General features: G+C 63.5%; 117 protein-coding genes and 1 tRNA gene (1 of these 118 cut by a window edge). 49 read left to right on the top strand and 69 right to left on the bottom strand.

Annotation, left to right across the window (positions count from 1 at the left end):
* The 3 genes in view from AC4HIX_RS07795 to AC4HIX_RS07785 are tightly spaced (at most 10 nt apart) and all read left to right on the top strand, a layout consistent with a single transcriptional unit that may run on beyond the window.
* Positions 1–484: the 3' portion of a GNAT family N-acetyltransferase gene (locus AC4HIX_RS07795; protein WP_490398555.1), read on the top strand. The gene continues 38 nt to the left of window position 1, outside the view; 484 of the gene's 522 nt are visible here — the last part of the coding sequence; the start codon falls outside the window, past its left edge; its stop codon occupies positions 482–484.
* A 10-nt stretch (positions 485–494) separates the two neighbouring features.
* Complete coding sequence (locus tag AC4HIX_RS07790; protein WP_475051042.1) at positions 495–1,193, top strand: TerB family tellurite resistance protein; 699 nt, start codon at positions 495–497, stop codon at positions 1,191–1,193.
* Complete coding sequence (locus AC4HIX_RS07785; protein WP_490398554.1) at positions 1,174–2,169, top strand: endonuclease/exonuclease/phosphatase family protein; 996 nt, start codon at positions 1,174–1,176, stop codon at positions 2,167–2,169. Before AC4HIX_RS07790 ends, AC4HIX_RS07785 begins: the two co-directional genes overlap by 20 nt.
* 54 nt (positions 2,170–2,223) lie before the next feature.
* Here the strand turns inward: AC4HIX_RS07785 and AC4HIX_RS07780 are convergent, their stop codons facing one another.
* Positions 2,224–3,273, bottom strand: coding sequence for a hypothetical protein (locus tag AC4HIX_RS07780; RefSeq protein ID WP_490398553.1), 1,050 nt, complete (start codon positions 3,271–3,273; stop codon positions 2,224–2,226).
* Between the two features lie 185 nt (positions 3,274–3,458).
* On the opposite strand from AC4HIX_RS07780, the gene AC4HIX_RS07775 reads away from it, so the two are divergent.
* Positions 3,459–3,839: a hypothetical protein gene (locus AC4HIX_RS07775; RefSeq protein WP_490398552.1), complete on the top strand. Its 381-nt coding sequence runs from the start codon at positions 3,459–3,461 to the stop codon at positions 3,837–3,839.
* Between the two features lie 15 nt (positions 3,840–3,854).
* On the opposite strand, the gene AC4HIX_RS07770 is transcribed toward AC4HIX_RS07775, so the two are convergent.
* The 5 genes from AC4HIX_RS07770 to AC4HIX_RS07750 all read right to left on the bottom strand — a co-directional run bounded on the left by AC4HIX_RS07770 (position 3,855) and on the right by AC4HIX_RS07750 (position 9,893).
* Entirely contained in the window at positions 3,855–5,429 is a 1,575-nt protein-coding gene (locus AC4HIX_RS07770; protein WP_490398551.1) for a Ppx/GppA family phosphatase, read from the bottom strand.
* Positions 5,430–5,481: 52 nt separating this feature from the next.
* Complete coding sequence (locus AC4HIX_RS07765; RefSeq protein ID WP_490398550.1) at positions 5,482–6,189, bottom strand: HdaA/DnaA family protein; 708 nt, start codon at positions 6,187–6,189, stop codon at positions 5,482–5,484.
* A 5-nt stretch (positions 6,190–6,194) separates the two neighbouring features.
* Complete coding sequence (locus AC4HIX_RS07760; RefSeq protein WP_490398635.1) at positions 6,195–7,268, bottom strand: AI-2E family transporter; 1,074 nt, start codon at positions 7,266–7,268, stop codon at positions 6,195–6,197.
* Positions 7,269–7,554: 286 nt separating this feature from the next.
* On the bottom strand, positions 7,555–8,532 hold the full coding sequence (locus AC4HIX_RS07755; protein WP_490398549.1) for an isopenicillin N synthase family dioxygenase: 978 nt from the start codon (positions 8,530–8,532) through the stop codon (positions 7,555–7,557).
* The gene (locus AC4HIX_RS07750) at positions 8,529–9,893 is read right to left on the bottom strand and encodes an FAD-dependent oxidoreductase (protein WP_490398548.1); all 1,365 of its coding nucleotides are present in this window, start codon (positions 9,891–9,893) and stop codon (positions 8,529–8,531) included. Before AC4HIX_RS07750 ends, AC4HIX_RS07755 begins: the two co-directional genes overlap by 4 nt.
* Positions 9,894–10,180: 287 nt before the next feature.
* Between AC4HIX_RS07750 and AC4HIX_RS07745 the strand changes: the two genes are divergently transcribed.
* The 7 genes from AC4HIX_RS07745 (at position 10,181) to AC4HIX_RS07715 (ending at position 17,233) form a co-directional block, all read left to right on the top strand.
* Entirely contained in the window at positions 10,181–11,782 is a 1,602-nt protein-coding gene (locus AC4HIX_RS07745) for a BCCT family transporter (protein WP_490398547.1), read from the top strand.
* Between the two features lie 171 nt (positions 11,783–11,953).
* The gene (proS, locus tag AC4HIX_RS07740) at positions 11,954–13,312 is read left to right on the top strand and encodes a proline--tRNA ligase (protein ID WP_490398546.1); all 1,359 of its coding nucleotides are present in this window, start codon (positions 11,954–11,956) and stop codon (positions 13,310–13,312) included.
* A 182-nt stretch (positions 13,313–13,494) separates the two neighbouring features.
* On the top strand, positions 13,495–14,781 hold the full coding sequence (locus AC4HIX_RS07735) for a lipoprotein-releasing ABC transporter permease subunit (RefSeq protein WP_490398545.1): 1,287 nt from the start codon (positions 13,495–13,497) through the stop codon (positions 14,779–14,781).
* The gene (locus AC4HIX_RS07730; protein WP_490398544.1) at positions 14,774–15,457 is read left to right on the top strand and encodes an ABC transporter ATP-binding protein; all 684 of its coding nucleotides are present in this window, start codon (positions 14,774–14,776) and stop codon (positions 15,455–15,457) included. The genes AC4HIX_RS07735 and AC4HIX_RS07730 overlap by 8 nt, the downstream gene beginning before the upstream one ends.
* Before the next feature lie 254 nt (positions 15,458–15,711).
* Complete coding sequence (locus AC4HIX_RS07725) at positions 15,712–16,356, top strand: hypothetical protein (protein ID WP_490398543.1); 645 nt, start codon at positions 15,712–15,714, stop codon at positions 16,354–16,356.
* Between the two features lie 139 nt (positions 16,357–16,495).
* A complete protein-coding gene (locus tag AC4HIX_RS07720; RefSeq protein ID WP_475051063.1) occupies positions 16,496–16,813 on the top strand; it encodes a bactofilin family protein in 318 nt (105 codons plus the stop codon).
* A 78-nt stretch (positions 16,814–16,891) separates the two neighbouring features.
* On the top strand, positions 16,892–17,233 hold the full coding sequence (locus tag AC4HIX_RS07715) for a zinc ribbon domain-containing protein YjdM (RefSeq protein WP_475051065.1): 342 nt from the start codon (positions 16,892–16,894) through the stop codon (positions 17,231–17,233).
* Between the two features lie 165 nt (positions 17,234–17,398).
* On the opposite strand, the gene AC4HIX_RS07710 is transcribed toward AC4HIX_RS07715, so the two are convergent.
* The 7 genes from AC4HIX_RS07710 to AC4HIX_RS07680 all read right to left on the bottom strand — a co-directional run bounded on the left by AC4HIX_RS07710 (position 17,399) and on the right by AC4HIX_RS07680 (position 23,161).
* Positions 17,399–17,854, bottom strand: coding sequence for a hypothetical protein (locus AC4HIX_RS07710; RefSeq protein ID WP_490398542.1), 456 nt, complete (start codon positions 17,852–17,854; stop codon positions 17,399–17,401).
* A gap of 7 nt (positions 17,855–17,861) precedes the next feature.
* Positions 17,862–18,296 (bottom strand): DMT family transporter, encoded by a 435-nt coding sequence (locus AC4HIX_RS07705; protein ID WP_475051068.1) that lies wholly within the window; start codon positions 18,294–18,296, stop codon positions 17,862–17,864.
* Positions 18,297–18,450: 154 nt separating this feature from the next.
* Positions 18,451–19,131, bottom strand: a complete 681-nt coding sequence (locus AC4HIX_RS07700) for a hypothetical protein (protein WP_490398541.1) — start codon at positions 19,129–19,131, stop codon at positions 18,451–18,453.
* 18 nt (positions 19,132–19,149) lie between these two features.
* The gene (locus AC4HIX_RS07695) at positions 19,150–19,806 is read right to left on the bottom strand and encodes a DNA-3-methyladenine glycosylase I (protein ID WP_490398540.1); all 657 of its coding nucleotides are present in this window, start codon (positions 19,804–19,806) and stop codon (positions 19,150–19,152) included.
* A 27-nt stretch (positions 19,807–19,833) separates the two neighbouring features.
* Complete coding sequence (locus AC4HIX_RS07690; protein ID WP_490398539.1) at positions 19,834–20,595, bottom strand: hypothetical protein; 762 nt, start codon at positions 20,593–20,595, stop codon at positions 19,834–19,836.
* Positions 20,596–21,185: 590 nt separating this feature from the next.
* Positions 21,186–22,601 (bottom strand): pyridoxal phosphate-dependent decarboxylase family protein, encoded by a 1,416-nt coding sequence (locus AC4HIX_RS07685; protein WP_490398538.1) that lies wholly within the window; start codon positions 22,599–22,601, stop codon positions 21,186–21,188.
* 185 nt (positions 22,602–22,786) lie between these two features.
* Positions 22,787–23,161, bottom strand: coding sequence for a hypothetical protein (locus AC4HIX_RS07680; protein WP_490398537.1), 375 nt, complete (start codon positions 23,159–23,161; stop codon positions 22,787–22,789).
* A gap of 213 nt (positions 23,162–23,374) precedes the next feature.
* Between AC4HIX_RS07680 and parE the strand changes: the two genes are divergently transcribed.
* Positions 23,375–25,333, top strand: a complete 1,959-nt coding sequence (gene parE, locus AC4HIX_RS07675; RefSeq protein ID WP_490398536.1) for a DNA topoisomerase IV subunit B — start codon at positions 23,375–23,377, stop codon at positions 25,331–25,333.
* Between the two features lie 2 nt (positions 25,334–25,335).
* Here parE and AC4HIX_RS07670 read toward each other — a convergent pair whose 3' ends face one another.
* The gene (locus tag AC4HIX_RS07670; RefSeq protein ID WP_490398535.1) at positions 25,336–26,211 is read right to left on the bottom strand and encodes a BRCT domain-containing protein; all 876 of its coding nucleotides are present in this window, start codon (positions 26,209–26,211) and stop codon (positions 25,336–25,338) included.
* Positions 26,212–26,837: 626 nt separating this feature from the next.
* Here AC4HIX_RS07670 and AC4HIX_RS07665 point away from each other — a divergent pair.
* From AC4HIX_RS07665 to AC4HIX_RS07650, 4 genes are all read left to right on the top strand, one after another.
* Entirely contained in the window at positions 26,838–27,446 is a 609-nt protein-coding gene (locus tag AC4HIX_RS07665; RefSeq protein ID WP_490398534.1) for a carboxymuconolactone decarboxylase family protein, read from the top strand.
* A gap of 181 nt (positions 27,447–27,627) precedes the next feature.
* Positions 27,628–28,569, top strand: a complete 942-nt coding sequence (ppk2, locus tag AC4HIX_RS07660) for a polyphosphate kinase 2 (RefSeq protein WP_475051080.1) — start codon at positions 27,628–27,630, stop codon at positions 28,567–28,569.
* A gap of 63 nt (positions 28,570–28,632) precedes the next feature.
* Positions 28,633–29,268 carry a DUF1007 family protein gene (locus AC4HIX_RS07655; protein WP_490398533.1) on the top strand — a complete coding sequence of 212 codons (636 nt, stop codon included), beginning with the start codon at positions 28,633–28,635 and terminating at the stop codon, positions 29,266–29,268.
* A gap of 1 nt (position 29,269) precedes the next feature.
* Positions 29,270–30,181, top strand: coding sequence for a nickel/cobalt transporter (locus AC4HIX_RS07650; protein WP_490398532.1), 912 nt, complete (start codon positions 29,270–29,272; stop codon positions 30,179–30,181).
* Between the two features lie 3 nt (positions 30,182–30,184).
* On the opposite strand, the gene AC4HIX_RS07645 is transcribed toward AC4HIX_RS07650, so the two are convergent.
* Positions 30,185–30,835, bottom strand: coding sequence for a TIGR02453 family protein (locus AC4HIX_RS07645; protein ID WP_490398531.1), 651 nt, complete (start codon positions 30,833–30,835; stop codon positions 30,185–30,187).
* Between the two features lie 117 nt (positions 30,836–30,952).
* Here AC4HIX_RS07645 and AC4HIX_RS07640 point away from each other — a divergent pair, with 117 nt between their 5' ends.
* A complete protein-coding gene (locus tag AC4HIX_RS07640; protein WP_475051086.1) occupies positions 30,953–32,335 on the top strand; it encodes an MATE family efflux transporter in 1,383 nt (460 codons plus the stop codon).
* 25 nt (positions 32,336–32,360) lie between these two features.
* Here AC4HIX_RS07640 and AC4HIX_RS07635 read toward each other — a convergent pair whose 3' ends face one another.
* The gene (locus AC4HIX_RS07635; protein WP_490398530.1) at positions 32,361–32,729 is read right to left on the bottom strand and encodes a DUF1428 domain-containing protein; all 369 of its coding nucleotides are present in this window, start codon (positions 32,727–32,729) and stop codon (positions 32,361–32,363) included.
* A gap of 170 nt (positions 32,730–32,899) precedes the next feature.
* Between AC4HIX_RS07635 and AC4HIX_RS07630 the strand changes: the two genes are divergently transcribed.
* Positions 32,900–33,346: a nucleoside deaminase gene (locus tag AC4HIX_RS07630; RefSeq protein ID WP_490398529.1), complete on the top strand. Its 447-nt coding sequence runs from the start codon at positions 32,900–32,902 to the stop codon at positions 33,344–33,346.
* A gap of 13 nt (positions 33,347–33,359) precedes the next feature.
* Here the strand turns inward: AC4HIX_RS07630 and AC4HIX_RS07625 are convergent, their stop codons facing one another.
* Positions 33,360–33,722, bottom strand: a complete 363-nt coding sequence (locus tag AC4HIX_RS07625) for a PRC-barrel domain-containing protein (protein ID WP_490398528.1) — start codon at positions 33,720–33,722, stop codon at positions 33,360–33,362.
* Positions 33,723–33,867: 145 nt separating this feature from the next.
* Here AC4HIX_RS07625 and AC4HIX_RS07620 point away from each other — a divergent pair, with 145 nt between their 5' ends.
* The gene (locus AC4HIX_RS07620; protein ID WP_490398527.1) at positions 33,868–34,647 is read left to right on the top strand and encodes a hypothetical protein; all 780 of its coding nucleotides are present in this window, start codon (positions 33,868–33,870) and stop codon (positions 34,645–34,647) included.
* 21 nt (positions 34,648–34,668) lie between these two features.
* Here AC4HIX_RS07620 and AC4HIX_RS07615 read toward each other — a convergent pair whose 3' ends face one another.
* Together AC4HIX_RS07615 and AC4HIX_RS07610 are read right to left on the bottom strand one after the other, a co-directional pair.
* A complete protein-coding gene (locus AC4HIX_RS07615; RefSeq protein WP_490398526.1) occupies positions 34,669–35,082 on the bottom strand; it encodes a hypothetical protein in 414 nt (137 codons plus the stop codon).
* A gap of 14 nt (positions 35,083–35,096) precedes the next feature.
* Positions 35,097–36,299 carry a pyridoxal phosphate-dependent aminotransferase gene (locus AC4HIX_RS07610; RefSeq protein WP_490398525.1) on the bottom strand — a complete coding sequence of 401 codons (1,203 nt, stop codon included), beginning with the start codon at positions 36,297–36,299 and terminating at the stop codon, positions 35,097–35,099.
* Between the two features lie 96 nt (positions 36,300–36,395).
* Here AC4HIX_RS07610 and AC4HIX_RS07605 point away from each other — a divergent pair, with 96 nt between their 5' ends.
* From AC4HIX_RS07605 to AC4HIX_RS07595, 3 genes are all read left to right on the top strand, one after another.
* Entirely contained in the window at positions 36,396–36,812 is a 417-nt protein-coding gene (locus AC4HIX_RS07605) for a helix-turn-helix domain-containing protein (protein WP_475051097.1), read from the top strand.
* Between the two features lie 7 nt (positions 36,813–36,819).
* On the top strand, positions 36,820–37,077 hold the full coding sequence (locus tag AC4HIX_RS07600; protein ID WP_475051099.1) for a succinate dehydrogenase assembly factor 2: 258 nt from the start codon (positions 36,820–36,822) through the stop codon (positions 37,075–37,077).
* Positions 37,078–37,153: 76 nt separating this feature from the next.
* Positions 37,154–37,651: a MarR family winged helix-turn-helix transcriptional regulator gene (locus AC4HIX_RS07595; RefSeq protein ID WP_475051100.1), complete on the top strand. Its 498-nt coding sequence runs from the start codon at positions 37,154–37,156 to the stop codon at positions 37,649–37,651.
* A gap of 522 nt (positions 37,652–38,173) precedes the next feature.
* Here the strand turns inward: AC4HIX_RS07595 and AC4HIX_RS07590 are convergent.
* Entirely contained in the window at positions 38,174–39,097 is a 924-nt protein-coding gene (locus AC4HIX_RS07590) for a hydrogen peroxide-inducible genes activator (RefSeq protein ID WP_475051101.1), read from the bottom strand.
* A gap of 143 nt (positions 39,098–39,240) precedes the next feature.
* Between AC4HIX_RS07590 and AC4HIX_RS07585 the strand changes: the two genes are divergently transcribed.
* A complete protein-coding gene (locus tag AC4HIX_RS07585) occupies positions 39,241–39,480 on the top strand; it encodes a YdcH family protein (protein ID WP_475051102.1) in 240 nt (79 codons plus the stop codon).
* 10 nt (positions 39,481–39,490) lie between these two features.
* On the top strand, positions 39,491–39,682 hold the full coding sequence (locus AC4HIX_RS07580; protein ID WP_475051103.1) for a hypothetical protein: 192 nt from the start codon (positions 39,491–39,493) through the stop codon (positions 39,680–39,682).
* A 134-nt stretch (positions 39,683–39,816) separates the two neighbouring features.
* Here the strand turns inward: AC4HIX_RS07580 and AC4HIX_RS07575 are convergent, their stop codons facing one another.
* From AC4HIX_RS07575 to AC4HIX_RS07565, 3 genes are all read right to left on the bottom strand, one after another.
* Complete coding sequence (locus AC4HIX_RS07575; protein WP_490398524.1) at positions 39,817–40,245, bottom strand: VOC family protein; 429 nt, start codon at positions 40,243–40,245, stop codon at positions 39,817–39,819.
* 75 nt (positions 40,246–40,320) lie between these two features.
* Positions 40,321–41,673 carry a porin family protein gene (locus tag AC4HIX_RS07570; protein WP_490398523.1) on the bottom strand — a complete coding sequence of 451 codons (1,353 nt, stop codon included), beginning with the start codon at positions 41,671–41,673 and terminating at the stop codon, positions 40,321–40,323.
* An 84-nt stretch (positions 41,674–41,757) separates the two neighbouring features.
* Positions 41,758–42,660, bottom strand: a complete 903-nt coding sequence (locus AC4HIX_RS07565) for a HupA family protein (RefSeq protein WP_475051108.1) — start codon at positions 42,658–42,660, stop codon at positions 41,758–41,760.
* A 247-nt stretch (positions 42,661–42,907) separates the two neighbouring features.
* Here AC4HIX_RS07565 and AC4HIX_RS07560 point away from each other — a divergent pair, with 247 nt between their 5' ends.
* Positions 42,908–43,741: a thymidylate synthase gene (locus AC4HIX_RS07560; RefSeq protein ID WP_475051110.1), complete on the top strand. Its 834-nt coding sequence runs from the start codon at positions 42,908–42,910 to the stop codon at positions 43,739–43,741.
* 18 nt (positions 43,742–43,759) lie between these two features.
* On the top strand, positions 43,760–44,239 hold the full coding sequence (locus tag AC4HIX_RS07555; protein ID WP_490398522.1) for a dihydrofolate reductase: 480 nt from the start codon (positions 43,760–43,762) through the stop codon (positions 44,237–44,239).
* A gap of 71 nt (positions 44,240–44,310) precedes the next feature.
* Here AC4HIX_RS07555 and AC4HIX_RS07550 read toward each other — a convergent pair whose 3' ends face one another.
* Positions 44,311–44,517 carry a cold-shock protein gene (locus AC4HIX_RS07550; protein WP_475051112.1) on the bottom strand — a complete coding sequence of 69 codons (207 nt, stop codon included), beginning with the start codon at positions 44,515–44,517 and terminating at the stop codon, positions 44,311–44,313.
* A gap of 191 nt (positions 44,518–44,708) precedes the next feature.
* On the opposite strand from AC4HIX_RS07550, the gene AC4HIX_RS07545 reads away from it, so the two are divergent.
* On the top strand, positions 44,709–45,026 hold the full coding sequence (locus AC4HIX_RS07545; protein ID WP_490398521.1) for an arsenate reductase family protein: 318 nt from the start codon (positions 44,709–44,711) through the stop codon (positions 45,024–45,026).
* A 42-nt stretch (positions 45,027–45,068) separates the two neighbouring features.
* Entirely contained in the window at positions 45,069–45,437 is a 369-nt protein-coding gene (locus AC4HIX_RS07540) for a hypothetical protein (protein WP_490398520.1), read from the top strand.
* A 74-nt stretch (positions 45,438–45,511) separates the two neighbouring features.
* On the opposite strand, the gene AC4HIX_RS07535 is transcribed toward AC4HIX_RS07540, so the two are convergent.
* The 5 genes from AC4HIX_RS07535 to thrS all read right to left on the bottom strand — a co-directional run bounded on the left by AC4HIX_RS07535 (position 45,512) and on the right by thrS (position 50,212).
* Positions 45,512–46,048, bottom strand: a complete 537-nt coding sequence (locus AC4HIX_RS07535; protein ID WP_490398519.1) for a DoxX family protein — start codon at positions 46,046–46,048, stop codon at positions 45,512–45,514.
* Between the two features lie 4 nt (positions 46,049–46,052).
* On the bottom strand, positions 46,053–46,808 hold the full coding sequence (locus tag AC4HIX_RS07530; RefSeq protein WP_490398518.1) for an HvfC/BufC family peptide modification chaperone: 756 nt from the start codon (positions 46,806–46,808) through the stop codon (positions 46,053–46,055).
* A complete protein-coding gene (gene bufB, locus AC4HIX_RS07525) occupies positions 46,805–47,659 on the bottom strand; it encodes an MNIO family bufferin maturase (protein WP_490398517.1) in 855 nt (284 codons plus the stop codon). The genes AC4HIX_RS07530 and bufB overlap by 4 nt, the downstream gene beginning before the upstream one ends.
* A gap of 69 nt (positions 47,660–47,728) precedes the next feature.
* On the bottom strand, positions 47,729–48,034 hold the full coding sequence (locus AC4HIX_RS07520; RefSeq protein ID WP_475051121.1) for a BufA1 family periplasmic bufferin-type metallophore: 306 nt from the start codon (positions 48,032–48,034) through the stop codon (positions 47,729–47,731).
* A gap of 231 nt (positions 48,035–48,265) precedes the next feature.
* Positions 48,266–50,212, bottom strand: coding sequence for a threonine--tRNA ligase (gene thrS / locus AC4HIX_RS07515; RefSeq protein WP_490398516.1), 1,947 nt, complete (start codon positions 50,210–50,212; stop codon positions 48,266–48,268).
* A 280-nt stretch (positions 50,213–50,492) separates the two neighbouring features.
* On the opposite strand from thrS, the gene AC4HIX_RS07510 reads away from it, so the two are divergent.
* Positions 50,493–50,741 carry a hypothetical protein gene (locus tag AC4HIX_RS07510; RefSeq protein WP_475051124.1) on the top strand — a complete coding sequence of 83 codons (249 nt, stop codon included), beginning with the start codon at positions 50,493–50,495 and terminating at the stop codon, positions 50,739–50,741.
* Between the two features lie 101 nt (positions 50,742–50,842).
* Here AC4HIX_RS07510 and AC4HIX_RS07505 read toward each other — a convergent pair whose 3' ends face one another.
* Complete coding sequence (locus AC4HIX_RS07505; protein ID WP_490398515.1) at positions 50,843–51,847, bottom strand: Lnb N-terminal periplasmic domain-containing protein; 1,005 nt, start codon at positions 51,845–51,847, stop codon at positions 50,843–50,845.
* Positions 51,848–51,980: 133 nt separating this feature from the next.
* Here AC4HIX_RS07505 and AC4HIX_RS07500 point away from each other — a divergent pair, with 133 nt between their 5' ends.
* From AC4HIX_RS07500 to AC4HIX_RS07490, 3 genes are all read left to right on the top strand, one after another.
* Positions 51,981–52,730, top strand: coding sequence for an alpha/beta hydrolase (locus AC4HIX_RS07500; RefSeq protein ID WP_475051126.1), 750 nt, complete (start codon positions 51,981–51,983; stop codon positions 52,728–52,730).
* A gap of 102 nt (positions 52,731–52,832) precedes the next feature.
* A complete protein-coding gene (locus AC4HIX_RS07495) occupies positions 52,833–53,258 on the top strand; it encodes a VOC family protein (RefSeq protein WP_490398514.1) in 426 nt (141 codons plus the stop codon).
* Between the two features lie 122 nt (positions 53,259–53,380).
* On the top strand, positions 53,381–54,103 hold the full coding sequence (locus AC4HIX_RS07490) for an alpha/beta fold hydrolase (RefSeq protein ID WP_475051129.1): 723 nt from the start codon (positions 53,381–53,383) through the stop codon (positions 54,101–54,103).
* Here the strand turns inward: AC4HIX_RS07490 and AC4HIX_RS07485 are convergent.
* Together AC4HIX_RS07485 and phaZ are read right to left on the bottom strand one after the other, a co-directional pair.
* Positions 54,100–54,672: a DUF6151 family protein gene (locus AC4HIX_RS07485; RefSeq protein ID WP_490398513.1), complete on the bottom strand. Its 573-nt coding sequence runs from the start codon at positions 54,670–54,672 to the stop codon at positions 54,100–54,102. The two genes, AC4HIX_RS07490 and AC4HIX_RS07485, sit on opposite strands and share 4 nt — an antisense overlap.
* A 4-nt stretch (positions 54,673–54,676) precedes the next feature.
* Complete coding sequence (gene phaZ / locus AC4HIX_RS07480; protein WP_475051131.1) at positions 54,677–55,951, bottom strand: polyhydroxyalkanoate depolymerase; 1,275 nt, start codon at positions 55,949–55,951, stop codon at positions 54,677–54,679.
* A gap of 133 nt (positions 55,952–56,084) precedes the next feature.
* Between phaZ and AC4HIX_RS07475 the strand changes: the two genes are divergently transcribed.
* Both AC4HIX_RS07475 and AC4HIX_RS07470 read left to right on the top strand, forming a co-directional pair.
* A complete protein-coding gene (locus AC4HIX_RS07475; RefSeq protein ID WP_490398512.1) occupies positions 56,085–57,887 on the top strand; it encodes a PHA/PHB synthase family protein in 1,803 nt (600 codons plus the stop codon).
* Between the two features lie 132 nt (positions 57,888–58,019).
* A complete protein-coding gene (locus AC4HIX_RS07470; protein WP_475051134.1) occupies positions 58,020–58,469 on the top strand; it encodes a phasin family protein in 450 nt (149 codons plus the stop codon).
* Positions 58,470–58,575: 106 nt separating this feature from the next.
* Here AC4HIX_RS07470 and AC4HIX_RS07465 read toward each other — a convergent pair whose 3' ends face one another.
* Together AC4HIX_RS07465 and AC4HIX_RS07460 are read right to left on the bottom strand one after the other, a co-directional pair.
* Entirely contained in the window at positions 58,576–60,324 is a 1,749-nt protein-coding gene (locus tag AC4HIX_RS07465) for an adenylate/guanylate cyclase domain-containing protein (RefSeq protein WP_490398511.1), read from the bottom strand.
* A gap of 117 nt (positions 60,325–60,441) precedes the next feature.
* Complete coding sequence (locus tag AC4HIX_RS07460) at positions 60,442–61,311, bottom strand: NAD-dependent epimerase/dehydratase family protein (protein WP_490398510.1); 870 nt, start codon at positions 61,309–61,311, stop codon at positions 60,442–60,444.
* A gap of 199 nt (positions 61,312–61,510) precedes the next feature.
* On the opposite strand from AC4HIX_RS07460, the gene phaR reads away from it, so the two are divergent.
* Positions 61,511–62,068, top strand: coding sequence for a polyhydroxyalkanoate synthesis repressor PhaR (gene phaR, locus AC4HIX_RS07455; protein WP_475051138.1), 558 nt, complete (start codon positions 61,511–61,513; stop codon positions 62,066–62,068).
* Between the two features lie 87 nt (positions 62,069–62,155).
* Here the strand turns inward: phaR and AC4HIX_RS07450 are convergent, their stop codons facing one another.
* From AC4HIX_RS07450 to AC4HIX_RS07370, 17 genes are all read right to left on the bottom strand, one after another.
* Complete coding sequence (locus tag AC4HIX_RS07450; protein ID WP_490398509.1) at positions 62,156–62,350, bottom strand: hypothetical protein; 195 nt, start codon at positions 62,348–62,350, stop codon at positions 62,156–62,158.
* 53 nt (positions 62,351–62,403) lie between these two features.
* Positions 62,404–62,874 carry a hypothetical protein gene (locus tag AC4HIX_RS07445; RefSeq protein WP_490398508.1) on the bottom strand — a complete coding sequence of 157 codons (471 nt, stop codon included), beginning with the start codon at positions 62,872–62,874 and terminating at the stop codon, positions 62,404–62,406.
* Between the two features lie 143 nt (positions 62,875–63,017).
* The gene (locus tag AC4HIX_RS07440; RefSeq protein ID WP_490398507.1) at positions 63,018–64,223 is read right to left on the bottom strand and encodes a DegT/DnrJ/EryC1/StrS family aminotransferase; all 1,206 of its coding nucleotides are present in this window, start codon (positions 64,221–64,223) and stop codon (positions 63,018–63,020) included.
* Between the two features lie 147 nt (positions 64,224–64,370).
* On the bottom strand, positions 64,371–65,681 hold the full coding sequence (locus tag AC4HIX_RS07435) for an NAD(P)/FAD-dependent oxidoreductase (protein ID WP_490398506.1): 1,311 nt from the start codon (positions 65,679–65,681) through the stop codon (positions 64,371–64,373).
* 105 nt (positions 65,682–65,786) lie between these two features.
* Positions 65,787–67,145 carry a glutamine synthetase family protein gene (locus AC4HIX_RS07430; RefSeq protein WP_475051146.1) on the bottom strand — a complete coding sequence of 453 codons (1,359 nt, stop codon included), beginning with the start codon at positions 67,143–67,145 and terminating at the stop codon, positions 65,787–65,789.
* Positions 67,145–67,825 (bottom strand): type 1 glutamine amidotransferase, encoded by a 681-nt coding sequence (locus tag AC4HIX_RS07425; protein WP_475051147.1) that lies wholly within the window; start codon positions 67,823–67,825, stop codon positions 67,145–67,147. Before AC4HIX_RS07425 ends, AC4HIX_RS07430 begins: the two co-directional genes overlap by 1 nt.
* A gap of 70 nt (positions 67,826–67,895) precedes the next feature.
* Positions 67,896–69,230, bottom strand: coding sequence for a glutamine synthetase family protein (locus tag AC4HIX_RS07420; RefSeq protein ID WP_490398505.1), 1,335 nt, complete (start codon positions 69,228–69,230; stop codon positions 67,896–67,898).
* A gap of 191 nt (positions 69,231–69,421) precedes the next feature.
* Positions 69,422–70,228 carry an ABC transporter permease gene (locus AC4HIX_RS07415; protein ID WP_475051150.1) on the bottom strand — a complete coding sequence of 269 codons (807 nt, stop codon included), beginning with the start codon at positions 70,226–70,228 and terminating at the stop codon, positions 69,422–69,424.
* Positions 70,225–71,109, bottom strand: coding sequence for an ABC transporter permease (locus AC4HIX_RS07410; RefSeq protein ID WP_490398504.1), 885 nt, complete (start codon positions 71,107–71,109; stop codon positions 70,225–70,227). The genes AC4HIX_RS07415 and AC4HIX_RS07410 overlap by 4 nt, the downstream gene beginning before the upstream one ends.
* A gap of 111 nt (positions 71,110–71,220) precedes the next feature.
* Complete coding sequence (locus AC4HIX_RS07405; RefSeq protein ID WP_490398503.1) at positions 71,221–71,928, bottom strand: transporter substrate-binding domain-containing protein; 708 nt, start codon at positions 71,926–71,928, stop codon at positions 71,221–71,223.
* Between the two features lie 46 nt (positions 71,929–71,974).
* Positions 71,975–72,754: an ABC transporter ATP-binding protein gene (locus AC4HIX_RS07400; protein WP_475051155.1), complete on the bottom strand. Its 780-nt coding sequence runs from the start codon at positions 72,752–72,754 to the stop codon at positions 71,975–71,977.
* A 134-nt stretch (positions 72,755–72,888) separates the two neighbouring features.
* On the bottom strand, positions 72,889–73,662 hold the full coding sequence (locus AC4HIX_RS07395) for a phosphate/phosphite/phosphonate ABC transporter substrate-binding protein (RefSeq protein ID WP_490398502.1): 774 nt from the start codon (positions 73,660–73,662) through the stop codon (positions 72,889–72,891).
* The gene (locus AC4HIX_RS07390) at positions 73,659–74,099 is read right to left on the bottom strand and encodes a tellurite resistance TerB family protein (RefSeq protein WP_475051159.1); all 441 of its coding nucleotides are present in this window, start codon (positions 74,097–74,099) and stop codon (positions 73,659–73,661) included. The genes AC4HIX_RS07395 and AC4HIX_RS07390 overlap by 4 nt, the downstream gene beginning before the upstream one ends.
* Positions 74,099–74,560 carry a tellurite resistance TerB family protein gene (locus AC4HIX_RS07385; RefSeq protein ID WP_490398634.1) on the bottom strand — a complete coding sequence of 154 codons (462 nt, stop codon included), beginning with the start codon at positions 74,558–74,560 and terminating at the stop codon, positions 74,099–74,101. Before AC4HIX_RS07385 ends, AC4HIX_RS07390 begins: the two co-directional genes overlap by 1 nt.
* A 43-nt stretch (positions 74,561–74,603) precedes the next feature.
* On the bottom strand, positions 74,604–74,897 hold the full coding sequence (locus tag AC4HIX_RS07380; protein ID WP_490398501.1) for a DUF1330 domain-containing protein: 294 nt from the start codon (positions 74,895–74,897) through the stop codon (positions 74,604–74,606).
* A 184-nt stretch (positions 74,898–75,081) separates the two neighbouring features.
* On the bottom strand, positions 75,082–78,153 hold the full coding sequence (locus tag AC4HIX_RS07375) for a valine--tRNA ligase (RefSeq protein ID WP_490398500.1): 3,072 nt from the start codon (positions 78,151–78,153) through the stop codon (positions 75,082–75,084).
* 317 nt (positions 78,154–78,470) lie between these two features.
* Entirely contained in the window at positions 78,471–79,472 is a 1,002-nt protein-coding gene (locus AC4HIX_RS07370) for a sterol desaturase family protein (protein ID WP_490398499.1), read from the bottom strand.
* A gap of 139 nt (positions 79,473–79,611) precedes the next feature.
* Here AC4HIX_RS07370 and AC4HIX_RS07365 point away from each other — a divergent pair, with 139 nt between their 5' ends.
* Complete coding sequence (locus AC4HIX_RS07365; RefSeq protein ID WP_490398498.1) at positions 79,612–80,493, top strand: LysR substrate-binding domain-containing protein; 882 nt, start codon at positions 79,612–79,614, stop codon at positions 80,491–80,493.
* Positions 80,494–80,496: 3 nt separating this feature from the next.
* On the opposite strand, the gene AC4HIX_RS07360 is transcribed toward AC4HIX_RS07365, so the two are convergent.
* Positions 80,497–80,934, bottom strand: a complete 438-nt coding sequence (locus AC4HIX_RS07360) for an Lrp/AsnC family transcriptional regulator (protein ID WP_490398497.1) — start codon at positions 80,932–80,934, stop codon at positions 80,497–80,499.
* Between the two features lie 105 nt (positions 80,935–81,039).
* Between AC4HIX_RS07360 and AC4HIX_RS07355 the strand changes: the two genes are divergently transcribed.
* The 3 genes from AC4HIX_RS07355 to AC4HIX_RS07345 are packed head-to-tail and all read left to right on the top strand — an operon-like array spanning position 81,040 to position 85,591.
* On the top strand, positions 81,040–82,191 hold the full coding sequence (locus AC4HIX_RS07355) for a type III PLP-dependent enzyme (RefSeq protein WP_490398496.1): 1,152 nt from the start codon (positions 81,040–81,042) through the stop codon (positions 82,189–82,191).
* A gap of 48 nt (positions 82,192–82,239) precedes the next feature.
* Positions 82,240–84,537, top strand: coding sequence for a xanthine dehydrogenase family protein molybdopterin-binding subunit (locus tag AC4HIX_RS07350; RefSeq protein WP_490398495.1), 2,298 nt, complete (start codon positions 82,240–82,242; stop codon positions 84,535–84,537).
* Positions 84,515–85,591 carry a T6SS phospholipase effector Tle1-like catalytic domain-containing protein gene (locus tag AC4HIX_RS07345; protein WP_490398494.1) on the top strand — a complete coding sequence of 359 codons (1,077 nt, stop codon included), beginning with the start codon at positions 84,515–84,517 and terminating at the stop codon, positions 85,589–85,591. Before AC4HIX_RS07350 ends, AC4HIX_RS07345 begins: the two co-directional genes overlap by 23 nt.
* A gap of 93 nt (positions 85,592–85,684) precedes the next feature.
* On the opposite strand, the gene AC4HIX_RS07340 is transcribed toward AC4HIX_RS07345, so the two are convergent.
* From AC4HIX_RS07340 to metF, 3 genes are all read right to left on the bottom strand, one after another.
* The gene (locus AC4HIX_RS07340) at positions 85,685–86,200 is read right to left on the bottom strand and encodes a DUF2867 domain-containing protein (protein WP_490398493.1); all 516 of its coding nucleotides are present in this window, start codon (positions 86,198–86,200) and stop codon (positions 85,685–85,687) included.
* Between the two features lie 94 nt (positions 86,201–86,294).
* On the bottom strand, positions 86,295–86,774 hold the full coding sequence (locus AC4HIX_RS07335; protein WP_475051173.1) for a PaaI family thioesterase: 480 nt from the start codon (positions 86,772–86,774) through the stop codon (positions 86,295–86,297).
* A gap of 64 nt (positions 86,775–86,838) precedes the next feature.
* The gene (gene metF / locus AC4HIX_RS07330) at positions 86,839–87,708 is read right to left on the bottom strand and encodes a methylenetetrahydrofolate reductase [NAD(P)H] (protein ID WP_490398492.1); all 870 of its coding nucleotides are present in this window, start codon (positions 87,706–87,708) and stop codon (positions 86,839–86,841) included.
* Positions 87,709–87,806: 98 nt separating this feature from the next.
* Here metF and AC4HIX_RS07325 point away from each other — a divergent pair, with 98 nt between their 5' ends.
* On the top strand, positions 87,807–88,712 hold the full coding sequence (locus AC4HIX_RS07325; RefSeq protein WP_490398491.1) for a LysR family transcriptional regulator: 906 nt from the start codon (positions 87,807–87,809) through the stop codon (positions 88,710–88,712).
* Between the two features lie 97 nt (positions 88,713–88,809).
* Here AC4HIX_RS07325 and AC4HIX_RS07320 read toward each other — a convergent pair whose 3' ends face one another.
* Entirely contained in the window at positions 88,810–89,829 is a 1,020-nt protein-coding gene (locus AC4HIX_RS07320; RefSeq protein WP_490398490.1) for an NADP-dependent oxidoreductase, read from the bottom strand.
* 191 nt (positions 89,830–90,020) lie between these two features.
* Between AC4HIX_RS07320 and AC4HIX_RS07315 the strand changes: the two genes are divergently transcribed.
* A complete protein-coding gene (locus tag AC4HIX_RS07315) occupies positions 90,021–90,806 on the top strand; it encodes an inositol monophosphatase family protein (RefSeq protein ID WP_490398489.1) in 786 nt (261 codons plus the stop codon).
* Between the two features lie 143 nt (positions 90,807–90,949).
* On the opposite strand, the gene AC4HIX_RS07310 is transcribed toward AC4HIX_RS07315, so the two are convergent.
* The 3 genes from AC4HIX_RS07310 to putA form a co-directional block, all read right to left on the bottom strand.
* Positions 90,950–91,327 (bottom strand): GFA family protein, encoded by a 378-nt coding sequence (locus tag AC4HIX_RS07310; RefSeq protein ID WP_490398488.1) that lies wholly within the window; start codon positions 91,325–91,327, stop codon positions 90,950–90,952.
* Between the two features lie 203 nt (positions 91,328–91,530).
* Positions 91,531–92,301 (bottom strand): rhomboid family intramembrane serine protease, encoded by a 771-nt coding sequence (locus tag AC4HIX_RS07305; protein ID WP_490398487.1) that lies wholly within the window; start codon positions 92,299–92,301, stop codon positions 91,531–91,533.
* 53 nt (positions 92,302–92,354) lie between these two features.
* Positions 92,355–95,768, bottom strand: coding sequence for a bifunctional proline dehydrogenase/L-glutamate gamma-semialdehyde dehydrogenase PutA (gene putA / locus AC4HIX_RS07300; protein WP_490398486.1), 3,414 nt, complete (start codon positions 95,766–95,768; stop codon positions 92,355–92,357).
* A gap of 125 nt (positions 95,769–95,893) precedes the next feature.
* Here putA and AC4HIX_RS07295 point away from each other — a divergent pair, with 125 nt between their 5' ends.
* The 4 genes from AC4HIX_RS07295 (at position 95,894) to AC4HIX_RS07280 (ending at position 98,118) form a co-directional block, all read left to right on the top strand.
* Complete coding sequence (locus tag AC4HIX_RS07295; RefSeq protein ID WP_475051186.1) at positions 95,894–96,364, top strand: Lrp/AsnC family transcriptional regulator; 471 nt, start codon at positions 95,894–95,896, stop codon at positions 96,362–96,364.
* Positions 96,365–96,430: 66 nt separating this feature from the next.
* Complete coding sequence (locus tag AC4HIX_RS07290) at positions 96,431–97,036, top strand: tetratricopeptide repeat protein (RefSeq protein WP_490398485.1); 606 nt, start codon at positions 96,431–96,433, stop codon at positions 97,034–97,036.
* A 105-nt stretch (positions 97,037–97,141) separates the two neighbouring features.
* A tRNA-Leu gene (locus AC4HIX_RS07285) sits at positions 97,142–97,227 on the top strand.
* Positions 97,228–97,386: 159 nt separating this feature from the next.
* The gene (locus AC4HIX_RS07280; protein ID WP_490398484.1) at positions 97,387–98,118 is read left to right on the top strand and encodes a helix-turn-helix domain-containing protein; all 732 of its coding nucleotides are present in this window, start codon (positions 97,387–97,389) and stop codon (positions 98,116–98,118) included.
* Here AC4HIX_RS07280 and AC4HIX_RS07275 read toward each other — a convergent pair.
* The 8 genes from AC4HIX_RS07275 to AC4HIX_RS07240 all read right to left on the bottom strand — a co-directional run bounded on the left by AC4HIX_RS07275 (position 98,095) and on the right by AC4HIX_RS07240 (position 103,926).
* Positions 98,095–98,781 carry a hypothetical protein gene (locus AC4HIX_RS07275; RefSeq protein WP_475051304.1) on the bottom strand — a complete coding sequence of 229 codons (687 nt, stop codon included), beginning with the start codon at positions 98,779–98,781 and terminating at the stop codon, positions 98,095–98,097. The two genes, AC4HIX_RS07280 and AC4HIX_RS07275, sit on opposite strands and share 24 nt — an antisense overlap.
* A 251-nt stretch (positions 98,782–99,032) precedes the next feature.
* Complete coding sequence (locus AC4HIX_RS07270) at positions 99,033–99,422, bottom strand: rhodanese-like domain-containing protein (RefSeq protein ID WP_490398483.1); 390 nt, start codon at positions 99,420–99,422, stop codon at positions 99,033–99,035.
* A gap of 10 nt (positions 99,423–99,432) precedes the next feature.
* Entirely contained in the window at positions 99,433–100,353 is a 921-nt protein-coding gene (locus tag AC4HIX_RS07265) for an MBL fold metallo-hydrolase (protein WP_490398482.1), read from the bottom strand.
* 202 nt (positions 100,354–100,555) lie between these two features.
* Positions 100,556–101,020 (bottom strand): preQ(1) synthase, encoded by a 465-nt coding sequence (gene queF / locus AC4HIX_RS07260; RefSeq protein WP_490398481.1) that lies wholly within the window; start codon positions 101,018–101,020, stop codon positions 100,556–100,558.
* Between the two features lie 16 nt (positions 101,021–101,036).
* A complete protein-coding gene (gene queE / locus AC4HIX_RS07255; RefSeq protein WP_490398480.1) occupies positions 101,037–101,744 on the bottom strand; it encodes a 7-carboxy-7-deazaguanine synthase QueE in 708 nt (235 codons plus the stop codon).
* Positions 101,741–102,094 (bottom strand): 6-carboxytetrahydropterin synthase QueD, encoded by a 354-nt coding sequence (gene queD / locus AC4HIX_RS07250; RefSeq protein ID WP_490398479.1) that lies wholly within the window; start codon positions 102,092–102,094, stop codon positions 101,741–101,743. The genes queE and queD overlap by 4 nt, the downstream gene beginning before the upstream one ends.
* A complete protein-coding gene (gene queC, locus AC4HIX_RS07245; protein WP_490398478.1) occupies positions 102,094–102,795 on the bottom strand; it encodes a 7-cyano-7-deazaguanine synthase QueC in 702 nt (233 codons plus the stop codon). Before queC ends, queD begins: the two co-directional genes overlap by 1 nt.
* Positions 102,796–103,035: 240 nt before the next feature.
* Positions 103,036–103,926 (bottom strand): LysR family transcriptional regulator, encoded by an 891-nt coding sequence (locus AC4HIX_RS07240; RefSeq protein ID WP_490398477.1) that lies wholly within the window; start codon positions 103,924–103,926, stop codon positions 103,036–103,038.
* A 109-nt stretch (positions 103,927–104,035) separates the two neighbouring features.
* Here AC4HIX_RS07240 and AC4HIX_RS07235 point away from each other — a divergent pair, with 109 nt between their 5' ends.
* The 3 genes from AC4HIX_RS07235 to AC4HIX_RS07225 all read left to right on the top strand — a co-directional run bounded on the left by AC4HIX_RS07235 (position 104,036) and on the right by AC4HIX_RS07225 (position 106,095).
* Positions 104,036–104,794, top strand: a complete 759-nt coding sequence (locus tag AC4HIX_RS07235) for a class II aldolase and adducin N-terminal domain-containing protein (protein WP_490398476.1) — start codon at positions 104,036–104,038, stop codon at positions 104,792–104,794.
* Between the two features lie 23 nt (positions 104,795–104,817).
* Positions 104,818–105,810, top strand: a complete 993-nt coding sequence (locus AC4HIX_RS07230; RefSeq protein ID WP_490398475.1) for a sterol desaturase family protein — start codon at positions 104,818–104,820, stop codon at positions 105,808–105,810.
* Positions 105,811–105,906: 96 nt separating this feature from the next.
* Entirely contained in the window at positions 105,907–106,095 is a 189-nt protein-coding gene (locus AC4HIX_RS07225; RefSeq protein ID WP_490398474.1) for a hypothetical protein, read from the top strand.
* Here AC4HIX_RS07225 and AC4HIX_RS07220 read toward each other — a convergent pair.
* Positions 106,092–106,892 (bottom strand): alpha/beta fold hydrolase, encoded by an 801-nt coding sequence (locus tag AC4HIX_RS07220; RefSeq protein WP_475051318.1) that lies wholly within the window; start codon positions 106,890–106,892, stop codon positions 106,092–106,094. The two genes, AC4HIX_RS07225 and AC4HIX_RS07220, sit on opposite strands and share 4 nt — an antisense overlap.
* Before the next feature lie 61 nt (positions 106,893–106,953).
* On the opposite strand from AC4HIX_RS07220, the gene AC4HIX_RS07215 reads away from it, so the two are divergent.
* A complete protein-coding gene (locus AC4HIX_RS07215) occupies positions 106,954–107,319 on the top strand; it encodes a hypothetical protein (protein ID WP_475051319.1) in 366 nt (121 codons plus the stop codon).
* Between the two features lie 185 nt (positions 107,320–107,504).
* Here AC4HIX_RS07215 and AC4HIX_RS07210 read toward each other — a convergent pair whose 3' ends face one another.
* Positions 107,505–107,705 carry a hypothetical protein gene (locus AC4HIX_RS07210; protein ID WP_490398473.1) on the bottom strand — a complete coding sequence of 67 codons (201 nt, stop codon included), beginning with the start codon at positions 107,703–107,705 and terminating at the stop codon, positions 107,505–107,507.
* Between the last annotated feature and the right edge of the window lie 266 nt (positions 107,706–107,971).

Below are 107,971 nucleotides of genomic sequence, written 5' to 3'. Positions count from 1 at the left end.
CGTCTGCGCCATCGCCAACTGGGTGATCCGCGACACGCTGGCGACCTTCAACACCGTCGAGAAGACACCGGACCAGGTGCACCAGCAGATCGCCGCCAGCAACGGCACCTATCTGGTGGCGGAGCAGGACGGCCGGGTCCTGGGCCATGCGTATTTCTTCCCGTTCCGCTCCGGCCCCGGCTACCGGTTCACGGCGGAACATACCGTGCATCTGCTGCCGGCCGCGCAAGGCAAGGGGGCTGGCCGGGCCTTGATGCAGGCGCTGGAAGGCAAGGCGAGAGAGGCGCAGATCCACGTTCTGATCGCCAGCGTCAGCAGCGCCAACCCCGCAGCCATCGCCTTTCATGCCGCCTTGGGCTATCAGGAAACCGCCCGGATGCCGGAGCTCGGCTGCAAGAATGGCCTCTGGCTGGACACTGTTTTTATGCAGAAAATCCTGACGCCGGGCATTCCCGCCCCTGACAGTGCCACCAATCCCGGATAGGCTGAGCCCCATGTCACTTTGGACCCGCATATCCGACGCGCTGGCCGCGCTTGCTGCAGGCGAAGGCCTGGCGGAGGTGTTCGACCGCCTGCGCGCGCCGCCCGAACGCACAGTGGCCTTTGCCATTGCCGTCATCGCGCTTGGTGCCAAGATGGCCAAGGCGGACGGGCAGGTCACGCGCGACGAGGTCACCGCCTTCCGCGAGGTGTTCCAGATCGCCCAGGATGATGAGACCGGCGCCGCGCGGGTCTTTAACATGGCCCGCACCGACGTGGCCGGCTACCAGGAATATGCCCGCCGCATCCAGAAGATGTTCGCCGACGATCCGACCACCCTGTGCGACCTGATGGAGGGGCTGTTTCACATCGCCATGGCGGACGGTTTCTATCACCCCGGCGAGAACGAATTCCTGGAAGAGGTGAGCCGCATCTTCGGCCAGAGCCCGCAGCAGTTCCAGGCGCTGCGGGCGCGGTTCGTGCCGGATGCGCCCAAGGACCCCTATACGGTGCTGGGGGTCTCCCCGGAGATGAGCAAGGAAGACATCCGCAAGCACTGGCGCAAGCTGGTGCGCGACACCCATCCGGACGCGATGATCGCCCGCGGGGTGCCGGAGGAAGCGGTGCGGCTGGCGGAAAAGCGGATGATCGACATCAACCGCGCCTGGGATGAGATCAGCGGGTGCGGCGGCAATGCGGCTGGCCACGTATAATATCGAGTGGTTCGCCTACCTGTTCGACAAGAACGACCGGCTGATGCTGGACGGCAAGCCGTCCGGTGTCCACGGGGTTGACCGCTACACCCAGGGCCGGGCGATTGCCCATGTGCTGCGCCGGCTGGACGCCGATGCCGTCATGGTGATCGAGGCGCCCAACACGGGCCGCACCCAACGGACCACCCGCGCGCTGGAGGCCTTTGCCGCAGAGGCGGGCCTGCGCGCGCGCGAGGCGGTCAGCGGTTTTGCCAACGACACTCACCAGGAAATTGCGCTGCTCTATGACCCGGACATGCTGGACGCGGTGCATGACGCGCGCGCAAGCGCCGCCGCGCCGCAGTTCAACGGCGTGTTCGAGATCGACCTCGACGTGGATGACCAGCGGGACACGGTTGAGTTCTCCAAGCCGCCGCTGGAGCTGGCTGTCACCACCCGTGGCGGCACCGCGCTGCGGATGATCGGGGCGCATCTGAAGTCCAAGGCGCCGCATGGGGCCAACGGGCCGGAGGAGATCACCACGCTGTCGGTCGCCAACCAGCGCAAGCAGCTGGCGCAGGCGAACTGGCTGCACCGGCGGGTGGCGGAGCATGTGGCCGCGGGCGAGCATGTGATCGTTCTGGGCGACCTGAACGACGGCCCCGGCGCCGACGACTACGAAAAGCACTTCGGCCAGTCCTCGATCGAGATCGTCCTGGGCGATCTGCTGAACGACCCCAACGCGCAATCCCTGCTGCAGCCGCGCGCCACCTCGCTGCCCAGCACCTCGCGGTTTTACAACCCTGACACCAAACGCTATTTCCCGGCGCTGCTGGACTATGTGATGATCTCGCACAGCCTGATGAGGTTTAGCCCGCAGTGGCGGATCTGGCACCCGTTCGACGATGCGGAATGCTACGCCGACGAGGACCTGCGCGACGCGCTGCTCAAGGCTTCCGACCACTTCCCGGTGACGCTGGATATCGCGCTGGAGTGATGGCGGGGACCCGGACGGGCCGTAACCCCCGGCCATGCCGCCGCCATAAAATGCTTATTCGGCGATGGTTGTCGTGACGATCACTTCAGCCGCCGCAACGTCTCCGATACGATCCCAGGCTTCTTCAGGAACATCCAAGTCTGCGGCCTTCTCCACAAAATCTGCATCTTCTGACGCAAATAGCCGTTCCCTGTACTGGGTGAGGCTCTCTTCAGGCTGGTCGAGTCTTTCCCATAGCGACCAGATTTCTTTTTTAACGTCTGCCAGCAGTCCAGGCTCTTCGCCCGAAATATAGCTTTCGATCAGTGCTTCCAGTTCCGCCCAGGTCTCCAGATTATTCTGAGCCAGCGCATAATAGTCCATCAGGGCGCGGCGGCTGATAAAGGCGGACTGCACAGCGATAGTGCCTTCCGGGCGCAGATGGGCGATGACGGATGTTGTGCTGGTGCTCGCATCCACATCGCCAGTAACTTCCACCGGCAGCCCTCTGGGTGTCAGCTTGGCGCTGGCCTCAATCCCGGCTGCAATGTCGCTGTCGATTGCCTGCTGCGTGATCAGTTTGCCGGTGAAGACAGACGACACCAGCAGTCCGGGGCCCATCGGAATACTGGCAGGCGGAAAAAGCGCCTCGCAGTCAGGACTGTCCCCTGTAGGGGACACCAATTCGATTGCACCGGCCATCGGGTAAGCCAGGGACGTTCTCACCAGTACCGACTGGACGCTTCTGCGAACATTCCTGTTGAACTGAGCCTCGGCGGAAGCGGGGATGCCGTAGACGCTTGCGCTTCCCCCAAGACCCAAGGCAACCGCCGATTTCCGCGACAGCGAAACGGATACGGATTCCGTTGTGGTGTCTTCTTCAATCTCAAGTCCCGGGTAGCATTTGGCGCTTTCAAACAGCCGCTGTTCATCCTGGATGCGGATGACTTCACCAACTTCCACATCGTACCGGAGGTGCAGAGGCATGGCCTTGAAATGCGAAAAAGCCGTGCGCGCGAAGGACGCCCGAAGCTTTGTCAGTGCCTCGGCTAGTTCACTTGCGTGAACCGCAGCAGGGGAAACGGCGAGGAACAAAGTTAATAGGGAAACCCAAAGGGAGCGCATGAAGTGGTCTCCTTGTACAAATTAACATACCAAGCCAGATTACACTAATTTGTTGTGGCTTAATATCTATAAGGTTGTGCCAGCGGCAAAGTGCTCTGAGTGTTTACGGGCCGAAGACACACCCGGCCCGGCACCATTTTCCACCCCCACTGTTCGCGCAGCGCGGGTGCCCCTATATTAGCCCCATGAAACAGATCCTTCTGCCCGCCGCCCTGATTGCCCTCATCTCCAGCCCGCTTGCCGCCCAGGAGGCGGAAGGGGAGGACAGCGGCCCCTCGCTGATGGAGCGCGGGGTGGAGCTGTTCTGGGAGGGCCTGCGCCAGGAGATGGCGCCGGCACTGGAAGACCTGCAGGGCATGATGGAGGAGATCGGCCCGGCGATGGGCGCGTTCCTGGCTGAGATGGGACCCGCGCTGGCGGAAATCGCCAAGGAGGTGGAGGATTGGAGCGTCTATGAGATGCCCGAGATCCTGCCCAACGGCGATATCATCATCCGCAAAAAGCCCAAGGACAACGCGCCCGCGGACAAGGAAACCGCCGAAGAGGAAGGCGTGACCGAGATCTGACGCCCTCCGCCTGGGTTATTCCGTCTCCGGCGGCGGGGCCGGCTTTTTGAAGGTCAGCTGCACCTCCGCATCCAGCGCCTTGCCCAGAGAGTTCAGCCGGGCTTCGGCCACTTCGCCGTAAAGCGGCCGCGCCGCATCCGGCAGCTCCACATGCAGCACCCGCTTGCGCGGCTGCCAGCGCAAGGAGCCGATATTACCGTTGCCGGTGACCATCAGCATGGCCCCGAAGCGCATCGCCTTGCCCAGAACCTCGGCCTCGTGCTGCCCCTTCTCGTCCAGCAGATGATAGAGGTATTCGAAACTGCTGCCGCGCCGCTTGTTGCTGTAGCGGTGCAGCAGCGCCAGCCCCAGGAACACCCGCTCCGAATGCTTGAGCCCGCCCAGGTTGGCGCGGGTCGCATTGTCGAAACACACCTCGGCGCGGTAGTCGGGATGGGCGCGCCAGCTGACGTCATGCAGCAGGCACGCCGCCTTGACCAGCCGCCGCTTGCTGTGCCGGGCGCCGCTGAAAATGGGGCTCACGAAATCATACAGCGTCTTGCCGAAGCCGGGGACGCGGGCGTCCTTCATCTCAGCAAAGCGGGAGGCCTCGATCAGCGGATCGCGGGCGCGCAGCCGCTGCGGCATCTGTTCGTACAACAGCCCCTCGCGGATACCATAGCTGGACACCGCGATGTCCTTGGGCTTGAAGGTCTTGATCAGCCGGGTCAGCACGTCGATGGCATAAGGCACCAGCGACATCCGGCTGGAGGAGACCCCGCAGGCGTCGCGCAGCTTGTCCAGATCGCGGGTTTCGATATAGCGGGCGGTCTCGCGCACGTCCTTGGCCGACATCCGGTATTCATGCAGCACCTTCAGCGGATAGCCGCGCCGGTGCATGTCGATGCGGGCAATGGCGCGCCAGCTGCCGCCGACCAGGAACAGCCGGTCGCGCTGGGTGCCCATCTCTTCCTTCAGCTGCTCGATGACAGTCTTGATGTATTCCTTGCGGCCCTTGCGCCCGCCCTTGACGTCGCGCAGCTTGAGCGGCCCCAGCGGCGAGGTCACCCGGCGGCCCACGGTGTTTTCCTGGATCTCCGCCAGCTCCATCGAGGAGCCGCCGATATCGCAGACCAGCCCATAGGCGCCGGGCCAGCCCAAGAGCACGCCCTGCGCCGACAGCCGCGCCTCTTCGCGCCCGTCAATGACGTGGATCTTGAGGCCGGTCTGGCGCAGCACCTCCTCGCAGAACTCCGGCCCGTCCTCGGCATCGCGCACCGCGGCGGTCGCCACGGCGGACAAGGGCGGCAGACCCATGCCCTTGGCCAGGTACTGGAACCGGTGCAGCGCCGACAGGGCGCGGGCGCGGCCCTCGGGGTTCAGGCGGCCCGATTCCGACAGGCCCGCGCCAAGCGCGCACATGATTTTTTCGTTGTAGAAATAGGCCGGGCTGCGGGCGGCGCCGTCGAACACCACCAGGCGGACCGAGTTGGAGCCGACATCGACCACCCCCACCCGGGACAGCGCCCGGGCTCCGGGATCGTGAAAGATCGGACGCCCGAAGGGGCCCCAATCGGTACTGGCGTCGGCGGGGTCCTGGGTGACGTTCATGAGGGCTCCGTCTTGCAATCCGCGGTCAGGATGGTGCATGGGCGGGCAGGGGTCAACCGCTTGCGGATGCGTCATTTTCCGTTGCCTCTTCGCGGATCTCCGACAGCGCCCGCACCGCCAGGGGGCGGGACAGGCTGCGTTTTTCGGCCAGCGACAGGTGGTCCAGCCGCCGAACGATCTGCGCCGCCGCAGCAAAGGAGCGGTTCATATGCGCCACCAGATAGGGAATCACATCCGGTTTGGGGGTGATCTGGCGGTCGTTGAACAGCTTGGCCAGCACCACCGCCAACAGCTGGTCGTCCGGCGGCTGAAGCTCGGCATGGGTGGCGGCCTGCACCCGGCTTTGCAGGTCGGGCAGGGTCAGCCCCCACAGGTTCGGCGCGCCCTGGCCGGTCATCACCAGCGAATGCCCCTGCGCCAGCACCAGGTTGTGCAGGTGGAACAGGGCGTTCTGCCGTTCTGTATCGCCGGCGATCTGCGGCACGTCCTCCACCGCGATGGGGCCGTGCGCCAGCTCCGGCACCGCCTCTGCCGTCAGCTTGGCTGCGGGGATGATGCGCGCCCCGGTCTGGCTGGCCCAGACATGCGCCAGATGGGTCTTGCCAGAGCCCTTGGGCCCGGTCAGCACCAGCTTGCCGCTGGGCCAGGCAAAGCCGGGATCGAGCAGCGCCACCGCCATCGCGTTGGAGGGGGCCACAAAGAAATCATCCCGCCCCAGCGCAGGTTTCGCCGGGAGATCAAAGCTCAGCTGCTGTGCCATCTGGTTTATTCCGATCCCGCGTCCCGGTGGCCCTGGCCCTGATACAGGCGGCTGTCCAGGTACCGCTCCGTCACAAAGCGGGCGACCACCCCCAGCGCGGCGGCGACGGGCACCGCGACCAGCATCCCGACAAAGCCGAACAGGGCGCCGAAGACCGACAGCGCCAGCAAGAGCCAGACCGGGTGCAGCCCGACCGAGTCGCCCACCAGCTTGGGCGTCAGGAAGTTGCCTTCGACCACCTGGCCGATGGCAAAGATCAGCGCCACCAGCCCGATCGAGACCCAGTCGCCCCAGAACTGGAACAGCGCGAGCCCGATCGCCAGCGCGCCGCCAATGAGTGCGCCAAGATAGGGGATGAAGGTGATCAGCCCGGCGATGAAGCCGACGGCGAGGCCGAAGTTCAGCCCCACCAGCATCAGCGCGACGGCATAGTAGGTGCCAAGGATCAGGCAGACGGTGCCCATGCCGCGGATAAAGGACGCCAGCGCCGCGTCGATTTCACTGGCCAAACGGCGGATCACCGGCTGGTGGTCGCGCGGCAAGAGCTCGTCAATGCGGGCAACCATTCGGTCCCAGTCGAGCAGCAGATAGACCGCCACCACCGGCACGATCACCAGCAGGATCACGATGTTAAAGAAGGAAGCCGCGCCGCCCAGCACTGACTGCACCACTTCCATAGCCCGCGACTGCAGCGTCTGCACAAAGGAGGTCACCGCCTGGTGAATGCGGCTGTTTTCCTCGAACAGGGAGGGGAAATGCTCGGCGGCAAAGGCGCGGGCATCGCGCAGCAGCTGCGGCAGCACCTGCGCCAGGTCGATCATCTGCGAAATCAGTGTCGGCAGCACCAGCACCAGCAGCAAGAGGAAGATCAGCAGCGCGCCCACGGTGATGGTGGCGGTGGCGCCGGTACGGCTCATGCCCCAGGCCTCCAGCCGGTCGGCAAGCGGGTCGATCAGATAGGCGATGGCGGCGCCCAGCACGAAGGGCATCAGCACATTGCCAAGCGCCCACATGACGACCGCAAAGGCAATGGCGGCGATGCCCCAGTATCTGAACTGCTGTTTTGCTGAAAGCGCCATGGTCCGCGTGCCGTCCTTGGTCCGTTGCATCAGGATCTTGCCGCCAGTCTTTCCTGAAGGGGCAGGGGCTTGCAAGGGGCGCGGGCGATTCCCCTGTGGGCAAGGCGGGGATAAGGCGGAAAAGGCCGGGGGCAAGTTAAGGAAATGTTCTCCTTCTGGAGCGGGGCGCCGCCTGGGCCGAGGATCTGCCTGTTGATCCGGTACGATCAGCAGCAAAGCACATAGGGCAGCGCCCTCCCCGTGGGGGAGGGTCGGGCGCTGCCCGGCCTGCCGGCCGGGCGGGCGGTTAGCTGTGAAGGGTGCCCAGCTCCGGGGTGTCTTCGCCTGCGTCCTCATCCGGCCAGTTGGTGCGCCAGATCTCTGCCGACCAGTGGCCGCAATGCACCGCGGGGCGGTCAAAGCCTTTGATCGGCGGCAGCAGCGGCGCGACCACCACGTCATGGCGCGGCACCGCGAAATAGGGGAAGGAGTAGCGCTCCCGCCCGGTCTTGTTCACCACCCGGTGCGGGGTGGAGACCAGCCGCCCGCCGGACCACAGCTCCAGCATGTCGCCAATATTGACCACAAAACCGCCGGGCGGGCAGTCCGGTGTGATCCAGCCGCCGTCGCGGGTCTGCACTTCCAGCCCGCCGACCGGGTCCGGTGCGATGATGGTCAGCGCGTCGGTGTCCTTATGCGGGTGGATGCCAAAGCCGTCCTCCTCCGGCGCTTGCGGCGGGTAGTGCAGCAGCGACATGTTGGTGAGGGGATTATTGAAAGGCTCCTGAAACGCCGCCGGGTCCAGCCCTAGCCCCTCTGCCAGGGCGCCCAGCAGCAGGTGGAACACGCCGTCCAGCTCCGCCCAGTAGCCGAGGATCACCTGCCGCGCCTCGGGAACTTCAGCGGGCCAGCGGTTGGGGCCGTAAAGCGGGCAGGCGGCGCGGATGGGATCATCCGCCGCCACCTCATGGTGCAGCTTGTAGCCCTCGTATTTGTCCGCTGTGCCCGAGCCGTCGTTCGGCGTGAAGAAGCCCATCGGGATATAGCCGCGGTAATTCTCCCGCGTAATTGCCTGATCCCATTTGGATTTCTCATCCACGGCAAAGATCGCGCGCACCGCGTCCCGCACCGCCTCCACCGTTTCCTGCGCCAGGCCGGTCCCGGTGATCGACAGGAAGCCGATATCCTCAGCCGCCGCCAGAATGGCTTCGACGGTTTGCTGCCGCTGCGGATGGCCGGCCTCCCGCAGCGGTGTGATGTCGATGGTCGGGATGGCTTGCGTCAATGGATCCGCACCCCCTGGCGTTTCAGTTCGGCCTGTGCCGCGGTGATGTCCACCGCGTCGAATTCGCAGCCCGATTTCACCGACAGCGCCGCGGCAACCCCTGCGCCTTGTCCCGCAACAGCGCAGCAGGCCATGTTGCGGGTGGCGGCATGGGCGATCTTGTCACCGCCTATGGCACGGCCGGTGACCAGCAGGCCCTGAACGCCCTTGGGCAGCATCGACCGGTAGGGGATTTGCATATAGCGCCCGGTGGTCGGCAGGATCAGCACGCCGTAGCCGTCGATGAACTCCGGATAGATGCCGATGGTGTCCTCAAACCGGCCCTGGTTGCGGGTCTCATCCTCGGTGATGTTGTGATGCGCGTCGATCTTGCGGGTGTCGCGGATGCCGATGGTCATGCCGAAGTTGCGCAGCCGTGCGCCCTCGCAGCCCGGGGTGTAGGCGCGCAGCGCATCAATGGCATGCATCGCCTGCTTGCGCCCCTCGATCTCTCCCTTGGTCATGCTGTCGGGGTCGGTGCCGTCGATGCCCGCCAGATGCACCAGGTTCATATAGGTCATCTCACCTGAGTCATGCACCGCGCCCCAGGTGCCGCCGATGGTATTCAGATGCGCCGGGATCACCCCGTCGCGGATGGCCTGGGAGAACGGCTTGGCCAGGAAGGGGGAGAACATCTCATCCTCCTTGCCCGAGGTCTCCACCTGCCATTCGCCCGTGGACCAGTTGGCATAGGTCTGCGGATCGGCCTTCACGCCCTCCATGAACTTCTGCTTGTCGACACCCGCGATGTGGAACATCACGCTGGCGGCCTGCATCTGCTCCACCGGGGTTTTCACGCAAGGCGCCCCCATCATATGGGCAATGTCAGCATCGCCGGTGGCGTCGATCACCCGTTTCGCCAGGATAGCCTCGCGGCCTGCCTTGGATTCCACGATGACGCCGGTGATGCGGCTGCCCTCGCGGATCGGGGCCACGAACACCCGGTGCAGCATCGGGTGGATGCCGGCCTCCTCGACCAGCTTGTCGGCGACCAGCTTGAAGCCCTCGCTGTCCAGCTCATAGCTGAGCGACTGGCTCTCCGGCACCGCCGCGCCCATCGCCTTGGCGCGCTCCTCGAACTCCCAGCCGATGCCGCCGGCCTCCACTGTTTCCTCGTGCCGGTACCAGGCAAAGCCCTCGACACCCACGGTGGTGATATTGCCGCCAAAGCAGCCGAACCGGTCCAGCAGGGTGACCTCCACCCCCGCCCGCGCCGCTGCCAGCGCCGCCGCCAGCCCGCCGGGGCCGGAGCCCACGACCAGCACGTCTGTTTCATGGATGACCGGGATCTCCCGCGCCGGCTCATGGATGGTTTTGGTCACGTCTCTCTCCCCACGGACTCAGTGCGCCCCGGTGTGTCCGGGGCGTTTCCGCTAACACTTTCGAATCTTGAATGACGATTCAAGTTCTTTTGCGCCCCGATGCCGCAAAAACGACAGGAGTCTGCAAATACCGCAAATAGCGGGGTCTTTGCCGGGTTCCGGCAGGTTGCAGCGCTGGAAACTTCCGCAGCCAGCCCCCGCAAAACAGCGGGAAGACACGCAAATTAGGAGATTTTCGCGTTTAATGCGACACTTGGCGGGCTTTTAGCGAGTTTTAGGGAGGAAACATGCCAGAGACAAAGAAAATGCTCGATCCCGACCCAAGAGTCTGGGACTTCGAGACTGAGTATGAGCTGGGACAAGACAACATCCGGCCGCTTGGCTTGGATATCCACAATCCTGTCTTCCTGATTTCCAGTATCCTGATTGCCGCTTTCGTGCTGATCGCGCTTGCCAACCAGGAGGCGGCAGCGGCCTTCTTCGGCTGGCTGCGGCCGTGGCTGACAAGCACCTTCGACTGGTTCCTGGTTTTGTCGGTGGATGCCATAACCCTGTTCTGCCTGGCCCTGATCGTCCTGCCTGTCGGCTCTGTCCGGATCGGCGGCAAGGATGCCAAGCCGGACTATTCCTATGCCGGGTGGATTGCGATGATGTTCGCGGCCGGCATCGGCATCGGCTTGCTGTTCTTCGGCGTGCTTGAGCCTGTCTACTACAACTTCTCCGAAGGCGGAGCCGCACGGCCCTTGGGGATCGACATCAATGAGCCGGGAAATGAATACATCGGCATTGTCGGCACCATTCACCACTGGGGCCTGGAGGGCTGGGCGGTCTACGCCGCGGTTGGCCTGTCGCTGGCGATCTTCTGCTACAACCTCGACCTGCCGCTGACCCTGCGCTCGGCGTTTTATCCGCTGCTGGGCGAACGGGTCTGGGGCTGGTGGGGCCACGCCATCGACACGCTGGCAGTGTTTGCCACCCTGTTCGGCCTGACCACCTCGCTGGGCCTTGGCGCGCAGCAGGTCGCGGCCGGCCTTTATGAGGTGTTCGGGATCGAGCCGACTCCGACGGTTGTCGTGCTGCTGATCATCGGCATCACTGCGATCGCGCTGGGCTCGGTTCTGCTGGGCATGGATGCGGGCGTGAAACGGCTGTCGGAAATCAACATGGTGATGGCGGTCTGCCTGTTCATCTTTGTGATCCTTGTGACCGGCATCGGCACCGCGATTGCGCGCTATTTCAGCGTGATGGTGGACTATGTTCAGCTGCTGCCGGCGCTTTCAAACCCGTTCGGGCGCGAGGACACCAGCTACTTCCACGGCTGGACCACCTTCTACTGGGCCTGGTGGATTGCCTGGTCGCCCTTTGTCGGCATGTTCATCGCCCGCATCTCCAAGGGCCGCACGGTGCGCGAATTCGTGCTGTGCGCGCTGATCGCGCCTACAGCGGTGTGCGCGCTGTGGATGTCGACCTTTGGCGGCGGCGCCATCGACATGCTGAACGCCGGCGGCGCCGAGGGCGTCAAGGCCACGGTGATCGACAGCTACAAGCCCGAGGGCGCGCTGTTCGGCTTCCTGAAGGAGCTGCCTTTGTACTCAATCGTGGCGCCGGTCTCGCTGGTGCTGATCGTGATCTTCTTCGTGACGTCATCGGACTCCGGCTCGCTGGTGATCGACACCATCACCGCAGGCGGCAAGATGGACGCCCCGGTGATCCAGCGGGTGTTCTGGTGCACGCTGGAGGGTCTGGTGGCCATCGCGCTCCTGCTCGGCGGCGGCTTGTCGGCGCTGCAGGGCGCGGCGGTCTCCACCGGCATCCCGTTCACGCTGGTGGTGCTGACGATGTGCTACTGCCTGTGGCTGGCGCTGCGGGCTGAGCGGGCGAAGATGTAAGTCGCCGCAGAGGACCGTTTGAAATTGCCGCGGGCGTTCCGGCGCCCGCGGTTTTCGTTTTCGGGAGCTGGCGCGCAGCGGCAGCGGCAAGCCAACCTCCCCACTTGCCCGCATCCCCATCACCCACTAAACCGGGCGGGAACTCGAACCCACATCACCGATGGAGCCAAGATGCGCCTGTCCCGCTATTTTCTGCCGGTTCTGAAAGAGAACCCCTCGGAAGCCCAGATCGTCAGCCACCGGCTGATGCTGCGCGCCGGGATGATCAAGCAATCCTCCGCCGGGATCTATTCCTGGCTGCCGCTCGGCTTCAAGGTGCTGAAGAAGATCGAAAGCATCGTCCATGACGAGCAGATCCGCGCGGGCCACATCCCGATGCTGATGGCCACCATGCAGCCCGCCGACCTGTGGCGCGAGTCGGGCCGCTATGACGATTACGGCCAGGAAATGCTGCGCATCAAGGACCGCCACGACCGCGACATGCTGTTCGGCCCCACCAACGAGGAGATGATCACCGACATCTTCCGCGCCCATGTCAGCTCCTACAAGGACCTGCCGCTGACCATGTACCAGGTGCAGTGGAAGTTCCGCGACGAGATCCGCCCGCGCTTTGGCGTGATGCGGGGGCGTGAGTTCTACATGAAGGACGGCTACAACTTCGATCTTTCCAAGGAAGACGCGCTGCACGCCTACAACCGCCACCTGGTAAGCTACCTGCGCACCTACGAACGCATGGGCCTGCAGGCGATCCCGATGCGCGCGGACGGGGGGCCGATCGGCGGCGACTACACCCATGAATTCCTGGTACTGGCCGAAACCGGTGAGTCCGAGGTGTTCTATGACAGCGCCGTGACCGACCTTACCTTCGGCGACCGCGACATTGATTATGACAGCGTCGAGCAGTGCCAGGGTGTGCTGGAGGAATTCACCTCCAAATACGCCCGCACCGACGAGACCCACGACGAGGTGGTGTTCCAGGAGCAGGTTCCCGAAGAGCGCCGCCGTTTTGCCCGCGGCATCGAAGTCGGTCAGATCTTCTACTTCGGCACCAAGTATTCCGAAGCGCTGGGCGCCACCGTGCAAACCGCGGATGGCCAGAACGTGCCGGTTCACATGGGCTCGCACGGCATTGGCGTGTCGCGTCTCCTGGGCGCGATCATCGAGGCCAGCCATGACGACAAGGGCATCATCTGGCCCGAGGGCGTGACCCCGTTTCACTGCGGTATCGTCAACCTCAAGCAGGGCGATGACGAAGCCGATGCAGCCTGCAATCAGCTGTATGCGGCGCTGACCGCAGCCGGGCTGGATCCGCTCTATGATGACCGCAACGAGCGTGCGGGCGGCAAGTTTGCCACCATGGACCTGATCGGTCTGCCCTGGCGCATCACCGTCGGCCCGCGCGGCCTGAAGAACGGCGTGGTGGAGCTGACCTCGCGCCGCACCGGCGAGAGCGAGGAACTGAGCCCGGAAGAGGCGGTGAAGAAGGTGGTTGCCGTCTACGAGAAACACCGCACCGGCCGCGGGTTCTGAGCAGCGCGGGGAACCGCCTGAACGATTTTGGAAAGGGGAGCGGCAACGCTCCTCTTTTTTGCGGCTCGCGGCGCGGCCCGCGGCCCGCAGCAGGCGGATTACCGGCGGATATGCAACCGCACCTTGACCCCGCGCGTTATGCAGCACAGGTTGCAGGCAAATTTCCCGGGCAGGACCCCTCTATGGCCACGACACCACCGCCGTTTTCCCGTTTCGAATGGATCATCGCCTGGCGCTACCTTCGCGCCCGCAAGGCCGAGGGCGGGGTCAGCGTGATGACCTGGATCAGCCTGATCGGCATCACCCTGGCGGTGTTTGCGCTGATTGCCACGCTGGCGGTGCGCTCCGGCTTCCGGTCGGAATTTGTCGGCACCATCCTGGGCGCCAACGCCCATGTCACTGTCTATTCCTATGGCGAGGTGAACGAAGCGGGTGTGCTGGACCGCTCGCTGAAGGATTACGAGGCGCTGGCAGAGACCGTGGCCGCCGTGCCGGGCGTCACCCGCGCAGCGCCGCTGGTCAAGGGGCAGGTGATGGCGAACCTGCGACAGCGCAATGCGGGGGTCGAGGTCTATGGCATCTCCGCCGCGGATATTCAGGGCATTCCGGGTGTCGCCCAAAGCGAAGAGGCCATAGGGGATCTGTCGCGCTTTGAAGAGGGGATCGCCATTGGCTCTGGCGTGGCGCGGGAGCTTGGGGTGAGCGTGGGCGACAAGATCAAGCTGATCTCCCCCAATGGCGTCAAAACCGCCTTTGGCACCAGTCCGAGGGTGAATGCCTATGAGGTGGTCTATGTGTTCACTGCGGGCCGCTGGGACATTGACCGCACCCGGGTCTACCTGCCCTTTGCCGAGGCGCAAGCGTTCTTCAACCGCGAGGGCGTGGCGGATGAGATCGAGGTGATGGTGGAAGACCCCGAAAATGTTGACGCTATGGCGCTGGCTATCCAGCAGGCGGCGGGCGGCACTGCAGGCGTCTGGACCTGGCGCGATGCCTCCGGCGGCTTCCTGCGGGCGCTGGAGGTCGAGGACAACGTGATGTTCATTATCCTGTCGATCCTGGTGCTGATCGCGGCGATGAACATCGTCTCGGGCCTGATCATGCTGGTCAAGAACAAGGGCCGCGACATCGGTATCCTGCGCACCATCGGCCTCAGCGAAGGCTCGGTGATGCGAGTGTTCTTCATCTGCGGCGCCTTCACCGGCGTCATCGGCACCATCTGCGGCGTGGTGCTGGGCTGCCTGTTTGCGCTTTATATCGATCCGATCTTCTCCTTTGTGAACTACATCATGGGCGGCGGCGTCTGGGACCCTTCGATCCGCGGCATCTATGCGCTGCCTGCGGAGCTGCGGCTGGCGGATGTGGTGTCGGCCACCGCGCTGTCGCTGGGGCTGTCGTTCTTTGTGACCATTTTCCCGGCCCGCCGCGCGGCGCGGCTCAACCCGGTGGAGGCGCTGCGCTATGAGTGAGATCACGCTGGAGCTGAAGGGGATCGCCAAATCCTATCTGAAAGGCACGCCGGGGCAGGTCGATGTGCTGCGCGGCGCCGATCTGGCCATGCAGGCCGGTGAGGTCGTGGCGCTGGTGGCACCCTCCGGCGCGGGCAAGTCGACGCTCTTGCATATCGCGGGGCTATTGGACACGCCGGACGCGGGCGAGGTTCGGGTGGCCGGAGAGGATGTGACCCGCAAGGGCGACCGCCGCCGCACCCGTGTGCGCCGTCAGGAGGTGGGCTTTGTCTACCAGTTCCACCACCTGCTGCCGGAGTTTTCGGCGCTGGAAAACATCGTGCTGCCGCAGCTGGCCAATGGCGCTTCGCAGAAATCCGCGGTGGCGCGGGCGGCGGAGCTGCTGGGCACCGTCGGCCTTGCGGGCCGCGCCGATCACCGCCCGGCGGCGCTGTCGGGGGGCGAGCAGCAGCGGGTGGCCTTTTGCCGGGCGCTGGCCAACGCGCCGCGGGTTCTGCTGGCGGATGAGCCGACCGGGAACCTCGATCCCGGCACCTCGGACCAGGTGTTTGCGGCGCTGATGGAGCTGGTGCGCGGCACGGGGTTGTCGGCGCTGATTGCCACCCACAACCTGGAGCTGGCAGCGCGGATGGACCGGCAGGTCAAGCTGGAGAACGGGCTGCTGGTGCCGGTGTAGGTGCCTGCCGGCTGGAACAAGGCGCGCAGCGCCGCCGGGCGAGCGCCTGCCTGCCCGCACGGGCTGGCGCTTTTGCGGGGGCAGTGATCTTCTTACAACTCGTACGGATTTGGCAGGGATAAACTGCCTTGCATCAGCGTCACGGCGCCGCCCCGCGGGCAGGCGCTCGCCCGGCTGTTCTCCGCCATTTGACCTGATCAACGGCACTGGTCCACTCTGGTGCTTGGTACGTTCTCCAGTGACGGTGGTTTCAGATGCAGAAGACGGTCTCGGTCCTGAAGGATCTGGTGGTGCTGTTGCGCGATGCTTCGGTGATTGCGCTGTTTGCGGTGTTCCTGCTGTTTCCGCAGAAGCTGAACGGCATTCTGGTCAGCGCGGGGTTTGAGGAGGGCAGCTTTGCCGGCTTCAAATGGAAATCCAAGCTGGTCGAATATGACGCCACCGTGGCGGAGCTGCAGACGGCGCTGGCGGAGGCGCAGAAGGTGAACGCGCGGCTGACCCAGGCGCTGCAGGCCGCCGGGGGCGGACCCGGGGATCTGGAGCGCGAGGCCGAGCTGGTGCAGCAGGACGCCGCCGTGGCGCTGGAGGCGGCCAGCAAGACGGTGGCCGGAAACCAGCAGCTGGTCGAGCAGGCCCGCGCGCAGCTGCAGGAGGAAGCGATCCGCTATTGCTACCAGGAGGACAGCGGCAGGAAGGGGGCGCAGAACTTTCTGGTAGCCTGCCACACCACGCCGGAGCGCTGTGAGCGGGCCAAGGAAAACCCGGCCACGCGGTCATCTGCCTGTGTGGCGCTGGATATGAACACGGCGCCCTGGCAGCCCAGTCCGGGCGGGTTCTGGGGGTCGCTGTTCCAGTACAGCGCCGCGCCGCTGCCCGCGCCGTTTCCCCAGGTGGAGTAGCCCGGCAGAAGGGCGGGGCGGCGGAACCTTGCCTGCCGGGGCCAGGCGGCTTTGGAGGCCGGGCGGTGGTTTGCTATCAGCTGTTAAATTCCGGCCGGGCGGGCTAGGCTGTCCGGGGATGCGCAGAAAGGGCTGAGACGTGGTGAATTCGGTAATCGAGAAAGATGTGACGGTCGAAGGCAATGTCACCTCCAGCAAAGGCAGCGTCGAGGTCCGCGGCCGGGTGGTCGGCGATGTCTCGGCGCAGGCGGTGACAGTGCTGGAAGGCGGCACCGTCGATGGCGCGCTGAGTGCGAAGTCGGTCACCGTGGAAGGCGCCTACAGCGGCAAGATCGAGTGCGACGACCTGCGGCTGGCGGCCAGCTCGAGGGTGCGGGCCGACGTCTCGGCGCAAAGCATGTCGACCGAAAGCGGTGCCCAGGTTGAAGGCAACATCAAGGTCAGCGGCAAGAGCTGAGGCCGCTGGTGCAGCGGCACGGTGCAGGGCAGGCAATTCCTGCTGGCCTCCCTGCGCCTTGTCGGCTACGAGCGGGGCATGACTGACACATTGCCGCCGTGCCCCGAATGCGCCTCTGCCTATACATATCAGGTGGACGCCCTGCTGATCTGCCCTGAGTGCGCCCATGAATGGGCGGCAGGGGAGGCTGCGGACACCGCCGCGGAAGTCCGTGACAGTGTCGGCAATCTGCTGAGCGACGGGGACACTGTGACGGTGATCAAGGACCTGAAGCTCAAGGGGACATCCTCCGTCATCAAGGTCGGAACCAAGGTTCGCGGCATCCGTCTGGTGGATGGCGATCACGACATCGACTGCAAGGTGCCGGGGGTGGGGCCGATCGGGCTGAAATCCCAGTTTGTGAAGAAGGTGGCGGGTTAGGCCGTGTTCTGTTGCCCCTGAAGCCGCAGGCTAATGCTGAAGGGGCGACACATCCGAGGCGTGCTGGCGCCATTTTTTCCGGCTGCCAGCGAAATGACTCGTGTTAGTTTGCACCGGCGACGGATACCGCCGTGCAGCGGACTGAGGACGGCGGCAGGTGGTTTTTCATTCCTGTCGGGGGATCTGCCCCGGCGAGCCTGCCCCTGGTGAACGGTCGACTAAGCGCAAATAGAGTACAGCTCCGCCTGCAAAGGTTCCGGAAAAACCGGTCCAGAAAATTACAGGCAGGGGAACGCCTGCGCTGTCCAGCATTACCATGCAATAGGACCACGAAAGAAAGCAGGTATAGAGGACCAGCGCACCTCGAAATCTGGCTCTCTTTTTGGTCAAAGAATAGGCGGTCAAAAAGGCAGCGAGGAAGGGGAACCAGGTTTCGGCCACATGGTTCAGATAGTGCAGTGCGGGTGACGCGCCGCCCGGAAAGGACATGCCGGTAAACAGTGCTAGAACAGGATACTGCCAAGGAAGAAACGGGTTGATAGCCTCAACAGCTGCGAAGCCCAGCCATGTCAGGAAGCCAGCCAAGAATGCTGCAATGTAGGTTAGCAGGCGTTTGGCCACGTTTCCCTCACGCCATCTGGGTGATCCAGACCCCCAGAGCCATGACCGAAATTCCGGCGGCGCGGGTGAGCGTCAGCGGGCTGATCTGGGCGCCGAACAGGCCGAAGTGGTCGATGGCTGCGGCAGAGATCAGCTGGCCGATCAGCACGAAGAACACCGCATTCCCCACCCCGAAATGCGGCGCCACATGGGTGATCGACAGGACGTAAAAGGCCACCAGAACCCCAGCCAGAAACAGATGCTTGGGCGCCGCCGGGATCTTGGCCAACGCCTGCGGGCCTGCAATCAGCGCATAAAGAACTGTTGCAACCAGCGCGATCAGGAACAGCACCACGGCAGCGGATGCGGGGGAGCCGATAAGTTTTCCCAAAGCTGCATTCAGCGCCGCCAGCACCGGGATGCCGAGGCCGGCGGCCAGCATGATGAGGGCGTATTGGGTCATGTCGCGGCTCCTGCAGGTGTCTCTGCGGTTTTGTGAACGGAAATCCCTAGGCAGCACAAGCGCTACGTTGCGGCCTAGTGCCGGAATCCGGCGCGAATTCCGGCCATAAAAAATAGACTTTCTATGGCTGTTTTCCGCGGCGGGAAACGGCGGGTCAGTCGCAGATGCCGTCCAGCTCTGCACCGTTCCACGGCAGGTAGACATCGCTTTCGCGGCTTTGCGGCAGCGGGCTCACCGGCATGGCGGCGGCCAGCATCTTGTGCAGCCGCCGGGTGCGGGGCGCCTGCGGGGCCAGGGCGCGGCAGCAGACGTATTCCTCCATGATGGCGCCTTGCTGCTCAAATCCGTAGGTCAGGAAATCGGGCTCTCCCTGCAAATCGAACAGATAGGGGTCGCGGCTTTGTCCATGCTCCACCGCCGCCCGCAGCGGCGAATAGCCGGTGCGCTTGCGGTTCTGCCATTGCCAGGCATGGGTGATCTCATGCGCCAGCAGCATCGCCTCCACCAGGTGCAGCCGGTCCGGGTACTCCGGCAGGTAGTTTTCCAGGTACCAGTCGCGGGTGAAGAAGATCCTGTTGAACAGCGCCACCGCGGCCGGGGAGGAGGTGACGATCTCATCCTTGACCGGCGGCAGGATGCGTTCGCGGCAGGTGACGCGCGGGCGCGGCATCCGGCGGAAAGTGACCGCGCCGACCGGGGCCCCCTTGACGATGCGGATCCTGTCCGCGTTCAGGCTGGTGCCGTGCAGCCCGTCCAGATAGGCGCGTTCGGTCTGCGTCAGCGGGCGGCCGCAGGCGGTGAGGATCAGGAAAGCGAGGAGCAGCAGGCGGATCATCTGCACAGGGCCCTTGCGTCAGCAGCTCATCGCCAGCACGCGGCTGATTTCGGTGAGCGAGCGTCCCGATTGCTCCATCCAGCCGTTGAACGCGGCTTGCACCGCCTTCAGCGCAGTCTTGGAGGTGGCGGGTTTGTCTATGATGCCTTCGGCGATCAGGCGGGCGGTGACGTCCTGACTGAGGATGAAACTGTCGCTGCCGGCAAAGCGCATGGCGTACTGGCCGGTGTTTCCGCCGAGGCGGGCGCCGCGTTTCTTGAGCATGTCCAGCAGCCCGATGTAATCGGTGGAGGGCCAGCCGCCCAGCACTTGGCCCGCGCCGCCCTCGTCGCGCAGCTCCATCAGGAAGGCGGCGTTGTGGCGGACGGTGGCGAGCTTGGCGCCATTGCGCACGACGCGGGTGTCGCTGAGGATCCGGTCGAACTCGTCCTCGGCCATGAAGGCGCAGGGGCCCGGGTCGAAGCCGTGGAAGACCTCCTCGAACCCGTCCCATTTCGCCTCGATCACTTTCCAGTTGAAGCCTGCCTGGAAGATGCATTTGGTCATGGTCGAGAGCCAGCGGTCCTCGGGCAGTTCCGTCACCTTGGGGTCGGGTCTGGTGAGTTTCTCCTCCAGCGCCGCAGCACCGCCGTGGCGGTCTGCGGAAATGGCGTAGATCTCGTCGAATGTGCGCATGGCAGGGTCCTGTGGCGTCAGGTCAGGTTAGCGGCGCTGGCGCAGCTCGACAATGGATTTGCCGAGACGGAAGGGGGCGGCGAAGCTTACGAGGCAGAGGGCGATGATCTGCAGGACCAGGATATGGGCATTGTCCTGCAGGTATTCCCACTCCTCCTTGAGCTTGGACACATGGGCGATCAGGTCGTCATAGGCGCGGGCGATGATCAGGTAATCGCCGGCGATGGCGGGCACCTTGCGGCGCATGTTGTCCACGGCTTCCTGGGCCGGGGCGTCGAGCGAGGTGAAGACCAGGAACGCCTCGGGATCGAAGGCGCTGGCCTGGGCTTCCATTTCTTTCATTCCGTCTGCTGCGCCGCGGCCGCCGAACAGGAAGCTGAGACCCTGCAGGGGCGCGACCTCATCCGTCACTGCGATGAACAAGGGCAGCTCGGCGTTGCCCGCGGTGGAGGCGGAGAGGAATTCGACCTTTTCGCACAGGACGGCGATGTCGGCGTCATAGGCCGGGTCGCAGAAGCGCAGGCGGAAGCGGGCGGCGTCGCGGTCGAAGGCCGCCGTTGCGGCATAGGCGATGTCGATCTGGCGTTCGAGCTTGGAGCTGTCGGCGGCGTAAATGCCGGAGATGACGGCGACCAGCGCGCCGAAGCCGCCGAGGACCACCCACACGAGGTCCGCCAGTTTCCAGGCGCGGTGGCCTGCGGGTTTGCGGAACAGGAAGGCGGTGCCGATCAGCCCTGCGAAGAAGAACATGAGGAGCAGGGGCAGCTGGTTGTCCGCGATGAAGGCCATGCCCGGTCTCCTGGCTGGGTGTGATGGCCTAACCATAGGAAGAGGCAGGGGTTTCAGGCAACCGCCCTCACGAAGCTGTCACCGCGCAGGGCTGCGGCCCGGCGGGAGGGTGTCTCCGTCCGGGGCGGCTGGCTGTGCGGGGCGGGTGCCCTTTGTCTCGTGCGGCCGGTGGTCAGCGGCCGGGGTAGAGGAGGCGGCGCCGCCAGAGGGCGGAGGGCCGGGCAGGGGGTCGCAAGCCCCCATGTCCGCTCGAAAGCTCTCATCTGCGGAAAACCCCTGCACCCAATGAAGGAGGTGGTCTTGGGGGTTCCGTATCTCCTGGCGGTGCGGGGTGTCAGACCGCACCATGTGTCGCGACGCAGGTGAGTATGGCAGAGCCGGGTTAAGGCGCGGCAAGCGGGGCGTGCGGTGGTTTGCGGCGTGAGGCAACGGGGAAGCCGTTTTGACCGAACCGCTTGCGGCCTGGTCTGCGCCGGTCTGCCTTTCGAACTGAAGGACTGGAGGTTTGTCTCCGGCAAAACGGACAGGCGTCTGCGCGCCGTCCCAAGGTCAGGCCCGGGCCTTGTGCCGCGGCACACTCGCAGCGGGCGTTATTTTGCCGCTTCCCGCGCCACTGCAGCGATGGCCGCCCGCACATCCGTCTCGCGGCTTCGGTGGTTGGTGATCGCGGCGCGCAGCATCACCCTGCCGTCTGCCCGGGTGGTCGAGAATACCGCCTCGCCGCTTTCCTGCAGGGTCTGGGCGATGCGGGCGTTCACCTGCGACTGCGCCTCCGGCGGCAGATCGCTGCGCGCGGTGAACACGCAGACATTCGACACCACCGGCGCCCCCAATGCCATCAAGGGCTGCGCCTCCACCTCTGCCGCCATAAACGCCGCCAGTTCGCAATTGCCGGTGATCGCCTCGGAAAAGGCTGCTTCGCCATATGTTTCCAGCGCCGTCCAGACCTTTAGCGCCCGGTTGCCGCGGCTGAGATCAATGCCGTAGTCGCAGAACCAAGGCTCGCCGCCCGCCAGCCCGCGCTCGGCCCCTTCCAGATAGGCGGGCCGCGCCGCGAAGGCCGCCCGGTGCTCGTCTTCGTTGCGCAAAAGCGCCATGCCGCAGTCATAGCCCACATACATCCACTTGTGGAAATCCAGCGCAATGCTGTCGGCCCGCCCGATCCCGTCGCTGAGCGACCGGTACGGCTGCTCCGCGATCCGCGTCCAGGCGCCGAAGGCCCCGTCCACATGCAGCCACAAGCCCAGCTCCGCCGCGGCATCCGCCAGCGCGTTCAGATCGTCAAACAGCCCAAGGTCCACCGTGCCGGCATTGCCCACCACCAGAAAGGGCTTCTCCCCGGCGGCCTTGTCGCTTGCAACCATCGCCGCCAAAGCAGCGCAGTCCATTTGACCGTCCTTCAGCGGCACCTTGCGCAGGTTGTCCGAGCCGATGCCCAAAAGCTCCACCGCCTTCAGCGTTGCATTATGGACGCCGTCCCCGGCGTAGGCGGTCAGCCGCACAGCGCCTTGGCCCTGCTTGCGCAGGTTTTTCAGCACCCTGAGCCGCGCCGCCTGAAAGGCAATCACCGTCGCCTGCGAGGTGCCGGTCACCAGGAGCCCGCTGGCGCCCTCCGGCATCCCCATCTTGCGGCGTGTCCAGTCAACCACTGCGCGCTCCATGTAGTTGGCGCCGTGATCGCGCCCGCCCATGTTGGCGTTGACGGCCGCCGCCGCCAGAGAGCTGATCAGGTCCGAGGCCAGACCCGAGCCCTGCACCCAGCCCCAAAACCGCGGATGGGTGTTGCCGCCGTGATAGGGCAGCACGTCGCGGATGATCCTGTTCACGGTCTCTTGCGGCCCTCGTGCCTCTGCCGTCACCGCATAGCGCGCATCGATGTCGTCCGGCACCGGCTGCCAGGGACGCTCCGCAGCCTGCTGCATCTGGTCGAGCGCGGCGTCCAGCATCCGCTGCGCCTCAGCCCGGAACGCCGCCCAGTCCTGCGTCTTGATTCCCTTCTCAGCCACCCGCGCGCCCTCCTTCTGCCCTTAGCTGGCAGAGGTGTAGCCCGCAGCCCCTTGCGCCGCACGGAAAATATCGACGCACTCGGGTTACCGAATGAGCTTTTCGAAAAATGCGAAACTCACTTCTTGAGCGAGGAACACGCTTAGCCGGACATGGTGGAGCAGCAAGCGACAGCCACGCGGAGAGTTCAGAATCTCTTCCCGCTCAGAACTTCCGAATAGTTTCTCTTGCGTTTCTTGTCCCCGAAGACCTGATAGAAGCTTTTTCCATCAATCTTCTCGAACCCGATGCACTCAGCCGCGCCGAACATTTTCAGCTCATAGCAGATGCGGCCTCGGGATCTCAGCTTGTATGTCGTGGTCTCGGTCTTGCCTTTCCATATGACGTCCATTGTCCGGCCGTCTCTGACAAACATCGCGCCTTCGTTGCTAGCTCCCAACGGATAAGTGTTGCCGACCAGCAGCTTCCTCACTTCCTTCTTTGTAAACGACGGTCCGGCCGCAGCTGGCAGTGCCAGAGAAACTGCAACCAGAAATACAGAAATTGCCCGTGCTAACTGCATGGCTCCCTCCCACTTGTTACCGGTAAAAGATGAATGGTTAACAGTTGCCATCATACCACAGTTGCACTTCTGATTCAAAAGAAGCAGCCCTGCGGTTGACCGCCAGCCTGTCCCAAGAGCCTTATCCACAGCCCCTTGCGGCCCTCTTCCACCCGGCCCCAACACCTGCCATAATGGCCGCCAATCAACACCAAGGAAGAGCAGTTCCCGCACATGGCCGACGACCTTCTCAGCACGCCTGCAGCCGATACCTATGACGCGTCCTCGATCGAGGTTCTGGAAGGCCTCGAACCGGTCCGCCAGCGCCCCGGCATGTATATCGGCGGCACCGATGAGCGCGCGCTGCACCATATGGTGGCCGAGATCCTCGACAACTCGATGGACGAGGCGGTTGCGGGCCATGCCAACCGGATCGAGGTGACGCTGCACGCCGATTACGCCGTCACCATTTCCGACAACGGCCGCGGCATCCCGATCGACCCGCACCCCAAGTTCCCGGACAAATCGGCGCTGGAGGTGATCCTGTGCACCCTGCACGCGGGCGGCAAGTTCTCGGGCAAGGCCTATCAGACCTCCGGCGGCCTGCATGGCGTCGGCTCCTCGGTTGTGAACGCGCTGTCGGATTCCATGGTGGTGCAAGTGGCCAAGAACAAGGAACTGTTCGAACAGCGCTTTTCCCGCGGTCTGCCGTTGGGTCCGGTCGAGAAGGTCGGTGCCGCCCCCAACAAGCGCGGCACCTTCGTGACCTTCCACGCCGACGAGGAAATCTTCGGCCACCACCGCTTCAAGCCCAAGCGGCTGTTCACCCTGGTGCGCTCCAAGGCCTATCTGTTCTCCGGCGTCGAAATCCGCTGGAAGTCCGAAATCGACGACGGGGAGACGCCGCAAGAGGCCACCTTCCACTTCCCCGGGGGCCTGCGCGACTACCTGACCGAAGTGCTGGGCAAGTCCTCCGTCTACGCAGACGTGCCCTTTGCGGGCAAGGTGGAGTTCCGCGAGAAGTTCGGCGAGCCGGGCTATGTGGAGTGGGCGATCAACTGGACGCCGTCGCGCGACGGTTTCACCCAGTCCTACTGTAACACCGTTCCCACGCCCGAGGGCGGCACCCATGTGGCGGGTTTCTGGTCCGCCATCCTTAAGGGCATCAAGGCCTATGGCGAGCTGGTCAGCAACAAGAAGGCCGCCCAGATCACCCGCGACGACCTGATGGCGGGCGGCTGCGCGCTGGTCAGCTGCTTCATCGCCGACCCGGCCTTTGTCGGCCAGACCAAGGACCGCCTGTCGACTGAATCTGCCAACAAGATGGTGGAAAACTCGGTCCGCGACCATTTCGACAACTGGCTGGCCGCCGACACAAAGTCAGCCGGCGCCATCCTCGACTTCCTGATCCTGCGCGCCGAGGAACGCCTGCGCCGCAAGCAGGAGAAAGAGACCCAGCGCAAGTCCGCCACCAAGAAGCTGCGCCTGCCCGGCAAGCTCACGGACTGCACCGCCAAGAACCGCGCGGGCACCGAGCTGTTCATCGTCGAGGGCGACTCGGCGGGCGGCTCCGGCAAGGGCGCGCGCAACCGCGAAAACCAGGCACTGCTGCCCTTGAAGGGCAAGATCCTGAACGTGCTGGGCGCCGCCTCCAACAAGCTCGGCTCAAACGCCGAGATCAACGACCTCTGCGAAGCGCTGGGTGTCGGCCTCGGCACCAAGTTCAACCTTGATGACTTGCGCTATGACAAGATCATCATCATGACCGATGCGGACGTCGACGGCGCCCATATCGCGTCGCTGCTGATGACCTTCTTCTTCACCCAGATGCGCCCGCTGATCGACGGCGGCCACCTGTATCTGGCCTGCCCGCCGCTGTTCCGCCTGACGCAAGGCGCGCGGCGTGTTTACTGCCTGGACGAGGCCGAGCGCGACCACTGGCTGGAGAAGGGCCTGGGCGGCAAGGGCAAGATTGATGTGAGCCGCTTTAAGGGTCTTGGCGAAATGGACGCCAAGGACCTGAAGGAGACCACGATGGATCCCAAGACCCGGAAATTGATCCGGGTGACGATCGACGAGGACGAGCCCGGCGAGACCGGCGACCTGGTCGAGCGCCTGATGGGGAAAAAGCCGGAGCTTCGCTTCCAGTACATCCAGGAAAACGCGAAGTTCGTGGAGGAGTTGGATGTTTGAGGCTATTTAAGGCCGACTATAGCTAGCAACTCGTTTTCAGTCACGAAGTCGGGACGGCCATGGCTGTCCCGAAGGCTCATAGCCTTAATGATTTTTGTTCCTTTATGTGTATGCACCCAGTCACGCGAAGCTTCTTCGGCAATCACGATGTAGTCGACTTTCTTGGAAACAGATTTCGCTGTTTCTATGCCCAACTCGTGCAGCCGTTCTTCGATAAGTCTGCGAGGAGAAATTGAGAATGCTCCAGTGAGGACAATTCTCTTTCCTTCAAGCTCGGCAGGGTCGCTTCCGATTGAGACTGTGGAAAACTCCGGCGTCCCACCAAGTGAGGAAATCCCAGTGTCACAAAAGGCGTCTCCGACAAGCCGGGTAATCGCTGCACAGATTTCAGCAGATTCCAGTGTTTCGATAACGCCATCATCCAGCGCCTCTCTGCAGAGATTGACGACATTACGTGCAAACGGGTCTTCCAGGACAGCTGCGTTTCCCTCTCCGAGCTTGACTAGTGCAGTTGCCTCTTTCTTAGTTATGATGTCGTCGCAGGCAATTGCCGCAACAAATCCCAGAAATCTGTTCACGCTCGACTTTGGGCATGAAACGTCAATTTCGCTGGCGCGATATTCTGCGATACCTACTAGACTATCGTGATCTAAGAGATCCGCACGAAAGTCTTCAAGTATTTCGAGTGCGTCGGCCTCACCCAAGTTTTCAACGAACTCCGCGCATTGGGTAAGTAACGGCTCCACTTCGCCTACTTCGATGTTTCCGCTTGCGGCGATTCCCTCAAGAAATCCGGTAAAGTAACAGAAGAACTTTTTGTCGTTCGTTTCTCTATGAATAGTGGCCAACGCAGTACCGCCTGGTTCCAATGACGCCATGGGAAATTCCTTCTGTGGGATATTCAATTGTTAAAGCATCCGAATGTCCTCGCACAAGCCAAAGAGGAGCAAATTCGACGCTATCTACCATGAGGGCAGTGGAATGTTCCCACCCCACAAGGCCCGCGCCTGACCTTGGGAGGGCGCGAAGGCGCCTTCCCGGGGGGAAGGTCAGGCGCGGGCCGTGCCGCTGTGCGCCACGCCCCAGAGGGGGCACAGCGCCACCGTCACTTTCCAAGGCACTGGCACCAGCGAAGGGCTCCGCCTGTTCCCGGCTCAAACAGTCCCCCGGACTGTTTGTCCCTGCGGGAACCGGCGTGAACTCCCGGGGGGAAGGTCAGGCGCGGGCCGTGCCGCTGCGCGCCACGTCCCAGAGGGACACACCGCCACCGTCACCTTCCAAGGCACCGGCAGCAGCGAGGGGCTCCGCCCGTCCCCGCCTCAAACAGTCCCCCGGACTGTTTGTCCCTGCGGGAACCGGCGTGAACTCCCCGGAGGCAAGGTCAGGCGCGGGCCGTGCGGCTGGCGCCTCACGTCCCAAGGGGGCAGGCGTCTGACGTTCCGTTTTGTCTTCCACTGATGCGTGCAGCCGCTACTCTTCCGCCCGAACAGTCAGGGAGAGACGCATGGCCTGGATCAGAACCGTTCCGTTCGAGGACGCCGCCGGCAAGCTGAAGAAGCTTTATGAGCGGGTCACCGGGCCGGGGAACAATGTCGACAACATCATGATGGTGCACTCGCTGCGGCCGCATTCGATGGAAGGCCATATGGCGCTTTACAAGAATGTGCTGCACCACACGGGCAACACGGTGCCGAAGTGGTTCCTGGAGGTGCTGGGGGTCTGGGTCTCAAGCCTCAATGACTGCGCCTATTGCGTGGAGCATCATTTCGCCGGGCTGCAGCGGCTTTTGGGGGATGAGGCGCGGGGGCGGGCGATCCGGGCGGCGATCGAGGCGCGTGATCCGGGCGCGGCGCCGCTGAAGCCGGGGCAGGCGCAGGCGATGGTGTATGCGCGGCGGCTGACGGAGGACCCCGCCAGCGTGACCGCGGCGGATATCGAGGCCTTGCGGGACGCAGGATTTGACGACGGGGAGATCCTGGAGATCAACCAGGTGACCGCCTATTTCGCCTATGCCAACCGGACGGTGCTGGGGCTGGGATGCTCCACCAAGGGCGATGTGCTGGGCCTGAGCCCGAACAATTCGCAGAACCCGGATGATTGGGGGCACACGTAAGGGGCGCTGCCCCTCGGCCTTGGCGGGCCTCACCCCGGGATATTTTCAGCCAGATGAAGAGGATCAAGCGGCCTGGCGTCCGCTTTTAGGTGTGCAAACCGCTCATCTTTTGATGCAGGTCAGGGCGGGGCGGCGGCGGCGGCAGTATGGTTGCGGCGCAGATTCAAAGAAGGAGCTTTTTATGGACGCCGCAGCACAGAACATTGTGAACAGCGCCGCAGGGACAGTTCAGGCACCGGAGCCGGAGGTGCCCCCCGCCGTACCGCGGGCGCCAACTGCAGAGGATATCCGGCGGGCCTTTGAGAGCGGCAAGTATCCGTATCCGCGCAAGATGGTTCGCAAGGAGTACGAGGCGGAAAAGGCGCGGCTGCAGGCGGAACTGCTGAAAGTTCAGCTGTGGGCGCAGGAGACCGGCGAGAAATTCGTGATGCTGTTCGAGGGCCGCGATGCGGCGGGCAAGGGCGGCACCATCAAGCGGTTCACGGAGCACCTGAACCCGCGCTCGGCCCGGGTGGTTGCCCTGAACAAGCCTTCGGACGAGGAGCGCGGGCAGTGGTATTTCCAGCGCTACGTGCGGCATCTGCCGACCAGCGGTGAGATCGTGTTCTATGACCGTTCCTGGTACAACCGCGCAGGCGTCGAGCGGGTGATGAGTTTCTGCGAGCCGAACGAATACCTGGAGTTCATGCGCCAGGCGCCGGAGTTTGAGCGGATGCTGGTGCGGTCGGGCATCCGGCTCTACAAATACTGGTTCTCGGTCACCCAGGAAGAGCAGAAACGCCGCTTCGACTCGCGCGAGACCGACCCCCTGAAGCAGTGGAAGCTGTCGCCGATCGACAAGGCGTCCCTGGGTAAATGGGATGATTACACCGAGGCCAAGGAGGCGATGTTCTTTTACACCGATACGGCGGATGCGCCCTGGACGGTGATCAAGTCCAACTGCAAGAAACGGGCGCGGATCAACTGCATGCGGCACTTCCTGGCCTCGCTGGATTATCCCGGCAAGGACCCTGAGATTGTGCAGGAGCCGGATCCGCTGATCGTCGGGCAGGCGCATCATGTGATCCATCAGTCCGATCACATTCTGGGCAAAGCCTTGCATCCGGGCACACGGGCGCGCTGAAGCCCGCCTGCGGCGCAGCCCTGCGGTTGCGGGGCTGCAGTCAGGCGCGTAATGCTTTGACGTATGAAACATATTGCTCCCTTGTTCGCAGCTGCGCTGCTGGCTCCGCAGGACGCCGGGTCGCACCCGCATATCTTTGTCGATACCGCGCTGAAGGTGATTGTCTCGGACTCGGGGCAGCTGGAAGCGGTTGAGATCACCTGGGCCTATGACGAGTTCTATTCGCTGCTGATCTTCGAGGACCGGGGACTGGACAGCGATTACGATGGTGCGCTGACGGCGGAGGAGCTGGCCAAGCTGCAAGGGTTCGACATGGCCTGGACCGAGGGGTTCGAGGGCGATACTTACCTGACCCGCGACGGCGCCGGGCTGGAAATGGGGGCACCGGTGCATCTGGCGACGGAAGTCGCGGACGGGCGCATCACCACCCGGCACCGCCGCGCGCTGGTGCAGCCGCAGGCGGCGGACGGGGTGGTGATCAAGGCATATGACCCGGGCTATTACACCGCTTACACGATGACCGGCGGGCTGGAGGTCTCCGGCGGCTGCCAGGGCAGCATCACGCCGCCGGATCTGGATGCGGCCTATACCAAGGTGGAGGAGCTTCTGTATGCGATGCCGGCCGATCAGGCAGAGGAGGCATACCCTGAGGTGGGCGAGGCCTTTGCCGATACTGTGCGGCTGAGCTGCGGGGCGTAAGGTGCGGATTTTCCTGACCATAGCTGCGCTGGGCGTGGCGGGTCTGGCGCTGTGGCTCTGGGGGTTTGGCGGGGCCGGGGTGGTGTCGGCCTGGGCGGCGGAAGGGCAGCGGGAGGCGCAGAACGCGATGGCGCGGGGGCTGCGGGCCTTGCGCGCGGGCGAGCCGGGCGCGCTGATGGCGCTGCTGAGCTTGTGCTTTGCTTACGGGTTCTTCCACGCCGCAGGTCCTGGCCATGGCAAACTGGTGATCGGCGGCTATGGCATGGGCAAGCCGGTGCCGCTGGCCCGGCTGGCCGGGCTGGCGCTGGCGTCCTCGCTGGCGCAGGCGGCCACAGCGGTGCTGCTGGTGGCGGGCGGGCTGATGCTGCTGGACTGGGGGCGCGAGCAGCTGACCAGTGCGGCAGAGGACGTGCTGGCGCCGTTGTCCTACGGGCTGATTGCGCTGGTGGGCCTGTGGCTGCTGGCGCGGGGCCTGCGGCGGCTGCTGGGCAGCCGGGCTGGCGGACACGGGGCCCATGATCATGACCACCATCATGAGGCTGGGGAGGTGTGTTCCTCCTGCGGGCACCGGCACGGGCCGACCGTGGAGGAAGCGGCGAATGTCCATTCGCTGCGCGATGCGCTGGCAATTGTGGGCGCGGTGGCGCTGCGGCCTTGCACCGGGGCGGTGTTCCTGCTGCTGCTGACTTGGCGGATGGGCGTTTTGTGGTCCGGGATTGCCGGCGCCTTTGCCATGGGGCTGGGCACCGCCACGGTCACCGTCGCTGTGGCCGCGGCTGCCGTCACCATGCGCAAGGGGGCGCTGGCGCAGATGCAGGGAACGGGCGCCTTGCGCGCTGCCGCGGTGCTGGAGATCCTCGCGGGTGGCGTTGTTGCCGTGCTGGCGGGTCAGATCATGCTGCGGGCGCTGTAACGGTCACACGTCCAGGGCTTCCTGCAGAAGAGTGAACATCGGCTCCAGCGTCAGGTAGGCGGACATCAGCGCCGCCATCGGCGCGTTCTGTTCGCGCGGACTCATCTCGTGCCAGAAGGTGAGGGACTTGCGCTGCAGCAGGTGCCCGTGGGGATGGGCCTTGCCATAGGGGGCAGGGACTCGTTTCAGCTCGGGTTCATTCGCGGCAAAGCCCTTGAGCGCCAGGATGTCCACGAGGGCTGCGGCCTCATCCCCGGTTTCTCCGTCCACCGCCTCGCGCCAGGCAGGCAACTGTGCCTTGGTGAAGTTCATGATGCCGCCGCCGGTGGTGCAGGACTTGGGGTCGATGCCGAAGAACAGCGCGCAGCCTGCGCCGTTCACAGTCCACATCATGTGCAGATGGGTCTTGTAGGGCGTCTTGTCCTTGGAAAACCGGATGTCGCGCTGGGGGCGGAACAGTCTGGGCACCGCTTGCGCGCCGGTCCGTTTGGTGATCGCCTGCGCGACCTCGTCCAGAAGCAGCAGGGCGGGCGACTTGAGCTGCGTCTCATAGCGGTCCTTGTGCGCGGTGAACCACTCGCGGTTGTTGTTCTGCGACAGCTCTTTCAGAAAGGCGCGGGTGTCGGGGATCAGCTGCGCAAAAGGGTCGGTCATCGGAAATGGCTCCTGCAGGCGGTGGGGCGTCTGTGCAGAATACCACCATGCGCCTGTGCGAGGGGCAAGGAGACTCTGCTCTTGCCGGAACCGTCCGGCAAGCCTAAGGCTGGCTTCATGAGCACGTTAACCAACCGACACACCGAAATGTCACCGGGCGGCCATGCCCGGGCGATTGCCGTTCTTGGCCTGCCGCTGATCGGCGGCCACGTGGCGCAGTTTGCCATTGGCCTGACCGATACGGTCATGCTGGGCTGGTACGGGGTGGAGGCGCTGGCGGCGGTGACGCTGGGCTCGACCTATTTCTTTTCGATCTTTCTGCTGGGGTCCGGCTTTGCCTTTGCGGTGATGCCGATGGTGGCGGCTGCGGCGGGCGCTGGAGAGGAGCGGCAGATCCGCCGCTCCACCCGCATGGGGCTGTGGCTGTCACTGGCCTATGGCGCGCTGGCGATGCCCTTGCTGTGGTGGTCGGAGCCGATCCTGCTGCTGCTGGGGCAGGAGCCCGAGGTGGCCCATGCGGCGGCAGAGTATCTGCGGATTGCCGGCTGGGCGATCTTTCCGGCGCTGTTGTACATGGTGGCCAAGTCCTATCTGGCGGCGCTGGAGCGGACCCAGATCGTGCTGTGGCTGTCGGTGTTCGGAGCGGTGCTGAACGCGCTGGTGAACTATGCGCTGATTTTCGGCAATTGGGGCGCGCCGGAGCTGGGGATTACCGGGGCGGCGATAGCGTCCCTTGTGACCAACGGTGTGTCCTTTGTGCTGGTGCTGGCCTATGCACTGAAGGTGCTGCCGGAGCATGAGCTGCTGAAGAACTTCCAGCGGCCCGACTGGGAGATGCTGGGCCGGGTGTTCCGGATGGGCACGCCGATCGGCCTCACGACGCTGAGCGAGAGCAGCCTGTTTGCGGCCTCGGCGATGATGATGGGGTGGCTGGGCACGGTGCCGCTGGCGGCGCATGGGATTGCGATCTCGCTGGCGGGGCTCACATTCATGGTGCACCTGGGGCTGTCCAATGCCGCCACCATCCGGGCGGGCAATGCCTTTGGCCGCGGCGACCGGGCGCATATGGCGCGCGGCGGCAAGGTGGTGACGGCGATGTCGCTGGGGGTTTCAGTGGTGGGCGTCACCCTGTTCCTGACCATTCCCGGCCCGCTGATGTCGCTGTTCCTGGACTCGGCGGACCCGCAGAAGGATCAGATCCTGCTGATCGGTGCGGGGCTGCTGGCAGCGGCAGCGCTGTTTCAGATGATGGACGGGATGCAGGCGATTGCGCTGGGCCTGCTGCGCGGGGTGCAGGATACCGGCGTGCCGATGGTGATTGCCGCGCTCAGCTATTGGGCGGTGGGCATTCCGGCCTCCTATGTGATGGGGTTTGTATTCGGCTGGGGCGGTGTTGGCGTCTGGATGGGGCTCGTTGCCGGCCTGACGACGGCGGGGCTGTTCCTGATGAAACGGTTCTGGGGGCAGTCGATCAAGCTGGTGGGGGCAAAGCCCGCGTAGGCCGGGCTGGGCCGCACAGCGCTTGTCAGTCCGTGCCGCTGCCGCGCCCCATGATGTGGATCGGGGAAAACGCTCCGAGGATCAAGCGGCGGTGGTCAAAGGGGATCTCGACGGGGATGTCGAAGCGGGTGTCTTTGGCGATGCGGGCTTCGGCGTCCTCCATCTCCCCCCTGCTGGGCCAGACCTGCCAGGAGAGGACGATGCGCTCCCCCGGGCGGGCAGCCACAGCGCGGCGGAAATCGGTGTGCTGGCCGTCGGGCACGTTGTCCTCCCAGGAGTCGACAATCTCCAAACAGCCGTATTCGCGGAACAGCTCGGCACTGGTCTTGGCCCAGGCCTTGTAGGCCTCGAAGTTTTCTTCGGGGACGGGGATCACAAATCCGGCGACATACATGGCGGCCCTCCCTAGGATCGGCCCGGGCACCGCCCGGCCTTGGCGAGTTTGGCACGGGGCGGCGTTTCACTCCAGCGTCTTGCTGAGGGCCGCGGCGCGGGGTTGACCGCCTGGTGCCCTGCGGGCAGGATTCCGGAACAGCCTGATTTTCAACCGGAAAGCCCCTTGCCATGATGACCGACGACGACAAGCGACTGCTGCGGATTGCCTATGAGGAAGCCAAGGCAGGTTTTGACGAGGGCGGTTGTCCGATCGGTTCGGTGCTGGCGCGCGGCGGCCAGGTGGTGGCGCAGGGGCGCAATCAGCGGGTGCAGAAGGGCGATCCGATTGCCCATGGCGAGATGGATGCGCTGCGCAAGGCCGGGCGGCAGAAGACCTACCGGGACACGGTGCTGTATACCTCGCTGTCGCCTTGCATGATGTGCAGCGGCACCATCGTGCAGTTCGGTATTCCGCGGGTGGTGATCGGCGACACGCAGAACTTTGGCGGCAACGAGGAGTTCCTGCGCGCGCGCGGCGTGGAAGTGGTGATTGCCGAGGACCCGGACTGCATCGCGCTGATGCAGCGGTTCATCCGCGAAAAGCCGGAGCTGTGGGCGGAAGACATCGCCGAGTAGGACGCCCGGGCGGTCAGAACCAGTAATAGGGCACCTGGTAATGATCGTAGATGCTTTCCTCGTGCTTGCGGTCCCGGTGCCAGCCCTCGTATTGCGCGGGGGCGCTTTCCAGCTGATCAGGGGTGATGCTGGTGCGGAACCCTTGCAGGCCGCTGTCGTAGGAAAGTGAGCCCCAGGGGATAACGTATTCCTGTTCGCCAAGGCCCAGGAACCCGCCGAACGTCACGATGGCATAGGCCGCTTTGCCGGATGATTTGTCGATCATCAGGTGATCAATGGTGCCGGCCTTTTCCCCGGCTTCATCATAGACCGCGGTGCCGGTCACATCGTTTGTGGAGACGAGACTGCTGTCAGTGCCGTGTTGAGCCTGTTGCATGGGTTTTCTCCTGTTGGTGGTGTGATGGAAACTCAACGTTCCGGCCCTGCGATTGTTCCGGCGGCGCGTTGGCCGGGGCGATGGATGAGCGGCATATGTGCTAGGCTCGCAGCGAACCCGCCGCTGCGGCGCAAAGGAGGCTGCCATGGGGCTCAGGATTGCTATTGAACACGCAGGCAGGCGTCTGGCTGCGGTACTGGCGCTGATGCTTTCCTGCCTTGCGCCTATGGCGCTGATGGCGGAGCCGCCGCGGGCGGGGCTGATGTGGAACCGTACCGGGCTGCCGGCGGTGTTCCCCTTGCAGGTCAAGACGCCGGAGGGGGCGGATTATTATCTCACCCTCAGCGATGCGCAGACCGGAGAGGCGGCGCTGGCGGCCTATATCGAGGGCGGCGAATTCTTCAAGGTGCTGGTGCCGCCTGGGCGCTATGTGCTGCGTTTTGCCAGCGGGGAGGTCTGGCAGGGCGAGGACCGGCTGTTCGGGCCGGGTGCCCTGACGCAGCGGTTTGAGCTGCCGCATCCGCTGGAATTCGCCATTCGCGGGGCTGGTATAAAGGGCGGTCACGTCGTGACGCTGTCGCGGGACCGGCCGGGCGGAGGGGTGCGGGCAGCGGTGAAGGCCCAGTACATCTGCCAGATCGCTAGCGTGGAGGGCGCGGAGCCTCTGACCGGGCGCGCGAGCGCCAGCCGCCCGTTCTGGCTGGGCGGCGATGCGCGTTCAAGGGCAATTCTGCATCTGCGGTGGCGGCTGGAACTGGGCGGGCCGGGGTCCGGGACACCGCTGGAGCGGTGGCAGCGCAGCCTGTTTGTGCTGGGCAACCCGCTGCTGCCGCCGCGGCCTTCGGGGCTGGACAGCCGGACCGGGCAGCGGCTGCCGCAGATGCGGTTCCCGTCCTATTCGGTGCGGTCGCTAATCTGCGGGTGATTTGGCCGCATAAACAATGTCTTACTCGCCGCCGCGGGCCTTGATCAGCCGGTCTGCCTTCTTGCGCACCAGCACGCTGCGCAGGTCGTGCATGGCCAGCAGCAGGGCGTCTGTGACTTCCTCCAGCTGCTCATCCGTGGCACGGCTGTTGGCCCAGTGGGCGGTGAGGTTCAGATGGTCGATGGCGCGGTGGATATCATCGGTATCGCGGGCCGCGAGGGTGGCGGTGCGGGCCTCCATCCAGGACTTGATCTCGGCAATGTCCTGATCGCTGAGCTGGCGCTGGCCGTGCGGTTTGATCTCGCCGTTGCGGATGTTCACAACGGCGATCTGGTCCATCTCGATCCGCCGCTGGCGGTTCTCGGTGTCGACGCGGAAGACAAAAGCGCCGTTCTCGCGGACACGGAAGTAATATTCCGGCAGATCGGCGCTCATGTCTGGTCTCCTGTTTATTTGAGCGACGCGCAGAAGTTCTGGATGCGGCTGCAAGCCTCCTCCAGCGCGGCGTCAGAGGTGGCGTAGCTGACCCGGAAGTTCGGCGACAGGCCGAAGGCAGCGCCAAAGACCACGGCGACATCGGCCTCTTCCAGAAGCGCGGTGGCGAAATCCTCGTCGGTTTCGATCACCTTGCCAGCCGGCGTGGTCTTGCCGATCAAACCGGCGATGGAGGGGTAGACGTAAAACGCGCCCTCCGGCGTGGGGCAGGAGATGCCGTCGATTTCGTTCAGCATCGAGACCACCAGATCGCGGCGGCGGACAAACATTTCGTTGTTGGGGGCCAGGAAGTCCTGGGTGCCGTTCAGCGCCTCCACCGCGGCCCATTGGCTGACCGAGCAGGGGTTGGAGGTGGACTGCGACTGGACCTTGCGCATCGCCGCGATCAGCTGTTCCGGGCCTGCGGCATAGCCGATGCGCCAGCCGGTCATCGCATAGGCCTTGGAGACGCCATTGCAGGTGAGGGTGCGGTCATAAAGCTGCGGCTCCACCTGGGCCGGGGTGCAGAATTCGAACCCGTCATAGGCGAGGTGCTCATACATGTCGTCGGTCATCACCCAGACGTGCGGATGGCGCAGCAGCACATCTGTCAGCTCCTTCAGTTCCGCCCGGCTGTAGCCCGCGCCGGTGGGGTTGGAGGGGGAGTTGAAGATGAACCATTTGGTCTTGGGGGTGATCGCGGCCTCCAGCTGATCGGCGGTCAGCTTGAAATTCGTTTGCAGCGAGGTTTCAGCAATGACCGGGGTGCCGCCGGCCAGCAGCACCATGTCGGGGTAGGAGACCCAGTAGGGGGCGGGGATCACCACCTCGTCCCCCTCGTTCAGGGTGGCCATCAGGGCGTTGTAGAGCGTCTGCTTACCGCCGGTGCCGACAGAGACCTGCGCCGGTGTGTAGTCGAGACCGTGATCGCGCTTCATCTTGGCGCAGATGGCCTGTTTCAGCTCCGGGATACCGTCGGGGGCGGTGTATTTGGTCTTGCCCGCGGCGATGGCGGCGACGGCTGCGTCCTTGATGTTCTGCGGCGTGTCAAAGTCCGGCTCGCCCGCGCTGAGGCCAATGACGTCGCGTCCGGCTGCCTTCAGTTCGGCGGCTTTTGCCGTCATCGCGATGGTGGGTGACGGTTTGACGCGCGAGAGTGTCTCGGACAGGAAAGACATTGGCTGTGCCCCGGTTTGTATGTTCTGCGGAACTGTCATAGGGTGCCGCCAAACAGCGATCAAGCTGCATTGGCGATTTGAGTTAGGAGAACTGACATGACTGAGCAGAACACAGACTGGTACGGCCCGGATGCAGCAACTTTCGGTGACCGCGTAGCGGCTGCGCGCGAGGCTGCCGGGATGACCCAGGGCCAGCTTGCGCGCCGGCTTGGGATCAAGAAATCGACCCTCAGCGCCTGGGAACGCGACCTGGCTGAGCCGCGCGCCAACAAGCTGACGATGCTGGCCGGCGTCTTGAACGTGTCGATGTCCTGGCTGCTGACCGGCGAAGGCGAAGGCATGTCGGAACCGGCCCCGCTGGAGCTGGAAGCAGGCGATTTCACAAGCGTCCTGAACGAGTTGCGCGACCTGCGCAGCGAAATGCGCCAGAACGCGGAGCGGGCGGCACGGCTGGAGAAGAAGCTGCGGACCCTGCTGCAGGTCAATGACGGCCAGACCACCGAAGTTGCCTGAGACCGAAATGCAGGAAGACCGGACCATCCGCCTGAAGCGGCTGCAGATGCGCTCTATGCGCAGGGGTATCAAGGAAATGGATATCCTGCTGTCGGCCTTTGCAGCCGCCAATCTGGAGCAGATGGACGCTGCGCAGCTGGATCTTTATGACCAGCTGCTGCACGAAAACGACCAGGATCTGTACCAGTGGGTGACCGGCCAGGCGGAACCGCATGAGCGGTTCCGCGCACTGGTCGCAGACATAGCGCAAACGCACCAAAAATAATAAAATCCCGGCTTAACTGATTTTTCGGGAATTGTTGGCATCTTGTCTCAGAAGCAAATTCGAGTCGGAGATGCGAATGAGTATGGAAATGCCAATTGGCCAGACGGACCGCAAAGGTTTCATGACTGGCTATCTGGAGGCGCTGGCCCTTGTCGAGCGTCTCCACCGTCTGCTGCTGGATGTCATCAAGGACGAGTTTGAACGCGTTGGCGTGCTGGAAATCAACGCGGTTCAGGCGCTCTTGCTGTTCAACATCGGCGACAATGAGGTGACAGCCGGGGAACTGAAGACCCGCGGCTATTATCAGGGCAGCAATGTCAGCTACAACCTGAAGAAGCTGGTCGAGATGGGCTATATGCACCACCAGCGCTGCGAGATTGACCGCCGCTCGGTGCGGGTGCGCCTGACCCAGCGCGGCCGCGAAATCCGCGATATCGTGTCGGCGCTGTTCTCCCGCCATGCCGAAGGGCTGGAGGGAAAGAACGTGATCTCTTCGCAGGGCATCGAGGACATTACCGCCTCGCTCAAGCGGGTGGAGCGCTACTGGTCGGATCAGATCCGCTATATTTACTAAGGCGCTGGCCGGGCAATCATCCCGGCGGGCAACGGGCCGCAAAATGCCGGCAAAGCACCGGCAGGCCGAAACGGGGCATGAGGGGAAACCGTGCTCCGGTTGTATTGGAGGGTAAAGCGCCGGGATCCGGGAAGGGGCCACGGCTGAAGGTTGCAGAAGTAACCGCCCTTGTTACCGCGTGTGTGTTTTGCCGCAAGGGCAGGGGAATCCTCTGCCGCGGGGCGTGGTTGACGTTGTTATGTTTTGCAGGAAACCGGAAGGCGGGTCTTTGCACCGCCGGGCACGGACAGCACCAGACAGGCGCTGTGCCGGTTTTTTGCGTTTTGGGAAGCTATGCAATTGCCTGCTCCGCGGCAGGCTGAAGCGCAGGGCTTGGAGGCGTGGCTGGACGGGTCCGGCCCTCCACCGGCAGCGGCCGGGGTTGTTTGTGCGTGAGCAAGCGAGGCAGCGGACGGGAGCAGAGCGGTTTAGCTTCGGTTGCCGGCTGCCAGTAATAGCGTGGCAGGGGCTGCGTTGCCTGCATCAGAGGATCACCTGCCTGGCGAATTCCTGTTCGACAACGCTGCGGATGAAGTCTGCAAGCTTGAGGAAGGCGGGCGGGCTGCCGCTGCTGCGGCGCCAGGCGAGCCCGGCTTGCCGGTAAAGCACCGGCTGCATGGGGACCACGGCGACGTCGCCTTCTCCGCGTTTGACCTCCGACTCGACGTAAAGCGCGGGCAGCAGAGTTGCGCCCATGCCGAGCGACACCATCTGTCGGAGCGCATCGAGGCTGGTGCCCTCGAAATCCTCGCGCAGGTTCGCGCCTGACGCCGCGCTGAGGTGCGAAACCTGACGGCTCAGCGTGTAGGACGGGTTCAGGCTGAGCAGGCTTTCCCCGTCCAGATCCGCAGGTCTCACCCGTTCCCGGCCCGCCAGCGGATGGTCGCGCGCCACCGCCAGGCTCAGCGGCTCGCGGAACAGGAACGTGTGGCGGATGTCATCGCGCGGGACCGGCAGCTGGGTCAGGATCAGATCGTGCCTGCCCGCCAGCAGATCCTCGGTCAGCTCGCGCGGGGGGGCGTCGCGGATGACCAGCTTGAGGTCCGGAAAGGACTGATGCAGGCGCCGCAGCACCCGCGGCAGCAGGTAGGGGCCGATGGTCGGCGAAGACCCCAGCCGCAGAGTGCCCTCAAGCTGGTTGCCGGAGGCCCCGGCCGTTTGGCTGAGCCGCTCCACATCCTGAAGGATCCTTTCGGCCTGGGCCGCGGTGTCCCGGCCTGCCGGTGTTAGGATCAGGCCGCTGCGCCGCCGTTCGATCAGGCGTGTGTCCAGGGCTTTTTCCAGCGCGGCGATCTGGAGGCTGAGAGAGGGCTGGCTGATGCCCAGCTGCCGGGCGGCATTGCGGTACTGCAGCGCCTTGCTGAGGACTGCGAAATAGCGGAGCTGGCGCAGGGTGATCTCCGGCATGTGTGGCCCTTCCTCGCATTGAATAGGTAAAACCTATCTTTATCAGCAATACTATTGGGTTCTTAAAGGGTAACGCCAGCCCATCTTGAAAGGGAGGCCGCGGTTTGCCGCGTTGCCGGACACCGGACAAAAGGAGGCAATTGATGAAGAACAGTCCACGGGTAAAGGTTTTCTCGCTGCAGGTCAGGCTGGCCAAGCTGCGCCTGAAGCATCAGTCGCTGAAGGCGAAAATCGCCAAAGAGCTGAAACGCCCGTCGCCGTGCAGCATGATGCTGCAGGGGCTGAAGCGCCAGCGCCTGCGGACCAAGGATGAGATCATGCGCTGCCTGGGCCAGCTGCGCCGCACCGGGCTGCCTGGCTTCAAGCAGCAGCAATCCGCGTAAGGGGGCGGTGATGTTTCAGTTTACCCATCCGCTCAGCGGCGCAGGCCTTATGCACAGCGCCGACCTGGACGATATGCGGGCGGCCATACTCGATGACGGAGGCGAAGAGGATGACGACGGTCCCGACGGCGGCAGCCCTTTCATCGCCGCAAAGGGTACGGGTGTGACCATTACATGCGGAAATAAAGTCCGCCGGGCCTGAGGCGCCGCACGATGGCGCATTCCGCGCCGCCGCCTGACGCCCTCCGGTGCAAGCCGGAGGGCTGTTTCGTTCGCGCATAGAGCAAGGCAATGGCCGCGGGTGATCCGCGGGACGCCTGCGGCTTGCCCGGTCGGTTACCAGTGGCCGGTGTTTTCCATGCTTGCCCAGGGTTCTGCCGGAGCCAGGGAGTCGCCGTTTTGCAGCAGCTCGACCGAGACATTGTCGGGCGAGCGCACGAACGCCATGTGCCCATCACGCGGCGGCCGGTTAATGGTGACGCCATTGTCCATAAGATGCTGGCAGGTGGCATAGATATCGTCCACCCCATAGGCGAGATGGCCGAAATGGCGGCTGTCATCCGGCAGCCCCTCGTCGCCGTCCCAGTTGTAAGTCAGCTCCAGCGGGGTTTCCTCCTGGCCCGGCGGCGCCATGAAGACCAGGGTGAAGCGGCCCTGCTCATTTTCCCAGCGGCGGGTTTCCTTGAGGCCCAGCAGCTCATAGAAAGCCATGGATTTCTCCAGGTCTTTCACCCGGACCATCGTGTGCAGATATTTGAGGGGCATGGGGGGTCTCCTGTTATCACTTTCAGGGACTTTAGCGGGGCAGGGCGCGAAGGCCAGTAAAAGCGCCGGGCAGTCTCAGAATTTTGACTCGATCCCCAGGGAGATGGAGAATTCCGAGCTGTCGAAGCGGCTGTGGTTGGAGCTGCGCTTGCCGGCCCGGACCCGCAGCATCGGGGCAAATCCGGCGTAGTCATAGTCTTCAAAGAACAGGTTCAGGTCGGCGTAGACAGAGTGGTCCTTGCGCCCGCCGGGAATGGGTTGCCAGGTGCTGCCATCAAAGAAGGTGTGGTCCGGGTAATCTGCGGTCCCCAGGATCAGGCCGGTGCTGATCCTGGCGGGGCCTATCAACTGCCCGAAGGCATAGCCGACGCGGAAGGTGGCGGTATGGCCGCTTGAGTTCACGCTGTCTGCCTGGGTGTCGCGCAGGCCGAGTGTGAAGCTGAGGCTGCTGCCGTTTTCGAGCTTGCGGGACAATGACGCGCCCAGGCCGAAGACGTCGGCGTTCAAAGTGGCCAAACGCGGGTCCAGGCGGTGTTCGGCACTGCCGTTGAGGGTGAGAGAGCTGCGGGGGGACAAGGCCCAGCTCCGGGCAGCGGACAGTTTCGCAAGATTGTAATTCCTTTGGCCGCCGTACCAGGAGGTGGCGGCTGTCAGGGCAACCCGGGCGCTGCCGCGCTTTTCCGCGGGGCCGGCGGCGAAGGCGTGGCTCAAGGTGATCTCGCCATAGGTCGATCCGAATTCGGAGTTCCGCGGCGTAGTGGTTCCGGTGCTGGCGGCGAGGTCTGCCGCTTCTTCCTTGGCGCTGGAGGACAGCGCCACCCGCTGCACGTACAGGCGTCCGCTGAGCGTGGTCAGGCTGGCGTCGCTTTGGCGCAGGCGGCGGGTTATGCCCGCATCAAGGGTTCCCGTCAGGCCGGACAGGGCAATGGCCCGCGGCCCGAACCTGTTTTCATGCGAGGAGAGACCGTCGATTTCCTGTGTAGCGGCGTCGGAGCCGCTGTTCACATTGTTCGACGGCTTCAGCCCGCCGGTCAGCCGGAAGGACCAGGGGCTGATACGCCGCAGCGCCTGATAGTCCTTGGCGATCAGCTCCTCGGCTTTGTTGTCTGGTGCGTACACTGCCGTGCGGCGCAGCCAGTACTGCGACAGGACCGGGCTGCCGCCCTGAAAGGCCAGCCGGGAGGCAAGCTGGGCCATCTGGTATTTGGTGGCGCTGTCGGGGGCAAAGCGGAAGGCGCGGGCGGCGGATTTGCGGCCTTTTCCCGGCTGTCCCGCCTGTGCATAGGCGGCGGCCTGAAGGTGCCAGGCGACGTGATTCCTGCGGTCAGCCTGCAGCAGCGCATCCGACAGCCGCAGCGCCAGCTGCGGGTTGCCGGAGCGCAGCGCGTGCGCTGCCAGAACATGCCCCTGCTGGAGCGACAGGTGCATCTGGGGCTGTTTGGTCTCCTGGGCGGAGGGCTGGGCCGTTGCCAGGCCCAGCATCAGACATGCCGCAACGGCCTTGCGCATGGCTTAGGGGCAGGCCGGGTCCGCGCTGGCGCCATCGCAGGAGTCCAGGACGAAGATGCCGTATTCTTCAATGGGAACCGTGCCGCCGCTAAGGGCGCTGATGTGGTCGGTGGCGTGAATGGAACCGGCGACTGCGGCGGCATTGGACCCGGAGAAGACGCCGCCATATTGACCGACTGAACTGCCGTTATTGGAGAGGTCTCCGGTGAAGCTGCCGTCAGAGGCAATGTCGGTGGGGGTGAGGGCGATGTCTTCGACCGCGGTCGAGGGCTGATCGGTAATCTGACGGTTGTAGATGCTGCCTTTGACCCGGTTGTCGGTGAAATCGGCGTTGATGAAGACGTCGCCGGTAACCTCAGCCGCCTGGCCGGGCAGAATGGACGGGTCGGTTCCGTTGGAGGGATCGATCAGGTCGCCTTTGTCGCCGTCGACGTTCAGCAGGCCAACGTAGCTGCCGGCGTAGCTGACAATGCCTGTACCGCTTTGACTGGTGTCCGGTGCAGAAAAGTTGCCGCTGCGGCCGTAGGTGGTGCCGCCCTGGAAATAGCCGAATTGCCCGCCGGTCACGACCACTGTTGCATAGCCGCCTTCGGTTTCGCGCACATAGGCAGTGGAATGTTCCGTCAATGCGTTGTCCTGGACGGTGTAGGCTTCATAACCGGCCCGGTCGAGCGCCGGCTTGCGCACGTATGTGGCGGAGAACGGAGAGTCATCCAAGCCAACACCTGTAACCGTCAGGGTTTGATCGGCGGCGTTGTAGCTGACGCTGTCCACATCCCCCGCAAGATCTTCGGGGATCGTTCCGGTGACGTCCGTGGGGTCATCGTCACTCGTGATGAAAGGGTTGCCCCCGCCGCACGCGGACAGCGCGGACGCCGCCGCGATCCCTAGCCAAAACCGCCTCATCTGCCTCTACCTCAATATCTTTATCGTTTTGCGCCACCTTCGGGCGGCGCTGCGGCAAAGTCAATTGAACACTGCGGATTCCGGTGCAACCGTGGCGGATGCGCTACCTGTATGTAGGTTTCGCGCGGGCTGAGCGTGGCATATATTGTGCAGCAGGGCGGGCGAAGCGGTTATTTTTCCCCTTGGCGGCTGGCCAGCCAGCGGGTATTGCGGAGCGTGATAATCCGGTAAAAACCAGGGGGGCTCCATGCAGCAGTATCTGGATCAGCTACGCCACATTCTGGACAATGGCGTGCCGTCGGACGACCGCACCGGCACCGGCACGCTGAGCTGTTTCGGGATGCAGGCACGCTACAGCCTGGCCGATGGGTTCCCGCTGGTGACCACCAAGAAATTGCATCTGCGCTCGATCATCCACGAGCTTCTGTGGTTTCTGTCGGGCGACACCAACATCCGCTACCTGAAGGAAAACGGCGTTTCGATCTGGGACGAATGGGCGGATGAGAACGGCGATCTGGGCCCGGTTTACGGCCATCAGTGGCGCCGGTTTCCCAAGCTTGAACTGGCCGAAGGCACAATGGGGGATGAGCCGCTTTACCGCGCCGGCAGCGTCGATCAGATCGCGGATCTGGTGGAGATGATCCGCAAAAGCCCCGACAGCCGCCGCCTGATCGTGTCGGCCTGGAACCCGGGTGATGTGCCGGACATGGCGCTGCCGCCCTGCCACACGCTGTGGCAGGTGCGGGTGGCGGGCGGCAAGATGCATTTGCAGCTGTACCAGCGCTCCGCCGACATGTTCCTGGGTGTGCCGTTCAACATCGCCTCTTACGCGCTGCTGCTGGCCATGCTGGCGCATGTGACCGGGTATGAGGCGGGGGATTTCGTGCACACGATGGGCGATGCGCATATCTATTCCAACCATGTGGAGCAGGTGCAGCTGCAACTGTCGCGCACGCCCAAGCCGCTGCCGCAGCTGCGGATCAAGCGGCAGGTCAGCTCGATTTTCGATTTCAAGTACGAGGATTTCGAGATCCTGAACTATGACCCGGATCCGGTGATCAAAGCGCCGGTTGCGGTCTGATTTCAAAGGAAAGCTCTCATGATTACCCTGATCGCTGCGCGGGCGCGCAACGGGGCCATTGGCAAGGACAATGACATCCCCTGGTTTGCGCCGGAGGATCTGAAGGCGTTTCAGCGCGAAACTTTGGGCGGTGCCATCATCATGGGCCGCAACACCTGGGACAGCCTGCCGGTGAAGCCTTTGAAGAACCGGCTGAACCTGGTGGTGTCCTCGAACCCTGATGCGGCGGAGACCGTGCTGCCGTCGATCGGAGCGGCGGTGGCGGAGGCCCATGCGCAAGGGTACAGGCGCGTTTACGGCATTGGCGGAGAGGGGATCTACCGCGGAATGCTGGGCATGGCGGACCGGCTGCTGATCACCGAGGTGGATTTGACCGTTGCAGAACCCGATGCCTATTTCCCCGAGTTCGACCCGGACAATTGGATCAAGGCCGGCGAAACGGTCCTGCGGGAGAGCGATCCGGCCTGTGTGATGGTTGAGTATTTGCGGCGGGCGTGACGGAGCCTGAAGGCGCTGCCCGCGATTGCCTGCGCCCAGCCCAAGTCCGGGCGCAGTGCATAATCAATTGATCAAAGCGCCTTGAGATCAGCAGCCATTTTCCGGCCGTCTCGGCCTTCGGACAGCTCGTAGCCGATCTTCATATTGTCGGCGAGGCCGGTCATGCCCGACCGTTCCACCGCGGAAATGTGCACAAACACATCCTTGCCGCCTTCATCGGGTTCAATAAACCCATACCCCTTGGTGGTGTTAAACCACTTCACGGTGCCGCTTGGCATTTCCCGTGTCTCCTTCTACTTTGCACTCTGCCTTGGGGGCTGCCCAAGGCATCCGGTACGTTCCCTGCCAAATTTCCGTAGGGTGAGGCCGGACAGCCATGAGTGTTGCACGGGCCGGGCAAAAATCAAGAGAAACCGGTGAATTCTACCATAAATTGTATTCGCCCCTCCGTGGGGCGGAGGGAGGAAGCATGAAAATCTACGGGCTGAAGACTTGCGATACCTGCCGTAAGGCGTTGAAGCAGCTACCGGATTCGGTCTTGGTCGATATCCGCACGGATGGGGTGCCGGACGGCCTGCTGGAGGCGGCATATGCGCAATTCGGCGCCAAGCTGGTCAATACGCGGTCAACCACTTGGCGCGGGCTCAGCGAGGCGGAGCGGGGCGGTGAACCGCTGAGCCTGCTTCGGGCGCATCCGGCGCTGATGAAGCGGCCGCTGATCGACCGCGACGGGGAATTATTCCTGGGTTGGGATCAGAACACGCGCGCTGCCCTTGGTGCCGCGTGACCGGCTGACTATGTCGGTACGGCAGATTTTGGGAGATTGAAGATGCGCAATGCAGCGCTGGTACTGGGGATCATCGCCGGTATTTTCGGCATGATCGTGGGTTTTTTCGGCTACGGCTACACCGCTGCGGTCGAGCATTTCGGCGAGGTCGAAGGGCTGGCCGAACATGTTGGCAATGTGCAGCAGCTGCGGCTGCTGGCTGTGCTGTCGCCGCTGCTGGCGATTGCGGGCGGAGCGATGGCGCGGGCGCGGGCTCTGTGGGGCGGCGTGCTGCTGCTGGGGTCCGCGGCGGGCATGTATGCGGGTTTCGGCTTTAACGTCTTTACCATCTTCCCGATCAGCTTTGCCGTCACCGCCGGGCTGATGGCGCTGGCCGCGGGGCAGCCGGATGAGCCCAAAGCGCATTTCTGAGACCTGCCAAGGGACGAAAAAGGCGCCGCTGCCGGGGGCAAGGCGCCTTAATTCGTTTCAGGCCGGGCGGGTCGTCAGGCGGCGGCGGGTTTGGTCACCCGGTGCAGCAGCGCATCGACGGACAGCGGGCCTGCGCCCCTGATCACCAGCACCAGCAGCAGGAAGGTCCACATCACGCGCTGGTCGATCAGCCCGATGCTGTTGTCGAACAGGCTGCCCAGCTTGACGCCGTGGCCGGTGACATCGACCAGGGTCTGCACCCAGATGAACCCGATGGTGCCGAGTGCGGCCAGGCGGGTCATCAGGCCGATCAGGATCAGTGCGGGCAGCACGTATTCGGCCACGGTGCCGACAAAAATCACCAGCCGCTGGAAGATATTCATCTGCGAGACGTCATAAAGGACTTCCTCAGCCGCTTTGGGAAAGATCTGCCCGAAAGCACCGGCCGAGGGGGAGAAGATCGAGCCGTCGATCTTCAGCCCGGCGGAGTTCCAGTAGTAGACCAGCAGGACGGCCGCAAAGACCAGCCGTGCCAGGGTCGGGACCAGGAAACCCGACAGATCGTCGGCTTTGCCGGTGATGGAATTGTATGTGGAGACAAGTGCGTGCATGGTCTTACCCTTTGCTGTCCAGGCCCGTTACCGCACCGCCCTGCAACAGCAGGGCCAGTGTGGCACCCAGGTCGAATGCTTCGTCTTCGGCGGCGGCGTGTTCCATTGCCTCGCCGATGGTGGCGCCCGCCACCAGGGCGCGGATCCAGACCGCGCCAGCGGGCGGCAGGTTCTGGGGAATGGGATCGAATTCGGGACGGGTGATCAGCACGTCCTGGGCCTGGGGGGCTGGCTTGGGCGCGCCGTCCTCGGTGTTGTAGCGCCAGATGGCGTGAATGGGCCAGGGCGAGCGTAGCACCTGCACTGCCGGCGCCAGCGTCAGCCGGGTGTTCAGCAGCGCATCCGGCGGCAGCGCGCCAAGCGTTTCGGGCGCGATAGGGGCAGCATCGGCGGAGTGGTAGGCGCGGCGCAGGGCCAGCTCCAGCCGCGCGACATCGCCGAGGTAACCCAAGTGCTGGAGCTGCTCCATGCCTTCCAGGAAGGCGGGGAAGTGTTCGCCGTAGAACATCATCAGGGGCGAAGACGGCGGGTGCTGGCGCAGGTAGATGCCCGTCAGCCCGTCCATGTTCTGCTTGCCCAGGAGTTTGGCGACCACCGGAAAGGCGATGTGCATCGCCTGGGTCAGGGATACGGCAACGTTGTTGCGGTATACGCTGAAGCGGTGGCCCGCGGGTTCGCCGAGGTGATCGGTGAGCCCCTCCGGCACCGGCTGGCCCGCATCCATCATGGCGCGGGTGAAATCTGCCTGCGAAACACTCATGCCGGGATGCGCTCCAGAGCAGCTGCGGCGCGGGCGGCCTCGGCCTCAAGGACCGGCCAGTCCGGCACGTCGTTGTCCCATTCGATCAGCACCGGTTTGGGACCGGATTTGGCGAGCGTGTAGTCCAGAAGCGCCCAGACCGGGTCCACCACCTCGCGCCCGTGGCTGTCGATCAGGAGGGGGCGGCCGTGGCCGTCCTCATCCTCGTCATGGCCGCCAAGGTGGATTTCGCCGACCTTGTCCAGCGGGAAGGCGTCGATGTAGCCCTGGGGGGAGAAATCGAGGTTGGTGGCCGAAACAAAGACGTTGTTCACGTCCAGCAGCAGCCCGCAGCCTGTGCGGCGGGAGATTTCCGCCAGAAACTCCGGCTCGGACCAGGTGCTCTCGGCAAAGGCGAGATAGCTTGAGGGGTTTTCCAGCAGCATCCGCCGCCCGATGGTCTCCTGCACCTCGTCAATGTGGTCGCAGATCCGCTGCAGGCTGGCATCCGTGTAGGGAAGCGGCAGCAGGTCATTGTAGAAGTGGCTGTCGTGGGTGGACCAGGCCAGATGCTCAGAGAAGCTGGCGGGGTTCAGCCAGCCGACCAGATGCTTGAGCCGGGCGAGGTGATCGGAATCCAACGCCCCTTCGCCGCCGATCGAGAGGCCGACACCGTGCACCGACATGGCAAAGTGTTCGGCAAGGTGGCGCAGCTGCGCAAGCGGGCGGCCGCCATCGCCCATGTAGTTTTCCGCGTGGATTTCCAGCCACTTGACCGTGCCGGGATCCGAAGTGATCCGGGCAAAATGCTGCGGCTTGTAACCGACGCCGGGGGCGGCGGGCAGTTTGTCATGTGCTGCGGCGTCAAGCATGGCGGGTCCTGTGTCCGGGTGCAAAAGGGGCGGGAATTCGCACTCCCGCCCCCCAGAATCCAACGTTAATTATGCCGGCAGGTCGCGCTCCAGCGGCTCCAGCGAGCCCTTGCGTTCGCTGCCGTCTGCCGTGGCCGGCAGTTCCATGCCTTCGCAGGTGCCTGCGTCAACCAGGGTCCAAGCGTTGCCCTGGTAATCGACAGTCGAGGTGCCTGCGCAAGTGGTGCCGGGGCCTGCGGCGCAGTCGTTCTGGCCTGCCAGCGACACGCCATAGCACTTTTCCTTGGTGCCGGCGGCAGCGGGGATGGTGGAAGCTGCGGTCAGGGCGGCGGCAACGGCGCTGGCGACGGCCAGGGATTTTGCGGTGGTCGACATCTCGTGAATTCCTTTCGGTTTAACGTGCGGTGTCGTGTTGACAGGAAAACACTAACCCGAGGTTTGCCGGACTTTAAGTCACGAGGCCGTGTCTCACATCCGCGTCAGAGCTTGTGACCCGAAAGAGGGCGCCAAAGATGCGTAAGCCTATGTTTTCAGGGGATTTGAGGGGGGCTTGTAACAAAACGGCCCCCGGATGGGGGCCGCTTGCGTTAAAAATGCGGGAAATTGTTACAGGAGATCCGGCGGGGTGGCTTCCGCGGCCAGTGCCTTTGTAACATTTTCTAGGCTTTCCACCTTGGTCTGCTTTTCACCCAGGCGGCGGACGGAGACGGTGCGCTCCTCCACTTCCCGGTGGCCGACCGCGAGAATGACCGGCACCTTGCCCACGGAATGCTCGCGGACCTTGTAGTTGATCTTCTCGTTGCGGATGTCGGCCTCGGCTCGCACACCGGCCTTTTGCAGATCGGCGACAACCTCCATCACATAGTCATCCGCCTCGGAGGTGATCGAGGCAACCACGACCTGGCGCGGGGCCAGCCAGAACGGCAGCTTGCCTGCGTGCTCCTCGATCAGGATGCCGATGAAGCGCTCGAAGCTGCCCAGCGTTGCGCGGTGCAGCATGACCGGGCGGTGCTTGGCACCGTCGGCGCCGATGTAGGTGGCGTCCAGGCGTTCCGGCAGAACGAAGTCCACCTGCAGGGTGCCGCACTGCCAGTCGCGGCCGATGGCGTCGGTCAGCACGAACTCCAGCTTGGGGCCGTAGAAAGCGCCTTCGCCCGGGTTCAGTTCGAATTCGCAGCCTGCCGCTTCGGTTGCGGCCTTCAGCGCCGACTCGGATTTGTCCCAGACCTCATCCGAGCCTGAGCGCTTCTCCGGACGGTCGGAGAATTTGACCGAGAACTTCTCAAAGCCCAGATCCTTGTAAATCTCGGACAGGAAGTCGATGAACTTCTTGGTTTCCGCCTCGATCTGGTCTTCGGCGCAGAAGATATGCGCGTCGTCCTGGGTGAAGCCGCGCACCCGCATGATGCCGTGCAGCGCGCCCGAGGGCTCATAGCGGTTGCAGGAGCCGAATTCGGCCATGCGCAGCGGCAGGTCGCGGTAGGATTTGAGGCCCTGGTTGAAGATCTGCACGTGGCAGGGGCAGTTCATCGGTTTCAGCGCGTTTACCGCCTTTTCGCGGGCGTGCTCCTCGTCGACTTCGACGATGAACATGTTCTCCTGGTATTTCTCCCAGTGGCCCGAGGCCTCCCACAGCTTGCGGTCAACCACCTGCGGGGTGTTCACCTCGACATAGCCGCCCTTTTCCTGCTGGCGGCGCATATAGTCCTGCAGGGTGGTGTAAACCTTCCAGCCGTTCGGGTGCCAGAAGATCTGGCCCGGCGCCTCTTCCTGCATGTGGAACAGGTCCATCTCGCGGCCCAGCTTGCGGTGGTCGCGCTTGGCGGCCTCTTCCAGCATGGTGAGATGCGCTTTCAGCTTTTCCTTGCCGGTGAAGGCAACGCCGTAGATCCGCTGCAGCATCGCGCGGGAGCTGTCGCCGCGCCAATAGGCGCCGGCGATGCTCATCAGTTTAAACGCGTCGCCCGGCAGCTGGCCGGTGTGCTGCAGGTGCGGGCCGCGGCAGAGGTCCTGCCAGTCGCCGTGCCAGTACATCCGCAGCGGCTCATCACCGGGGATGCTCTCGATCAGCTCGACCTTATAGGGCTCGTTATTGTCGGTGTAATGCTGGATCGCGCGGTCGCGCTCCCACACCTCGGTGCGGACTTCATCACGCTTGTTGATGATTTCCTTCATCTTTTTTTCGATGGCGCCGAGGTCCTCGGGGGTGAAGGGCTCTGCCCGGTCGAAGTCGTAGTACCAGCCGTTTTCGATCACCGGGCCGATGGTGACCTTGGTGTCGGGCCAGATTTCCTGCACCGCACGCGCCATCACATGTGCCAGGTCGTGGCGGATCAGCTCATTAGCCTGCACCTCGTCCTTCATGGTGTGGATGGCGATGGTGGCGTCCGCTTCGATCGGCCACTGCAGGTCCCAGTGCTGATCGTTGACGGTGGCGGAGATGGCTTTTTTGGCCAGCGATGTGGAAATGCTGGAAGCCACCTGCGCGGGCGTGACGCCAGCGTCGTAGGATCGTGCATTGCCATCGGGGAAGGTGAGAGAGATTTGGGCCATTGGCTGGCTGCTCCTCGTCGGTTTGGCGCCCACAGAACGCCCGGTTGCGGGTATGTGTTTGGTCCGCGCGTTTTGCGGTCAATGCGGCTGCAAGTCAAGGCGGCTTTGCATGTGATTGTTATTGCGCCGGAAAATCCAATTGTGTGCTTGCGTATGCGATTGCACAAATATGTATACCGCTAACCATCTGAGAAATAACGAAAAAATCGTTGCCATGGGCGGTGATCCGCGGCAGGGTGGCCGAAATCTTAGGCCCGATGGACATACCAGGAGTGTTCCGATGACCCGCCCGAACCCGAGCTTTGACCTGACGGTTGAAGATGTGGATCTTATTGAAACCGCGTTGTGCCAGTCCCGGGAGATCCTGTCGCAACGCCACCTGTCCTATGAGCATTGCGCGCATATCGAAGGCGGGGCGAGCCGGGAGAAGGCAGTGCGGACTAAGGAAGCCTTGGGCAGGATCCAGAGCTTGCTTGGCCGCTTGCAGACGCAGAAGGTCAGCGGAACACCGGCTGCCGGCCTGTCCTGACGCCAAGGCCGCCGGCGGGTATCACGGCTGCCGGGCGATGAGCGAGGGGCCGACACCTCGCGCTCCCCGGGGTATTTCCAGCCAGATGAAGGGATCGCGGATCAGCGTGCCGGCGAAGGGACGCCGTCGCGGATCACGGCGGAATAGTCGGGGGTGAGGCCATGCGCCTGGGCGATGGGGGTGATGCTGCCGAGGGCGCGGAGCTCTTCGACGCTGCGGGACTGATCCAGCACCCCTTGCTCCCAAGCGTACTCCGGCAGGTAGCCGTTGGCCAGAACCCGCCAGTCCAGCGGCACCTCGGCGGCGAAGGTGCGGATCAGCGCCATCACCACGGTGGTGCAATTGGTGGTGAGCGAGTTGTACCATTGCGGCTGAGCGGCAAGGCTGTTTGCGGCTGCAACGTAGCGCAGCAGCAGGGCGCGGCCGGTGTCGGGGCTGACGCCGATGCGGAACAGCTGCACGTCTTCGCCGCGGGCGTTGGTCCGGGTGCCGATCAGGTCGCGCTCATCCGCGGCGATCAGCACCAGGGTGTTGGATTTGAACATGTCGGCAATCGGCGAGAAGCCGCCGCCCTCCTGGCGGCGCACCTCGACCGACCAGGCGATCTGCTCGCCGTTTTCAAAGCCGAAGCTGACAATCATATGCGCCATCTGCGGCCCCGCCCAATAGGACATGAACAGGTCCACGGTCTGGAGCGCGGTCAGGTCATAGCTACGGGTTTCCCAGTTTACCTTGTAGTCCTCGGGCGTGTCCCAGGTGAAATTGCGGACACCGGTGAGGGTAAGGGTATCGCCCTCCACCTGGCCAGTAACCTGGCGGGCGACATCGGGGGACCAGTTGCCGTCCTCGGGCGGGGTGAGGGTGGACCACCACAGGATCACCGCCGCGAGCGCAAGGGCAAAGGTCGTGAGAGCGCGCAAGGCGTGCTTGCGGAACAGGCCTGCTATGACGGCAACGCCCAGCAGGGCAAACCCGCCCGACAGGGCGGCGCGCGGCAGAGTGCCAAAGGGCAGCCGGTACCATAGCGCCAGCGCGGCCCAGGCGGTGGCCAGCGCCACCGCGAGAATGGCGGCGGCCAGCGCGGCGGTTTTGAAGATCTTGAACATGCCCGTGGTCCCCCGGAAAATTTTGGCGGACCATAAGGAGGACGGCAGGGGGCATGCAAGCGCGCAGTGCTGCCGCTTGCAGGGCAGGCGAAGCCGTGCCACATCTTGAGGAAAAGGACAGGAGACCAAAGACATGCCCGCCACTTCTTTTCTCGACACCGCCCAGGGCCGCCGGATTGCCTATCACAAGAGCGAAGGGCAGGGGCCGTGCGTGGTGTTTCTGGGCGGGCTGAAGTCGGACATGGAGGGCACCAAGGCGGTGCATCTGGAGGCCTGGGCCAAGGCGCGCGGGCAGGCGTTTCTGCGGTTTGACTACTCCGGCCATGGCGAAAGCTCGGGCACATTCGAAGAAGGCTGTATCGGGGATTGGCACGAGGACACGCTGGCGGCGGTGGAGGAACTGACCGAGGGCGAGATCGTGCCGGTGGGCTCCTCCATGGGCGGCTGGCAGGCGCTGCTGCTGGCGCGGGAGATACCGGAACGGATCAAAGGCATGGTGACCATCGCCGCCGCGCCGGATTTCACCGAGGACGGGTATTGGGCGAATTTCTCGGCGGAGCAGAAGGCGGAGCTGGAGAGCCGCGGCTATGTGGAGCTGCCGAGCGACTACATGGAGCCCTACCACATATCCAAGCGGATGATTGAGGACGGGCGCAAGCGGCTGGTGCTGCGCTCTCCGCTGTTTCTGCCGTTCAAGGTGCGCTGCCTGCAGGGGACAGCCGATACGGCGGTTTCCACCCGCACCGCGCTGCGGCTGCTGGAACATGCGACCTGCCCGGACATGCGGCTGAACCTTGTTAAGGATGCCGACCACCGATTCTCGGACGGGCCTTGCCTGAAGATGATCGAGGACGCGGTGCTGGACGTTCTGGGCGAAGCCTGACACCGCGCCCTGGGGCAGGAGCCGGGACGGGCCGTATCGGCTTTCCGCGTTTGCAGCCGCGGGCAGTGTTGCGGCGAGAGCGAAGTTTCGAGGAGGTGAAGGATGGATCAAAGGGTAAGCCTGATCACGCTGGGGGTGCCGGACATTGAGAAGGCTGCCGCCTTCTATGAGGCTTTGGGCTGGCAGCGGGCGGACAGCCCGGACGGGGTGATCGCCTTTGACCTGATTTCCCAGACGCTGGGTCTGTATCCGCTGGCGGCGCTGGCCGCGGATATCGGTGTGCCGGAGGGGGCGCTGGGCACTGGCGCCATGACACTGAGCCACAACACCCGCAGCAAGCAGGACGTGGCGGAGCTGCTGGCGGCGGCCGAGGCTGCCGGCGCGGAAACTCTGAAACCGGCGCAGGACGTTTTCTGGGGCGGCCATCACGGCTATTTCCGCAGCCCGGACGGGCATATCTGGGAGATCGCCTTCAACCCGTTTTCTCCGCTGGCGGAAAATGGCGCCTTCCGCTGGAACGGGTACTGAGCGTGGCGCGGCGGCGGCAGCAGCTTGAGGATTGCCTGTCGCCGTGAGGTTTTTCTTGATCCCGCAGCCGGCTCTCCGCACAGTGAAGGCGACGGGTGGCAGGCAAACCGCGAGGGCAGGATATGCCTTATGACCAGCAACCGAGCCGCGAACCATTGGTTCTGCTGCCGGGGATGATGTGCGACGGCCGGATATTTGAAGCTCAGATCAGAACGTTTTCCGGCAGTATGCCGGTGATGGTGCTGCCGCTGGCCGGCGGCGACACGGTGGAGAAGATTGCAGCCCGGATGCTGAGCCACCTGCCGCCGCGCTTTTGCCTGGCGGGGCTGTCGATGGGCGGGATCCTGGCGATGGAGCTGGTGCGCCGGGCACCGGAGCGGATCAGCCGGCTGTGCCTGATGGGGGCGAGTCCGCTGGCGGAGACGCCGGAGCAGGCCGCCGACCGGGAGCCGCAGATCATCGCCGCGCGGGCCGGGCGGCTGGAAGATGTTCTGCGCGGGACGCTGCCGATGGAGGCGCTGGCGCCGGGACCGTCGCGGCTGGAGGTGCACAACCTGTTCTGCCACATGGGAATGGAGCTGGGGCCGGAGCTGTATGTGGCGCAAGCGCGCGCTCTGCAGCGGCGGTCTGACCAGCAGGCGACGATGCGGCGGGTGCATATGCCGACGCTGGTGCTGGCGGGGGAGCATGACACGATCGTGCCGCCTGCCAAGCAGGAGTTGCTGGCGCAACTGATCCCGCACGCGCGGCTGGAGATCATTCCGGAGGCGGGGCATTTCCCGGTGCTGGAAGCGCCCGATGCAGTGAACCGGGCGCTGCTGCACTGGCTGGCAGTACCGGCCTAGGGGTAGAGGGCGGCGCGCTGCGCCTTGCTGAGCAACTCAGGCTCGGCCACCGGTTTGCCGGTTTCCGCATCAAAGAATGGCGTGTCTTTCCAGCGGCCCGACAACCGGGCAGTAATCATCCGGCTGAGGATGCCCCAGGCCATGGTGCTGCCGCCCTTGGTTCTGGACTGCTTGCCGGGGACGGGCACGAAGGACCTGGCGCGGATCTTGCCCAAGGCGGATTTGTCCTGGAACAGATCTGAGCGCATACCGGCAAACGGCAGGCCGGGCTTGGCGAGCGTATTGGCAAACGGCGTGCCGCAGCAGCCGGCGTACCACCGCAAGGGGCCGCGGCGGCCCAGGCGGATCGCCCTCAGCTGTTCCGCCCCTTGGGTGATGGTGATGGTGTCGGGCGAGAGCTGGAATAGGTCGACCGGATCCGGGGCCGGATCCGGCTGGCCGTGGTACAGCTCATTGGCGCGGCAGTCGGCGCAGTAACAGACAACGCGGGTGCCGCCTTTGACACCCGCTGCTGAAACTTCGCCGCGCAAGGTCCCGCATTTGCAGGAAAATGCCAGCCCGCCACTCATCCCGTCAGGCGGCCGTGTTCTTGTTGGCCGGCTTGCGGGCCGGCTTGCTGCGGCTGTTGGCGTTCATGAAATCGATCACCAGCGGCCGGATGTTGTCGCGCCAGCTGCGGCCCGCGAAGATACCGTAGTGGCCCGCGCCGGGCTCCACGTGGCTGGCTTTCTTGCTGTCCGGCAGGCCTGTGCAGAGGCCCAGCGCCGCGACGCATTGGCCGGGGGCGGAGATGTCGTCCTTGGCGCCCTCGACTGTCTTGACCGCCACATCGGTGATCTTGCTGAAATCGACCTTGTGGCCGTTGACGGTGAAATCGTTGCGCGCAATCTCGCGGTTCTTGAATACGCGCTCGACCGTCGAAAGGTAGAATTCCGCGGTCATGTCCATCACCGCCAGGTATTCGTCATAGAAACGGTTGTGGGCGTCGTGATCCGAGGCCTCCCCGCGGGAGACGCGCTGAATCTGGTCCAGGAACGCCTTGGTGTGGCGCTCGCCGTTCATCGACATGAAGGAGGCGAGCTGCAACAGGCCCGGATAGACCTTGCGGCCGACGCCCGGGTATTTGAAGCCGACCTGCTGGATCATGGTCTCCTCCAGCTGGCCCATGGTGACGCGGCGGCCGAAGTCGGTGACCTCTGTCGGGGTGGCGTCCGGGTCCACCGGGCCGCCGATCAGGGTCAGCGAGGAGGGCTGCGCCTTGGGGTCGCGCTCCGCCAGGTAGGCGGTCGCGGCGAGCGTCAGCGGCACCGGCTGGCAGACTGCGACGACATGGGTGTCGGGGCCCAGCTCCCGCATGAAATCGACGAGGTAGAGCGTATAGTCCTCGATATCGAACTTCCCTGCGGAAACAGGGATGTCGCGGGCGTTGTGCCAGTCCGTCACATAGACTTCACAGTTTACCAGCAAGCTTTTGACGGTGGACCGCAGGAGGGTGGCGTAGTGGCCGGACATCGGGGCAACCAGCAGCACTTTGCGGGGCTGTTCCTCGCGGCCGTTGACCTTGAAATGGATCAGGTCGCCAAAGGGGCGCTCGACCACGGTGGTGATGTCCACCAGGTGGTCCTTGCCGTCTTCGCAAGTGAAGGTGCGGATGCCCCAGTCAGGCTTCACCACCATCCGCTGGTAGGTGCGTTCGGTTACTTCGCCCCAGGCGGCCATCCAGCTGAGCGCCGGATTTGGCAAGGCGGAAAAGACCGGGTAAGATGCCATGGAGAGGGCGGTTGCGCCCAGCCATTGGTTGGTGTTCCGGACGGTCTCCATCAGGTCGTAGGTCATCATGTATCGCATACGCGTCTCCTTCGGGCTCTGTCCCCGAGTCGTCGGACCAGAAAATCCGGAACGTCGGACCAATCGCCGCTTTGCCCTGCCTTCTGCAGAAGAGTATTCTGCATAGCAGAAAGCCTATGAGGGATTCCTTTATATGACAACTAGTGACGAAGTATCCGCAACGTCCAATTCTGAGAGCTTTGAAAAACTTAAGGAAAATATGAGCCGTGTCGAGGAGCTGAGCAAGCGCCTGGCCGAAGTCATGTCCCGGAAGGTGCCGCATAACCCGGCGCTGGACGGTCCGAATCAAGAACTTTATGCGCGCGCAGCAACCGCCTATTGGACGGAAGCTATGCAGAACCCTGCCAAACTCCTGGAGCATCAGCTCGAATTCTGGAGCAAGTCTGTGCTGAATTTCGCCGAAGCGCAGAAAGCTCTGGCAGGGCAAATGGACAGCACGGATGACGGCGGCCCCAAGGACCGCCGTTTTTCGAATCCGCTGTGGCAAAGCAGCCCGTACTTCAACTATGTCAAACAGCAGTACCTGACCAACGCCGAAGCGATCCGTAAGGCGGTGCAGAGTGCTGGTGAGATGGATGGCAAGGACAAGCAGCGGCTGAGCTACTTTGCCGATCAGATCATCGAAATGATGTCGCCGACCAATTTTCTGCCGACCAACCCCGATGCGCTGGAGAAGGCGATTGAGACGGAAGGCCAGTCGCTGATCGACGGGCTGGAGAACCTGGTTACGGACCTGGAGGCTAACAACGGCGAGCTAGTGGTGCGTTTGGCGGACGAGAGCGCGTTCGAGCTTGGCGGCAATATCGCCACTACCCCCGGCGACGTGATCTACCGCAACCGGATGATGCAGCTGATCCAGTACAAGCCGGTGACGGAGACGGTGCATGAAACTCCCATTGTTCTGTTCCCGCCCTGGATCAACAAGTTTTACATCCTCGACCTCAAGGCACAGAACAGCCTGATCAAATGGGTGACCGAGCAAGGCTATACGCTGTTCGTTGTGTCCTGGGTCAACGCCGATGCGAGCCACTCCGATGTGGGGATGGAGGATTATATTCAGGAAGGCTTCCTGGCCGCGATTGAAACCGCCAAGGAGGTCTGCAAGGTCGATCAGGTCAATGCGGTGGGATACTGCATCGCCGGCACCACTCTGAGCCTGACGCTGTCGCTGCTGAAACAGCGCGGCGACAAATCGGTGAAGTCGGCGACCTTTTTCACCACGCTGACCGATTTCGGGGACCAAGGCGAGTTCACGCCTTTCCTGCAGAATGATTTTATCGACGGGATCGAGGCCCAGGTGGAGCAGGAGGGCCTGCTGCGGTCATGGGTGATTGCGCGGACTATGTCGTTCCTGCGCTCCAAGGACCTGATCTATGGCCCGGCAGTGAAAAGCTACATGATGGGCGAGACGCCGCCCGCCTTTGATCTGCTCTATTGGAACGGCGACGGTGCCAATTTGCCGGGGCGGATGGCGATCCAGTACCTGCGGGGGCTGTGTCAGAACAATGAATTCGTCGGCGATGGCTTTGAGCTGATGGGCCACAAGCTGCACATCAAGGATGTGGACGTGCCGCTGATGTCGATCACTTGTGAGACCGACCACATCGCCCGCTGGAAGGACTGCTACCACGGGGTGCAGCAGATGGCATCGCGCAGCAAGAGCTTCATTGTGTCGGAGTCCGGCCATATTGCGGGCATCGTCAACCCGCCCAGCAAGAAGAAGTACGGCCACTACGTCAACGACGACCTGAAGGGAGACAGCGAGGCCTGGATGGCCGGAGCGGAATACCACGAGGGCTCCTGGTGGCCGCGCTGGAATGACTGGCTCAAGAAGCGGTCCGGCAAGCAGGTTCCCGCGCGTGAAGTGGGGGATTCGGGCTTTCCCTCTTTGATGTCGGCCCCGGGCTCCTATGTGAAGGTCAAGGCAAACCATTGATTTCACGGTGTTTGCAAAAGTTTTCTGCACCGCAGCATAAAAAACCTTGAAATGCTGCGGTGCGGCACGCATATTCCTCTCATGCTAAGAGCGCAGGATGGTCCTGCTGCAGCTTTCTGAGGAATTAGAACTATGGCAAAGACCCAAGACTTCACCGCGATGATGAAAGACTTCATGGGCGCCTTCCCGGTCGACACCAAAGCGATGGAAGACGCATTCAAGAACACCGCAGCCCTGAACGAGAAGCTGTCCGCCGTTGCGCTGGACGCTGCCGGCAAATCCGCCGAGATCTCGAACAAGTGGACCAAAGAGACCATCGCCAAGCTGAGCGATGTCGCCAAGGTCAAGGAAGAGCCGGCGGACTACGCCAAGGCCGCGACCGACTTTGCTTCCGCTTCCGCCGAAGTGGCCGCCGAGAACATGGCTGCCTTTGCTGAAGTGGCCAAGAAGGTTCAGATGGAAACCGTCGAACTGATGATGGCAGCCGGCAAAGACATGTCCGAAGAGGCAACCGCAGCCGTGAAAAAGGCCACCGAAGAGGTGACCACCGCCGCGAAAAAAGCTTCGGCAACCGCCAAGTAAGAACGTCCGCGGACCGGCCCTCGCTCTCCTCCCTGACGGAGCCGGACCGTGAAGAAGGGCAGGCCGCAAGGCCTGTCCTTTTGCGATTCAGGGGGCATGCCGGCGGTTAGTCAGGCAGCCCGGCCTGGCGCAGTCCGTCGCAGTAATGCTCCAGATCCTGCGCCCGGGCAAAGGGCAGCGTCTTGCTGATGCGGTCAACCGAAAACCTGGGCTCAAGTTCCAGAATGCGCCCGCATTCCCGCGCAGCAGCGGGCCGGTCTCCCAGCTGAGCATAGCAAGCCGCCAGATGGCGGTGCGGCGCCGGGAAGCCCGGAAACAGCTCAACCGCCTTGTTCACTTCGGAGACAGCCGGATCATAGGCCCTGCACATGTACAGCGCGAGCCCCCGGAACCAATGGAAATACGTCGGATGGAACGGGTTCAGGGCTGTCGCCTGATCCAGGTCCTCCAGCGCTTTTTCCGGCCTGCCCTGATAGACCAGGGACAGCCCGCGGAAGGCCATTGCATCGGTGTCGTTGGGGTTAAGCATCAGGGCGCGCTGAAAGTGATCCTCTGCCAGCGTAAAGTTTCCCTTGCACAGATGCATGACGGCAAGCCTGCGCTGCGCCACGCTGTCGAGCGGATCTATCCGGGCGGCGTGACGCAGCAATGGAAAGGCCTTGTCCAGCGTCAGTTCCGCCGACAGGCCCCAGCCGCTCATCCATTCCACAAGATAGGTCAGCGCCAGACCGGAATACGCCGCAGCGCTGCCAAAGTCGGCATCGCAGGCCTGCTGGTACAGCGTGCGGCACTGCTTCAGCCTGCTGCGCGAATCCAGAACGACGGATTTGGCCTGCATCACAAGATCCCGCGCCGTCGGCTTGCCGCCTTTGGCCGCATACGCCGCTGACTTCTGCCTTGCCACGGACTGGAGCTGCACAGCAAGGGTTTGGGTAATCTGCCCGGCAAGGGCGTCCTGCTGGCTGAAGTCGGATGAGACGTCACGGTCATAACGGCCGCTCCACAGCGACAGGCTGCTGGCGCCGTCCGAAAGCGTAACAGTGACCCGCAGTTTGCCGGGCAGCTGCCGGACGCTGCCTTCAGCCAGAAAACGCACGCCAAGCTCAGCCGCCACAACGGACGCTCCGGCTGTGCTGCCGGCAAAGCGCAGCGCCGCATTGCGGGATACAACGCGCAGCGTCCGGAACCGGGAGAGGCCAATGGTGATGTCCTCAGTCAGAGTTTGCGCGATGGCTTCGGTTTCCGCGCTGGCGGGGGTGGCATTGGCGAAGGGAAGCACCGCCACCGATGCTTCCGGCGATTGGCCTTCGGGATCCAGGGGCGGCAGGGAGTTTCCTGTTATGCGGTAAATCCGGACGGGTTCGGAGATATTGCGGACCCGCTGCAATCCGAGGTCGTCGAAAGCTGCGCCGACCTTGCCGCGAACCTGCTCATGCACGGTGCCTGATATGCAGATTTCCCCGGGCGCGGAAAGGCTTTGCAGCCGGGCGGCGATATTGACGCAATTGCCCAGCAGGTCATCGTCGGCGGGGAATACCTTGCCCGCGTGGATTCCCATCCGCAGTCTCAAGCCCAGCCCGCGGGGGCCGTTGCGCCAATCGGCTGCCTTGGCGGCAATTGCCAGAGCCGCCTTGACGGCCCGCACAGCGGTCCCGAACTCAAGCAGGAAGCCGTCGCCCACCGTTTTGACAAGCCATCCTTCATGCTCTTGTGCAACCGGTGCGATGATACGGTTACCAAGATCGCGGACCGCCGCGATGGTTTCGGATTCCCGCGCCTCAGCCAGGGCGGAGTATCCGGCCACGTCAGCGATCAGAATGGCGGCTTGTCTTTGCCTGTCCCTTTGGTCAGCCATTTTCCCCGGTACCACAGACTCGAAAGACTTAAAGTTAATTGTATCACATTGATAATCTTTTGCTGCTATTTAGTTGCAAATAATTCTGTATTTTGTTCAATCTGGCGCGCTTTAGCGTCAAAATCGCGCGTTCCGAAAGTTCAAGTGTCTCACCTGCCAGCCGGTCAGACGGCGCAGCTTGCTGGACGCCATCTGCTGATCCAGCGTGGGCCCCTCGGCCCAGGCGCCGTATTTGATCAGCACGTGTTTCAGGCTGCGCACCACATAGGACGCATCATGCTCGTGGCGGCGTGCGATCTCGCGAGTGATCTCTGCCACTGGCACGCCGGTCTCGGCGCTTGCGTTGAAATGGCCGGTGAGCTCCGGCTGTTCCAGCAGCAGCCGGTACGCGCTGGCCAGATCCTCCCGGTGCACCAGCGGCCAGCGGGTGGCGATGCTGCCCCAGATTTCGAACGGTCTGCCGTCGCGGGCAGCATCCAGATAACGCAAGAAGGCGCCGCCGTCTTCGTGGTACACCATTGCCGGATGCACCACAGCGGCAGAGACGGCTGGGGACGCCAGTACGGCCGCACCGTTTTCCCGCATCCAGGAAAAGGGCTTGATCGGCTGCATTGGGCTGGTCTCATCCGCAACCCGGTTGCCGGTGGCACCATACAGCCAGCAACCGCCGGTGTAGATCAGCCGCAGCGGTTCCGGCCGCAGAGCGGCTTGATCCAGAATTGCGGCAATGGCGGTGGTATCGGCCTCGGCCATCCCGTCGTCGAAGGTCGCGGCGAGCTGGATCAGCGCATCGGTTCTGGCGACCTCCTGAACCCAGGTGCCGGGGCTGCGCAGATTGCCCCGCAGGGGGCGGGCGCCCATCGCTGCGAGATTGCGGTCAGAGGCCGCGGAGCGGCTGAGACAGGTGACATGATGGCCGCTGCGGACCAGCTCCCGGGTGACGGCAGTGCCAATGGAACCAGTGCCGCCGAGAATCAGAACTTTCATTTTGGATACGCTCCTGCTGCGGGTTGCGGTGCAGGACAGATCTGTAAAAGCTCAAGTCAGGATCAGGTCAAGGGCTGAAGCGGCTCTATACCAGGATTTCTAACGGGAACTAATGTTGCGGAAACTGCGCTTAGGCTTCCCTTTTGTTCTGCCGTGGCATAGGCTTTGCTGCGATGCGTCATGACCGGGGAGGGAACACATGGCAGAACAGGACAAACCCTTGCTGATCAAAAGGTATGCAAGCCGCAGGCTGTATAACACCGAGACCAGCGATTACGTCACGCTGGAAGATATCGCGGGGTTTATCCGGGATGGCCGCGAGGTGCAGATCGTCGATCTGAAAACCGGTGACGACCTGACCCGCCAGTACCTGCTGCAGATCATTGCCGAGCATGAAAGCCGCGGCGAGAACGTTCTGCCGGTGAACGTGCTGAACGATCTGGTGCGCAGCTACATGGTGCCCGGCGGCGGGGTGATGCCGCAGTTCCTGCAGACATCGTTCGACATGCTGCGTGAGAGCCAGTCGAAGATGATGGAGAACATGAACGCGATGAACCCGATGTCCAAGATGCCAGGGTTTGAGGCGGTGAAGGCGCAGCAGGAGGCGTTCCTGAAGGCGATGACCGGAGGCTTTGGCGCCGCGGGCTGGACCGGCGGTGCGCAGGAGGACGAAAAATCCGAAAGCGGCGGCGAGGATCTGGACGACATCAAAAAGCAGCTGGCGGCGCTGCAGGAAAAACTGTCCAAGATGAAGTGAGCCTTAGCGGCTAGCGCATATGACAGAGCCCCCGGTCCGGTTCGGCGGGGGCTTTTCTCATTTGCGTGTCTTGGTTTGGTGGGCGGATCAGGAACGGGCCTCCACCTTCAGCACGTTGTGCAGCCGGTGATATGGGGCGTTCTTGACGATTTCGTCCAGGTTCTTTGTCTCAGGCGCAGGACGCGCGCGCAGGAACAGATAAGCGCTGGCACCAAAAGACAGGGCGCAGGCGCCGATTATCGTGCTGACGATGACTGTTTCGAGTCCCATGGCTTCAAACATGTGTTTCTCCGGTTGCACTGACAATATAGGCGAGGAAAGCTGAAAATTCCATATCACTTCCCGTCCTGCCTTAGTTTGCCGGCTTCCAGGACGTGGCGGGCAAGGGACTCGGCGCTGTTGCGTGCCTGTTCATGGCGGCGCATTTTCACCCGTCCGCCGATTCTGGAGGCCGTTGCGAATACGAAGCCCGAAAACGACAGCAAAGTGAGGCCGAAGGCCGGCCCGCCGGTGACCGTTCCGGCGATCGCCGCACCAAAGCTCGCCAGCAGCGCGCCGGCTGCCAGCCGCTGTGCCCACTGGCCGATGACCTGATCCGCGTCGCGGGCACGCGCCTCTGCCTCTGCGGCTTCGCTGGAGAATGCGGTCAGCAGGTCGGCCACAGCAAGACCGCTGTCCGGGTCATTGGATGCGCGGATGGCGGCCAGCAGCGCAGCCCGCTCCGCCCGGTCCGAAACAACCGCGCTGATGATCTGGGTCAGTTCATCCTCGGGAACGGCATCTCCCATGCTGAGGGAGTTTGCCATGGCAACCAGCGCGGTTGCCGGGCGCCGTTTGAATTTGGCCGGAGCTTTCATAGGCGGCAAGGTGGACGGCACAAGCCAGGATTGCAATCATGAAAAGCCCCGGCGCGGAGCCGGGGCTGCAACAGTCAGGGTCCGGCTGCGTCTCAGGCGGCGGCCTTGCCCATGGTTTCTTCAACAGCACCCAGCAGGATGTCCGCGATCACGTCCAGCTCGGCGCGGGTCAGGCGCACGGGCAGGCGCACGTCGCAGGCCTTCATCAGCATGGCGCGGGTCTGCGGCAGGTCGGGCACATCGCGCAGGAACTGCCAGTTCCAGAAGGCGCGCGCGTTGTCGGTCGACAGGCCAAAGACCTGCACCTTGACGCCCTTGGCTTCGGCAGCGGCGGCAAAGGCGCGGGTCTGTTCCTCGCTGAGGCCCACCAGGTTGAACTGGATCGAGTCCGGCGCGCGGCGTTCCGGGCCCAGCGGCTGGGGCACGTGAAAGAAGGGGGAGCCGTTCAGCCGCGCTGCCACGTAGTCGTGATTGGCCAGCCCGTCACGCACCCGGCGCGCCAGTTCCGGCAGCTGTGGGCGGATCACGGCCGCCGACAGGTTGCTCATCCGCAGATTATAGAGCGGCAGCTGGTTCTGCCACTTGGCAAAGGCCTGCGCCAGGTCAGGGGTGTTTTCCCCATGCGGGCCTTTGTGCTTTTTCCAGTTGTGCTCATAGGCGCCGGACATGATCACGGCGCGGGCGATCAGGTCGGCGTCGTCGGTGATCAGGATGCCGCCTTCGCCGGCGTTGACCATCTTGTAGGACTGGAAGGAGAAGCAGCCCACCTTGCCGATGGTGCCGATGTTGCGCCCGTTCCAGGTGGTGCCCAGTGAGTGGGCCGCGTCCTCGACCACCGGGATGCCACGGGCATCGCACAGCGCCATGATCGCGTCCATGTCAGAGGTATGGCCGCGCATGTGGCTGATGATCACCGCCTGCACGCTGTCCAGCTTGGCTTCGAAATCCGCCAGATCGACGCGGTAGTTTTCGCTCACCTCGCACAGCACCGGCACGCAGTCTGCATGCACGACCGAGGAGGGCACGGCCGCGAAGGTGAAGGCAGGGATCAGCACGCGGGCGTCGCGCGGCAGGCCGAGCGCCTTCAGCGACAGGAACAGCGCTGCCGAGCAGGAGGAAACCGCCAGCGCGTATTTGCTGCCCAGAAGCTCCGCGTACTCCTGTTCCAGCAGCGTGACCGGCGCATCTTCGGGCGCGGTGTAGCGGAAGAGGTCGCCCGACTGCATAAGGGCGTCGATGGCCTCGCGGGCGGCTGCGGGAATGGGTTCAGCGTCATGAACGTTGGGCGGCAGGGCCATATTTCAAAATCCTGAATTGTTGCTTTGAGAAATGTAAAACTAAGCGCTGCGGATGCCAAGACCGGACGCGGCGGAATTTGCCGCGCCCGGCGGGATTTCACAGAATTGTTGCGAAGTTGCGCGGAAACCGGCCCAGCGGCCCCGGCTTTAAACTCCCATCCGGTCGCGCAGGGCGAACCAGGTCATCGCCAGCACCAGCAGCGGCGAGCGCATCCGCGGCCCGCCAGGGAAGCGCGGAGCCGGGACGCGGGCCATCGTGTTGAACCCCTCGGCCTGCCCTTGGATCGCCTGTGCCATCAACTGCCCGGCATGGGTAGCAGTTCCGACGCCATGGCCGGAATAGCCGCTCGCAGTCAGCACGTTAGGGGCAAGCCGGGCCAGGTACGGCATCCGCTTCATGGTAATGCCCAGCGTGCCGCCCCAGGCGTAGTCGATTTTCACGTCTTTCAGATGCGGGAAGATCCCGGTCATCGGTTTGCGCACGGTGGCGGAGATATCTGACGGGAAGCGGTAGCCGTAGCTCTCCCCGCCGCCGAACAGCAGCCGCTTGTCATGGCTGAGGCGGAAGTAGTTCACCACGAATTTGGTATCGGCCACGGCAACGTCGCGGGTCAGAACCCGGGCGGCGTCCTCGCCCAGCGGCTCAGTGGCCACGACGAAGTTGTTGATCGGCATCACCCGTGCCGCCACCTGGCCGTTCAGCCCGCCGAGGTAGCCGTTGCAGGCAAGGATCAGATGGTCGGCAGTGACGCTGCCGCCCGCTGTGCGGATGCGCAGCTTGGCGCCTTCCTGGATGTCCAGAACCTCGCTGCCTTCAAAAATCCCGGCACCTGCAGCCGCGGCGGCGCGGGCCAGGCTGAAGGCATAGTTCAACGGATGCAGATGCCTCGCACCATGATCCAGGATGCCGCCCTTATAGGCGGGCGAGGGGCACATCGCCCAGCAGGCGTCCTTGTCGAGCAGCTCAACGCTGCTGTAGCCATACTGGTCCTGCAGGTGGCGGCCATAGTCGTGCAGCTCTGCCGCTTCCTTTTCGGAAAAGGCGGTCCAGGCCACGCCGGGCTTCAGATGGCAGTCCTGGCCGTGGCGCGCGATCAGCGATTTAACCAGGTCCTTGGCGTCCTCGCCCAGTTGCCAGAGCTTCTGCGCCTCCGGCCCGCCCATCAGCGCTTCCAGCCCTTCCTGGTCCATCCGCTGGCCGCTGCCGAGCTGGCCGCCGTTGCGCCCCGAGGCGCCAAAGCCCACGCGCTGCGCTTCCAGCAGCACCACGGACATTCCGGCCTCAGCCAGATGCAGCGCCGCCGACAGGCCGGTATAGCCGCCGCCGACGATACAGACATCTGCCTTTACCTCACCGTCCAGTGCTGCAAAGCGCTCCATCGGGATAGCGGTTGCCGCATACCAGCTGTCTGGATACTCGCCCTTGCGGTCATTGGAATAGAGAAGGTTCATCCCCATCGCGCACCTCATCAGAAGCAGGGCTCCCAAGCGGGACACCTGCTCTTCATCTTTCCATAAATACTCAATTAAAGAGGCGCTGCACCGTGGCGCAGCGCCGGAGTTTCAAACGTTCATCAGCAGATGCTCGCGCTCCCAGGGCGAGATCACCTGCAGGAACTCCTCATACTCCGTGCGTTTCACGATGGAATACACGCGGGCAAATTCCGGTCCCAGAACTTCGTGCAGCTCGGTCGCCTCGTCGAACAGATCCAGCGCTTGGCCCATTACCTGCGGGATATCGCCTTCGCCCTCATAGGCGTCGCCCTTGAACTGCTTGCGCGGGCGTTCCTCCTTGATCAGGCCGAGATAGCCGCAGGCGAGCGACAGGGCGATGCCCAGATAGGGGTTGCAGTCCATGCCGGCGATGCGGTTCTCCACCCGGCGCGCCTCTGGCCCGGACAGCGGGATGCGGATGCCGGTGGTGCGGTTGTCGCGCGCCCACTCCAGATTGATCGGCGCGGCGTGGTCCTTCACGTAGCGGCGGTAGGAGTTCACGTAGGGCGCCATCACCGCCAGCCCGGCGGGCAGGTGGTTCTGCAGCCCGGCGATGAAGTGATAGAACGCATCCGTTTCGCCGCCTTGCGGGCCGGAGAAGATGTTCTCGCCGGTTTCGATATCCAGGATCGAGTGGTGGATGTGCATGGCAGAGCCCGGCTCATCCTCGATCGGCTTGGCCATGAAGGTGGCAAAGCAGTCGTGCCGCAGCGCCGCCTCGCGGATCAGCCGTTTGAAGTAGAACACCTCGTCCGCCAGCTTGACCGGGTCGCCGTGGCGCAGGTTAATCTCCAACTGGCCGGCGCCGCCTTCCTGAGTAATGCCGTCGATTTCAAAACCCTGGTGCTCGGCGAAATCATAGATGTCGTCGATAACGGGTCCGAATTCGTCCACAGCGGTCATCGAATAGGCCTGCCGCGCCGCTGCCGGGCGGCCTGAACGGCCCATCATCGGCTTGATTTCGTGTGCCGGGTCGATGTTGCGCGCGACCAGGAAGAACTCCATTTCCGGCGCCACAACCGGTTTCCAGCCCTTGTCGTGATAAAGCTGCACCACGCGTTTCAGCACATTGCGCGGGCTGTAGGGGATCGGCTGGTCGTGCCGGTCATAGGCATCGTGGATCACCTGCAGGGTCCAGTCGCCGGTCCAGGGCGCGGCCGTGGCCGTGGACATGTCCGGCTTCAGCGTCATGTCCTTTTCAATCCAGCCGTCGTCATCCGCAGCATCGGCCCAGTCCCCGGTGATGGTCTGGTAAAAGATGCTGTCCGGCAGATGGAAATAATCGGTTTTTGCAAACTTCGATGCCGGTACCGCCTTGCCCCGGGCGATACCGGGAAGGTCCGAGATAACGCATTCAACTTCGTCGAGACGACGGCCCTCCAGATAGGTTTTTGCTGCTTCGGGAAGGGCGTCGAGCCAAGCTGACATTAGGTCCTCTCTTTCCTGTAAAACTCTGCGAGGAAGGTTGCGATTTCGGGGTTGTCCACGGGGGCGTCCAGATCGGCGGCGGCACGGTCGAGCAAGTCGTCCGGCACAACGCCGCGCCCGCGTTTTTCGATCAGGCCGCCAACAAAGGCGCTGGGGAATTCGGGGTGGGGCTGCCAGGAGATGATGTGGTCGCCATAGGCCAGGATGCCGTTCCGGCAAAAGCCGTTGCCGCCCAGCACACGCGCGCCTTCGGGCAGCTCCACCACCTGGTCCTGGTGCCAGGCGTTGAGGGTCAGGTCCTTGCCGTCCACCTGGTAGGTGACGCGGCCCACCGCCCAGCCGCCTTCGAACTTGGCAACCTTGCCGCCAAGCGCCTGGGCGATGATCTGGTGGCCAAAGCAGATCCCGGCCAGCGGCCGCTTGTGCGCGTGGATCTGGCGGATCAGGTCTTCCAGCGGTGCAATCCAGGCATGATCCTCATAGGCGCCATGCTTGGACCCGGTGATCAGCCAGCCGTCGGCGTCCTCCGGGCTGTCCGGGAAGATGCCGTCCACAACGGCCCAGGTCTGAAACTCGAAGCCGTTGCCATCCAGCATGTCGCGGAACATGCCGTCGTAGTCGCCGAACGGTTCATACAGGTCTTCGGGGGAGTGGCCGGTTTGCAGGATGCCGATTTTCATAAGTCACCAGTTGGAAGGAATTCGCTGCGCGGGACGGTAGCCCGCCGCCGAGACGGCGGGCAAGGGGCCGTCAGACCGTATCCAGGTAGATCTCGACCCGTTCTTCCGGGGTGAGTTCTTCCATGTAGCGCAGCTCCTGCCGCTTGGTCAGAACCATGTTGCGGATCATCTCGGCAGAGAAGAAATGCGGGATGACGTCCGAGTTCTCGAACGCATCAATGGCGCTTTGCCAGGTGTTGGGAACCTGCGGCAGGTCCAGCGCATAGGCGTTGCCGGTGATCGGCTCTGAGGGCTCGATCTTGTTTTCGATCCCATAGAGCGCAGCGCCGAGGATGGCGGTCAGCATCAGGTAGGGGTTCACGTCGCCGCCAGCAAAGCGGTGCTCGATCCGGCGCGCCTTGGGGCTGCCGGAGGGCACGCGGATGGCTGCGGTGCGGTTCTCGTAGGCCCAGCAGATGCCGGTGGGGGCGTGGGCGCCCGGGACCATGCGGTCATAGCTGTTGCCATGCGGCGCAAAGACCAGGGTGGAATCGCTCATCGCCTTCAGGCAGCCGCCGACGGCATGACGCATCGCATCGGTGCCCTTGGGGCCGCCGTCGTCAAAGATGTTGTTACCGTCCTGATCCAGCACCGAGAAATGGGTGTGCAGGCCGTTGCCCGCATAATCCTCATACGGTTTCGCCATGAAGCTGGCGGCAAAGCCGTGGCGGCGGGCCAGGCCCTTGACCAGCATCTTGAACAGCCAGGCATCGTCAGCGGCGCGCAGCGCATCGGGGCCGTGCATCAGGTTAATCTCGAACTGACCCAGGCCCGCCTCGGAAATCGCGGTGTCGGCGGGGATGTCCATATCCTCGCAGGCGTCATAGAGATCGGTAAAGAACGTGTCGAACTGGTCCAGCGCCCGGATCGACATGGTCTCCGCGGCCTTGCGGCGTTTGCCGGACCGTGGCGAGGTCGGCACCTGCAGGTTCTTGCCGCTGTCGTCGATCAGGAAGAATTCCAGCTCCACCGCGACCACCGGGGTCAGCCCCAGTTCCTTGTAGCGGTCGACCACGGCGCGCAGCGCGTGGCGCGGGTCGCCGTCATAGGGGCGGCCGTCTTCGCGGTACATCCAGATCGGCAGCATAGCGGAGGGCGATTCCAGCCAGGGCATAGGCACAAAGCCGCGCTCAGTCGGCTTCAGCACGCCGTCGGCGTCGCCGCTCTCGAACACCAGCGGGCTGTCGTCGATGTCCTCGCCCCAGATGTCCAGGTTGAGAACCGACAGCGGAAAGCGGGTGCCTTCCTCGACCGCCTTGTCGGCAAAGCGGGCAGGGACACGCTTGCCCCGGGCCTGACCGTTGATGTCCGCCGCCGCAACACGGATGGTGCGCACATGCGGGTTTTTCCTGAGCCAGTTCTTCATCCAATCACCTGACGGTTTCGGGGGCACCGCCGGCCGCCAGCGCCCCGGACGGGGCGCAGCAGGGCCGGGGCAGCTTATCACCCCTGGTCCATTTTTTTGATCATAATCCAACGCGGCCTTGAGTTTGTCCATGAACTCGCAGGATTCTGCGGTCAGACAACCGGGCTTTGAATTTGATCAAATAATGGATACTACCGGATCAGATTAGGACGCAAGCGAAATTTTCTCCGCCGTTCCTGGGGCAGGTGTTTGTTCAGCCGTTTATTCACCAGGCCAAAAATGGCGATGATCACCAAGGTCAGCAGGATGAAGTAGAAGGCCAGGATCGGGTAGGGGATGAACGGGTTGAAGGTCTTGTCCGCGAAATAGCTGGCGTAGTAGAGCGCATCGCCCTGCTGCCGCCAGGCCGGAAAGCCGGTGAAGAACACCAGCGTGGTGGCGTGGAACAAGAAAATCGCCTCGTTGGTGTAGGCAGGCCAGGCCAGCCGCAGCATGGTCGGGAAGGTGATGCGGCGGAACCGGGTCCAGCCGGTCATGCCGTATGCATCCGCGGCCTCGATATCGCCCTTGGGGATCGACAGCAGCGCGCCATAGAAGATTTCACCCGAGTAGGCGGCGGTGTTGCAGAACAGTACGATCAGCGCCCCGAGCCAGGCCGAGGTAAACGGGTCGAAGAAGCTCGAAACGCTCTTGAGGCTCAGGAAGCATGCGTAGGCAAAGAAAAACTGGATGAACAGCGGGCTGCCGCGGAACACGAAGATGAACCACTCCGCCGGTTTGCGCCACAGCGGGTTGGGGCTGGATTTCCCGACCGCCAGGGCAACCGCCAGGAAAAAGCCGGTCATCAGCGCCAGCGCGCCGAAATAGACGTTCCAGATCAGGCCAGAGCCGATCAGGGTGAAATGCTCGCACAGGGTATACTCGCCGCGCGGCAGCAGCCGTTCGCCAAAACCCAAGGATCGGAAGGCATAGGCCTGGATGGTTTCAACGCAACTCATGCCGCTGCCTTTCTTTGTGCTTCGCCGCCCGCAGTGGCCTGGCCTTTTGTCAGGCGCTTCATGACCCGGTCCAGCAACACTTCGGACACTTTGGTGAAGCAAAGGTAGAACACCAGCAGCGCGGCAAAGTACCAGACATGCCAGTTCGGGTGCGGGTAGTCCGTGAAGCGTGCGGTCTTGGTGCCGCCCAGTTCACGGGCCCAGTAGACGATGTCCTCGACCCCCAGCAGGAACAGCAGCGGCGTGGACTTAATCAGCACCATCCACAGGTTCGACAGCCCCGGCAGCGCATAAACCCACATCTGCGGCACCAGGATGCGCCAGAACGCCTGGCGGGAGGTCATGCCATAGGCCTCGGCGGTTTCGATCTGGGCGCGCGGCACGGCCCGCATCGCGCCAAAAAGAACGTTGGCGGCAAAGGCTCCGAACACGATCGAGAAGGTCAGGACCGCCAGGAAGAAGCCGTAGGTTTCATGCACCCACTGCGGTGCGGTCGACAGCGGCAGCTTGGCCGCGTCGCAGACCACAAAGTCGATGCCCTGGCGGATCGGCTGATCCCAGTCCGGGCATTTCACCTTGTGGCGCATCCACTCGAACGCCTGGTCGAGCGCGATGACGAAGAACAGGAAAAACGCAATGTCCGGCACGCCGCGCACGATGCTGGTGTAGCCCTTGCCGAACCAGCGCAGCGGCGGGAATTTGGAGCGGGCAGCGCTGGCAGCGCCAAACCCGAAGAGCAGGGCAACCGGGGCAGTGATCGCCAGCAGGGTCAGAACCACAAAAACCGAGATATAGAGGTTCAGATGCTTGCCTGTGGTCAGGTAGCAGCTGAGCCAGCTCAGCCCTTCAAGCGTGGTCGGGTCCGTGCAATAGGAAAACATGTTGGTGCCTGTCTTTCTCCGGCCGTGCCCGGCAGCGTGCCTGCCGGAAGAGAATGAATGAGGCCCGCGCGCCGCGGCGGCGGGCCTGCAAGATCCTGTAAGAGGATCAGATTACCACTGGGAGGAAACTTCCCACTTGGCGATCAGCTCGTTCAGCGAGCCGTCGTCTTTCATCGACTGGATCGCCGCGTCGAACTTGCCGCGCAGCTCAGCATCCGATTCCCGGAAGCCCATGCCAACGCCGCCGCCGAGCGATTCGGATTTCTCCAGCATCACAAGATCGTCGCCGACCACGGTATCGAGGAAGCTCTTGTCGGCCAGAACCGCGTCCGCTTCGCCGTTGCGCACCGCTGCGACGGTTTCTTCCGGGGTGGCGAATTCGACCAGGGTCCAGCCTTGTTCAGCGATGAAAGCCGCCTGGATGGTGGTGGCCTGGGCGGCGATCACGCCGGATGCCAGGTCGACGTCAGCCGACTGGGCCACATAGGCGGACGGATCCGGCGGCGTGTAGGGCTGGGTGAAGTCAATGACCTCGTCCCGCTCGTCGGTGATCGACATGCCGGCGATGATGGTGTCGTAGTTGCCGGAGACCAGGTTCGGAATGATCGAATCCCAGTCGTTCTTCACCCACTCGCAGGTGAGTTCGGCGCGCTTGCACAGCTCGTCGCCCAGCTCGCGCTCGAAACCGTCGATCTCGCCGGCGTCATTGACGAAGTTCCAGGGCGCATAGGCGCCTTCGGTGCCCAGGCGCACTGTTTCCGCCAGGCCCATGCCCGCGGTCAGCGCCAGGGCGGCGGTGCCAAGGATCAGTGATTTCATGAGTTTACTCCCGTTTGGTTTGGTTTTTGGATTTATTAGTTATTGCTCAATGCGCGTGGCGCGTCGAGGACAGGAAGGCACGCAGCCGCTCAGAACGGGTGCCGCCGAATACTTCGTCCGGCGTGCCTTCCTCTTCGATCAGCCCCTGATGCAAAAAGACGACGTGGCTGGAGACATCGGCAGCCATTTTCATGTCGTGGGTCACGATCATCATGGTGCGGCCTTCGGCTGCCAGGTCCTTGATCACCTTGATCACTTCCTGTTCCAGCTCCGGATCCAGCGCGGAGGTGGGTTCATCGAACAGCAGCGCCTCAGGTTCCATGCAAAGCGCGCGGGCAATCGCGGCACGCTGCTGCTGGCCGCCCGACAGCTGGGCAGGGTAGACATCGCATTTGTCGCCAATGCCGACCTTGGTCAGGTAATAGCGGGCTTTCTCCTCCACTTCGGCCTTGTCGCGACCCAGCACCGTAACCGGCGCCTCCATCACGTTCTGCAATATGGTCATGTGGGCCCACAGGTTGAACTGCTGGAACACCATGCTCAGGTTGGTACGGATACGCAGGATCTGCTTGGCGTCGGAGGGGCGGCGGTTGAGCCCCTGGCCGGTCCACGTAACCGGTTCGCCCTTGAACAGAATCTCGCCCTCCTGGCTGTCCTCCAGCAGGTTGCAGCAGCGCAAAAGAGTAGACTTGCCAGACCCCGAAGACCCGATCAGCGAAACCACATCGCCCTTGTGGGCGGTGATATCCACGCCTTTGATCACTTCCAGCTCACCATAGGATTTGTGCAGGCCGCGGATTTGCAGAACAGGCGTTGTGTCGGTCAAGGTGTCTTTGTCCCTATGAGTGGAAATTCGTTCTTATTGGACCGAAAAAAAGACCGAATGCAACGTTCAAACCGCACAAGCTGGCACAGCAGGTGCCAAAATGACCGGTTGTGCTGCCATTTTGGAAAGGGCCGTTACGTCAGCTCCGCCGCGCGGATGCGCTGCCCGGTCAGCACCGGGCCTGGCGGTGTCGGCACTGCCAGGTAGTCGCTGGGAGCGATCTTCACCAGCCCCTTCAGATGCAGCAGGCTGCGGGTCTCCGGGTCCAGTCCGCGGATGGCGGATTCGATGGCGGAAAACAGCGCCTCGGCATCGCCTCCCAAGCTGGTGATATAGGGCAGGGCCGGGGTCGGATCCGTACGCTCGATCTCGGTCAGCCCGGCAGCGAAACCGTCGTGTTCGCGAACCATTTCCCAGGTCAGAGCGTCCAGGGCTGCAAAATCGGCGCGGCCCTCTGCCACGGCTTCGGCCGACAGCCGGTGGCCGCCGGTTTCCACCAGCGCGCCGGGCAGGATGCTGCGGTCGTGCAGATGCACCATCGGTGCTGCCCAGCCGGATTGTGACAGCGCTTCGTTGTAAGCAAAGCGGCGCCCGGCGAAGCTGCTGAGCGGCTGGCCTGCGTCCTCGGTGCGGGTAACAAAGACGCTGTTGTAATAACCGGGCGGGCAGCCGGGCAGGCCGTAATCCGGGGTGCCCACCAGTTCCACCTCGCCATAAAGCCGGGTGCGGTAGGGGCAGCCGCAGGTTTGCGACATAAGCAGATCTGGGGACTTCCAGACCTCCCAGAAATCGGCGCCGCGGGTCAGCTGTTCGGGTCCGCCGCCAAGATGATCGCGGATCGAGGCCCAGAACCGGTCGTTCGCCGCAGCGGTTTCCGGGCGGTCGTACATACCGAGATGTGCAATCATAAAGCGGCCTCTGCCCGTTTGCGCGCCTTTGCGCTGTCTACGTCCGATACTCCCAGCAGGCTGGCGGACAGCCGCAGGAGCGCGTCTTCGTTTGCATCGCGGTGCCCATCAGCCAGGGCCACCTGCCACAGCGCCTCAATGACACCGGTGCGGTCCTCATAGACCACCGCGTCCTTGATCGCGCGGGTGAAGCGGACGGTGTCGGGCGCCTCGGCCTCCATCGCCTCGGCCTGTTCGCGCAGGATCAGCGCGCCGCCAGTGTCCAGCCCGTAGCGGGCAGTCAGGATGCGGTCGATGCGGTCTTTCTCCACTTCGGAGTAATTGTGGTCGGAGCGTGCGATCCGAACCAGCAGCGCTGTCAGCGCCAGCCGCGCGCCCTCGTCATCCAGCGTGTCAGGTGCGGGTTCCAGCAGGCGGTTCAGAAGCTCCCGGAACATCAGCGCTCTCCAGCGGTGCTGGCGAGTTTCTCCTCGGCGCGTTCCCGTGCCTTCTGGCTGTCGGCATATGACAGGCCCATCGCCTTGCGCGCGTCCTCAACGATGGTGACCTCGCCCTCGTGGGCGCTGCCATCGGCCAGCACCACTTCCCACAGCGCATCGAGCGCGGCGAGGCGTTCCTCCAAGCCGGTTGTCTCGCGGATCAGCCGCCCGAAGGTGTCGGTCTCCGGTGCGGCGGCGTGGAGCTTTTCGCAAGTCGCGCGTACTTTGGCGGCTTCAATCGCGTTGTGCTGGTAGAGCCGCGCGAGGATACGGTCGATCAGGCTGATCTCCTCCAGCTGATAGTCGCGGTCGGATTGCGCCACCCGCACCAGCAGCGCCCCCAGCGCCAGTTCGGCATCCGGGTCGGGCAGGGCCGGCGGTTCGGACGGGCGGAAAGCTTGAAAGAATTTCTTAAGCAGGGGCATTCGGTGACCTCAGTCAGCTGCGCAGCGGGGCGCGGGATTATTCGCCGTAGCCTTCGATGATTTCCATATCACCGGCAGACACCGGATCACGCAAGGTCTTGGCGTCCTGGTAGGCCACTGAATCATAGCAGGCTTTTGCGGTTGCGAAATCCTTGAATTCAATCACCACGGTGCGCGACCGCATCTGCCCTTCGCGCACTTCCTTCTGGCCGCCGCGGATCAGGAACCTGGCGCCATGTTCGGCAAACACCGGCCCGTTAGCGCTGATGTAATCCTTGTAGCGTTCCGCGTCATCCACATCCACATGGGCCACCCAGTATCCTTTGGGCATGGGGTGAAGCCTCCCTTCTTTTTATGGTTGAGTGCAGGCTTATATAAAACGCTGACGAAAACAATGGGGCGGTTATTAAGAATTTCCCGGTTCAGCGGAATTTGCGGTTGTTTCAACGCGTTGCGCAATAAATGAAAACGCCCGCCGGATGGGGCGGGCGCTTCAAACATGATTAACGGATGGCTCAGCCGATCTCGGCCAGACGCGCCAGCGCTTCCTGGACCTTCGCTTCTTCCTCTTCGCGCGCGGCAAGGTTTTCGCGGGCTTCTGCCACAACCTCTTCCGGCGCCGAGGCCGCGAATTTCGGGTTGTTCAGCCGTCCGCGCAGGCCGCCCAGCTCCTTGGCCAATTTCCCCAAGGTCTTCTCCAGACGCGCCTTTTCGGCGTCCACGTCGATCACATCCGCCAGCGGCAGGCCGAAGGATGCACCAGGCGCCGCCACGCTTGCGCAACCTTTCGGGAAGCTCTCGACCTGTTCCAGCGAGGTGATGCGGGCCAGCTTCTGGATCATCGCCTCGTTCTTCTCCCAGGCCGCACGCGCCTGATCAGAGAATTCGGTCACCACCATCGGGATCTTGGCGCCTGCCGGCACGTGCATCTGCGCGCGGGTGGAGCGGATGTTTTCGATCGCGGTGATCACCCAGTTCATCTCGGCGTCAGCCTCGGCGTTGACCAGCTCGGTTCCGTATGTCGGCCAATCGGCATGCACCAGCATCTTCTCGCGCTTGGCGGTGTTGCCCCACAGCTCCTCGGTAATGAAGGGCATAATCGGGTGCAAGAGGATCATGCACTGATCCAGCACCCAGCCCAGGGTCTGGCGGGTCTCTGCGATCACCGCCTCATCCTCGGAGCCGAACAGGGGTTTCGAAAGCTCGATGTACCAGTCGCAGACCTTGCCCCAGACAAAGGCGTAAAGCGCATTGGCCGCGTCGTTGAACCGGTAGGCTTCCAGTGCTGCGTCGACTTCCACCCGCACCTTGGCGGTTTCACCGATGATCCACTGGTTCACCGCGGCTTTGGCATCCGGGCAGGTATAGGCAGGGACCTCGGGGTCATAGACCTTGTTGAAATGGGCGAAATTCACCGCATTCCACAGCTTGGTGCCAAAGTTCCGGTAGCCCTTCAGGCGCTCCATATCCAGCTTCAGCACGCCGCCCAGGGCCGCCATCGCCGCGGAGGAGAAACGCAGCGCGTCGGCGCCGAATTCCTCGATGATCTCCAGCGGGTCGACCACGTTGCCGGTGGATTTCGACATCTTCTTGCCCTTCGCGTCGCGCACCAGGCCATGCAGGTAGACGGTGTCAAAGGGGATGCGTTTCTTGACCGGCAGGTTCTCATCAAGAACCGCCAGCTGCATCATCATCATCCGGGCGACCCAGAAGAACAGGATGTCCTGACCGGTTACCAGGGTCGAGGTCGGGAAGTACTTCTCCATTTCCGGAGTGACGTCCGGCCAGCCCAGCGTGCCGATCGGCCACAGGCCGGAGGAGAACCAGGTGTCCAGCACGTCGGGGTCGCGGAACATCGGCACCTGCATCGGCCCGTCAAAGCTGCGGATGGCGCCTTCGTCCTGCACATCCATCAGCTTGACCTGTTCGGCAAGGATCTGCGCCGCTTCGTGGCGGTCGGCGACGATGCGGAATTCGGTGCCTTCGGCGGACTGAAGGCGGGCCTTTTCCAGCGCCTCTTCCTCGGTCGCAGCACAAATGGCGTACCAATCATCCTCGCCGGGGATGTACCAAACCGGGATCTGATGACCCCACCACAGCTGGCGCGAGATGCACCAGGGTTCGATGTTTTCCAGCCAGTGGTAATAGGTCTTCTCGCCGCTCTCCGGCAGGATCTTCACATCGCCGTTGCGCACAGCGTCCAGCGCCGGGCCGACAACCTTTTCCGCATCCACGAACCACTGGTCGGTCAGCATCGGCTCGATCACAACCTTGGAACGGTCGCCGAAGGGCTGCATGATCGGCTTGTTCTCGACGTAAGGCACCTGCACCTCAACGTCTTCGCCGGTCTCCGGATCGGTCTTGGTGACGGTATGCATGACCGCAAGGCCTTCGCTGGTGATCTGCTCGACCACCAGTTTGCGCGCCTCGAACCGGTCGAGGCCGCGCAGGTCGTCGGGCACCAGGTTGATGGCGTCGGCCTCATTCTCACTCAGGGTCTGTTCGCCCTTGGCCACCGCCATGGCGATGTCCGCAGCCTCGGCATAAGGCGCGCCGTCGTCGCGCATCTGCCCCTTGGTGTCCATCAGGCGGTACATCGGGATGCCGCCGCGCTTGGCGACCTGATAGTCGTTGAAGTCATGCGCGCCAGTGATCTTCACCGCGCCGGAGCCAAAGTCCTTGTCGGGGTATTCATCGGTGATGATCGGGATCAGGCGGCGGTGCTCCTTTGGGCCGACCGGGATTTCGCACAGCTTGCCGACGATGGGGGCATACCGCTCGTCGCTCGGATGCACCGCAACCGCGCCGTCGCCCAGCATGGTCTCGGGCCGGGTGGTGGCGATGGAGATATAGTCGCGCTCCTCCTCAAGGATGACGTTGCCGTCTTCATCCTTCTCCACATAGGTGTAGGTGGCGCCATTCGCGAGCGGGTATTTAAAGTGCCACATGTGGCCTGCCACTTCGATGTTCTCGACCTCAAGGTCGGAGATCGCGGTCTCGAAATGCGGGTCCCAGTTGACCAGCCGCTTGCCGCGGTAGATCAGGCCCTTGTTGTACATCTCCACAAACACCTTGATCACGGCATCGTGGAAGTTGGGGGAGTTTTCGTGGCCCACGCGGGTGTCGCCATGGGCGCCCGCCATGGTGAAGGCCGTGCGGGAGAAGTCGCAGGACGCGCCGAGGCGTTTCAGCTGCTCAACAATGGTGCCGCCGGATTTCTCTTTCCATTCCCAGACCTTCTCCAGGAATTTCTCGCGGCCCAGCTCGCGGCGCGAGGGCTGCTGGGTCTTGGCCAGCTCGCGCTCCACGACCATCTGGGTCGCGATCCCTGCGTGGTCGGTGCCCGGCTGCCAAAGGGTGTCGAACCCCTGCATCCGCTTCCAGCGGATCAGGATGTCCTGCAGGGTGTTGTTGAAGGCATGGCCCATGTGCAGCACGCCGGTCACGTTCGGCGGCGGGATCATGATGCAGTAGGCGGAGGCCTCCGGCTTGGCATTTGCGCCTGCCTTGAAACAGCCGGCTTCTTCCCAGGCCTTGTAAAGTCGGCTTTCGGCTTCGGCCGCATTAAATGTCTTTTCCATCGCCATGCGCTTGGTCCTGCGTGCGTATCAATTTCGGGTCGCGCTATCCCTTACCGAAAGGGGCGGCAAAGGGAAAGTCCCAGAGGCACCGGAGCAGGCCGGCAGGCCGCGGGGCGCTGCATAAATCGAATTTTATGGAACCAGAGGCGGGCGGGCGCGTTTCTCCACCACTGTGCGCCACGCGGTCCAGCGGGCGCGCACCGGTCTTCAAGGCGTGCCGCAGCGGCGGCGCGGTCAAAGACGCCCGGCCCTTGCTGACGCGCATTCCGCGGTACGGGCCGGGCGCACGATTTCCAGGATCGCGCTCAGGGTGGCTGACGGGTTCAGCCCGTGTTCCAGATCTTGCGCCGGCGCTCCTTGACCATTTCGTTGCCCTCTTCGGTGCCGTCATGGAAGGTGTTAAACCACTCATCCCAAGGCGTTTCCCAGGTGCCGTAGTTGCAGTCAAAAAACCGGTGGTGCAGCTGGTGGAAAAAGTCGCCCACCAGGAATTTGGCCTTGTTGCCGAATTTCACATGCTCGAACCCTGCATGGGACGTCGGGGCGCCTATGCCGTGGTGGAACAGCAGGAAGATCGCGTGCACCGGGTGCGACGGCAGCAGGAAAAAGATCATGGTGTCGAACATCAGAAAGAAGCTCTCCACCGGGTGCATCGCCAGGCCGGACCAAGGGCCGGTGTTGATGTTGCGGTGATGCCAGGCGTGCACCTTGGTATAGAGCGCGCCAACATGCAGCAGCCGGTGCAGCCAGTAGAAGTGGAAGCCTGCCCAGATCGGGATGAAGACGGTCATGATCGTGAACCAGACCGGATTGCTCTCCAGCGTGATCATCGTCACCCAGCCGTTGGCATAGGCATACAGGATGAAGCTCTCCCAGAAGGTCCAGAAGGTGAGTGCCGGGCCTAGTGTCCAGAACATGTTGTCCCAGACCTGGTTCTTGAAGGTGAAGACCTTGGCGCCCTTCATCATCGGGCGCATGTCATAGCGGTATTCATCCTGTTGGGTGCGGAACTTCCACAAGGCAAGATGCAGGCCGCCGGCCACCACCATCAGGATACAGAAGTTGCGCAGCCAGATCTCGAACACCCAGTCCCAGCTGAATGTCGCGATGCGGTCCAGCGCGGGGGTGAGATACGCCCAGGTGATGATGGCAAACACCAGCAGCAGTGCCCGCAGCGCCAGCGGGTTCCAGCTTTGCAGCAGGTATTTGATTGAGGCTAATGGCTTCATCGGCCAATCCCAATAGGGGGAGGTCTGGATCGGCAGCTGGGGAGTGAAGTTCCAGATCTTGCGTTTGGGGCGCGGGGCGTTGGCGGGACCTGTCATATCGCGTCTCTTATGTGGGTGGTGGAAGTGCGGCTGCCGCCGCGGGGTTTGTTGGCTGCCGGAAACCCTAGGCGGCGGGCGGAAAATCCCAGCACGGTATGTCTTGCCGGTTAGGCTAAGTTCTGCTTAGCCTGCCTGCATGGCGACCCGGATCCCCTCTCTCAACTGGCTGCGCGTGTTCGAAGCGGCGGCGCGAACCGAGAGCTTTGCCCGCGCAGCGGCGCAGCTGAACATGTCGGCCGCCGCCGTCAGCCAGCAGGTGAAGGCGCTGGAGACGCAGCTGGGCACGCCGCTGTTTCACCGCCACGCCCATGCGGTGACGCTGACGGAGGCGGGGCGGGCCTATTTGCCCTCGGTGCAGCAGTCGCTGTTGATGCTGGAAACCGCCACCACCGGCCTGTTCGGGGAGAGCCGCGAGCAGCGGCTGTTTGTGCAGTCTGTGCTGCTCTTTGCGCATGGGGTGCTGGCGCGGGCTCTGCCGCAGTTCCAGGCAGCGCACCCGCAGGTCAGCCTAGCGCTCAGCACCGGAAATATGGCGGCGGATTTTGCCAACCAGTTCACCGATCTGCAGATTGTCTTTGGCAACCCGTCACTGTTCGGCACCGAGGGGGACGAACTGCTGCGCGAGGTGCTCTATCCGGTTGCGCCGCCGGAGATTGCCGCGCTGATCCAATCCCCGCAGGATTTGTTCCGCTTTCCACTGATAGAGGTGTCCACCCACCGCGCCAGTTGGATACAGGTGTTTGAGCATCTGCGGCTCTCCCACGGGCAGGCACGCTATTTCTTTGCCGATAACTCGCTGATGGCGGCCGAATTGTCTGCGCAGGGGATGGGGATTGCGCTGGCGAGGGCGCCTGCCTCTGACGCGGTGGCCGCCGCCAGCGGGCTGGTGCGCTGTCTGCCGGATGTCGAAGTGCCGGGGCAGGAGGCCTATCACCTGATCTACCCGGACCGGGGCGCCATGCGTCCCGCTGCCAAGCTGTTCCGGGACTGGCTGCTGGACTACGTGCGGACCGTTTGATCCTTATTGCCCGGTGCGGTCCAGCTTGGTCGCCAGATGGATCAGGCTTTCGGAAGAGCGCACCCCGCGGGCTTCCGCGATCTTGTCGATGGTTTCATCAAGTTCCGCGGTGCTTTGCGCCACCACCTGCGCCAGCAGATCAAAGCGGCCGGAGGTTGTATGCACCACCTCAACCCCCGGCAGCTTGCGCAGCCGGGCCAGCACCTCGGGACCGGAGCGCGGTTCGATTGACATCAGCACTGTCGCCTGCAGCGGCGGCCGCGCGGCGGCAGAGGACTTGAGCGTGTAGCCGGTGATCACCCCAGTGGCCTCCAGCCGCTCGATCCGGGCCTGCACGGTGGTGCGGGCCAGGCCGAGCGTGCGGGCAATCTCGGCCATCGGGCGGCGGGCGTTCTCCCGCAGCAGGGTGATAAGGCGCTGGTCTGTGCCGTCGGTTTGCATGTTTTTCCTGCGATATGACGAAAGTATTCGTCACTATATGCAGAGTGACGAGCGGAATCGACGGAAAATTCGCGGAAAATATGCAAAACGAATGAGGGTTACACGATGCAGCAGATTCCCCCGCTATGGCTTTCGCCTGAATCCCACCTGGCCCGCAGCGCGCCGGATCATCCGATCCTGTATTTCTCGCCGCGCGTTTTGCACGAGGTGGCGCGGCGGTTCAGCCAGGGGTTTCCGGGGCTGGTAACCTACGCGGTGAAAGCAAATCCGCACCCGGCGGTTCTGTCCAATCTGGTGGCGGCGGGAATCACCGCGTTTGACGTGGCCTCGCCCGCAGAGATGGAAGCGGTGCGTGCGGCCAGCCCCGATGCGGTCATGCACTACAACAACCCGATGCGGTCGAAGGCTGAAATTGCCGCGGGGATCGAACATGGCGTCGACAGCTGGTCGGTGGATGAGCTGAGCGAGCTGGAGAAACTGGACGCGGTGCCGCGCTCCTGCGAGATCGCGGTGCGCTTTGCGCTGCCAGTGGCGGGGGCGGCCTATGATTTCGGCAGCAAGTTCGGCGCCGCGCCGGAGGAGGCCGTGGAACTGCTGAAGCAGGTCGCGGCCAAGGGCTGGACACCCGCCTTGTGCTTCCACCCGGGCACCCAATGCGAAGATGAGATGGCTTGGGTCGAATACGTCCATGCGGCCAAACGGATCGTCGATACGGCGGGTGTGCGGATTGCGCGGCTGAACGTGGGCGGCGGTTTTGCTGCCAACCGTGACGGTGTGGCGCCGGATCTGGAAAAGGTCTTTGCCGCCATCGGAAAGGCGGCGGATCAGGCGTTTCGCGCGGACAAGCCCACGCTGATCTGCGAGCCGGGCCGGGCGATGGTCTCCGAAAGCTTCACCCTGGCCGCCCGCATCAAGGGGATGCGTAAGGACGGTGCGGTGGTCTTCCTGAATGACGGCATCTATGGCGGGCTGGTCGACATCCGCGACATGGGCCTGCCGGGCCGGGTGGAGGTCGTCGCCTCAGACGGCACCCACCGCGGCGGCGTCCGCAAGCCGCGGGTGGTGTTCGGCCCGACCTGCGACAGCCTGGACCGGCTGCCGGACGGGCTGCCGCTGCCTTGCGATTGCGTCGCGGGGGACTATGTGCTGTTTCCGGGGCTGGGCGCCTATTCTTCCGCCATGAGCACGCAATTCAACGGCTATGGGCTGTCTGACGTGGCGACGGTGATCGAGCTGGCTGGACAAGCGGCCCGCTGACAGTAGTCTCGCCCCCGCAACAGCAGCCAGCGCGGACAGGGGGCGAGCATGGAAAAATTCGGGAAAAGCCAGCCGGTAAAACGGGTCGAGGACGTCAGGTTCCTGACCGGCCAGGGGCGGTACATCGAGGATGCCGCCCCGGCGGATGCCTTGCGCGCCTGGGTGCTGCGCAGCCCGGTGGCGCATGGGATGATTTCTGCACTGAATGTGGAGGACGCGCGTGAAGCGGACGGTGTCCATGCGGTGATCACCCTGGCCGATCTCGAAGCCGCGGGCATCAACACCTCAATGGACGGCTCGCTGGTGACCAACCGCGACGGCACCAAGGGCGCGTCGCCCGAGCGTCCGATGCTGGCGCGCGGCCGGGTGCGCTATGTCGGGGAGCCGGTCGCCGTGGTGATTGCGGACACGCTGGATCAGGCCCGCGACGCGGGCGAGCTGATCGAACTGGATATCGACGACCTGCCGGTGAAACTGGATGTACTGCCCGGCGGTGAGCCGCTGCATGACGGGGTGCCGGACAACAAGGCGTTTGACTGGGGCATGGGCGACGAGGCCGCGACCGAAGCGGCGTTCGCAAGCGCCGCCCATACCGTTGCGCTGCAGGTCGACGACAACCGGATCATCGTCAATTCGATGGAGCCGCGCGGCTGTTTTGCTGAATGGTCCGAAGGGCGGCTGCATTTCTGCTATGGCGGGCAGGGGGTCTGGGCGATGAAGTCCCAGCTGGTTGCCAAGCTGGGGCTGGATGAAGCTGACGTGAAGGTCACCACCCCCGATGTGGGCGGCGGGTTCGGCATGAAGGCGATGCCTTACCCGGAGTATTTCGCCGTTGCACATGCCGCCCGCACGCTGGGACGGCCAGTGTTCTGGATGTCCGATCGCTCTGAGGCGATGCTGAGCGACAATGGCGGCCGCGACCTCACCTCGCTGGCGGAGCTGGCCTTTGACGAAAACCTGAAGATCACCGCTTACAGGGTCACTACCCGCTGCAACCTCGGCGCGTACAACTCCCATTTCGGCCAGCCGATCCAGACCCAGCTGTTCAGCCGGGTGCTCGCGGGCGTCTACGACATTCAGACCGCCTGGCTGCAGGTGGAGGGGATCTATACCAACACCACCCAGGTCGATGCCTACCGCGGCGCCGGGCGGCCGGAAGCGATCTATGTGCTGGAGCGGGCGATGGACCGGGCCGCGCGTGAGCTGGGCGTGGACCCGTGGGAGCTGCGGCGGCGGAACTTCATCCGGACTGACGCGTTTCCCTATGACACCGTGACCGGAGAAACCTATGATGTGGGTGATTATAGCAAAGTCCTGAGCCGCGCCGCGCAAGAGGCTGATATCGCAGGATTCGCAGCCCGCCGCGCCGAAGATGGTAAACGCGGCAAGTTACGGGGCGTCGGGCTTTGTTACTATATCGAAAGCATTTTGGGCGATCCTTCTGAAGGCGCGGAAGTGGAGTTTCTGGAGGACGGCCGGGTGCAGATCTACGTTGGCACGCAAAGCAACGGACAGGGGCATGAAACTGTCTATGCCCAGTTTCTGGCCGACCAGAGCGGTATTCCGGCAGACAAGATCGAGGTCATTCAGGGCGACAGCGACCGCATTGCCACAGGCGGCGGCACAGGCGGGTCGCGGTCGGTGACAACCCAGGCCAATGCCACGCTGGCGGCAGTGGACGCGATGATCGCCGCCTTCATCCCCTTCCTGGCGGAGGAGATGGGCGTGGAGGAGGAGGCCGTTGAATTTGATGGCGAAACCTTCCGCGCGCCGGGATCCAACCTGACCCCCACCATGCTGGAAGCGGCAGAGATGGCCCGCGCGCAAGGGCGGCTTGATCTGCAGCGTCACGCGGCGCGGGCCCGGCTGCCGGGGCGCTCGTTTCCGAACGGCGCCCATGTTGCCGAGGTCGTGATCGATCCGGAGACTGGGAATTCCGACGTGGAGCGCTACACTGTAGTCGACGATTTCGGTAATCTGATCAACCCGGTGCTGGCCGAAGGCCAGGTGCACGGCGGGGTGGCGCAGGGGCTGGGACAGGCCATGCTGGAGCGGGTTGTCTATGACGAGGACGGACAACTGCTCACGGCTTCGTTCATGGACTATGCCTTGCCGCGGGCAAGCGGCGTCCCCATGATTGGATTCACCTCCGAGCCGGTGCCTTCGACACAGAACCCGATGGGGATGAAAGGCTGCGGCGAGGCGGGCACCGTCGGCGCGCTGGCAGCGGTTGCAAACGCGGTGCAGGACGCGGTCTGGGACCGCGGCGTGCGGCAGGTGGACATGCCGTTCACCCCGCTGAGAATTTGGGAAGTGCTTAGGGATGTTTCTGACGCAGCTGAGTAAAAGGGTTCTAGGGTGGCTGGGACGGCCGCTGCGCTCGGAGCATTCCGGCGAAACCAAGCTGCGCGGGCCGCAGGCCCATGTGATCATCCTGGATGGCACCATGTCGACGCTGGAGGAGGGGCATGAAACCCACGCAGGCCAGCTGTACCGTCTGTGCCGCCAGATGGGCGGGCCGGTTTCGGTTTTCTACGAATCCGGCGTCCAGTGGAAGGGCTGGGGCAGTGCGCCTGACGTAATGATGGGGCGCGGCATCAACCGCCAGATCCGCCGCGCCTATGGCTATCTTGCATCGCGGTACCGCCCCGGTGATCAGATCTACTTGTTCGGCTACTCCCGCGGCGCCTATGCGGTGCGGTCGCTGGCCGGGGTGATCGACCGGATCGGCCTGCTGAAAGCTGAGCACGCCACCGTGCGCAACATCCGCACAGCCTACCGGCACTACCGGCTGAACGGGCGCTCCAAGACCGGCGCCGCCTTCACCAATGCGCATTGCCATGATGAGATCGAGATCGAGATGGTCGGCGTCTGGGACACCGTCAAGGCGCTGGGCCTGCGGTTGCCGCTGCTGTGGCGCTGGGCGGAAAACCGGCACAACTTCCACAACCACGAGTTGGGCCATCACGTTAAAAGCGGGTATCACGCGCTGGCGCTGGACGAGACCCGTGATGTGTTCCGGCCGGTGCTGTGGGATTGCCCCAAGGGATGGGACGGTCATGTTGAGCAGGTCTGGTTCAGCGGCGCCCACGGTGATGTCGGCGGTCAGCTGGGCGGCTATGAAGACGCCCGGCCGCTGGCCAATGTCTCTTTGATCTGGATGCTGGAAAAGGCCGAAGACCGTGGCTTGCCGCTGCCCCTGGACTGGCGGATGCGGTACCCGGTTGACCCGAACGCGCCGTCGGTCGGCACCTGGCGCGGCTGGGGCAAGATCTTCCTGCTGCGCAGCCGCCGCCGGGTCGGGCTGGATGGCAGCGAGCGGCTGCATAGCAGCGTCGATGCGGGCAAGCAGAGCGTTGCGTCTTCCGGCGGCTGGCTGGCGATGTTTTCCAAGACCTGAGAGCCGCCACGCGGCTCAGCCGGGGGCATGCATAAGTTCCGCGAATGGACCGGTTCCGCCGCCGGCTGTGCGGCTGGCGAGGGGGGAAGCGGATCAGCCTGCGGCGCGGCGCTGCTTGAGCGCGCGCTCCAAGCGCTTCAGCGACAGCGCGACGATCAGCTTATGAGCCGGCCGGACCGGGATCATGTAGGCGCGGCCGAACCAGTTGTGGGTTTTGACCGAAGATGTGACAGATACAACACCGTGTTTGCTGGTGATGCAGGTCATCACGTCCAGGTGCTGGTCCCGCACCGTCAGGGTCAGTACCGTGCCGGACACCGCTTCCACCAGGAAGAAGTCCAGCTTGTCGCCGGGCTGCACGCCCGTGCGCGGCTTGCCGGTAATGCCGCCGATGCGTTTGACACCAAAACAGGCGGATATCGCATCCCGCAGCCAGAACGCCAGTTTCAGGCCCGGCAGCGGCCGCGCGTGCATCAGGTTCCAGGCCTCCAGCGGAGTGATCTGTTCTGGCAGGACGACGGATTGAGTATCCAGGAAATCCAGCTCCGCGGCGGGGGCCAGGATTTGGATGCGGGCGGTGGCGGCCCGCGCGAAGGAGTTTGGCGGCATGGCCGGCCTTTCCGCTGCTCGTCAATTTACTGCTCTGAAGATAATCGGAGAATTGCGGCCGGCAAGGCGGGGGGCTGCATTCCCGTAGCTTTGTTCACGCGATCTGCATCACGATGCAGGTCGTGGAGCCGGTCGCATAGAGGCGGCCGTCTTCGACCCCGCGCAGCTCACCGTGCGCCACGCCTGTAGAGCGGCCCGCATGGTCGATAGTGCCGGTGCAGTCGATCTGCGTGCCCAGCGGGATGGGGCGCAGAATGTTGATCTTGTATTCCAGCGTTGTGTAGACCGAGCCCAGCGGCACCTTGGTCATAACGGCGCAGGCCATGGCGCTGTCCAGAAGCGTGCCGTACCATCCGCCATGCACAGTTCCCATCGGGTTGGTGACATGGAACTCCGGCGTGCCGCGGAACACGACCTGGCCTTCCTCCACGCTGTGCAGGTGATAACCCAGCGTCTCGGCGATCGGCGGGCCGGGCAGGCGGCCGTCCAGAATGCCCCGCATGAAATCGAGGCCGGAAATCCGGGAGATTTGCTCGATCGTCAGCAGGTCGGAAGGCTGTTTGGCATAGAACATAGCGCGCGGGTCCTTGGCAGGGGTGTCCCCTGCATTAGAAACCGCGCGCCATGGCCCGCAAGGCTTACGCCACGTTCTCCAGCGCTACCTTGGGGGTCACACCCAGGGCAAAGCAGACGTCGCGGGTCAATTCCGGGCGGTTCAGCGTGTAAAAATGCAGTTTGTCCACGCCGCCTTCCAGCAGGTCGGAACACAGCTCGGTGCAAAGCGCGGTGGCCAGCAGCTCTTCGCGGCCGTCGCGCAGCGCCTTGTCGAACGCCTTCTCGACCCATTCCGGGATGACGGTGCCGCAGCGCTTGGCGAAATTGCGCGCGCCTTTCCAGTTCTCGATCGGCAGAATGCCCGGTGTCAGTTTGCTGCCGTCGATACCCGCCTTTTCGCAGGCGTCGCGGAACCGGAAAAAAGTGTCCGCCTCAAAGAAGAACTGAGTCAAAGCCTCATCGGCGCCGGCATCCAGCTTGCGCTTCAGCCACTCCACATTTGCGGCCTGGCTGGCGGCCTCCGGGTGGCAGTCCGGGTAGGCGCCAACGCGGATCGTGAAGCCGCCGCGCGCGGCCAGCCCCTTGATCAGCTCCACCGAGTCGGCAAAGCCTTCGGGATGCGGGGTGAACTTGCCTTCGTCTTTAGGCGGGTCGCCGCGCAGGGCGACGATCTCGGTCACACCAGCCTCGGCAAACTGGTTCGCGATCTCCAGTGTTTCTGCCTTGGAAGCATTCACGCAAGTCAGATGCGCCGCCACATTCAGGCCGGAGGAGTTGTGCAGGGTCGCTACTGCATCGCGGGTCAGGGTGCGCGTTGTGCCGCCTGCGCCATAGGTCACAGAAACAAAGCGCGGGTCCATCGGGGCGAGAACCTGCACGGTGTCCCAAAGCCGGAAGGAGGCTTCGAGATTTTTCGGCGGGAAGAATTCAAAGGAAATCTTGGGCGTCGTCATCTCAGGTCTCTCGCTAGGTTTATGTCTGCTCTTGTTGCACGCGCAGCATTGTGAGACAATTTCATAATACTCAAGATTAACATGAGCGATCTGATAGGATGCATATCGAATTCCGCCATCTCCGCACCATCAAGGCCATCCATGAGGCCGGCGGTCTGGCCCGGGCTGCCGAGCAGCTGAACATCACCCAAAGCGCGCTGAGCCATCAGGTAAAGGGACTGGAGGACCAGGCCGGTGTGGAGCTGTTCATCCGCCGCTCTAAGCCGATGAAACTGTCCCCGGCGGGCCTGCGGCTGCTGCGGCTGGCAGAGCAGGTGTTGCCGCAAGTTGAGGCAGCGCAAGCAGAATTTTCATCTCTGCGCGATGGTAATACAGGCCGGATGCATATCGCGATCGAATGTCACGCCTGTTTTGAATGGCTGTTCCCGGTGCTGGAGGGGTTCCGCAAGAACTGGGGCGACGTGGATGTCGACATCCGGCCCGGCCTGGCTTTTGACGCGCTGCCCGCGCTGCAAAAGGAGGAGGTGGATCTGGTGGTCTCCTCCGACCCGGAGGACATCAATGGCGTCGAGTTTATCGAATTGTTTGATTACAATGCTGTGTTTGTTGCCTCCGCCCAGCATCCGCTGGCGGACAAGCCTTTTATCGAGGCAGAGGATTTCACCGGCCAGAACCTCATCACCTATCCGGTGGAGAAGACCCGGCTGGATGTGTTCAGCCAGCTGCTGATCCCGGCCGGGGTGGAGCCGGCCTCGATCCGCCAGGTGGAGCTGACGGCGGTGATCCTGCTGCTGGTCGCCTCCAACCGCGGGGTGTCGGTGCTGCCGGACTGGGTGGTGCGGGAGGTGAAATACTCCTCAGACTACGTGACCCGGCCGCTGACGAAGTCCGGCATTACCCGCAGCCTGTATGCTGCGATCCGGACCGAGGACCGTGAGAAACCCTACATGCAAGAGCTGATCCGGCTGGCCAAGGTGGAGGCGCGCAAGCTGCAGCTTCAATAGAGGCCGCACCCAGGCAAGGCGCGGAGCGGCCTGCGCGGTTCCGGCGCCTGTGCCCGCTCCGCGCGGTTGCTCAATCCGGCAGGTGCCGGCGCGCGGCTCAGACCAGTTTGACGATCTGCTTGCCGGTATTGCCGCCCTGCATCATCGACAGAAAGGTCTTGGGCGCGTTCTCCAGCCCTTCGGCGATGTCTTCCAGATACTTGATGTCTCCGCTGGCGATCTTCGGGGCCACCTCCTGCAGGAACGCCGCATAGCGGTCGTAGTGGTTGAAGATGATAAAGCCATTGACCGACAGGAACTTGGTCAGCACCGAGCGCCAGATCGCAGGCGCGGTCAGATCCGTCTCAGCACTGTTGTACCAGGCGATCATGCCGCAGACCGGGATACGGCCGAAGTTATTCATCAAAGGCAGCACCGCCTCCAGCACCTTGCCGCCGACATTTTCGTAATAGATGTCGATGCCGTCCGGGCATTCCGCCGCCAGGGCCTCGCTCAGCGCTTCGGCGCTGTTATAGGCGCGGTGGTCGAGGCAGGCGTCAAAGCCGAAGGTCTCCACCGCCAGCTTGCACTTGTCCGCACCGCCCGCGATGCCGACCACGCGCAGGCCTTTCTGCTTGGCCAGCTGGCCGACCATCGAGCCGACCGGGCCGGTCGCGGCGGCAACCACCAGGGTTTCACCCGCTTGCGGGCGGCCATAGGCGTCCAAGCCATGCCAGGCGGTAAACCCCGGCATGCCGAGAGCGCCAAGCGCGGTGGTGAGCGGCGCCATATCCGGGTCCAGCTTGCGGATGTCGGGGGCCTGTGCGCAGGCGTGGCTGGCCCAGCCGAAGGCGCCGAGGGCAAAGTCGCCCGGGGCAAAGTCCGGGCTGTTGGAGGCAATCACTTCCCCTACGCCGCCTGCGGTCATGGTCTCGCCGATCTCGACCGGCGGGGCATAGGACTTGCCTGCATTCATGCGCCCGCGCATGTAGGGGTCCAGCGACATATAGTGAACCTTCACAAGCACTTCGCCATCACCGGGTTGAGGCATGTCCACGCTTTCCAAGCGGAAGTTCTCTTCGCTGGCCTGGCCTTCGGGGCGGCTGGCCAGCACGATACGCTGCATTTGGTCGGGCATGAGAGCTCTCCTTCGATTATTTGCAGCCGAGACTGGGCCTCGCCGGGGCGGAATTCAACCGCTTACCGGGCCGTGACCGGGCGTCAGAGCCGATACCCTCTTTCCGGTAAAGCCCCTTGGCAATTGGGGGCAGGGGGCGTATAGGCACGGTTTGACCCGGCATCTCCCCGACGTGACAGGATTCTGCAGACATGATTGGCAGCGCAAACCTCAATGTGATGATCAAAGCCGCCCGCAAGGCCGGCCGTTCCCTGGTGAAAGACTTCCGCGAGGTGGAAAACCTGCAGGTGTCGATGAAAGGCGCAGGTGATTTTGTCTCCAAGGCCGACATCGCCGCCGAGAAGATCATCAAGGAAGAGCTGCGCAATGCCCGCCCGACCTATGGCTGGATCGCGGAAGAGGGCGGCGAGATCGAGGGGGAAGACCCGACCCGCCGCTGGATCGTCGATCCGCTGGACGGCACCACCAACTTCCTGCACGGGCTGCCGCACTGGGCGATCTCCATTGCGCTGGAACACAAGGGCAAGATCGTTGCGGGCGTGGTTTATGACGCTGCCAAGGATGAGATGTTCTTTGCCGAGAAGGGTGCGGGCGCCTGGATGAACGACACCCGGATCCGCGTGTCGGGCCGCCACCGGATGATCGAGTCCATCTTCGCCACCGGCGTGCCGTTCGGCGGCCGCGCCGACCTGCCGCTGACGCTGCAGGATCTGGCCCGCCTGATGCCCGCCTGCGCTGGTGTGCGCCGTTGGGGCTCCGCGGCGCTGGATATGGCCTATGTGGCGGCCGGCCGCTACGAAGGCTTCTGGGAGCGCCGCCTGAACCCGTGGGACCTGGCGGCAGGCATCATCATCGTGAAGGAGGCCGGCGGCCTGGCCGAAGCGATCGACCCGGAGGCAGGCATCGTCGACAGCGGTTCCGTCGTCTGCTCGAACGAGCCGATCTTCGAGAACTTCGCCAAGGTGATCCGCGGCTGAACCGGCCTGAGAAAATGAGATTTTGAAACGCGGCCTCTGTGCCGCGTTTTTTATTGTTGCGGAGGATATTTGTCTACGATGAGGGCTGTGCCCGCCCATGGGGGCGGACGGGCGCTGCCTGGCCTATCGGCCAGGCGTAAGAGTTATTGATCCGACGGATGGTTCACCCCGTCGTTCCAGGGGATCTCGCCATAGGTCTCGGCGTGCGTGCGCGGGTTGGCGCCCTCGATACAGCCCAGGTTCACACCGCATTCCTTGGGGTCGGAGCGGCGCTGGTGGTGGGTATAGATGCCGCAGGTCTTGCAGAAGTAGTGTTTGGCCGTGTGGGTGCCCCAGGTGTAGAGGCTGAGGTTTTCCTCCCCTTTCAGCACCTTCAGGCTGGCGGTCAGGGCGGTGACGGCAGCCGCCCCGCGGCGGCGGCAGAAGGAACAGTCACAGCGCGCGGCGGAGGCGAGGCCTTCAGGGAACTCCGCCTCGATCTCAACAGCGCCGCAGTGGCAGGTGGCTTTCAGGTGTGTCACGTTAGGTTCCTTTGATTGGTGGAGTCTGAGCAACTGCGTCAATAATTCCCCGCAAAATTCTCCAGTGCAGCTCTACCGTTTCCCTACCCCGATGCCCGTCGGGGGAGCGGCCTGCGAGTTAACCAGTCACCTGTTCCCATGGTCCTGCAGGCCGCTTTTGTCCTTTACGTCAGTCACTAAAAGCACGGCGCTGCTGGGGGGCTTCACTTCCCCCAAGGCCCCGGATTGCGCTTCTTGCGCGGCAGCTTGGGGATGCGGCTGGCGGAGTATTCATACTCGTTTTCCGGATGCGGCGGGGTGCCATGTGTCCGGTTCCAGAACGCCGGGCCGCCGCGGCGCAGCCACAGGGGCAGGCACAGGATCAGCCCGACAGCAAATCCTCCGGCATGGGCCCAATATGCCACGCCGCCCTGGTCGGGATCCGCGCCGAGGCCGCCGAGGAACTGCATCGCCAGCCACACCCCCAGCATTACAAAGGCGGGGATCGAGAAGATGCGGAAAAAGACAATCAGTATCAGCAGGATATCGACGCGGGCCTTGGGAAACATCAGCAGGTAGCCGCCCATGATGCCGGCAATCGCACCGGACGCCCCCACGGTGGGCACCATGGAGCCGGGCGCCGACATCACATGGATCAGCCCGGCGCCAATGCCGCTGGCGAGGTAGAACAGGAGGAAGGGGATATGCCCCATCTCATCCTCCAGGTTGTCGCCGAAGATCCACAGGAACAGCATGTTGCCGCCCAGGTGCATCAACCCTGCATGAATGAAGAGAGAGGTGATGAGCGTCTCAAACCCGTAACCGCGGCTGATCTCGGCCGGCACCACCGCGTAGGCGTCATAGAAATAGGCAAGCGCCAGGGGCGAGGCGTAGCTGGCCGAGTAATAGAAATAGGCCAGAATATTCGCCGCCATCAGCGCATAGACGACATATGGCCTGCGGCCGGACGGGTTGTGGTCGCGGATCGGAAACATGGGGGAACGCTGGGCCGGAAAGGGCCCAGCGTCAAGTGCTTAGCGCCGGTAGTTCAGGCGTTGCCGCCCAACAGCGCCGCGTTGCCGCCCGAGGCGGTGGTGTCGACGCAGACGTGGCGCTCTGCCAGGACGCGGGCGCGGTCGGGCTTGCCGGGGATCAGCGGGATGATCGGGCCGTCGCGCTTGGCAAGGCATTGCTCAATGTCGCGCCCTGTTTTCTCATCGCCCCACCACAGCACGCCGGAGATGCCTTCGATGGTTTCCAGCTGGTTCAGCCCGAGAAGGCCATGCGCCTCAATCGCGGTGCCGCCGAGGCTGATCACCTGTTTTGCCTGTTCCGCGGCGGCCTCCGGCCCCGGGCCCATGCACAGAAGCGGCGGGCGGGCCGAGACCGTCAGGCGGTTCGATTCACCGGTTGGGCCAGGCAGGGAGGTGGTCATCGGTTGCGCGGGAACGCCGCTTGCCCCGGGAAGCCCGGCAGCTTCTGTCTCCCACTCGTCGTGGACCTGCTGCCGGTCCGGCGCGCAGAAGCGGTTGAGGTAGAACGGGCCGCCTGCCTTGGGGCCGGTGCCGGACAGGCCCTCGCCGCCAAAGGGCTGGCTGCCGACAATCGCGCCGATCTGGTTGCGGTTCACGTAGATGTTGCCCGCATGCACCCGGTCGCAGACATGCTGCACCCGGTCGTCGATGCGGGTGTGCAGCCCGAAAGTAAGCCCGTAACCGGTTGCGTTTATGTCGGAAATCACCTGGTCCAGTTCGTGCGACTTGAACCGCGCCACATGCAGGACGGGGCCAAAGATCTCCTCCTCCAGCGCGCTGATGCCGGGCACCTCGATCATAGTGGGCGCCACAAAGGTGCCGCCCTGCGGCGCCATCAGCTCCTTCATGACCCGGCCTTCAGCCCGGGCCTGGTCGATGTGGGCCAGGATGCCTGCGCGGGCGCCTTCGTCGATGACGGGGCCGCTGTCGGTGGACAGGTGCCAGGGATCGTCCAGTTTCAGGCAGTCCATCGCGCCCTTCAGCATCTTCAGCACGGTGTCGGCAATGTCGTCCTGCAGGTACAGGCAGCGCAGTGCCGAGCAGCGCTGGCCCGCGGATTGGAAGGCGCTTTCGATCACCGCCTGCACCGCCTGTTCCGGCAGCGCGGTGGAGTCGACGATCATCGCATTGAGGCCGCCGGTCTCCGCGATCAGCGGCGAGCCCGGCTGCAGGTTGTCGGCCATCGCCTTGCGGATGCGCAACGCGGTGGCGGTGGAGCCGGTGAAGGCAACGCCGTTCACGCGCGGGTCAGAGGTGATGGCCGCCCCGACCACGCTGCCGCGGCCCGGCACCAGCTGCAGGGCGCTGCGCGGCACCCCGGCCTCGTGCATCAGCTGCACGGCGCGGTGGGCGATCAGCGGCGTCTGGTCTGCAGGCTTGGCCAGCACCGCGTTGCCCGCGGCCAGCGCGGCTGAGACCTGGCCGGTGAAGATCGCCAGCGGGAAGTTCCACGGCGAAATGCAGGAAAAGATGCCCGCGGGCGGCGCGTCGGGAATGCGCGCCGCGTAGTAGCGCAGGAAATCCACCGCTTCGCGCAACTCCGCCACGGCATCGGGAATGGTCTTGCCGGCCTCGCGGGCAAGGATGGCGAACAGCTCGCCAAAGTTCTCCTCATAGAGATCCGCGGCCTTGTTCAGGATGGCAGCGCGCTCTGCTGCCGGAGCATCCCAAGGGTCGGCCACGGCCAGCGCCAGTTCGATATCCTCGGGGCTGCATTGGCTGACGGTGCCGGCGACACTCAGGTCGGTCGGGCTGGTCACGTCTTTTGCGGCCTCCGGCTGGGCATCGCCGGCCAGCAGCGGCCCGGCATGCCACTGGTGGCTGCGCCAAGGCGCGCGGGCTTCTTCGATCTTCGCCAGCGTCGGCGCGTGGCCCAGATCGAAACCCTTGGAGTTCGGCCGCTCCGGCGCGTAGAGCTCCGGCCCGGTCGGGATCTTGCGGGTAATGTCTTCAACCGCGGCGAACGGGTCGGCGGCGACGACCTCCGGCGGCACGTTTTCGTCCACGATCTGGTTCACAAAGGAGCTGTTGGCGCCGTTTTCCAGCAGACGCCGCACCAGGTAGGCCAGCAGGTCGCGGTGCGCGCCGACGGGCGCGTAGATCCGGCAATTGGTCTTGTTCTGCTCCAGCACCATCTGGTGCAGGGTCTCGCCCATCCCATGCAGGCGCTGGAATTCGTAAAGACCCTTATCCATGCCATCCGCCATATGCAGAATAGCGGCGACCGTATGAGCGTTATGGGTAGCGAACTGCGGGTAGATCCGGTCTGTCAGCCCCAGCAATTTGCGGGCGTTGGAGATATAGGAAACGTCGGTAAGCGGTTTGGAGGTGAACACCGGGAAGCCGTCGACACCCTCGACCTGCGCCTGCTTGATTTCGGTATCCCAATAGGCGCCCTTCACCAGCCGCACCATGAAGCGGCGGTTGTACTTTTCCGCCATCTCATGCAGCGCGTCGATGGCCAGGCCGGTGCGGGGCCCGTAGGCCTGCACCACCACGCCAAATCCGTCCCAGCCCGCCAGAGCCGGGTCGGAAACCACGGCGTCGATCACTTCCAGCGACAGCGACAGCCGGTCGGCTTCCTCGGCATCGACATTGAGGCCCATCTTGGCCGCCTTGGCCAGCAGCGCCAGCGCCTTCAGGCGCGGCACCAGATGCTCCATCACGCTGGCGTCCTGCGCCAGCTCATAGCGCGGGTGCAGCGCCGACAGTTTCACCGAGATGCCGGGGTTCTTGCGGATGTCGTCGCTATTGCAGGCGGCAGCAATCGCCGAAATCGCCTTGGAATAGGACAGGTGATAGCGCGACGCGTCGGCCTCGGTGCGGGCGGCTTCGCCCAGCATGTCATAGGAATAGGTGTAGCCCTTGGCTTCCATCCCGGCGGCGCGGTTCATCGCGCTTTCGATGGTTTCGCCCAGCACGAACTGGCGGCCCATTTCCTTCATCGCGCGGCTGACTGCGGTGCGGATCACCGGCTCGCCCAGGCGTTTGATGGCACCGCGCAGGGCACCGATGGGGCTGCGCTCCTCGTCCAGCACCTTGCCGGTCAGCATCAGCGCCCAAGTGGAGGCGTTGACCAGCGAGGAGGTGGATTTGCCCAGGTGCTTGCCCCAGTCGGAAGGCGCGATCTTATCTTCGATCAGCGCGTCGATGGTGTCGGCGTCCGGCACCCGCAGCAGTGCCTCGGCAAGGCACATCAGGGCGATGCCTTCCTCGGTCGACAGGCCGTACTCAGCGAGGAAAACCTCCATCATCCCAGGCGCCGAATGGCCGCGGATGTCGCGCACCAGGGCGGCGGCATTTGAACAGATACGGGCGCGGTCGGCCTCGGAGAGGGCGGCTTGGGCAATCAGCTGGTCGCGCATGGCGGTCTGATCGGCATAAGTGCCGGCATCGATCCGGTAACGCAGCTTGGGTTGGGTGGTCATGCAGGGAACTCCACAGAAAACATGCAGGGCTTTTGCTTAGATTACACGCTTTTCCGCGGGACAATCGCCCGAAAATGTGACACAAGCAGGTCGAATGGATGAAAAAATGAGAATTTGAGGTTCAAATGGCCTTCTCCGACATCGACAGGTTCGACCGCGCGATTCTGAATGTGCTGGCGGAGGACGGACGGATCTCCATCGCTGATCTTGCCCGCCGGATCGGCCTGTCGAAAACTCCGACCCAAACCCGGCTGCGGCGGCTGGAGGCGGAGGGGATCATCACCGGCTACCGTGCGCTGGTCGATCCGATCCGCCTGGGGCTGGACCACGTCGCCTTTGTCGAGGTTAAGCTGGACGACACCCGGCAGGCGGCTCTGGCCAAATTCAACGCCGCGGTATCCAAGCTGCCGGAGATTGAACAGGCCTACATGATGGCCTCGCATTTCGACTACCTGCTGAAAGTGCGCACCCGCTCGATGACCGACTACCGGGCGGTGCTGGGGGAAAAGATATCCTCGCTGCCGCATGTCTCCTCGACCTCCACTTATGTCGCGATGGAGGCGGTGAAGGAGGACGGAGCGCTGGGGCCGCTATAGGGCGTTGCGGATGCAGCGCGCGCACAGTTGACTTGAACGAAACCGTAATTGTGCCAGCATAAGGGCATGTCCTGTTCTGTGTTCCGCGCCCCGCATTTTCCGGTCTGTTTTGTCTTGGTGGCTGCCGCCGTGCCGCTGATTTCGCAGGCTGCCGCGGCGGATTGCCCCTCCGCGCCTGACCACAGCACTCCGCTTGAAGCGCTGCTGAGCGAGGTGCAGGAGGCTGACAGCGAGGCGCAGGCCCGCGAGATCGCCAACCGGATGTGGGAGTTTTGGGCCGATGCTCCGGATGAGCGCGCGCAAGAGATCCTGAACCGCGGCATGACCCGGCGCTCGTCTTTTGATTTCCTAGGCGCGCTGGAGGATTTCGACCAACTGATTGACTATTGCCCGGAGTATGCGGAGGGCTACAACCAGCGCGCCTTTGTGCATTACCTGCGCCGGGATTTTGCCGCGGCGCTGCGGGATCTTGACCGGGCGCTGGAGCTTTCGCCGCGCCATGTCGCGGCGATGAGCGGGCGGGCGTTGTCGCTTTACGGCTTGTCCCGGATGGAGGAGGCGCGGGAGGCGCTGGCCGCGGCGCTGGCGCTGAATCCCTGGCTGCCGGAGCGCTATTTGGCCGATCCGGGCGGGCCGCTGGCGCCGCCGGGGGCAGGTGACGTTGAATTGTAGTTGCACACGGAACCCAGAAAATTCCCGGCAACCGCCGAAAAGCGATTGTCCGCCTGAAATCAGGAGGCTAGACCTGCTGTTGTGGCAGCGCATCAGATGCTGCACGCGGACGTGGTGGAATGGTAGACACCGGAGACTTAAAATCTCCTGGCCTTATGGCCGTGCGGGTTCGAGTCCCGCCGTCCGCACCATTGTTTTCTCAGCAGCAAATGCCCCTAGAGCACCAGCCGCGGCTGGATCCGGCTTTGGCTCCAGAGCAATCGAAACATGGCGCGATCACGTAAAGATTGCATTGCTGTAACGGTAGTTTTGTGCAAGATGTCGGTTGAAATGTGAAAGATCTTTAACACATGGCGCTGATACACGAAAAAATCTCCGCGCTGCTCGCGGACATGAACCTGTCCAACCGCCAAGCAGCGCTGAAATGCGGCATTCCCTATGGCACTTTCAACAGTGCGCTCAAAAATGAGCGCGAGATCGGCTGGAGCACCCTTGATGCACTGGCGCGCGGGCTTGGGGTGTCGTTTCATTACTTTGCATCTGAGACGACGGCGCTGGAGCTGTTGCCGGAACGCCAGGCAGGCGGGCACAGCAGCAAGGCATTTGACATCCTGAACGCGCAGATGCAGGCCGCTGCCCGCACCCGGCAGTATTGCGGCACGGACGTCTCGTTGCAGGATTTCTTGGACTGGTGGTTTTCCAACAGCGGGCGGCTGGAAGGCTTTGACCAGCTGCAGCACGCGGTGGACATGTTCGATCCGCCGGATCCGGAGAAGAACCGCATCCAGCCGATCCAGTCCGGAGCCCACAGCCTCGCCTCCATCTGCTTTGAGGTGTCCAGCAGCGGTCAGCTTCGGGACACGCTGAACGGCTTCAGCGACAAGGTTAACGCCGATCTGGTGATGGCCCACAGCGAGGCGATCAACCGCGGCGAGCCGGTCATCACCCACCCGTCGCTAGACGTAAAGCTGCTGAACGGCCGCCGCTTTACCCGGCAGTACCGGCGGGTTCTCGCGCCGGTCTACTTGCCGGACGGCAAGCTGCTGGTGGCCAATTTCTCACAGGATATCAAATTCGGCTAGGTCGCTTTGCAGCATGTGCTCCATTTCCAGCCGGGAGGAGCCGACAAACCATTCGGTGCTGCTGCGCACTTCCGGTTCCGGGGCGCGCCATTTCTGCGCGCGGGGAATCGCCCGGCTGAAGCCATAGACCAGATCCAGCCGCGCTTGCATGTGGCGGTCTGGAATGAAGGCATAGATCCAGTCCACGTCCCATTTCTGGATCGCCAGAATCTGGAAGGTCCGCATGAATGGCGCCAGCCGCTCCGCCCGCTTTCCGCGGCGACCGGGAAGGAAATTCAGCTCGCCGATATAGGCCAGCCGCCCGCTGACTTCACGCGCCAGCGGCTCAGCGACGCTTTCGACACCACCGCCTGCCGCATTGGGAAACTGGTGGCGGGACGTGCGCAGCAGGAATTCCGCCAGAGTTTCGCGGCCCAGGTCCTGCAGCATCGCCGCTGCGCCGCCGATATAGGTGCCATTCTCCTTCAGAAACAGCCAAAAGGCCGAATTCTCGGTGTGGTCGGCGCGCTCAATTGCAAAACCCGGCATCTGGAACTGGCGGCCTGACAGGGCAGCGGTTGCGGGCACTTTCTCGAAATCGGTGAACATTTCGATCTGAAGGCCAGCCTGCGAAAGCGTATGCAAGTAGCCTGAAAGTGTTTTTCCCATATCGAGCGAATTCATTAAGGTCCCCCGTTATTTAATTTTTCCCTCCCAATAGCCTGAAACTCCCGTTGGCGCCGCCAAAGAGTGAGAGTTGCATAAAATCTTAAACATTTTTTCAGAAAATTGACCGGTTTTCGAGTCCCATTAATGCAGCTTTCGGGTGCATCCGGTTTTTACGGCTGCACCCAAGAAAAAACTGCTTTGAAACAGGTTTGACGAGGCGCTGCGGGGCGCGCCCGGCAACGTCCGGTCACAGCTGCCGGACGGCCCTATGCTGATTGCTGAACCGGAAGCCCGGCTTCTTTCCATCCTTCCAATCCGCCTTCAATGAGAGCGGCGTCATAGCCCATTTGGCAGAGCGTATGCGCGGCCAGCGCTGCTCGGGCGCCGGACGCACAGAGCACATAGACTTTCGCTTCGTCACGCTGGGTGGTGAGTGCGGACTCGGCGCCGCCGCTGTCCGGATCGGCTTTGGATTCCAGCAGGCCGCGGGGGACGTGGAGACTGCCGGATACGGTGCCCTCCTGCTGCAGCTCATTGGCTTCGCGCACATCCAGGATCAGGCCGCCCGTACCGGCCGCGGCATGTGCTTCATGGGGGCTGGCCTTGCTGATCTGCGCCCGGGCGGATTCGATCATCTCTTTCACGCTGAGTGCCATTGGTCTCACCTCAGAATTTGTTGACGGGGATTTTCAGGTAGTGATTGCCGTCGCTTTCTGCCTTGGCAAAGCGGCCGCCGCGCAGGTTCACCTGCAGTGCTGCCAGCATCCGGTCCGGAAGGGCGAGCGTCTCGTCGCGCTCCTCGCGCTGCGCGATCCAGTCTTCCTTCCGGGTGCCCGCCTTCACGTGCGGATTGTGCTCCAGGTGCTCGTCCACGGTGGCTTCCCAAGCCGGGGTGTCCCGGTCATCGGTGCCGTAGTCATGGCCGATGAAGAGCCGGGTTTTTTCCGGCAGGGACAGTATAGCTTGGATCGAATGCCACAACTCTTCCGCCGACCCGCCCGGGAAATCCGCCCGCGCAGTGCCAACGTCGACGTGCATCAGCGTGTCGTGCACAAAGGCCGCGTCGCCGCAGACATAGGTGACCGAGCCCAGCGTGTGCCCGGGCGACAGCATTACCCGTATCTGCAGATTGCCTAGCTCCAAAGTATCTCCATCCGCCAGCAGGCGGTCAAAGTCACGCCCCGGATCGAACGCGTCCGGCATGTGGTAGTAATCGCGCCACAGCTCAGCGATGTCGCGCACCTTTTCACCGATGGCCGTTGGCGCTGCCGTGCGCTCTTTCAGCCGGGCCGAGGCCATCAGATGGTCGGCGTGCGGATGGGTGTCTAAAATCCAGGCGGGCTCCAGCCCTTCATTCTCGACCACGCGCATCACGTGGTCGATGCTGTCCTGCGTGGTGCGGGCGCTCTGCGTGTCGAAATCCCAGACCACGTCGATCAGCGCTGCTTTCCGTGTTTGCGGATCCGCACAGATGTATTGCACTGACCCGGTTTCCGGCTCGTACAGGCCCCAGACTTCGGGGCTGTTGCCATCGCCTGCGGGGGAATGCCGGACGATGCGGTCCCCTTGGGTGTAATCCTTTGCCATAAGTTGCCCTCCGTTACGCATACGCTTTGCCGAAGGCCGCAGGATTTGGATCCGCGGCGTTATCAGCTTAACGCTTGGATAGAGGACCGGTTCCAGCACATGCCGGGCGCCGCTGCGGAGATGGGTGTGAAACGTGCTTCAAAAAAACGGCCCGGGAGCAAAGTGCTCGCGGGCCGTTTCCATTTCTTACTGCAAAATCCGCTCAGCCGCGGCCGCGGTAGGGGGGCACGCCCTGGTCCGGGATCCAGACGCCTTCGGGCATCGGGCCGGTCTGCCAGAATACGTCGATCGGAATGCCGCCGCGCGGATACCAGTAGCCGCCGATGCGAAGCCACTGCGGCTCCAGGAAGTCCGCCAGGCGGCGGGCGATGGAGACGGTGCAATCCTCGTGGAAGGCGCCGTGGTTGCGGAAGGATGTGAGGAAGAGCTTCAGTGACTTGCTCTCCACCAGCCATTCGCCGGGCACATAGTCAATCACCAGATGCGCAAAATCCGGCTGCCCGGTCATCGGGCAGAGCGAGGTGAACTCCGGCGCGGTGAAACGCACGTTGTAGGCCACATCGGCCTGCGGGTTCTGGACACGCTCCAGTTCCGCCTCTTCCGGGCTTTGGGGCACAATGGTGTCGCCGCCCAGCTGTTTCAGGTTGCTGTAGATGCTGTCGGACATATCAGGTTCCTTGTCTTCAGACGCCGCGCTTGTTGCCCCAGACCAGCACATGAAGCTGGGGCAGGACGCGGGGGGTGAACCAGCCGTCGCCGGTCACTTTTTCGATGAGCCACAGCAGCCGGTCCGTGGCCTGCTGCAAGTCGACCGGCAGGTCCGGGTCAACCTCAGGGTTGCCGGGCTGCAGGTACAGCGGCAGCTCGGGGTGGCGTTCGGCGGCGGCCTTGGCCCAGGCGTAATCCTTGTCGTCAAAGATCACGATCTTCATCACCGCCTGGCCGCAGCCCTCGGCCGCTTCAAGGCAGCGGTCGAAGGCCTTCCAGTCCACCGTTTCGCCGCTTGAGGGCGGCTTGGGGCTCAGCACCAGCGTGTCGAGATCGGCAAACCAGGGCTTGCTGACCGATCCTTGGGTCTCGCAGGCAAAACGGTAGCCTTCCGCCTTGCCGTAGGCGATCACCGGGGCGAAGTCCTGGATCGCCGGGTTGCCGCCGGAAATGGAGACGGTCAGCGGTTTGCCGCCCGACAGGCGGCGCACCTCGGCCATGACCTGTTCCGGCGCCATCACCGCCCAGTCATGCCGGTAGGCGCTGTCGACCGCATGCATACTGTCGCACCAGGAGCAGCGGTAGTCGCAGCCGCCTGCGCGTACAAACACCGTTGGTTCCCCGATCAGGGCGCCTTCGCCCTGGATCGTGGGGCCGAAGATTTCCGCGATGCGCAGGGTCACGGCCGGTACTCCGCCCAGGTTTTCGGGGTCTCCGAGACTTTCACGGCGGCGACTTCCGGCCACCGCTCATGGCACCAGTCATAGAAGTGCTTGGCCATGTTTTCCGCCGTCGAATGCCCCTCCAGCACGTCGTTCAGGTGCCGGTGGTCGAAGGTTTCGTCGATATAGTCCTTCAGCGGCTTCAGCTCGTGATAGTCGCGCACGAACCCGTCGCTGTTCAGCTCATTGGCCGCCAGTTCCACCACCACGACATAGTTGTGGCCGTGCAGCCGGGCGCATTGGTGGTCCGTAGGCAGGTGGGTCAGCTGATGCGAGGCGGAGAAATGGAACTCCTTGGTGATCCGGAACATCAGGCGCCGTCCTTGGAGGCAATCGCCGCCTTCCAGAAATCGGGGTCGGCGTATTCCGTCGGATCCTCAACGCCTGCCAGATGGAAGGCCTCGCGCCGTTCCACGCAGGTGCCGCAGCGGCCGCAATGCTTCTCCCCGCCCTTGTAGCAGGACCAGGTTTCGGCAAAGGGGGTGTTATGCTTGGCGCCGGCGGTAACGATGTCGCCCTTGGTCCGATGCACAAACGGGGTGTAGAGCTGCACGTTGGCGTAGCCGTCGAGTGCTGCGCGCTGCATGGCATCAAACGCTTCGGTGAATGCCGGGCGGCAGTCCGGATAGATGAAGTGGTCGCCGCCATGCACCGCCGTGGCCACGGCGTCGTCGCCGTTTGCAGCGGCAATTCCATAGGCGATGGTGAGCATGATAGCGTTGCGGTTCGGCACCACGGTGACCTTCATGGTCTCTTCCTCGTAGTGGCCGTCCGGCACGTCGATGTCATCGGTCAGAGCAGAGCCCGAAAGCGCGGCACCGATGCCCCGCATGTCGATGATGTCATGCGGCACGCCCAGCCGTTTGGCTGCGGCGGCGACATAGTGGAGTTCCTTCTTGTGGCGCTGGCCGTAATCGAAGGAAACAAGACGGGTCAGCTGATGTTCCTCAGCGACCATATGGGCAAGCGAAACGGAATCCAGCCCGCCCGAGCAGATAACGATAGTTTTCATTTTTGAACCCTTGTTTTGGTGACCGGGTAGGCTGCGACCGGTGCCGCGCGTTTAGCAGCAAGCGGGTAATGGTGCAAGGTACGGGCGTATTGCGAACATTCGGCAGGACTTGTAGGGAAAAGTTGAAAATTCAAAGCTGGTGAGCGCATGAAAAGGGCGGCGACCGTCCGCGGGCGGAAGCGAAGCGCCCGCCCATGGGGGCGGACGGGCGCTGCCCGGCGTGCCGCCGGGCGGAACTTTCTAAATTGGCGGCAGCTCCCCCTCCAGCCACTCCAGGAACGCCCGCGACGCCGGGGTGCTGGCATGGCTTGGCGGCGGCATCAGAAAATAGTTCTCAAGCAGCTCTGCCGAATGACCGCTGGCGCGGACCAGCTGCCCGCTCTCCAAGAGCCCGCCCGCCAGCGTGTCATGCGACATCGCCATGCCCGCGCCATTCACCGCAGCCGTCATGGCAATCACGTAGGTGGAAGCCAGGTTGATCTCGTGATTGCGGTCAAATGGCAGATCCTGTGACTTGAACCACGCCCCCCAAGAGCCTGTGACGCCCGCACAATCCAGCAGCGTCGCAGTGCTGAAATCAACCTCACCGCCTTGATAGCCCGGCGCGCAGACCGGGTAGAACCGGTCGCGGGTCAGCCGCACCGCCGCCGCCGACATGTCATTGGGGCGGCCGAACCGGATTTCCGTTCCGGCAGAGGCGGCATGCCGCTCCGGGTCCCAGATCGGGGTCACGATGTTCAGCACCAGCCAAGGGAAACGCGCATACAGCCGCGGCAGGCGCGGTGACAGCCAGAATACTGAGAATGCCATATTGCATTGCAGGACCAGATGCCGCCCCTGGTCGCCGCCGGTAAAGGCCTGAGTGCCCGCCGCGATCAGGTCAAAGGCTTCCCGCACAATCGGCATGTAGTTGGCGCCGGCCTCCGACAGCTCCAGCGCGCGGGTTTTGCGGATGAACAGCTCCCGGCCCAGAAAGTTCTCAAGACTGCGCACATGCTGGCTGATTGCGGATTGCGTCAGGTTCAGCTCCGCTGCGGCACGGGTGAAGGACAGGTGCCGGGCGCTGGCCTCAAAGGCGCGCAGCCAGGTGAGCGGGGGCAGGGAAGGTGATGGCGAAACGGGCGAAGACATGGATGCGCGACCTATGCATTAGTTCAATTAATGCATAGCGGTTGAATCAATCGTTTGTCAGCAGGGAATGCGGCTGGCACCACTAGGTAAACCGGCTTTGGAGGTGCAGATGAACAAGCAAACAGCGGTGAACCCGAACCTCACCCATTGGCAGGAACGCGTCGACATGGCCGCAGCCTTCCGCTGGACCGAGCGGCTGAACATGCATGAGGCAGTGGCGAACCACTTCAGCCTTGCCGTGAATGAGGACGGCAGCCAGTTCCTGATGAACCCGAACCAGGTGCATTTCGCGCGCGTGAAGGCCTCGGATCTGCTGCTGCTTGACGCAAATGACCCCAAGACAATGGAGCGCCCCGACGCGCCGGACCCCACCGCCTGGGGGCTGCACGGCTCGATCCACCGGCTCTGCCCGCACGCGCGCTGTGTGATGCATGTGCATTCGATCCACGCAACCGTCCTGGCCTGCCTCGCCGACAGCACCCTGCCGCCGATCGACCAGAACACCGCCACCTTCTACAACCGCTATGTGGTTGACGGAGATTTCGGCGGTCTGGCGTTTGAGGGCGAGGGCGCGCGCTGCGCCTCGATGCTGACCGATCCCAAGGTCAAAACCATGATCATGGGCAACCACGGCATGCTGGTGATCGGCGACAGCGTCGCGGACACCTTCAACCGCCTTTACTATTTCGAGCGCGCCGCGGAGACCTACATCCGCGCCCTGCAAACCGGCCAGAAGCTGCGGGTGCTGAGCGACGAGATCGCCGAGAAAACCGCGCAGGAACTGGAGGACTACCCGGATCAGGCAGAACGCCACCTGGCGGAACTGAAGGCGATCCTCGACGACGAAGGTTCCAACTACGCAACCTGAGACACCAGGCAGGAGGCAGCCCGATGCACGGCACAATCCCCGACCGCGAAGCTGAGCGCTGGCACTACCGCCCCAAGGGGCCGGTGCCGCTCAACCCTTTGTTCAGCTGGCCGCCGCGGCCCGCGGCGGTGCTTGCCTGGTACCGCGGCGCCTGGCTGGAGATTACAGCGCTGACGGTTTGCTTCCTGCTGGCGCTTGCCATCTATGCCTGGCTGCTGCCGCCGCTGGCTGACATGGCCGAGTTCCGGCCTGGCTGGATGCTGCAGGTCTGGCTCGCCAACCTGCTGCCGCAGGCTGCGGTGGCCGGGGGGCTCCACTGGTGGCTCTACATGCGCAAGGGCCAGGGGATGCAGAAGAAGTTCGACAAGCGCGACCTGTCCCGCGGCAACGGCACCTTCACTTTCAAAAACCAGGTGCTGGACAACATCTGGTGGACTCTCGGCAGCGCCATCACGGTGGCCACGGTCTATCAATGGGGCATCTACTGGCTGATGGCCAACGGCTGGGTGCCGGTTGTGACATTTGCAGAAGCGCCGGTCTGGTGCGTGCTCTGGATGCTGCTGATCCCGATGTGGTCCGGCCTGCATTTCTACTGGGTGCACCGGCTGGAGCATCATCCGCGGCTCTACAAACACGTCCACGCGGTGCACCATCGCAACGTAAACACTGGTCCGTGGTCGGGGATTTCCAACCACTGGTATGAAAACCTGCTCTACTTCACCACCTATTTCATCCACCTGATCGTGCCCTCGCATCCGCTGCACCTCGCGTTTCATGCGATGTTCCAGCAGATCAGCCCTGTGTTGTCCCATTCCGGCTTCGAGCGGGTGATTGCGGGGGGAACAGAGGCCGCCAAGGCCGGCGATTTCTTCCACCAGCTGCATCACCGGTATTTCGAGTGCAACTACGGCACTTCGGAAATTCCCTTCGACAAATGGTTCGGCACCTATCACGACGGCTCAGCCGCAGCGACGGACAGGACCCGCGCCTTCAAGAAACAAATGTATACCCGCTAGGATTGCTTCAGGCGCAAACTGATCAGGATCAAGGCGTATATATTCGCGAATCCATATGCCTGTGCGCAAGACAGTCGAAGGCATAGGAGAAAGCCCATGTTGCGCCTTGCATCCATCCTCTATTCACTGATCGGCAGCAGCCTGGCAGGCGTTGGCGTGATCGCGGTTCTGGCGGCAGGAATGGTCTCGGTTCAGGCGATTCTCGCTGCGGCAGCGGCAGGAGCGGTTGCGGGGCTGCCGGTCGCCTGGCTGGTCGCCAAGCAGCTCTATGCCCGCGGCGCCTAGGCGTTGAGGAATACCCGAGCGGCGGCCTCAAACTCCCGCGGTTTCTCGGCGTGCAGCCAATGGCCCGCGCCGGGCAGCTTGGCAAACCGGGCAGAGGGGAAGCGCGCGCGGATTTCATCCCGGTGCTCCGGCAGCACGTAATCCGACTCGGACCCCGACAGAAACAGCGCAGGCCCTTGCCAGGACGCCTCTGTCTGGGGGAAGGACATGATACTGGGCATCTGATCCGCCAGCGTATCGAGGTTCAGCTTCCAGCGCTTGTTCGGCAGGTCCAGCGACTGGGTGAAAAAGCTCTGCAGCGCCGGCTCCACCCCGGCCTCCGCCAGCTGCGCTGCGGCCTCGGGGCGGCGCTCGATTGTTTCGAGGCTGACCGAGCGCATGGCGTCAATGAACTGGATCTGGGTGTGGCCGTAGGCGACGGGCGCAATGTCGGCGACCACCAGCCGGCGCACCGCTTCGGGGTGGTTCAATGCCAGCATCATCGCAGCCTTGCCGCCCATGGAATGGCCGATCACATCCATCTGCCCGCCATGCGCCGCGATAACTTCGGCCAGATCCTCTGCCAGCTCCGGGTAGGTGTGGCTGTCCGTGCGCGGGCTGTCGCCGTGGTTGCGCATGTCCACGGCCACCACCAGCCGCTCATCCGACAGGCGTTTGGCGATGACGCCCCAGTTACGGGCCGAGCCGTAAAGACCGTGGGCAATCAGAAGCGGCGGTTGTCCGGTGGCGGAGCCATGAGTGATCGTGTTCAGCATGCCGCCTTGATAGCCGGGCAGGCGGAGGCTTGCCAGCCCCATTGAGACGGACGCCGCCGCAGGCTAGGGTGGCGGCAATAGGCAGTTGAGGGAGAGTGCCGGAATGGCCGCCAGCCTGGACCAGGATATCGAAGAGATCCGCATGTTGCTGAAGGAGCGCGAGCATGCCTCCGGCGACCTCGCCGCCGCGCTGAAACGCGTCCGCCGCCGCCTGCCGCGCCGGATCTACAAGCAGGGCATGAAAATTGCCGATGCCCTGCCGGCGCTGGAACATCCCAAGCTGCGGCAGACCGTGGACGAAAAACCGCTGCGCGGCGCCGCCCGCGAGGTTAAGGCGCATCTCAAGGAAATCGACATTGCCGACCGGCGCAAGGGCTTCTGGCTGGGCATCCTTGGCAATATCGCGTTCTCCATTCTGGTGGTGCTGATCCTGCTGATCGTGGTCCTGCGCTGGCGCGGCCTGATCTGATTTCCCGCGTTACGTTGCCGCCGTACCCAGTGCTTTGAGCGCACTTCAAATCCGGCGGAAGCTGCGTTCCGCAGAAACCGGGCCGCCGCAGATTGGCATATCCGGAAGGCGCCCCGCCGAGCGCGAAATCCGGGATCTGGCCACTTGCTGCCGAGGCGGCAGAACGCTGCTGTTTGCGCGGACGCTTATTGGCTGACAACTTCGGTGTGCCGGGCGGGGGAAGCTGCCGGGGATAGCACCTCGAGGAAGACCAGCGTGACGGTGACGAAGCTGAAATGCAGCAGCAGGTGCCAAGACCCCATCTTGGCGTTGCTCTCCCACTCGCCGCTGACCTGCCCGTTATACAACCAGGTCCTGGTGCCTGTACCTGCATTCTCGGCCGCCACGGAAAAATGTTAAAAAAACACCGCCAGCCCTCACTCCGGTTGCGAGATTCAGCCGCGAACTTTCGGAATTCGCTGATCGCCAGAGGCAGGCGCTTGCGCATCCAGTCGCCCAAACTGCGCTTCCGCCGCCGGGTTCGTTTCAATCTGACGCGTCCCATACGGGGGGTGAATCGAACGGTCCGTGGTCTGAAAAAAAGCCGGAATTCGAGGCCAGACACTCCCGCCCCTTTCCGGCCTGCCTGAGGCCGTCCCGAAAGCGTTGGGCA

It is taken from the genome of Leisingera sp. (assembly GCF_982940295.1).
Note: the sequence above shows the minus strand (reverse complement) of the source record. Positions and strands in the feature narration are given on the sequence as shown.

Bases quoted from the DNA above. Each gene is read 5' to 3' on its own strand.
- AC4HIX_RS07790 (WP_475051042.1), top strand. From the start codon at position 495: ATGTCACTTTGGACCCGCATATCCGACGCGCTGGCCGCGCTTGCTGCA.
- AC4HIX_RS07785 (WP_490398554.1), top strand. From the start codon at position 1,174: ATGCGGCTGGCCACGTATAATATCGAGTGGTTCGCCTACCTGTTCGAC.
- AC4HIX_RS07780 (WP_490398553.1), bottom strand. From the start codon at position 3,273: ATGCGCTCCCTTTGGGTTTCCCTATTAACTTTGTTCCTCGCCGTTTCC.
- AC4HIX_RS07775 (WP_490398552.1), top strand. From the start codon at position 3,459: ATGAAACAGATCCTTCTGCCCGCCGCCCTGATTGCCCTCATCTCCAGC.
- AC4HIX_RS07770 (WP_490398551.1), bottom strand. From the start codon at position 5,429: ATGAACGTCACCCAGGACCCCGCCGACGCCAGTACCGATTGGGGCCCC.
- AC4HIX_RS07765 (WP_490398550.1), bottom strand. From the start codon at position 6,189: ATGGCACAGCAGCTGAGCTTTGATCTCCCGGCGAAACCTGCGCTGGGG.
- AC4HIX_RS07760 (WP_490398635.1), bottom strand. From the start codon at position 7,268: ATGGCGCTTTCAGCAAAACAGCAGTTCAGATACTGGGGCATCGCCGCC.
- AC4HIX_RS07745 (WP_490398547.1), top strand. From the start codon at position 10,181: ATGCCAGAGACAAAGAAAATGCTCGATCCCGACCCAAGAGTCTGGGAC.
- proS (WP_490398546.1), top strand. From the start codon at position 11,954: ATGCGCCTGTCCCGCTATTTTCTGCCGGTTCTGAAAGAGAACCCCTCG.
- AC4HIX_RS07735 (WP_490398545.1), top strand. From the start codon at position 13,495: ATGGCCACGACACCACCGCCGTTTTCCCGTTTCGAATGGATCATCGCC.
- AC4HIX_RS07730 (WP_490398544.1), top strand. From the start codon at position 14,774: ATGAGTGAGATCACGCTGGAGCTGAAGGGGATCGCCAAATCCTATCTG.
- AC4HIX_RS07725 (WP_490398543.1), top strand. From the start codon at position 15,712: ATGCAGAAGACGGTCTCGGTCCTGAAGGATCTGGTGGTGCTGTTGCGC.
- AC4HIX_RS07715 (WP_475051065.1), top strand. From the start codon at position 16,892: ATGACTGACACATTGCCGCCGTGCCCCGAATGCGCCTCTGCCTATACA.
- AC4HIX_RS07705 (WP_475051068.1), bottom strand. From the start codon at position 18,296: ATGACCCAATACGCCCTCATCATGCTGGCCGCCGGCCTCGGCATCCCG.
- AC4HIX_RS07700 (WP_490398541.1), bottom strand. From the start codon at position 19,131: ATGATCCGCCTGCTGCTCCTCGCTTTCCTGATCCTCACCGCCTGCGGC.
- AC4HIX_RS07695 (WP_490398540.1), bottom strand. From the start codon at position 19,806: ATGCGCACATTCGACGAGATCTACGCCATTTCCGCAGACCGCCACGGC.
- AC4HIX_RS07690 (WP_490398539.1), bottom strand. From the start codon at position 20,595: ATGGCCTTCATCGCGGACAACCAGCTGCCCCTGCTCCTCATGTTCTTC.
- AC4HIX_RS07680 (WP_490398537.1), bottom strand. From the start codon at position 23,161: ATGCAGTTAGCACGGGCAATTTCTGTATTTCTGGTTGCAGTTTCTCTG.
- parE (WP_490398536.1), top strand. From the start codon at position 23,375: ATGGCCGACGACCTTCTCAGCACGCCTGCAGCCGATACCTATGACGCG.
- AC4HIX_RS07670 (WP_490398535.1), bottom strand. From the start codon at position 26,211: ATGGCGTCATTGGAACCAGGCGGTACTGCGTTGGCCACTATTCATAGA.
- AC4HIX_RS07665 (WP_490398534.1), top strand. From the start codon at position 26,838: ATGGCCTGGATCAGAACCGTTCCGTTCGAGGACGCCGCCGGCAAGCTG.
- ppk2 (WP_475051080.1), top strand. From the start codon at position 27,628: ATGGACGCCGCAGCACAGAACATTGTGAACAGCGCCGCAGGGACAGTT.
- AC4HIX_RS07655 (WP_490398533.1), top strand. From the start codon at position 28,633: ATGAAACATATTGCTCCCTTGTTCGCAGCTGCGCTGCTGGCTCCGCAG.
- AC4HIX_RS07645 (WP_490398531.1), bottom strand. From the start codon at position 30,835: ATGACCGACCCTTTTGCGCAGCTGATCCCCGACACCCGCGCCTTTCTG.
- AC4HIX_RS07640 (WP_475051086.1), top strand. From the start codon at position 30,953: ATGAGCACGTTAACCAACCGACACACCGAAATGTCACCGGGCGGCCAT.
- AC4HIX_RS07635 (WP_490398530.1), bottom strand. From the start codon at position 32,729: ATGTATGTCGCCGGATTTGTGATCCCCGTCCCCGAAGAAAACTTCGAG.
- AC4HIX_RS07630 (WP_490398529.1), top strand. From the start codon at position 32,900: ATGATGACCGACGACGACAAGCGACTGCTGCGGATTGCCTATGAGGAA.
- AC4HIX_RS07625 (WP_490398528.1), bottom strand. From the start codon at position 33,722: ATGCAACAGGCTCAACACGGCACTGACAGCAGTCTCGTCTCCACAAAC.
- AC4HIX_RS07620 (WP_490398527.1), top strand. From the start codon at position 33,868: ATGGGGCTCAGGATTGCTATTGAACACGCAGGCAGGCGTCTGGCTGCG.
- AC4HIX_RS07615 (WP_490398526.1), bottom strand. From the start codon at position 35,082: ATGAGCGCCGATCTGCCGGAATATTACTTCCGTGTCCGCGAGAACGGC.
- AC4HIX_RS07610 (WP_490398525.1), bottom strand. From the start codon at position 36,299: ATGTCTTTCCTGTCCGAGACACTCTCGCGCGTCAAACCGTCACCCACC.
- AC4HIX_RS07605 (WP_475051097.1), top strand. From the start codon at position 36,396: ATGACTGAGCAGAACACAGACTGGTACGGCCCGGATGCAGCAACTTTC.
- AC4HIX_RS07600 (WP_475051099.1), top strand. From the start codon at position 36,820: ATGCAGGAAGACCGGACCATCCGCCTGAAGCGGCTGCAGATGCGCTCT.
- AC4HIX_RS07595 (WP_475051100.1), top strand. From the start codon at position 37,154: ATGAGTATGGAAATGCCAATTGGCCAGACGGACCGCAAAGGTTTCATG.
- AC4HIX_RS07590 (WP_475051101.1), bottom strand. From the start codon at position 39,097: ATGCCGGAGATCACCCTGCGCCAGCTCCGCTATTTCGCAGTCCTCAGC.
- AC4HIX_RS07585 (WP_475051102.1), top strand. From the start codon at position 39,241: ATGAAGAACAGTCCACGGGTAAAGGTTTTCTCGCTGCAGGTCAGGCTG.
- AC4HIX_RS07580 (WP_475051103.1), top strand. From the start codon at position 39,491: ATGTTTCAGTTTACCCATCCGCTCAGCGGCGCAGGCCTTATGCACAGC.
- AC4HIX_RS07575 (WP_490398524.1), bottom strand. From the start codon at position 40,245: ATGCCCCTCAAATATCTGCACACGATGGTCCGGGTGAAAGACCTGGAG.
- AC4HIX_RS07570 (WP_490398523.1), bottom strand. From the start codon at position 41,673: ATGCACCTGTCGCTCCAGCAGGGGCATGTTCTGGCAGCGCACGCGCTG.
- AC4HIX_RS07565 (WP_475051108.1), bottom strand. From the start codon at position 42,660: ATGAGGCGGTTTTGGCTAGGGATCGCGGCGGCGTCCGCGCTGTCCGCG.
- AC4HIX_RS07560 (WP_475051110.1), top strand. From the start codon at position 42,908: ATGCAGCAGTATCTGGATCAGCTACGCCACATTCTGGACAATGGCGTG.
- AC4HIX_RS07555 (WP_490398522.1), top strand. From the start codon at position 43,760: ATGATTACCCTGATCGCTGCGCGGGCGCGCAACGGGGCCATTGGCAAG.
- AC4HIX_RS07550 (WP_475051112.1), bottom strand. From the start codon at position 44,517: ATGCCAAGCGGCACCGTGAAGTGGTTTAACACCACCAAGGGGTATGGG.
- AC4HIX_RS07545 (WP_490398521.1), top strand. From the start codon at position 44,709: ATGAAAATCTACGGGCTGAAGACTTGCGATACCTGCCGTAAGGCGTTG.
- AC4HIX_RS07540 (WP_490398520.1), top strand. From the start codon at position 45,069: ATGCGCAATGCAGCGCTGGTACTGGGGATCATCGCCGGTATTTTCGGC.
- AC4HIX_RS07535 (WP_490398519.1), bottom strand. From the start codon at position 46,048: ATGCACGCACTTGTCTCCACATACAATTCCATCACCGGCAAAGCCGAC.
- AC4HIX_RS07530 (WP_490398518.1), bottom strand. From the start codon at position 46,808: ATGAGTGTTTCGCAGGCAGATTTCACCCGCGCCATGATGGATGCGGGC.
- bufB (WP_490398517.1), bottom strand. From the start codon at position 47,659: ATGCTTGACGCCGCAGCACATGACAAACTGCCCGCCGCCCCCGGCGTC.
- AC4HIX_RS07520 (WP_475051121.1), bottom strand. From the start codon at position 48,034: ATGTCGACCACCGCAAAATCCCTGGCCGTCGCCAGCGCCGTTGCCGCC.
- thrS (WP_490398516.1), bottom strand. From the start codon at position 50,212: ATGGCCCAAATCTCTCTCACCTTCCCCGATGGCAATGCACGATCCTAC.
- AC4HIX_RS07510 (WP_475051124.1), top strand. From the start codon at position 50,493: ATGACCCGCCCGAACCCGAGCTTTGACCTGACGGTTGAAGATGTGGAT.
- AC4HIX_RS07505 (WP_490398515.1), bottom strand. From the start codon at position 51,847: ATGTTCAAGATCTTCAAAACCGCCGCGCTGGCCGCCGCCATTCTCGCG.
- AC4HIX_RS07500 (WP_475051126.1), top strand. From the start codon at position 51,981: ATGCCCGCCACTTCTTTTCTCGACACCGCCCAGGGCCGCCGGATTGCC.
- AC4HIX_RS07495 (WP_490398514.1), top strand. From the start codon at position 52,833: ATGGATCAAAGGGTAAGCCTGATCACGCTGGGGGTGCCGGACATTGAG.
- AC4HIX_RS07490 (WP_475051129.1), top strand. From the start codon at position 53,381: ATGCCTTATGACCAGCAACCGAGCCGCGAACCATTGGTTCTGCTGCCG.
- AC4HIX_RS07485 (WP_490398513.1), bottom strand. From the start codon at position 54,672: ATGAGTGGCGGGCTGGCATTTTCCTGCAAATGCGGGACCTTGCGCGGC.
- phaZ (WP_475051131.1), bottom strand. From the start codon at position 55,951: ATGCGATACATGATGACCTACGACCTGATGGAGACCGTCCGGAACACC.
- AC4HIX_RS07475 (WP_490398512.1), top strand. From the start codon at position 56,085: ATGACAACTAGTGACGAAGTATCCGCAACGTCCAATTCTGAGAGCTTT.
- AC4HIX_RS07470 (WP_475051134.1), top strand. From the start codon at position 58,020: ATGGCAAAGACCCAAGACTTCACCGCGATGATGAAAGACTTCATGGGC.
- AC4HIX_RS07465 (WP_490398511.1), bottom strand. From the start codon at position 60,324: ATGGCTGACCAAAGGGACAGGCAAAGACAAGCCGCCATTCTGATCGCT.
- AC4HIX_RS07460 (WP_490398510.1), bottom strand. From the start codon at position 61,311: ATGAAAGTTCTGATTCTCGGCGGCACTGGTTCCATTGGCACTGCCGTC.
- phaR (WP_475051138.1), top strand. From the start codon at position 61,511: ATGGCAGAACAGGACAAACCCTTGCTGATCAAAAGGTATGCAAGCCGC.
- AC4HIX_RS07450 (WP_490398509.1), bottom strand. From the start codon at position 62,350: ATGTTTGAAGCCATGGGACTCGAAACAGTCATCGTCAGCACGATAATC.
- AC4HIX_RS07445 (WP_490398508.1), bottom strand. From the start codon at position 62,874: ATGGCAAACTCCCTCAGCATGGGAGATGCCGTTCCCGAGGATGAACTG.
- AC4HIX_RS07440 (WP_490398507.1), bottom strand. From the start codon at position 64,223: ATGGCCCTGCCGCCCAACGTTCATGACGCTGAACCCATTCCCGCAGCC.
- AC4HIX_RS07435 (WP_490398506.1), bottom strand. From the start codon at position 65,681: ATGGGGATGAACCTTCTCTATTCCAATGACCGCAAGGGCGAGTATCCA.
- AC4HIX_RS07430 (WP_475051146.1), bottom strand. From the start codon at position 67,145: ATGTCAGCTTGGCTCGACGCCCTTCCCGAAGCAGCAAAAACCTATCTG.
- AC4HIX_RS07425 (WP_475051147.1), bottom strand. From the start codon at position 67,825: ATGAAAATCGGCATCCTGCAAACCGGCCACTCCCCCGAAGACCTGTAT.
- AC4HIX_RS07420 (WP_490398505.1), bottom strand. From the start codon at position 69,230: ATGAAGAACTGGCTCAGGAAAAACCCGCATGTGCGCACCATCCGTGTT.
- AC4HIX_RS07415 (WP_475051150.1), bottom strand. From the start codon at position 70,228: ATGAGTTGCGTTGAAACCATCCAGGCCTATGCCTTCCGATCCTTGGGT.
- AC4HIX_RS07410 (WP_490398504.1), bottom strand. From the start codon at position 71,109: ATGTTTTCCTATTGCACGGACCCGACCACGCTTGAAGGGCTGAGCTGG.
- AC4HIX_RS07405 (WP_490398503.1), bottom strand. From the start codon at position 71,928: ATGAAATCACTGATCCTTGGCACCGCCGCCCTGGCGCTGACCGCGGGC.
- AC4HIX_RS07395 (WP_490398502.1), bottom strand. From the start codon at position 73,662: ATGATTGCACATCTCGGTATGTACGACCGCCCGGAAACCGCTGCGGCG.
- AC4HIX_RS07390 (WP_475051159.1), bottom strand. From the start codon at position 74,099: ATGTTCCGGGAGCTTCTGAACCGCCTGCTGGAACCCGCACCTGACACG.
- AC4HIX_RS07380 (WP_490398501.1), bottom strand. From the start codon at position 74,897: ATGCCCAAAGGATACTGGGTGGCCCATGTGGATGTGGATGACGCGGAA.
- AC4HIX_RS07375 (WP_490398500.1), bottom strand. From the start codon at position 78,153: ATGGCGATGGAAAAGACATTTAATGCGGCCGAAGCCGAAAGCCGACTT.
- AC4HIX_RS07370 (WP_490398499.1), bottom strand. From the start codon at position 79,472: ATGACAGGTCCCGCCAACGCCCCGCGCCCCAAACGCAAGATCTGGAAC.
- AC4HIX_RS07365 (WP_490398498.1), top strand. From the start codon at position 79,612: ATGGCGACCCGGATCCCCTCTCTCAACTGGCTGCGCGTGTTCGAAGCG.
- AC4HIX_RS07360 (WP_490398497.1), bottom strand. From the start codon at position 80,934: ATGCAAACCGACGGCACAGACCAGCGCCTTATCACCCTGCTGCGGGAG.
- AC4HIX_RS07355 (WP_490398496.1), top strand. From the start codon at position 81,040: ATGCAGCAGATTCCCCCGCTATGGCTTTCGCCTGAATCCCACCTGGCC.
- AC4HIX_RS07350 (WP_490398495.1), top strand. From the start codon at position 82,240: ATGGAAAAATTCGGGAAAAGCCAGCCGGTAAAACGGGTCGAGGACGTC.
- AC4HIX_RS07345 (WP_490398494.1), top strand. From the start codon at position 84,515: ATGTTTCTGACGCAGCTGAGTAAAAGGGTTCTAGGGTGGCTGGGACGG.
- AC4HIX_RS07340 (WP_490398493.1), bottom strand. From the start codon at position 86,200: ATGCCGCCAAACTCCTTCGCGCGGGCCGCCACCGCCCGCATCCAAATC.
- AC4HIX_RS07335 (WP_475051173.1), bottom strand. From the start codon at position 86,774: ATGTTCTATGCCAAACAGCCTTCCGACCTGCTGACGATCGAGCAAATC.
- metF (WP_490398492.1), bottom strand. From the start codon at position 87,708: ATGACGACGCCCAAGATTTCCTTTGAATTCTTCCCGCCGAAAAATCTC.
- AC4HIX_RS07325 (WP_490398491.1), top strand. From the start codon at position 87,807: ATGCATATCGAATTCCGCCATCTCCGCACCATCAAGGCCATCCATGAG.
- AC4HIX_RS07320 (WP_490398490.1), bottom strand. From the start codon at position 89,829: ATGCCCGACCAAATGCAGCGTATCGTGCTGGCCAGCCGCCCCGAAGGC.
- AC4HIX_RS07315 (WP_490398489.1), top strand. From the start codon at position 90,021: ATGATTGGCAGCGCAAACCTCAATGTGATGATCAAAGCCGCCCGCAAG.
- AC4HIX_RS07305 (WP_490398487.1), bottom strand. From the start codon at position 92,301: ATGTTTCCGATCCGCGACCACAACCCGTCCGGCCGCAGGCCATATGTC.
- putA (WP_490398486.1), bottom strand. From the start codon at position 95,768: ATGACCACCCAACCCAAGCTGCGTTACCGGATCGATGCCGGCACTTAT.
- AC4HIX_RS07295 (WP_475051186.1), top strand. From the start codon at position 95,894: ATGGCCTTCTCCGACATCGACAGGTTCGACCGCGCGATTCTGAATGTG.
- AC4HIX_RS07290 (WP_490398485.1), top strand. From the start codon at position 96,431: ATGTCCTGTTCTGTGTTCCGCGCCCCGCATTTTCCGGTCTGTTTTGTC.
- AC4HIX_RS07280 (WP_490398484.1), top strand. From the start codon at position 97,387: ATGGCGCTGATACACGAAAAAATCTCCGCGCTGCTCGCGGACATGAAC.
- AC4HIX_RS07275 (WP_475051304.1), bottom strand. From the start codon at position 98,781: ATGAATTCGCTCGATATGGGAAAAACACTTTCAGGCTACTTGCATACG.
- AC4HIX_RS07270 (WP_490398483.1), bottom strand. From the start codon at position 99,422: ATGGCACTCAGCGTGAAAGAGATGATCGAATCCGCCCGGGCGCAGATC.
- AC4HIX_RS07265 (WP_490398482.1), bottom strand. From the start codon at position 100,353: ATGGCAAAGGATTACACCCAAGGGGACCGCATCGTCCGGCATTCCCCC.
- queF (WP_490398481.1), bottom strand. From the start codon at position 101,020: ATGTCCGACAGCATCTACAGCAACCTGAAACAGCTGGGCGGCGACACC.
- queD (WP_490398479.1), bottom strand. From the start codon at position 102,094: ATGTTCCGGATCACCAAGGAGTTCCATTTCTCCGCCTCGCATCAGCTG.
- queC (WP_490398478.1), bottom strand. From the start codon at position 102,795: ATGAAAACTATCGTTATCTGCTCGGGCGGGCTGGATTCCGTTTCGCTT.
- AC4HIX_RS07240 (WP_490398477.1), bottom strand. From the start codon at position 103,926: ATGTCTTCGCCCGTTTCGCCATCACCTTCCCTGCCCCCGCTCACCTGG.
- AC4HIX_RS07235 (WP_490398476.1), top strand. From the start codon at position 104,036: ATGAACAAGCAAACAGCGGTGAACCCGAACCTCACCCATTGGCAGGAA.
- AC4HIX_RS07230 (WP_490398475.1), top strand. From the start codon at position 104,818: ATGCACGGCACAATCCCCGACCGCGAAGCTGAGCGCTGGCACTACCGC.
- AC4HIX_RS07225 (WP_490398474.1), top strand. From the start codon at position 105,907: ATGTTGCGCCTTGCATCCATCCTCTATTCACTGATCGGCAGCAGCCTG.
- AC4HIX_RS07220 (WP_475051318.1), bottom strand. From the start codon at position 106,892: ATGGGGCTGGCAAGCCTCCGCCTGCCCGGCTATCAAGGCGGCATGCTG.
- AC4HIX_RS07215 (WP_475051319.1), top strand. From the start codon at position 106,954: ATGGCCGCCAGCCTGGACCAGGATATCGAAGAGATCCGCATGTTGCTG.